Annotated in this window: 104 protein-coding genes, 3 pseudogenes and 1 riboswitch (2 of these 108 cut by a window edge); of the genes and pseudogenes, 34 read left to right on the top strand and 73 right to left on the bottom strand. The window is 56.8% G+C overall.

Translation table 11 applies throughout. The features are described from left to right. From AC3IUE_RS09375 to kdpF, 5 genes are all read right to left on the bottom strand, one after another. Positions 1 to 13, bottom strand: the start of a protein-coding gene (locus tag AC3IUE_RS09375) for a DUF4118 domain-containing protein (protein ID WP_489266928.1). 2,633 nt of this gene lie to the left of the window's left edge; the window shows 13 of its 2,646 coding nt (coding positions 1-13); it begins with the start codon at positions 11 to 13; the stop codon falls past the left edge of the window. Positions 14 to 148: 135 nt separating this feature from the next. Next, a complete protein-coding gene (gene kdpC, locus AC3IUE_RS09370; RefSeq protein ID WP_489266926.1) occupies positions 149 to 694 on the bottom strand; it encodes a potassium-transporting ATPase subunit KdpC in 546 nt (181 codons plus the stop codon). A 220-nt stretch (positions 695 to 914) separates the two neighbouring features. Next, positions 915 to 2,972 (bottom strand): potassium-transporting ATPase subunit KdpB, encoded by a 2,058-nt coding sequence (kdpB, locus tag AC3IUE_RS09365; RefSeq protein WP_489266924.1) that lies wholly within the window; start codon positions 2,970 to 2,972, stop codon positions 915 to 917. Positions 2,973 to 2,982: 10 nt separating this feature from the next. Further along, the gene (gene kdpA / locus AC3IUE_RS09360; RefSeq protein WP_056744134.1) at positions 2,983 to 4,677 is read right to left on the bottom strand and encodes a potassium-transporting ATPase subunit KdpA; all 1,695 of its coding nucleotides are present in this window, start codon (positions 4,675 to 4,677) and stop codon (positions 2,983 to 2,985) included. Between the two features lie 8 nt (positions 4,678 to 4,685). Beyond that, positions 4,686 to 4,775: a K(+)-transporting ATPase subunit F gene (gene kdpF / locus AC3IUE_RS09355; protein WP_007899818.1), complete on the bottom strand. Its 90-nt coding sequence runs from the start codon at positions 4,773 to 4,775 to the stop codon at positions 4,686 to 4,688. A 507-nt stretch (positions 4,776 to 5,282) separates the two neighbouring features. Here kdpF and eat point away from each other — a divergent pair. Together eat and AC3IUE_RS09345 are read left to right on the top strand one after the other, a co-directional pair. Then, the gene (eat, locus tag AC3IUE_RS09350; protein WP_489266920.1) at positions 5,283 to 6,647 is read left to right on the top strand and encodes an ethanolamine permease; all 1,365 of its coding nucleotides are present in this window, start codon (positions 5,283 to 5,285) and stop codon (positions 6,645 to 6,647) included. Between the two features lie 124 nt (positions 6,648 to 6,771). Beyond that, entirely contained in the window at positions 6,772 to 6,939 is a 168-nt protein-coding gene (locus AC3IUE_RS09345; RefSeq protein WP_082555873.1) for a DUF2897 family protein, read from the top strand. A gap of 45 nt (positions 6,940 to 6,984) precedes the next feature. On the opposite strand, the gene AC3IUE_RS09340 is transcribed toward AC3IUE_RS09345, so the two are convergent. Continuing rightward, the gene (locus AC3IUE_RS09340) at positions 6,985 to 7,836 is read right to left on the bottom strand and encodes an urea carboxylase-associated family protein (protein WP_489266918.1); all 852 of its coding nucleotides are present in this window, start codon (positions 7,834 to 7,836) and stop codon (positions 6,985 to 6,987) included. A 15-nt stretch (positions 7,837 to 7,851) separates the two neighbouring features. Continuing rightward, positions 7,852 to 8,505: a GntR family transcriptional regulator gene (locus tag AC3IUE_RS09335; RefSeq protein WP_489266916.1), complete on the bottom strand. Its 654-nt coding sequence runs from the start codon at positions 8,503 to 8,505 to the stop codon at positions 7,852 to 7,854. Between the two features lie 176 nt (positions 8,506 to 8,681). Here AC3IUE_RS09335 and AC3IUE_RS09330 point away from each other — a divergent pair, with 176 nt between their 5' ends. Further along, positions 8,682 to 9,239, top strand: a complete 558-nt coding sequence (locus tag AC3IUE_RS09330; protein WP_489266914.1) for a TetR/AcrR family transcriptional regulator — start codon at positions 8,682 to 8,684, stop codon at positions 9,237 to 9,239. On the opposite strand, the gene fabF is transcribed toward AC3IUE_RS09330, so the two are convergent. The 6 genes from fabF to AC3IUE_RS09300 form a co-directional block, all read right to left on the bottom strand. Next, on the bottom strand, positions 9,236 to 10,510 hold the full coding sequence (gene fabF, locus AC3IUE_RS09325) for a beta-ketoacyl-ACP synthase II (RefSeq protein WP_489266912.1): 1,275 nt from the start codon (positions 10,508 to 10,510) through the stop codon (positions 9,236 to 9,238). The two genes, AC3IUE_RS09330 and fabF, sit on opposite strands and share 4 nt — an antisense overlap. Before the next feature lie 32 nt (positions 10,511 to 10,542). Beyond that, entirely contained in the window at positions 10,543 to 11,337 is a 795-nt protein-coding gene (locus AC3IUE_RS09320; RefSeq protein WP_489266910.1) for an SDR family NAD(P)-dependent oxidoreductase, read from the bottom strand. A 205-nt stretch (positions 11,338 to 11,542) separates the two neighbouring features. Next, positions 11,543 to 11,878 (bottom strand): ComEA family DNA-binding protein, encoded by a 336-nt coding sequence (locus AC3IUE_RS09315; RefSeq protein ID WP_489266908.1) that lies wholly within the window; start codon positions 11,876 to 11,878, stop codon positions 11,543 to 11,545. A 112-nt stretch (positions 11,879 to 11,990) separates the two neighbouring features. Further along, positions 11,991 to 13,985 carry a polysaccharide biosynthesis protein gene (locus tag AC3IUE_RS09310; RefSeq protein ID WP_489266906.1) on the bottom strand — a complete coding sequence of 665 codons (1,995 nt, stop codon included), beginning with the start codon at positions 13,983 to 13,985 and terminating at the stop codon, positions 11,991 to 11,993. 106 nt (positions 13,986 to 14,091) lie between these two features. Next, a complete protein-coding gene (locus AC3IUE_RS09305; protein WP_489266904.1) occupies positions 14,092 to 15,120 on the bottom strand; it encodes an MraY family glycosyltransferase in 1,029 nt (342 codons plus the stop codon). Continuing rightward, positions 15,117 to 16,085, bottom strand: a complete 969-nt coding sequence (locus AC3IUE_RS09300) for a UDP-glucose 4-epimerase family protein (protein ID WP_489266902.1) — start codon at positions 16,083 to 16,085, stop codon at positions 15,117 to 15,119. Before AC3IUE_RS09300 ends, AC3IUE_RS09305 begins: the two co-directional genes overlap by 4 nt. A gap of 1,843 nt (positions 16,086 to 17,928) precedes the next feature. Between AC3IUE_RS09300 and AC3IUE_RS09295 the strand changes: the two genes are divergently transcribed. From AC3IUE_RS09295 to AC3IUE_RS09275, 5 genes are all read left to right on the top strand, one after another. Further along, positions 17,929 to 18,174, top strand: coding sequence for a tyrosine-type recombinase/integrase (locus AC3IUE_RS09295; RefSeq protein ID WP_489266900.1), 246 nt, complete (start codon positions 17,929 to 17,931; stop codon positions 18,172 to 18,174). Between the two features lie 75 nt (positions 18,175 to 18,249). Further along, positions 18,250 to 18,705, top strand: coding sequence for a tyrosine-type recombinase/integrase (locus tag AC3IUE_RS09290; protein WP_489266898.1), 456 nt, complete (start codon positions 18,250 to 18,252; stop codon positions 18,703 to 18,705). Further along, positions 18,684 to 18,884 (top strand): hypothetical protein, encoded by a 201-nt coding sequence (locus AC3IUE_RS09285; protein WP_489266896.1) that lies wholly within the window; start codon positions 18,684 to 18,686, stop codon positions 18,882 to 18,884. Before AC3IUE_RS09290 ends, AC3IUE_RS09285 begins: the two co-directional genes overlap by 22 nt. 308 nt (positions 18,885 to 19,192) lie before the next feature. Then, positions 19,193 to 20,263: an acyltransferase family protein gene (locus AC3IUE_RS09280; protein WP_489266894.1), complete on the top strand. Its 1,071-nt coding sequence runs from the start codon at positions 19,193 to 19,195 to the stop codon at positions 20,261 to 20,263. Beyond that, the gene (locus tag AC3IUE_RS09275; RefSeq protein ID WP_489266892.1) at positions 20,260 to 20,940 is read left to right on the top strand and encodes an SGNH/GDSL hydrolase family protein; all 681 of its coding nucleotides are present in this window, start codon (positions 20,260 to 20,262) and stop codon (positions 20,938 to 20,940) included. The genes AC3IUE_RS09280 and AC3IUE_RS09275 overlap by 4 nt, the downstream gene beginning before the upstream one ends. Before the next feature lie 64 nt (positions 20,941 to 21,004). On the opposite strand, the pseudogene AC3IUE_RS09270 reads toward AC3IUE_RS09275, so the two are convergent. Further along, positions 21,005 to 22,144: pseudogene (locus AC3IUE_RS09270) on the bottom strand (IS3 family transposase). A gap of 375 nt (positions 22,145 to 22,519) precedes the next feature. After that, positions 22,520 to 23,137: an RNA-dependent RNA polymerase family protein gene (locus AC3IUE_RS09265; protein WP_489266890.1), complete on the bottom strand. Its 618-nt coding sequence runs from the start codon at positions 23,135 to 23,137 to the stop codon at positions 22,520 to 22,522. Positions 23,138 to 23,338: 201 nt separating this feature from the next. Between AC3IUE_RS09265 and AC3IUE_RS09260 the strand changes: the two genes are divergently transcribed. The 9 genes and pseudogenes from AC3IUE_RS09260 to AC3IUE_RS09220 all read left to right on the top strand — a co-directional run. After that, a complete protein-coding gene (locus tag AC3IUE_RS09260) occupies positions 23,339 to 25,432 on the top strand; it encodes a sulfatase-like hydrolase/transferase (RefSeq protein WP_489266888.1) in 2,094 nt (697 codons plus the stop codon). A 73-nt stretch (positions 25,433 to 25,505) separates the two neighbouring features. Further along, complete coding sequence (locus AC3IUE_RS09255) at positions 25,506 to 28,559, top strand: PEP/pyruvate-binding domain-containing protein (RefSeq protein WP_489266886.1); 3,054 nt, start codon at positions 25,506 to 25,508, stop codon at positions 28,557 to 28,559. Further along, positions 28,559 to 29,206 (top strand): gamma-glutamyl-gamma-aminobutyrate hydrolase family protein, encoded by a 648-nt coding sequence (locus tag AC3IUE_RS09250; protein WP_489266884.1) that lies wholly within the window; start codon positions 28,559 to 28,561, stop codon positions 29,204 to 29,206. Before AC3IUE_RS09255 ends, AC3IUE_RS09250 begins: the two co-directional genes overlap by 1 nt. Next, a complete protein-coding gene (locus AC3IUE_RS09245; protein WP_489266882.1) occupies positions 29,197 to 29,976 on the top strand; it encodes a phosphocholine cytidylyltransferase family protein in 780 nt (259 codons plus the stop codon). The genes AC3IUE_RS09250 and AC3IUE_RS09245 overlap by 10 nt, the downstream gene beginning before the upstream one ends. Before the next feature lie 2 nt (positions 29,977 to 29,978). Beyond that, positions 29,979 to 31,127 (top strand): CDP-glycerol glycerophosphotransferase family protein, encoded by a 1,149-nt coding sequence (locus AC3IUE_RS09240; protein ID WP_489266880.1) that lies wholly within the window; start codon positions 29,979 to 29,981, stop codon positions 31,125 to 31,127. Between the two features lie 14 nt (positions 31,128 to 31,141). Continuing rightward, on the top strand, positions 31,142 to 31,372 hold the full coding sequence (locus AC3IUE_RS09235) for a hypothetical protein (protein ID WP_489266878.1): 231 nt from the start codon (positions 31,142 to 31,144) through the stop codon (positions 31,370 to 31,372). Positions 31,373 to 31,506: 134 nt separating this feature from the next. Continuing rightward, complete coding sequence (locus tag AC3IUE_RS09230) at positions 31,507 to 33,099, top strand: YidC/Oxa1 family membrane protein insertase (protein ID WP_489266877.1); 1,593 nt, start codon at positions 31,507 to 31,509, stop codon at positions 33,097 to 33,099. Positions 33,100 to 33,107: 8 nt separating this feature from the next. Then, on the top strand, positions 33,108 to 34,472 hold the full coding sequence (locus tag AC3IUE_RS09225; RefSeq protein ID WP_489266875.1) for a formyltransferase family protein: 1,365 nt from the start codon (positions 33,108 to 33,110) through the stop codon (positions 34,470 to 34,472). Positions 34,473 to 34,583: 111 nt separating this feature from the next. Further along, positions 34,584 to 34,767, top strand: a pseudogene (locus AC3IUE_RS09220) (transposase domain-containing protein); the annotation flags it as partial. Positions 34,768 to 34,966: 199 nt separating this feature from the next. Here the strand turns inward: AC3IUE_RS09220 and AC3IUE_RS09215 are convergent. The 26 genes from AC3IUE_RS09215 to mtnA all read right to left on the bottom strand — a co-directional run bounded on the left by AC3IUE_RS09215 (position 34,967) and on the right by mtnA (position 66,090). Then, on the bottom strand, positions 34,967 to 36,079 hold the full coding sequence (locus tag AC3IUE_RS09215) for a glycosyltransferase family 4 protein (protein ID WP_489266874.1): 1,113 nt from the start codon (positions 36,077 to 36,079) through the stop codon (positions 34,967 to 34,969). Further along, entirely contained in the window at positions 36,076 to 36,837 is a 762-nt protein-coding gene (locus AC3IUE_RS09210; RefSeq protein WP_489266872.1) for a glycosyltransferase family 2 protein, read from the bottom strand. The genes AC3IUE_RS09215 and AC3IUE_RS09210 overlap by 4 nt, the downstream gene beginning before the upstream one ends. Next, positions 36,830 to 37,798, bottom strand: coding sequence for a GDP-L-fucose synthase (gene fcl, locus AC3IUE_RS09205; protein ID WP_489266870.1), 969 nt, complete (start codon positions 37,796 to 37,798; stop codon positions 36,830 to 36,832). Before fcl ends, AC3IUE_RS09210 begins: the two co-directional genes overlap by 8 nt. Before the next feature lie 8 nt (positions 37,799 to 37,806). After that, entirely contained in the window at positions 37,807 to 38,889 is a 1,083-nt protein-coding gene (gene gmd / locus AC3IUE_RS09200) for a GDP-mannose 4,6-dehydratase (protein WP_489266868.1), read from the bottom strand. A 21-nt stretch (positions 38,890 to 38,910) separates the two neighbouring features. After that, entirely contained in the window at positions 38,911 to 39,822 is a 912-nt protein-coding gene (locus tag AC3IUE_RS09195) for a glycosyltransferase family 2 protein (RefSeq protein ID WP_489266866.1), read from the bottom strand. 13 nt (positions 39,823 to 39,835) lie between these two features. Next, positions 39,836 to 41,221 (bottom strand): ABC transporter ATP-binding protein, encoded by a 1,386-nt coding sequence (locus AC3IUE_RS09190; protein ID WP_489266864.1) that lies wholly within the window; start codon positions 41,219 to 41,221, stop codon positions 39,836 to 39,838. Then, positions 41,211 to 41,963 carry an ABC transporter permease gene (locus tag AC3IUE_RS09185; protein WP_489268775.1) on the bottom strand — a complete coding sequence of 251 codons (753 nt, stop codon included), beginning with the start codon at positions 41,961 to 41,963 and terminating at the stop codon, positions 41,211 to 41,213. The genes AC3IUE_RS09190 and AC3IUE_RS09185 overlap by 11 nt, the downstream gene beginning before the upstream one ends. Before the next feature lie 89 nt (positions 41,964 to 42,052). Next, positions 42,053 to 43,204 (bottom strand): glycosyltransferase, encoded by a 1,152-nt coding sequence (locus tag AC3IUE_RS09180; RefSeq protein ID WP_489266862.1) that lies wholly within the window; start codon positions 43,202 to 43,204, stop codon positions 42,053 to 42,055. Between the two features lie 37 nt (positions 43,205 to 43,241). Next, positions 43,242 to 44,132, bottom strand: coding sequence for an NAD-dependent epimerase/dehydratase family protein (locus AC3IUE_RS09175; protein ID WP_489266860.1), 891 nt, complete (start codon positions 44,130 to 44,132; stop codon positions 43,242 to 43,244). Beyond that, on the bottom strand, positions 44,129 to 46,564 hold the full coding sequence (locus AC3IUE_RS09170; protein WP_489266858.1) for a glycosyltransferase: 2,436 nt from the start codon (positions 46,562 to 46,564) through the stop codon (positions 44,129 to 44,131). Before AC3IUE_RS09170 ends, AC3IUE_RS09175 begins: the two co-directional genes overlap by 4 nt. 15 nt (positions 46,565 to 46,579) lie before the next feature. Next, positions 46,580 to 47,506, bottom strand: a complete 927-nt coding sequence (locus AC3IUE_RS09165) for a glycosyltransferase family 2 protein (protein WP_489266856.1) — start codon at positions 47,504 to 47,506, stop codon at positions 46,580 to 46,582. 4 nt (positions 47,507 to 47,510) lie between these two features. Then, a complete protein-coding gene (locus AC3IUE_RS09160) occupies positions 47,511 to 48,962 on the bottom strand; it encodes a mannose-1-phosphate guanylyltransferase/mannose-6-phosphate isomerase (RefSeq protein WP_489266854.1) in 1,452 nt (483 codons plus the stop codon). Positions 48,963 to 49,410: 448 nt separating this feature from the next. Further along, positions 49,411 to 50,301, bottom strand: coding sequence for a glucose-1-phosphate thymidylyltransferase RfbA (gene rfbA / locus AC3IUE_RS09155; protein ID WP_489266852.1), 891 nt, complete (start codon positions 50,299 to 50,301; stop codon positions 49,411 to 49,413). Next, entirely contained in the window at positions 50,298 to 51,191 is an 894-nt protein-coding gene (rfbD, locus tag AC3IUE_RS09150) for a dTDP-4-dehydrorhamnose reductase (protein ID WP_489266850.1), read from the bottom strand. Before rfbD ends, rfbA begins: the two co-directional genes overlap by 4 nt. Further along, a complete protein-coding gene (gene rfbB / locus AC3IUE_RS09145) occupies positions 51,188 to 52,264 on the bottom strand; it encodes a dTDP-glucose 4,6-dehydratase (protein WP_489266848.1) in 1,077 nt (358 codons plus the stop codon). The genes rfbD and rfbB overlap by 4 nt, the downstream gene beginning before the upstream one ends. Before the next feature lie 165 nt (positions 52,265 to 52,429). Further along, entirely contained in the window at positions 52,430 to 52,669 is a 240-nt protein-coding gene (locus AC3IUE_RS09140) for a LapA family protein (RefSeq protein WP_489266846.1), read from the bottom strand. Between the two features lie 27 nt (positions 52,670 to 52,696). After that, positions 52,697 to 52,993 (bottom strand): integration host factor subunit beta, encoded by a 297-nt coding sequence (gene ihfB / locus AC3IUE_RS09135; RefSeq protein WP_003369729.1) that lies wholly within the window; start codon positions 52,991 to 52,993, stop codon positions 52,697 to 52,699. Positions 52,994 to 53,145: 152 nt separating this feature from the next. Next, on the bottom strand, positions 53,146 to 53,424 hold the full coding sequence (locus AC3IUE_RS09130) for a hypothetical protein (protein WP_111450708.1): 279 nt from the start codon (positions 53,422 to 53,424) through the stop codon (positions 53,146 to 53,148). 218 nt (positions 53,425 to 53,642) lie between these two features. Next, positions 53,643 to 55,334, bottom strand: a complete 1,692-nt coding sequence (rpsA, locus tag AC3IUE_RS09125) for a 30S ribosomal protein S1 (RefSeq protein ID WP_033055812.1) — start codon at positions 55,332 to 55,334, stop codon at positions 53,643 to 53,645. Between the two features lie 120 nt (positions 55,335 to 55,454). Beyond that, positions 55,455 to 56,144, bottom strand: a complete 690-nt coding sequence (gene cmk, locus AC3IUE_RS09120; RefSeq protein WP_008148720.1) for a (d)CMP kinase — start codon at positions 56,142 to 56,144, stop codon at positions 55,455 to 55,457. Continuing rightward, positions 56,141 to 58,348: a bifunctional prephenate dehydrogenase/3-phosphoshikimate 1-carboxyvinyltransferase gene (locus tag AC3IUE_RS09115; protein WP_489268773.1), complete on the bottom strand. Its 2,208-nt coding sequence runs from the start codon at positions 58,346 to 58,348 to the stop codon at positions 56,141 to 56,143. The genes cmk and AC3IUE_RS09115 overlap by 4 nt, the downstream gene beginning before the upstream one ends. A gap of 28 nt (positions 58,349 to 58,376) precedes the next feature. Next, positions 58,377 to 59,489 carry a histidinol-phosphate transaminase gene (hisC, locus tag AC3IUE_RS09110; RefSeq protein WP_056744080.1) on the bottom strand — a complete coding sequence of 371 codons (1,113 nt, stop codon included), beginning with the start codon at positions 59,487 to 59,489 and terminating at the stop codon, positions 58,377 to 58,379. A 12-nt stretch (positions 59,490 to 59,501) separates the two neighbouring features. Beyond that, entirely contained in the window at positions 59,502 to 60,596 is a 1,095-nt protein-coding gene (pheA, locus tag AC3IUE_RS09105; protein WP_007899727.1) for a prephenate dehydratase, read from the bottom strand. Continuing rightward, a complete protein-coding gene (gene serC / locus AC3IUE_RS09100) occupies positions 60,596 to 61,681 on the bottom strand; it encodes a 3-phosphoserine/phosphohydroxythreonine transaminase (protein ID WP_056744078.1) in 1,086 nt (361 codons plus the stop codon). Before serC ends, pheA begins: the two co-directional genes overlap by 1 nt. A 250-nt stretch (positions 61,682 to 61,931) precedes the next feature. Next, entirely contained in the window at positions 61,932 to 64,589 is a 2,658-nt protein-coding gene (gene gyrA, locus AC3IUE_RS09095) for a DNA gyrase subunit A (RefSeq protein ID WP_008148713.1), read from the bottom strand. 424 nt (positions 64,590 to 65,013) lie between these two features. Next, a complete protein-coding gene (gene mtnA, locus AC3IUE_RS09090; RefSeq protein WP_489266841.1) occupies positions 65,014 to 66,090 on the bottom strand; it encodes an S-methyl-5-thioribose-1-phosphate isomerase in 1,077 nt (358 codons plus the stop codon). Between the two features lie 108 nt (positions 66,091 to 66,198). On the opposite strand from mtnA, the gene AC3IUE_RS09085 reads away from it, so the two are divergent. From AC3IUE_RS09085 to AC3IUE_RS09065, 5 genes are all read left to right on the top strand, one after another. Continuing rightward, the gene (locus AC3IUE_RS09085; RefSeq protein WP_489266839.1) at positions 66,199 to 67,533 is read left to right on the top strand and encodes a TRZ/ATZ family hydrolase; all 1,335 of its coding nucleotides are present in this window, start codon (positions 66,199 to 66,201) and stop codon (positions 67,531 to 67,533) included. Between the two features lie 57 nt (positions 67,534 to 67,590). Continuing rightward, positions 67,591 to 68,289, top strand: a complete 699-nt coding sequence (gene ubiG, locus AC3IUE_RS09080) for a bifunctional 2-polyprenyl-6-hydroxyphenol methylase/3-demethylubiquinol 3-O-methyltransferase UbiG (protein WP_056744072.1) — start codon at positions 67,591 to 67,593, stop codon at positions 68,287 to 68,289. A gap of 4 nt (positions 68,290 to 68,293) precedes the next feature. Further along, on the top strand, positions 68,294 to 68,965 hold the full coding sequence (gene mupP / locus AC3IUE_RS09075; RefSeq protein ID WP_056744070.1) for an N-acetylmuramic acid 6-phosphate phosphatase MupP: 672 nt from the start codon (positions 68,294 to 68,296) through the stop codon (positions 68,963 to 68,965). Positions 68,966 to 69,050: 85 nt separating this feature from the next. Continuing rightward, positions 69,051 to 69,791: a YciK family oxidoreductase gene (locus AC3IUE_RS09070; protein ID WP_489266836.1), complete on the top strand. Its 741-nt coding sequence runs from the start codon at positions 69,051 to 69,053 to the stop codon at positions 69,789 to 69,791. 375 nt (positions 69,792 to 70,166) lie between these two features. Beyond that, positions 70,167 to 71,093 (top strand): GGDEF domain-containing protein, encoded by a 927-nt coding sequence (locus tag AC3IUE_RS09065; protein WP_056744065.1) that lies wholly within the window; start codon positions 70,167 to 70,169, stop codon positions 71,091 to 71,093. A 46-nt stretch (positions 71,094 to 71,139) separates the two neighbouring features. On the opposite strand, the gene AC3IUE_RS09060 is transcribed toward AC3IUE_RS09065, so the two are convergent. The 4 genes from AC3IUE_RS09060 to AC3IUE_RS09045 all read right to left on the bottom strand — a co-directional run bounded on the left by AC3IUE_RS09060 (position 71,140) and on the right by AC3IUE_RS09045 (position 75,917). Next, positions 71,140 to 73,014, bottom strand: a complete 1,875-nt coding sequence (locus tag AC3IUE_RS09060; protein WP_489266833.1) for an MFS transporter — start codon at positions 73,012 to 73,014, stop codon at positions 71,140 to 71,142. A 98-nt stretch (positions 73,015 to 73,112) separates the two neighbouring features. After that, positions 73,113 to 74,264 (bottom strand): TDT family transporter, encoded by a 1,152-nt coding sequence (locus AC3IUE_RS09055; RefSeq protein ID WP_489266831.1) that lies wholly within the window; start codon positions 74,262 to 74,264, stop codon positions 73,113 to 73,115. A gap of 105 nt (positions 74,265 to 74,369) precedes the next feature. Then, positions 74,370 to 74,681 (bottom strand): cupin domain-containing protein, encoded by a 312-nt coding sequence (locus AC3IUE_RS09050; RefSeq protein WP_046047998.1) that lies wholly within the window; start codon positions 74,679 to 74,681, stop codon positions 74,370 to 74,372. 42 nt (positions 74,682 to 74,723) lie between these two features. Continuing rightward, positions 74,724 to 75,917 (bottom strand): MFS transporter, encoded by a 1,194-nt coding sequence (locus tag AC3IUE_RS09045; protein WP_489266829.1) that lies wholly within the window; start codon positions 75,915 to 75,917, stop codon positions 74,724 to 74,726. A gap of 91 nt (positions 75,918 to 76,008) precedes the next feature. Between AC3IUE_RS09045 and AC3IUE_RS09040 the strand changes: the two genes are divergently transcribed. Both AC3IUE_RS09040 and AC3IUE_RS09035 read left to right on the top strand, forming a co-directional pair. Then, positions 76,009 to 76,548: a TetR/AcrR family transcriptional regulator gene (locus AC3IUE_RS09040; protein ID WP_489266827.1), complete on the top strand. Its 540-nt coding sequence runs from the start codon at positions 76,009 to 76,011 to the stop codon at positions 76,546 to 76,548. A 250-nt stretch (positions 76,549 to 76,798) separates the two neighbouring features. Further along, positions 76,799 to 80,269 (top strand): hybrid sensor histidine kinase/response regulator, encoded by a 3,471-nt coding sequence (locus AC3IUE_RS09035; RefSeq protein ID WP_056744053.1) that lies wholly within the window; start codon positions 76,799 to 76,801, stop codon positions 80,267 to 80,269. 146 nt (positions 80,270 to 80,415) lie between these two features. Here the strand turns inward: AC3IUE_RS09035 and AC3IUE_RS09030 are convergent, their stop codons facing one another. Next, positions 80,416 to 81,780: a DNA recombination protein RmuC gene (locus tag AC3IUE_RS09030; RefSeq protein WP_177338876.1), complete on the bottom strand. Its 1,365-nt coding sequence runs from the start codon at positions 81,778 to 81,780 to the stop codon at positions 80,416 to 80,418. A gap of 175 nt (positions 81,781 to 81,955) precedes the next feature. Beyond that, positions 81,956 to 82,279 (bottom strand): SEL1-like repeat protein, encoded by a 324-nt coding sequence (locus tag AC3IUE_RS09025; protein WP_082555869.1) that lies wholly within the window; start codon positions 82,277 to 82,279, stop codon positions 81,956 to 81,958. Between the two features lie 997 nt (positions 82,280 to 83,276). Between AC3IUE_RS09025 and AC3IUE_RS09020 the strand changes: the two genes are divergently transcribed. The 3 genes from AC3IUE_RS09020 to AC3IUE_RS09010 all read left to right on the top strand — a co-directional run bounded on the left by AC3IUE_RS09020 (position 83,277) and on the right by AC3IUE_RS09010 (position 85,692). Then, positions 83,277 to 83,501, top strand: a complete 225-nt coding sequence (locus tag AC3IUE_RS09020) for a hypothetical protein (protein WP_007898912.1) — start codon at positions 83,277 to 83,279, stop codon at positions 83,499 to 83,501. Positions 83,502 to 83,777: 276 nt separating this feature from the next. Then, positions 83,778 to 84,260, top strand: coding sequence for a hypothetical protein (locus AC3IUE_RS09015; RefSeq protein ID WP_046053293.1), 483 nt, complete (start codon positions 83,778 to 83,780; stop codon positions 84,258 to 84,260). A gap of 145 nt (positions 84,261 to 84,405) precedes the next feature. Further along, entirely contained in the window at positions 84,406 to 85,692 is a 1,287-nt protein-coding gene (locus tag AC3IUE_RS09010) for an OmpP1/FadL family transporter (RefSeq protein ID WP_489266824.1), read from the top strand. Between the two features lie 89 nt (positions 85,693 to 85,781). On the opposite strand, the gene AC3IUE_RS09005 is transcribed toward AC3IUE_RS09010, so the two are convergent. From AC3IUE_RS09005 to cobO, 14 genes are all read right to left on the bottom strand, one after another. Then, positions 85,782 to 86,333 carry a glutathione peroxidase gene (locus AC3IUE_RS09005; protein WP_056744048.1) on the bottom strand — a complete coding sequence of 184 codons (552 nt, stop codon included), beginning with the start codon at positions 86,331 to 86,333 and terminating at the stop codon, positions 85,782 to 85,784. 55 nt (positions 86,334 to 86,388) lie between these two features. After that, positions 86,389 to 86,511 (bottom strand): hypothetical protein, encoded by a 123-nt coding sequence (locus AC3IUE_RS09000; protein ID WP_008148682.1) that lies wholly within the window; start codon positions 86,509 to 86,511, stop codon positions 86,389 to 86,391. After that, the gene (locus AC3IUE_RS08995; RefSeq protein ID WP_056744045.1) at positions 86,508 to 87,716 is read right to left on the bottom strand and encodes an MFS transporter; all 1,209 of its coding nucleotides are present in this window, start codon (positions 87,714 to 87,716) and stop codon (positions 86,508 to 86,510) included. The genes AC3IUE_RS09000 and AC3IUE_RS08995 overlap by 4 nt, the downstream gene beginning before the upstream one ends. A gap of 52 nt (positions 87,717 to 87,768) precedes the next feature. After that, entirely contained in the window at positions 87,769 to 88,173 is a 405-nt protein-coding gene (locus AC3IUE_RS08990; RefSeq protein ID WP_056744044.1) for a MarR family winged helix-turn-helix transcriptional regulator, read from the bottom strand. Between the two features lie 54 nt (positions 88,174 to 88,227). Next, the gene (locus tag AC3IUE_RS08985) at positions 88,228 to 88,959 is read right to left on the bottom strand and encodes an adenosylcobinamide-GDP ribazoletransferase (RefSeq protein WP_283183640.1); all 732 of its coding nucleotides are present in this window, start codon (positions 88,957 to 88,959) and stop codon (positions 88,228 to 88,230) included. Positions 88,960 to 88,961: 2 nt separating this feature from the next. Then, positions 88,962 to 89,537 (bottom strand): alpha-ribazole phosphatase family protein, encoded by a 576-nt coding sequence (cobC, locus tag AC3IUE_RS08980; RefSeq protein ID WP_489266821.1) that lies wholly within the window; start codon positions 89,535 to 89,537, stop codon positions 88,962 to 88,964. After that, a complete protein-coding gene (gene cobT, locus AC3IUE_RS08975) occupies positions 89,534 to 90,589 on the bottom strand; it encodes a nicotinate-nucleotide--dimethylbenzimidazole phosphoribosyltransferase (protein WP_489266819.1) in 1,056 nt (351 codons plus the stop codon). The genes cobC and cobT overlap by 4 nt, the downstream gene beginning before the upstream one ends. Further along, positions 90,586 to 91,107 carry a bifunctional adenosylcobinamide kinase/adenosylcobinamide-phosphate guanylyltransferase gene (cobU, locus tag AC3IUE_RS08970; RefSeq protein ID WP_489266817.1) on the bottom strand — a complete coding sequence of 174 codons (522 nt, stop codon included), beginning with the start codon at positions 91,105 to 91,107 and terminating at the stop codon, positions 90,586 to 90,588. The genes cobT and cobU overlap by 4 nt, the downstream gene beginning before the upstream one ends. Before the next feature lie 121 nt (positions 91,108 to 91,228). Then, positions 91,229 to 92,680, bottom strand: a complete 1,452-nt coding sequence (locus AC3IUE_RS08965; protein ID WP_489266815.1) for a cobyric acid synthase — start codon at positions 92,678 to 92,680, stop codon at positions 91,229 to 91,231. Continuing rightward, a complete protein-coding gene (gene cobD, locus AC3IUE_RS08960; RefSeq protein ID WP_489266813.1) occupies positions 92,677 to 93,669 on the bottom strand; it encodes a threonine-phosphate decarboxylase CobD in 993 nt (330 codons plus the stop codon). The genes AC3IUE_RS08965 and cobD overlap by 4 nt, the downstream gene beginning before the upstream one ends. After that, positions 93,662 to 94,570 carry an adenosylcobinamide-phosphate synthase CbiB gene (gene cbiB, locus AC3IUE_RS08955; RefSeq protein WP_489266811.1) on the bottom strand — a complete coding sequence of 303 codons (909 nt, stop codon included), beginning with the start codon at positions 94,568 to 94,570 and terminating at the stop codon, positions 93,662 to 93,664. Before cbiB ends, cobD begins: the two co-directional genes overlap by 8 nt. Next, positions 94,567 to 95,217, bottom strand: coding sequence for a 5,6-dimethylbenzimidazole synthase (gene bluB, locus AC3IUE_RS08950; protein ID WP_489266809.1), 651 nt, complete (start codon positions 95,215 to 95,217; stop codon positions 94,567 to 94,569). The genes cbiB and bluB overlap by 4 nt, the downstream gene beginning before the upstream one ends. After that, on the bottom strand, positions 95,214 to 96,614 hold the full coding sequence (locus tag AC3IUE_RS08945) for a cobyrinic acid a,c-diamide synthase CobB (RefSeq protein ID WP_489266807.1): 1,401 nt from the start codon (positions 96,612 to 96,614) through the stop codon (positions 95,214 to 95,216). Before AC3IUE_RS08945 ends, bluB begins: the two co-directional genes overlap by 4 nt. Next, the gene (gene cobO, locus AC3IUE_RS08940; RefSeq protein WP_046048017.1) at positions 96,611 to 97,222 is read right to left on the bottom strand and encodes a cob(I)yrinic acid a,c-diamide adenosyltransferase; all 612 of its coding nucleotides are present in this window, start codon (positions 97,220 to 97,222) and stop codon (positions 96,611 to 96,613) included. Before cobO ends, AC3IUE_RS08945 begins: the two co-directional genes overlap by 4 nt. A gap of 82 nt (positions 97,223 to 97,304) precedes the next feature. Continuing rightward, a riboswitch (cobalamin riboswitch) is annotated at positions 97,305 to 97,539 on the bottom strand. 154 nt (positions 97,540 to 97,693) lie between these two features. Between cobO and AC3IUE_RS08935 the strand changes: the two genes are divergently transcribed. Both AC3IUE_RS08935 and AC3IUE_RS08930 read left to right on the top strand, forming a co-directional pair. Then, on the top strand, positions 97,694 to 98,278 hold the full coding sequence (locus AC3IUE_RS08935; RefSeq protein WP_046048018.1) for a hypothetical protein: 585 nt from the start codon (positions 97,694 to 97,696) through the stop codon (positions 98,276 to 98,278). A 68-nt stretch (positions 98,279 to 98,346) separates the two neighbouring features. Then, complete coding sequence (locus AC3IUE_RS08930) at positions 98,347 to 99,660, top strand: PQQ-dependent sugar dehydrogenase (RefSeq protein ID WP_489266804.1); 1,314 nt, start codon at positions 98,347 to 98,349, stop codon at positions 99,658 to 99,660. A 138-nt stretch (positions 99,661 to 99,798) separates the two neighbouring features. Here AC3IUE_RS08930 and AC3IUE_RS08925 read toward each other — a convergent pair whose 3' ends face one another. The 6 genes from AC3IUE_RS08925 to AC3IUE_RS08900 all read right to left on the bottom strand — a co-directional run bounded on the left by AC3IUE_RS08925 (position 99,799) and on the right by AC3IUE_RS08900 (position 105,139). After that, entirely contained in the window at positions 99,799 to 100,452 is a 654-nt protein-coding gene (locus tag AC3IUE_RS08925) for an O-methyltransferase (protein WP_489266802.1), read from the bottom strand. Between the two features lie 15 nt (positions 100,453 to 100,467). Continuing rightward, entirely contained in the window at positions 100,468 to 101,004 is a 537-nt protein-coding gene (locus tag AC3IUE_RS08920; RefSeq protein WP_056744025.1) for a C40 family peptidase, read from the bottom strand. Between the two features lie 166 nt (positions 101,005 to 101,170). Continuing rightward, complete coding sequence (locus AC3IUE_RS08915; protein ID WP_056744023.1) at positions 101,171 to 101,818, bottom strand: C40 family peptidase; 648 nt, start codon at positions 101,816 to 101,818, stop codon at positions 101,171 to 101,173. 214 nt (positions 101,819 to 102,032) lie between these two features. Continuing rightward, complete coding sequence (gene hda, locus AC3IUE_RS08910) at positions 102,033 to 102,737, bottom strand: DnaA regulatory inactivator Hda (protein ID WP_008148645.1); 705 nt, start codon at positions 102,735 to 102,737, stop codon at positions 102,033 to 102,035. 230 nt (positions 102,738 to 102,967) lie between these two features. Further along, positions 102,968 to 104,041 (bottom strand): AI-2E family transporter, encoded by a 1,074-nt coding sequence (locus tag AC3IUE_RS08905; protein WP_489266799.1) that lies wholly within the window; start codon positions 104,039 to 104,041, stop codon positions 102,968 to 102,970. A 39-nt stretch (positions 104,042 to 104,080) separates the two neighbouring features. After that, on the bottom strand, positions 104,081 to 105,139 hold the full coding sequence (locus tag AC3IUE_RS08900) for a DUF2066 domain-containing protein (RefSeq protein WP_056744020.1): 1,059 nt from the start codon (positions 105,137 to 105,139) through the stop codon (positions 104,081 to 104,083). A 382-nt stretch (positions 105,140 to 105,521) separates the two neighbouring features. Here AC3IUE_RS08900 and purM point away from each other — a divergent pair, with 382 nt between their 5' ends. From purM to AC3IUE_RS08885, 3 genes are read left to right on the top strand one after another with little or no spacing between them, the layout of a single operon-like run. Beyond that, positions 105,522 to 106,580, top strand: a complete 1,059-nt coding sequence (gene purM / locus AC3IUE_RS08895; RefSeq protein ID WP_008148639.1) for a phosphoribosylformylglycinamidine cyclo-ligase — start codon at positions 105,522 to 105,524, stop codon at positions 106,578 to 106,580. Beyond that, complete coding sequence (gene purN, locus AC3IUE_RS08890) at positions 106,580 to 107,230, top strand: phosphoribosylglycinamide formyltransferase (RefSeq protein WP_056744018.1); 651 nt, start codon at positions 106,580 to 106,582, stop codon at positions 107,228 to 107,230. Before purM ends, purN begins: the two co-directional genes overlap by 1 nt. An 8-nt stretch (positions 107,231 to 107,238) precedes the next feature. Next, positions 107,239 to 107,952, top strand: a complete 714-nt coding sequence (locus AC3IUE_RS08885; RefSeq protein ID WP_056744016.1) for a DUF3108 domain-containing protein — start codon at positions 107,239 to 107,241, stop codon at positions 107,950 to 107,952. 63 nt (positions 107,953 to 108,015) lie between these two features. On the opposite strand, the gene AC3IUE_RS08880 is transcribed toward AC3IUE_RS08885, so the two are convergent. The 4 genes and pseudogenes from AC3IUE_RS08880 to AC3IUE_RS08865 form a co-directional block, all read right to left on the bottom strand. Continuing rightward, the gene (locus AC3IUE_RS08880) at positions 108,016 to 109,194 is read right to left on the bottom strand and encodes a trans-sulfuration enzyme family protein (protein ID WP_489266796.1); all 1,179 of its coding nucleotides are present in this window, start codon (positions 109,192 to 109,194) and stop codon (positions 108,016 to 108,018) included. Further along, positions 109,191 to 110,567, bottom strand: coding sequence for a pyridoxal-phosphate dependent enzyme (locus AC3IUE_RS08875; RefSeq protein WP_046048028.1), 1,377 nt, complete (start codon positions 110,565 to 110,567; stop codon positions 109,191 to 109,193). Before AC3IUE_RS08875 ends, AC3IUE_RS08880 begins: the two co-directional genes overlap by 4 nt. Positions 110,568 to 110,735: 168 nt before the next feature. Continuing rightward, entirely contained in the window at positions 110,736 to 111,779 is a 1,044-nt protein-coding gene (locus tag AC3IUE_RS08870) for a methyl-accepting chemotaxis protein (RefSeq protein ID WP_489268770.1), read from the bottom strand. A 96-nt stretch (positions 111,780 to 111,875) separates the two neighbouring features. Continuing rightward, a pseudogene (locus AC3IUE_RS08865) lies at positions 111,876 to 112,298 on the bottom strand (MCP four helix bundle domain-containing protein); the annotation flags it as partial. Between the two features lie 315 nt (positions 112,299 to 112,613). On the opposite strand from AC3IUE_RS08865, the gene AC3IUE_RS08860 reads away from it, so the two are divergent. After that, on the top strand, positions 112,614 to 113,030 hold the full coding sequence (locus tag AC3IUE_RS08860; RefSeq protein ID WP_056744010.1) for an OsmC family protein: 417 nt from the start codon (positions 112,614 to 112,616) through the stop codon (positions 113,028 to 113,030). Between the two features lie 61 nt (positions 113,031 to 113,091). Next, positions 113,092 to 113,952: a pirin family protein gene (locus AC3IUE_RS08855; RefSeq protein WP_046048030.1), complete on the top strand. Its 861-nt coding sequence runs from the start codon at positions 113,092 to 113,094 to the stop codon at positions 113,950 to 113,952. Between the two features lie 146 nt (positions 113,953 to 114,098). Here AC3IUE_RS08855 and AC3IUE_RS08850 read toward each other — a convergent pair whose 3' ends face one another. Then, on the bottom strand, positions 114,099 to 114,827 hold the full coding sequence (locus AC3IUE_RS08850) for a dienelactone hydrolase family protein (protein WP_489266794.1): 729 nt from the start codon (positions 114,825 to 114,827) through the stop codon (positions 114,099 to 114,101). A gap of 67 nt (positions 114,828 to 114,894) precedes the next feature. Beyond that, positions 114,895 to 115,343, bottom strand: partial view of a molecular chaperone HtpG gene (gene htpG, locus AC3IUE_RS08845; protein WP_056744671.1) — the 3' end only. 1,456 nt of this gene lie beyond the right edge of the window; the window shows 449 of its 1,905 coding nt (coding positions 1,457-1,905); its start codon lies off the right edge, out of view — the gene reads right to left on this strand; its stop codon occupies positions 114,895 to 114,897.

The following is a 115,343-nucleotide window of genomic DNA, read 5'->3' as shown; positions in this document are numbered from 1 at the left end:
CGGAGTCACTCATGCTTGAAGTTCTCTCTATTGATCGTTCCCACGCTCTGCGTGGGAATGCAGCCCGGGACGCTCCGCGTCCCATCCAGAAGCGGACGCAGAGCGTCCATTGATGCATTCCCACGCAGAGCGTGGGAACGATCATCTGCTACAGGTTTTCCAGCGCGATGTTCAGCGCCAACACGTTCACCACCGGCGGGCCAACGAGTGGCTGCTCGATATGCGCATCCATCAACTGCTGAAGCGTAGACACCGGCAGATTGCGCGCCGCGGCAACACGCGCCAGTTGATAGGCAATCGCGGCCGGTGGCAAGTGTGGATCGAGGCCGCTGCCGGAGGTGGTGACCATCGCCAATGGCACCGGACCCTGTCCCGGCACCTGCAGTTTGTTGGCATCGTCGATCACCCGAGTGGCCAGGGCCGGGTTGCTCGGCGAGAGGTTGCTGGCACTGCTCGACACGGTGGCAAAGGCACCGGCCGATGGCCGTGGATGGAACCAGGCGTCGCCGACAAATTCCTGGGCGATCAGTGAGGAACCGCGGACCTTGCCATCGGCGTCGTGGACCAGACTGCCATTGGCTTGATCGGGGAACGCGACCTGGGCGACACCGGTGACCACCAGTGGATAGGCGACGCCGGTGATCAGGGTCATCAGGACGAGCAGGCTCAGGGCCGGGCGTATCATTGTGGACATTTCAAAATCCTCGAAATTGGAGAAGTTGTGGGGTGTCAGGGAAATCCACCCCTCACCCCAGCCCTCTCCCCACGGGGGAGAGGGGAAAGGGAGCCGATCTTTGTGCCTTTCAAAACCTGAGTTCGACTCGGTCTTTCAGGTCGCTAAATTTCGCAAGACATCCGAGATCAGTCCCCTCTCCCCCCGGGAGAGGGTTAGGGTGAGGGGGTCGATTTCAGCCTCAAACCAAATGCAACGCCGTCAACAGCATGTCGATCGCCTTGATCCCCACAAACGGCACCACAATCCCGCCCAATCCATAGATCAACAGATTGCGTCGCAACAACGCCGCCGCACTCGCCGCCTGCACGCGCACGCCGCGCAATGCCAGTGGAATCAGCACCACGATGATCAAGGCGTTGAACACGATCGCCGAGAGAATCGCGCTCTGCGGACTGCTGAGGTGCATGACGTTCAGCACGCCCAGTTGCGGATAAATTGAGGCGAACAGCGCCGGCAAAATCGCGAAGTATTTGGCCACGTCGTTGGCGATGGAAAACGTCGTCAACGCGCCGCGGGTCACCAGCAATTCCTTGCCGATTTGCACCACGTCCAGCAGCTTGGTCGGATCGCTGTCGAGGTCGACCATGTTCGCCGCCTCGCGCGCCGCTTGCGTCCCGTCGTTCATCGCCATGCCCACGTCCGCCTGGGCCAGGGCCGGGGCGTCGTTGGCACCGTCGCCGCACATGGCGACCAGGCGACCGTCGTTCTGCTCGTGACGAATGCGCGCCAGTTTCTTCTCCGGCGTGGCTTCGGCCAGCACGTCATCCACGCCTGCTTCAGCGGCAATCGCCGCAGCGGTCAGTGGGTTGTCGCCGGTCACCATGACAGTGCGGATGCCCAGTTTGCGCAGCTCGGCGAAACGCTCGCGGATGCCGGGTTTGACCACGTCTTTGAGGTGGATCGCGCCGAGCAATTTACCGTCGGCGCAGACCAGCAACGGGGTGCCGCCGCTTTGGGCGATCTTGTCGATTTCCCGGGACAGCGGCGCGGCCAGATCGGCACGTTTCAGGCCAACGAAGGCCAGCAACGAATCCACCGCGCCTTTGCGATAAACACGGCCCTGATAGTCGACACCGGACAGACGCGTCTCGGCGCTGAACGGTACGGCGGTGAGCAACTCGGTGGCCGGCTCAGGTTGTGGCTGAGTACCGCGCAGGTACTCGACGATGGATTTACCTTCAGCCGTGTCATCGGCCAGCGAGGCGAACAAGGCACCCTCGGCGAGCTCCTTGGCAGTGACGCCAGGTGCCGCGTAAACCGCTGTGCAACGACGGTTACCGAAGGTGATGGTGCCGGTCTTGTCCAGCAGCAGGACGTGCACGTCCCCCGCTGCTTCCACAGCGCGACCGGATTTGGCGATCACATTCAGGCGCACCAGACGGTCCATCCCGGCGATACCGATGGCCGACAACAGACCGCCAATGGTGGTCGGAATCAGCGTGACCAATAACGCCACCAGGAACACCAGCGGCAGGCTGCCGTTGGCGAAGTGGGCGAACGGTTGCAGGGTGACGACCACCAGCAGGAAGATCAGGGTCAGGCCGATCAGCAGGATGTCGAGCGCCACTTCGTTCGGGGTTTTCTGGCGTTTGGCGCCTTCGACCAGGGCGATCATGCGATCGAGTGTCGACTCACCCGGGTTGGCGGTGATGCGCACCAACAGCCAATCGGACACCAAGCGAGTATTGCCGGTGACGGCCGAACGGTCGCCGCCGGACTCGCGAATCACCGGCGCGGATTCACCGGTAATCGCCGCTTCGTTGACCGCGGCGATACCTTCAATCACCTCGCCGTCACCGGGGATCATTTCCCCCGCTTCAACGCGGACCACATCGCCCTTGCGCAGGCTGGTGGCCGGCACGACCTGAAAGGCGCCGGTGCTGGTTTTGCGCCGAGCACTCAGGCCTTCGCTACCGGCCTTGAGGCTGTCGGCGCGAGCCTTGCCGCGACCTTCGGCCAGTGCTTCGGCGAAGTTGGCGAACAGCACGGTGAACCACAACCACAAGGCGATTTGCGCGGCGACAAAAGTCGGCACGCTACTGTCGGGAATGAAGCACAGCACGGTGGTCAGGATCGCGGTCAGTTCGACCACCAACATCACTGGCGCACGCTGCAATTGCCGAGGGTCGAGCTTGACGAAGGCTTGCACCAGCGCCGGGCGCCAGAGGGCCGAGATGGCGGTTTTCGGTTGTTCCGGCGCCTTGACGGTGGCGGCTTTAGTTGCGGGCATATTCATCATCAGATCCTCAGAAGCCCAAGCTCAAATGTTCAGCAATAGGACCCAGCGCTAATGTCGGCAGGAAGGTCAAACCACCCACCAGCAAAATGGTCACGGTCAGCAAGGTCACGAACAGCGGGCCATGGGTCGGGAAGCTGTTCTGGCCGATCGGTGCGGTTTTCTTCATCGCCAGGCTGCCGGCCAGGGCCAGTACCGGGAGGATGTAACCGAAGCGACCGATCAACATGCCCAGGCCGAGCATCAGGTTGTGGAACGCGGTGTTGGCACCGAAGCCGCCGAACGCCGAACCGTTGTTGGCACTGGCCGAGGTGTAGGCGTACAGCAACTGGCTGAAACCGTGGGCACCGGGGTTACTCACCGCCGCGACCGGGCCGGGCAGGCTGGCGGCAATCGCGCCGAGCACCAGCACACCGACCGGCATCACCAGCAAGGTCACCACCAGCAACTGGACTTCCTTGGCCTGGAGTTTCTTGCCGAGGTATTCCGGGGTACGGCCGATCATCAGGCCGGCGAGGAACACCGCGATCAACACGTTCAGCAACATGCCGTAGAGCCCGGCACCGACGCCGCCGAAGATCACTTCGCCGACCATCATGTTGACCATCGCGACCATGCCGCTCAGCGGGTTGAGGCTGTCGTGCATGCCGTTGACCGAACCGTTGGACGCCGCGGTGGTGGTCACCGACCACAGCACCGTGGCGGTCGTGCCGAAGCGTGCTTCCTTGCCTTCCAGTGGCGCGGTCTGTTCGACAGCGACATTGTTCAGGGTCGGGTTCGGCTGGTATTCAGCCCACAGCGACGTCGCGCCGCCGATCAGGAACAGCGCCAACATGCAGGCGATGATCGCGCGGCTCTGACGCAGGTCTTTCACGTAGTGGCCGAAGGTGAACACCAACGCCACCGGGATCAGAATGATCGAGCCAACTTCAAACAGGTTGCTCCATGCCGTCGGGTTCTCGAACGGGTGCGCCGAGTTGACGCCGAAGAAGCCACCGCCGTTGGTGCCCAGTTGCTTGATCGCAATCTGGCTGGCGGCCGGGCCGAGCGGGATCACCTGATCGACGCCTTGCATGGTCACGGCATTCACGTACTGAGCGAATGTTTGCGGCACGCCCTGCCAGACCAGATACAACGCCAGCAGCAGGCACAGCGGCAGCAAGCCGTAGAGGGTGGCGCGGGTCATGTCGACCCAGAAGTTGCCGAGGGTCTTGGTCGACTTGCGGCCAATACCGCGACACAGGGCTACCAACACGGCGAGGCCGGTGGCGGCGCTGACGAAGTTCTGCACAGTGAGGCCGACCATCTGACTCAGGTAGCTGAGCGAGGCTTCACCGCTGTAGGCCTGCCAGTTGGTATTGGTCATGAAGCTGACGGCGGTGTTGAACGCCAGTGTCCACTCCTGACCCGGCAGGTTTTGCGGGTTCAGCGGCAAGTGGTCCTGGAACAACAGGATCGCGAACAACAGCAAAAAGCCCGCGAGGTTGAAGGCGAGCAAGGCCAGGGTGTACTTCTGCCAGCTCTGTTCGGCCTGCGGATCAACGCCGGCCACCCGATAACACCCGCGCTCCACCGGTCCGAGAATCGGCGAAAGCCAAGTGCGCTGACCTTCCATCACCTTGTAGTAGAAGCGCCCCAGAAACGGTGCCGGAATCAGCACCAGGGCGAAGAAGGCGAGGATCAGCCAATAGTCATAACTGTGCATAGCCGCTCCTAGTTCCGGTCCGCGCGCAACAGCGCAACCAACAGATAAATGAACAGCCCCACTGCCAGTAGCAGTGACACCCCGTCCAGAACGCTCATGGAAGTTCTCCGTGTTACGGCGTATTGCCGCGTGTGGAGCCATTGTCGGAAGGAAGGCTGTAAAGGAACGAGATCGAGGGGGTTGGCTGGGCATAAAGAAAGCGTAAAGAGTGGGTTTATGGCTTCGTTACAGGCGCCCCTCACCCTAGCCCTCTCCCAGAGGTAGAGGGGACTGACCGAGGTGTTCTTTTGAGCTACATCGACCTGAAATACCGAGTTGAACTCAGGTCTTGAAAGCGATGAAGATCGGCTCCCTTTCCCCTCTCCCCTCTGGGGAGAGGGCTGGGGTGAGGGGTGGTTTTCAAACCCGACTACCATTCCAAGCCTGCTCGCGATAACAGCACAACAGACAACAACGCCCTCAACTGGCGCACAAAACGCCGACATCCAGCGCCGAACATCCCCGATACGACAGCTTTCAGCGCTTTGCGACGCACAAATACAAAATGGCACGCCCACTGCAAACACCCTCCCCCGAGCTTTCCAAAACCGTTCAGGGGGCAACGCATGAACACACAACTCAAACCCACGCTGGGCACGCTGCACCTGTGGGGCATTGCGGTCGGGCTGGTGATTTCCGGTGAATACTTCGGCTGGAGTTACGGCTGGGGCGTGGCGGGCACACTCGGTTTTCTGGTGACGTCCTTTATGGTCGCCACGATGTACACCTGTTTCATCTTCAGTTTCACCGAACTGACCACCGCGATTCCTCATGCTGGTGGTCCTTTTGCCTACAGCCGCCGCGCCTTTGGCGAGAAAGGCGGATTGATCGCGGGGCTGGCGACACTGATTGAATTTGTCTTCGCCCCGCCGGCCATCGCTCTGGCGATCGGTGCGTATCTGAACGTGCAGTTTCCAGCGCTTGATCCGAAACACGCCGCGGTCGGCGCCTACATCGTGTTCATGGGGCTGAACATCCTCGGGGTGAAACTGGCGGCGACCTTCGAACTGGTGGTCTGCGTTCTCGCAGTGGCCGAACTGTTGGTGTTCATGGGCGTGGTCGCCCCGGCGTTCAGCTTCAGCAATTTCGCACTCAATGGCTGGGCCGGCTCCGATGTGTTCGGCGCGCCGGCGATTGCCGGCATGTTCGCGGCGATTCCGTTCGCGATCTGGTTTTTCCTGGCTATCGAAGGCGCGGCCATGGCCGCCGAAGAAGCCAAGGATCCGAAACGCACGATTCCGAAGGCCTACATCAGCGGCATTCTGACGTTGGTATTGCTGGCGATGGGCGTGATGTTCTTTGCCGGCGGCGTCGGTGACTGGCGCACCTTGTCGAACATCAACGACCCGCTGCCGCAAGCGATGAAAACCGTGGTGGGCGAAAGTTCGGGTTGGTTGCACATGCTGGTGTGGATCGGCCTGTTCGGCCTGGTGGCGAGTTTCCACGGGATCATCCTCGGCTACTCGCGGCAGTTCTTCGCACTCGCTCGGGCCGGTTACCTGCCAAAGTCCCTGGCCAAGTTGTCACGTTTTCAGACACCGCACCGGGCAATCATCGCCGGTGGCGTGATCGGCATTGCCGCGATTTATAGCGATGGTTTGATCAACCTGGGTGGCATGACGCTGACGGCGGCGATGATCACCATGGCAGTCTTCGGGGCGATCGTGATGTACATCATGAGCATGCTCAGCCTGTTCAAACTGCGCAAAACCGAACCGAATCTGGAGCGCACGTTTCGCGCGCCGTGCTATCCGCTGGTGCCGTTCATTGCGCTGGTGCTGGCGGTGGTCTGCCTGGTGGCGATGGCCTGGTTCAACACGCTGATCGGGTTGATCTTCCTGGGCTTCATGGCGGTGGGGTTCGTGTACTTCATGCTCACGGCGCAACTGCGTGCCGATGCGCCGGCGGACGCGATGCTGACCGGGCTCTAAACAGGCGAAGTGCGGCTGTCAGAACAGGCATAGAATGGAACCACTGCGAAAATTAATCGCTCAAAGTGGTATGCACGATCGATTGGCGAAACCCGCCCATCGGCCTGCCCTCAAGGAGAGCCCTATGCCCTGGTATGCCTGGTTGATTCTGATCGTTGCAATTGGCTCGATCGTTGGTGGTTTGATGATGTTGCGTGATACCGCCACCAAGGTCGATCTGACCGAGGAGCAACGCAAACGCGTCGCTGAACGCAACGCGGAAGCGGACGCCAAGGATGCGCAGGACCGCTAAAACAAAAACCCCGTCATTCTCATCAAATGACGGGGTTTTGCGTTTCTACTTTTCCCAATCGGCCTTGGCAATGTGCAAGCCATGCAGCCCTTTGTACGCAGCACGTTCCGGCTGGCTCCAGCCTTCAAGCAACGAATCCTCCAACCGATAAATCTCCACCCCGAGCGGGCGACACACGCTTAGCGGGTCCTGCGCATCCGGCCCCCACATGGCCAGTGACAGATCGCCGCCCGGGCAGGTCGAGAGCGCGCAGAGCAGATCGATTTCGGCAAAGAATTCCAGGTAATCGCCCTTCTGCGCCGGACAGGCTTTCATGAAGTACATGTCGTCGTGGTTCAGGCCCGTGCACTGGAAAATGTTCAGCACGTCATGCACGTCGAACTCGGTCAGCCCATGAGGCAGCACCGCGCGGGTCAGGTTCGAGTGGCAGTGATGATGGAAGTCTTCGCCGGTGAGCATTTTGTTCACATAAGGATCGCAGCGGGTGCCGAGCAAATCGTGCAAGCGACCGCCATGTTCGTCGATGCCGTAACCGGCCAGACTGTCATCGGTGATGGTCACCAGCGGCCGCAAAAAAGGCAGGTTCGACCAGAGCCGGTCATGGGTGCTGACGTGAGCCCCCTGTAACTGCCGGGTCCGTGCCGCCCACAAACGCTCCCGTGGATCGTTGGCATTCCAGACGTTGAAATCCCCGACTTGCGGCCCGACAGGCGTGGTCACCCGAAACACATGCCCGGCCTGCACCTTCCAGGCGCGACCGGTGCGGATCGGCACTTCGAATTCTTCGATCAGCGTGCGCCCGTCCTTCTTGTCGCGGATCCGCTCGTAGAAGGCTTTGTCCACCTGCAAGGCTGAGCCTTTGCTGACTTGATAGGCCGCCGGATAGTCTTTGTACATGGCACGAATCCTCGATCAGTGATGGGAAACTGGAGCAAGCATTTGCAACAGGAGGTGTTCGGAATCGTCGAGATACAGGCTCATTGCGTCCTCGGCTGAGCGTTTGTCGCCCTCGGCCAACAACTCATGGATCTGCCGGTCGCGCGCCAGCCAGGGCGCCTGAAAACGAGATTCATCGGGTGCGGTGCAGAACACCAGGCGCAATTGCGCGACGACGTTGGTGAAGAACTCATCGAACAGTGGACTGCGCAGCAATCCGACGATGTGTTGATGAAAAGCCAGGCTGTGGGTGCCGACAGCGCGCCAGTCTTCGCGCTCCCGGGCAAGCTCGGTGGCTTCCAGGGCTTCGAGCATCCGGTCGGATTGATAGTCGCGCAGCGGCTGACTCGCGCTGATGGCCTGCAGCTCCAGGGTGCGCCTGACCTTGAACAGATCCCGTACGTCCTCGACGCCCAGCCTGCGCACCATCACGCCCTTGTTGCGCACATAACGGGTCAGACCTTCCTGCCCCAGGCGATGCAGCGCTTCGCGAATGGTATTGCGGGATGCGTTGTAGGCAGACACCAGATCGTTTTCCACCAACGCCATGCCGGGCAGCAAACGGCCGCCAATGATGTCGGCGCGCAACTCAAGTGTGATGTGGTCGGCCAGGGACAATCCGCTGTTCATACTCATTGCCTCGTGATTGTTCAACAATCGTCAGTTAAGTAGTAATCACTATTCGTGCCAGTTCACTCTAGTCAGCAGGACGGAGTTGGACGCATCTGCATGCTTTTTAGAAGTAGAAGTACAATCACCATCCCATTTTCATTGGTTAATATGGCGCATTGTTGCGGAGATACCCGATGCGTTACTCGCAGGACCATAAAGCCCAGACCCACCAACGCATCATCAAGGAAGCGTCAGCGCGCTTTCGCCGCGATGGCATTGGCGCGACAGGTCTGCAACCGCTGATGAAAGCACTGGGCCTGACTCACGGTGGCTTCTACTCGCATTTCAAGTCCAAAGACGAACTGGTGGAAAAGGCTTTGCAAGCCGCAGGCGAGCAGGTCGATGTGATTTGCGCCGAGCTCTTCGCTCAGGATCGTCCGCTGGAAGCGTTCATCGACGCCTATTTGTCCGAATGGCACCAGACCTCACCCGATGAAGGCTGCCCGCTGCCGACCATGTCATCGGAACTCGGCCTGCGCGGGCAGCAAAGCCCGACCACTGATGTGGTGCTCAACGCACGGCTCGAACAAGTGCAAGGCACTCTTGAAGACGAGAACGCCGCCGACCAAAGCATCGTCATCATGTCGACACTGGTCGGGGCTTTACTGCTGTCACGCAGTGTCGAGAATCCCGAGCTGGCGCAGCAGATTCTCGACGTGACTCGCGCTTATCTCAAACAGTCCCGGGACTAACCCTCCCAACGCTTGAACAGCACGCTGGCATTCACCCCACCAAACCCGAAGCCGTTGGACAGCGCGTATTCGATTGCCATCGGCCGCGCCTGACCGTGGACGATGTCCACGCCTTGGGCGGCGGGGTCCGGGGTATCGAAGTTGAGGGTGGCCGGCACGACCTGATCGCGAATCGCCAACAGCGTGAAGATCGCCTCGATACCGCCCGCTGCACCGAGCAAATGCCCGGTGGCCGATTTGGTCGATGTCACGGCAATTTTGTTATCCGTGCCGAACAACGCCTTGATGGCCGCCAACTCTCCCAAGTCCCCGACCGGGGTCGAGGTTGCGTGAGCGTTGAGATGCTGCACCTGCGCCGGCGAAATGCCTGCCTGGGCCAATGCCAGCGACATCGCCCGTCGCGCACCGCTGCCATCCTCGGGACCTGCCGTCAGGTGATAGGCATCGGCACTGGTGCCGTAACCGACCAGCTCCGCCAACGGTTGAGCACCACGGGCCAAGGCATGTTCCAGGGATTCGATCACCAGAAGTCCAGCGCCCTCCCCCATGACGAAGCCATCGCGGCCACTGTCGAATGGCCGAGAGGCACGCTCCGGGGTGTCGTTGTATCCGCTGGACAAGGCGCGAGCAGCGGCAAACCCGGCGAGACTGACGCGATCGATCGCCGCTTCCGCGCCGCCACATACCGCTATGTCTGCTTCGCCGCAACGAATCAACCGCGCCGCATCACCAATCGCCTGCACCCCGGCCGCGCAAGCTGTCACCGGCGCACCCAATGGGCCCTTGAAACCGTGCTGGATCGACACATGACCCGCGGCGAGGTTGACCAGGAATGAGGGAATGGTGAACGGCGACAAGCGTCGCGGCCCACGGCTGTCCGTGGTGCGCACCGCATCGGCAATCGCACCGAAACCACCCACGCCGGAACCGATAATGGTTGCCGTACGCTCCTGGGCATTGGTGTCCGCGGCTTGCCAACCGGCCTGCTCCAGCGCCTGACGCGCCGCTTCCATGGCGAACATAATGAAGCGGTCCATCTTCTTCTGCTCTTTGGGCGCTGTCGCCCGGTCCGGGTCAAACCCCGCCTCGGGATCGTCAGCCAGCGTCGGCACTGCGCCACCGACCTTGGCCGGCAAATCGGCAACCACCTCGTCCGGCAAGTTGCGCAACCCCGAACGCCCGGCCAACAGACGCGACCAGACGGCTTCGACGCCAGAACCCAATGGCGACACCAGGCCCATGCCCGTTACAACTATTCGACGATCACTCATACCGCAAATACCTCAAGCCGATTCATGACGCCTCACGTGTAACGCGCGGCAGCCTTACTTTTGGAAAGATTCGGCGCCAATACATGACGCGCCGCAATGAAGGCATCCCAGTCGGCCGCATCCGGCAACGAAGGAATGGTGATCAACTCACCCTGATCCAGACCCGACAACGCGGCATCGACCATATCATCGGCTTCCATGACCATCTCCGCCGGAATTTGCGTTGCGTCGATACCGGAGCGCTCCCAGATCTCGGTGCGTGTTACGCCTGGCAACACGGCCTGCACCTTGACCCCGGTGCCCTCCAGTTCAGCGTTCAACGACTGCGTCAGACTTAACACATAAGCCTTGCTGGCGGTGTAAGTTGCGTTGAAGCGCTCGGGAAACAACGCCACCACTGACCCGATATTGATGATCGTCCCCCGACCCGCCTTGGCAAAACTGGCGGCCGCTGCCGATGCCAACCGCGTGACCGTTGTCACGTTCAGTTGAATCAAGCGTTCCAGCTGATCCATGTCGGCATTGGCCAACAAACCATCCGCTGCAACACCGGCGTTGTTCAGCAACAGGCTGATACTCGAATCGCTGCGAAGACGCTGTTCAAGCTTCAGCACCTCATCCTTTTGCGTCAGATCCGCCTTGAGCACCTCGACCTGAACGCCATGCTCGGCGCGCAACTTGGTAGCCGCCACTTCCAGCCGCTCTTGATCACGGGCGACCAATAACAAATCAAAACCACGCGCCGCCAACCGCTCGGCGTAAATCGCACCGATACCGGAAGAAGCACCGGTGACGAGGGCCGTACCTTGGGACTGGACAGAGTTCATGACTATGCTCCTGGGAGATGCCTAAGGGAAAGACAAGCGCCTGTGGCTCAGAACGCTTGGCGGAAACCAATTTATTATAGGCATAATCTCAGCTGTATATGATAGGCATAATTTTTCTCATATCGACGAAAGGCCCACCCTCACAGCGTTCGCCAGAAAGCAAAAAGGCCGATCAATGACCGGCCCCTGACGCTGACGTATAAGCTTAGTTCACCTCAAGCTTCTCGCGATTCTTATCCAGAATCGCTTTACCGATCCCCTTCACTTCGAGCAACTCGTCCACGGACGCAAACGGCCCATTACTCTCACGATAAGCAACAATCGCCTTGGCCTTGGCCTCGCCCACACCGGACAACTCGCGCTGAAGGGTTGGCGCATCGGCCTGATTCAGATCGACCTTGCCGGACTGTGCCTTGGGAGAAACTTCCAGTACCAAGGGTGCATTGCCAGCCTCGGGCTTGGCCGTCGGCGCAGCAATGGCAGCAATAGAGGCGCTGGTGAGCAGGGCAAAAACCAGAGAGTAGAAATAGCCAGTACGCATAAATGAAGCTCCATGACATCGATTGAGAAAGCAGCTTTTCCGAAGCTGCCTTCCAAACTTAGGCGATGTCTGGAGCTTGTCAAAAATGTGTCCGTTACAGGATGTGAAACAATCAGGGTTCCAGGCGACGTTGCTGGTAGATCCAGTCGACGATATCGCCGTCGGGGGTGTAGCCGCTGACAGTTTCGCGCAGGAGCTGACGGACACGACTGTAATCGTCATGATCGACAGCAATCAGCAACTCCCTCAAACGGCCCTTGAGTACATCCCACGGCAAATGATCTTCGTTGGCGCTCATGATCATCGGATGTTGCGTCGCTGCCACGTTGTCGCCGATCAGCAACTCCTCGTAAAGCTTCTCACCGGGACGCAGACCGGTGAACTCGATGGAAATGTCACCTTGCAAATTCTTGTCCGAACGAACGCTCAAACCGGACAGGTGAATCATCTTCTCTGCCAGCTCGACAATCTTCACCGGCTCGCCCATGTCCAGAACAAACACATCACCGCCCTGCCCCATGGAACCCGCCTGGATCACCAGTTGCGCGGCTTCGGGGATGGTCATGAAATAGCGAGTGATTTTCGGGTGGGTGACCGTCAACGGGCCACCGGATTTGATCTGGCTGTGGAACAGCGGGATCACTGAGCCGGAAGACCCCAATACATTGCCAAAGCGCACCATGGTGAAACGAGTCTTGTTGACCTGGGATACATTGGCCTTGTCGCCGAACATCACTGGGGCGATTTCACGACTCAACGCTTGAAGCGTCATTTCGGCGAGACGCTTGGTACTCCCCATCACATTCGTGGGGCGAACAGCCTTGTCGGTGGAGATCAACACAAAGTTGGACACACCCGATTGCAATGCAGCCTGAGCAGTGTTGAGCGTGCCAATGACGTTGTTAAGCACGCCTTCGGCAATGTTGTGCTCGACCATTGGGACGTGTTTATAAGCGGCAGCGTGGTAGACGGTGTCCACACTCCAGGTCTTCATCACATCCAGAAGTTTGTCCTGGTGGCGGATCGAGCCGAGGATAGGAAGCAGACGGACAGGAATCGACTTCCTGCTGGCACGCTGCTCCAATTCCGACAGAATGCTGTAGAGGTTGAATTCACTGTGCTCGAACAATAAAAGCGTAGTCGGGCCAAGCGAGAAGATCTGCCGACACAGTTCCGCACCAATCGATCCGCCAGCGCCCGTGACCATTACTGTCTTGCCTTTGATACAGCGTTCGAGCAGGTCTGGTTGCGCGGGTACCGAGTCGCGCCCCAGAAGGTCGGCGATATCTACTTCCTGGATGTCTTCGACCTTTACCCGGCCACTGGCCAGATCGGTGAAGTTGGGTACGCTTCGGATGTGGAGCGGGAAACGTTCCAGAATAGTGAGAATTTCCCGACGTCGTGCGCGGGTTGATGAGGGTAGAGCCAGGAGGATTTCCTGCGCGCCGGTTACGTCGATCATCTGTTGGATGTGTTTGGGTTTGTAGACTTGTAACCCTGCGATTGAACGATCCGCGATGCTCGAATCATCATCAATAAATGCCACAGGACGCATGGCTCGGCCCATGCGAAGTGCTGCGACAAGTTGATTGCCGGCGACGCCTGCACCGTAGATGGCGACTTTGGTGAGGCCATCATCGCGGTTGGTGAACGGTACGTGCTGGGCGGCGGTGAACCAGTCGCCCATGAAATATTGACGCATGCACAGACGCAGACCGCCGATGATGACCAGGCTAAGCCACCAGTAGTTGAAGACAATGGAGCGTGGCACTACCGCTTCGTGATTGCTGTACCAATAGACCACAACTGCCAGAATCAGCGAAGACAACGTGACTGCCTTGATAATCGCAATCAACGCATCGTTGCCGAAATATCGCATAACCGCCCGGTACATGCCGAAGCGGATAAACAGAGGAATGGCGACGACAGGGGCGCAAACAAACAGCCAGAAATGAACCCTGAAGGGGTTGTACATATCATCGATACCCAAACGCACGATGAACGCCAACCACAGAGCGCCCCAGACCAGAAAAACGTCTGTACCGACCTGTATCAACCGTTTCCGACGTCTGGGAAGCCCTACAAGGCGCGATCGGACCCTATCCATGAACTCTTCAAACACCTCAGCCTTCTCCCTTCAACTGCCGCATCACCGTGGTGAAACTATATAGGCGTATCTCATCCACTTTAATCCTAAATGACAGAACTGTTACTCAGTTCTTCACCGATGGCCCTTCAAGCTCTCCAGCACGAAACTTGATCGCCAGTAAAACCAATGGAGCATAGGCCAGAATCAAACCCAGGCTTGAGTTGAGGCCGAATTGGGTAACACCTAGTGCGATAGGCAACAACCAAAGCAAATTGATCGCGCCAACGGCCATTGTAACCGGCAAATGGCTGCCGAACTGACGGGAGGCGAACTGATAGGCATGGCTGCGGTGTGCCTCATAGACCTTGTCTCCCCTGAGCAGCCGGCGAAACAGGGTAAACGTTGCATCGACAACAAATACACCGAGCAGAATCAGCCAACCCCATAGCAAGTCAGCAGAGACCCAGGCCGCTTGAAGTGAGAGCCCTCCTAGAACAATACCCAGGAATCCGCTCCCGGCATCCCCCATGAAAATTCTGGCGGGGGGGAAATTCCAAAAGAGGAAACCCGCCACCGAAGCGGCCAACAACAATGGAGCCCAGATCAACTGCGTCGTACTACCGGCCCAATACAAGAGACAAGCCCCAAGGCAAACACAAATAGCCTCGACGCTGGCAATTCCATCAATGCCGTCCATGAAGTTGTAGAGATTGAGTAACCACACCAAATAAAAAGCGGTCAGTACATGACCTGCCCAGCCCAAATCGAGATAGGAACCAAAAATCTCAATGGGCGGCAATCCACCCATCCAGCCCAGAAGCCAGGTTGCCGCGGCAAAATGGCCAAGTAAACGCCAACGCGCGGCAATATGTCCGTGGTCGTCCATAAAGCCGATTAACGCTATTACGGCCCCTGCCCCGGCGTTCGCAAAAAAGGCCGATGAAGAAATCAGTCCCGCTGCGTACAGGAGGCCCAACGAAACGATAAAAGCCACGACAATTGCAACGCCGCCACCGCGTGGTGTCGCGACCACATGGGAACTACGTGCATTCGGAACGTCCATCAGACTTCGAGATATGGCGTACTTGCGTAACACCGCTGTCAGCAAAAAAGAAATACCGACAGCCACCGGAAAAAACCACGCATAACTCATTTTTTGCAGGACTCCAGAAAGCGCTGCGCCGTCAACCTCAATCCATCATTCAGACTTCCGGGTGGACGCCAGCCCAGTAGTTCTCGATTTTTCTTGATATCGACTTGTAATGAACCGAAAAGCCGTTGTGCTGTTGCGCGTCGCCCCAACAAGCCGGCCAGGAGTACCAGCACCCTGGCGGGAACGGGCACTAGCCAGGTTTTCACACCCAAATAGGTGATAAGGCGTCGCATCAGTTGGGTCGTTGAAACATCCTCATCATCGCTCACCAGAAAGACCTGATTCACGGCCCGGGGATGATCGAGGCACGTTGTGACCAGATCAACGACATTGTCCAGTGAGACAAGACTTCGAAGATTGTTCACCTCACCGAACGGGAGTGGAATGCCCTTCACAAGCCAGCGCATCATTTGCTGAAAGTTTGCACCCACGTCCGCGCCATAAATAAGTACTGGGCGGATGATGACTACTTCTATTGCGCCGGTATTGGCGAGTTGCATGAGTTGCTGTTCTGCTTCGTACTTGGAAATGGCATAAGGATCCGAAGGATGCGGAATATCATTTGCCGAGAATGCACTTCCTAGAACTGTGGCTTCTCCATTGACCTTGATCGAACTGATAAAGATAAATCTCTTAACACCGGCCTGTATGGCCTGGCGTGCAAGATTAAGTGTGCCTTGAACATTGATAGCACGAAATTTTTCCAGCGATTGCGCCGGATCCTCATTCATCACATGCACTCGAGCCGCCGAATGTACAAGTATATTCACACCAGAGAGAGACTGAGCCCAGTCGGTGGTTTGATCTATATTTGATATATGAGTCTTTTCTACTACGTCGGGCAACTTGCTATTCAAATTTCGGAGGGGCGCCACCACCGATATTTCCGGCAGCGTGCAGAAACGCTTTACCAACGCAGCCCCCAGAAACCCCGTCGCACCGGTCACTAGTATTTTTTTAGACATTTCAAATCGACTATGAAAAGAGAGGGCAGCGAGATAATTTATCACGAAAATGCAGCAGGATAAATTCCCCGACACCTCTCAGATGAGCTTACGAGCGGAAACCTCGTATTTTGTCTCAAAAAAAATCCTCAGAGATGAACAGATGAGCGCTCAAGATATTGCCTGAGCTCCGGAGAACACGCCAAACTAACCCACCGAACAAGGCATCTCAGCGGCTTCTGGACGGGCATTCACACTCTTGAGGTGGGCCCCCTAAATTGTCAATTTGGAGACGCTGTACGATTTTGCCGCGCCCCTCCCCTCACTTCATTCTATTTACTAGAACTTCGTCACCTACAATCAGCTCCGTGCCTCGGCCTTTCGTGTCGGTATTCGTCCTCGCGCCTGCGCTCGCTTGCTACTGCTCTTAGCATCAACCGCGAGGTGCTTACGATCCATATCAAAACGCGTGCTAATGCCGCCTATAGAGTTACGCCCAAGGCATCAAAACCATGATCGATGTTTGCAGCAGGTGAAGCCGTGAATCGGCCGCACAGATCGGTTTCACCCTGCTTAAGCTGCGCGCAACGTGGGCTTAACAATAAGCGAAGCTTTTGGGGCGAGTTGAATCGATTCGCGCCCTACTAATGCAGCTATCATTTCGCCATCAGCGAATCTTGTGTTAAATCCTGATAAAACAAAACACCATACTAAATATAAAAAGTTGAGCCAAGCCCATTCAACGCACCAACATTATCGTTTGCATTTTTTAAACACTGGACGCAGTTTCAATGAAGACAACCCAAACATAAAAAGCACCAGCAGCAAACTAAAGCTTTCAATAGCGTTATCTGCCACGACTTTACTCGCTAGCGCTTACATATTTGGCTCGCATAGCAACCAAATGTGGCAGCCCAAGCAAGTGGACATACGACAACCCAACGGCTACCGGACAAAGAAGCTTAATTGACAACAAAATAATATCTTGGGCGCCAACACTGACTCAATACTTGAACAGTGCGATAGAGCAGAAGGCAACTGCCATCTAGGTGAGAGCAGCCTACTAAAAACTGTAAATGCTTATGCCGAATATATAAAAAAACACACCATCCAAATTAGCCAAAACCAAGTCAAAAGCCCCCCCTCTCAGAGTCCCCCCTTAAATCCTTTCGATTTCGCTTTCATCTAGGGGGGCAATCTCATACCAATCAAGATTCGGATTGCGCGCCTAACGCTAATCCGATGGCGCGGTTGCAGAAACGATCCACGCCAAGAGAGTGCTGATGCTCTCCGCTAAGCAGCAGGGCGAGGATGGCGAAACGCCCTACTGCAGAATCATCTTTCTAGGCACTGACGATGTGTCGGACGAGAATTTTGTCCAGGCGCTGAACATCATCGCCCGCCAAATCGCGCCCTGCACATCAACCCCACTCCTGCCGACGGCAGCCAGATGCTGGCCGTAAACCTTCTACCGCCTTGCGCGGCACAGAGACAGCCATGCCAACGAAAAGACCGGCAACCCTCGACGCCCCATCCGCCCTGCTGGTGGACAAGGTCCTTGAGTCACGCCTCACCGAACTGTCGGCACGACTTCAAAAGCACTTGAACATAAACGCTTGGACGGCCTTATCCCGCGCGGCGTCTGGAAAAAAGTGACGGTCAAATCATATACAGCCTGGAGCGATACAATACATGGGCAGAAAATAAGTGCGCCTCCCTGATGGAGTCGAGCCCCGCGGCGAAATCGTCAGGATCCGTTTTACTTGAATGGTCAGCGTCGAAGTGAACCGACTCCCTTTAAGCCGACTGCCCAAGGGCTCGCGGCGGCCGGCAGTCTCTGTGCTCGTGTAAGGAACTGATCAACTTGGACGCGCTGAATGATGACCTCTACGCCCAGATGTTCCCCAACTCCAACTACCTGCTCGACCGCAAGACACCTATCTTTGGCGAGTTCGCCCAGATCTGGCTGGACAGTCGGGAAATCGTCGACAGCACGCACGATAGCTACAAAAGCGTGCTGAACCGGTTCTGGATGCCGGTGCTGGTCAGCAAGCGAATCGACAACATCACCTCGGCGGACCTGCACAAGATCGTTTGGGCGATTGCGTGAGATTCGCCGGGCGTGCGCAGGAACGCCACCGACAGGCTGTCGAGCGTCCTGCAAACCGCCATGATGGATGCTCACATGGTACGTAACCCATGCCTGTCGATTCCTCAGGCGAAGATCACCAAGCGCCAGGTTGATCCGTTCGAACGCGACGACGCTGAGCGAATCATTGCCGACCTGTACGAAAAACTCGCTGGGCCGACCCAGCACTACGCGGCCTATTTTGAATTCTCATTCTTTACCGGCATGCGTCCGGGCGAGATACGCGCGCTCAAGTGCTCAGAAGTCGATGAGGCGAAGCGAAGGGTTCACGTTTGCCAGGTGATTGTGAAGGGTGAGCTGTTCGAGCGGATCAAGACCAAGACCGTCATGGATGTGCTGCTTAATGATCGGGCGCTGAATGCCATCAAGGTTGCCCGGTCACTGGCAACCGATGGGGCGAAGTTTGTATTTGCTCCGGCAGATGGCAGCAGCGAGTGGATCAGTCGGACAGCACGCCGAAGAAATATTTCTTGGCTGCCCTTGAACGACTGAAGAACCGCTGGCGCCATCAGTACGACTGCCGCTACACCTACGCGACCTTGTGCCTGATGGCGAACATGAACACAGCCTTTATTGCAAACCAGCTTGGGCACAGTGTACAAATGCTGCTCTCGACCTATGCAAAGTGGATCAATTCCACATCGGACTGGACCGAGCTTAACAAGCTGTAAACACAATCGTTTGGACCATATTTGGCCCACGCGTCCGACAGAAGACGATAAAATCCCTACAAAACAAGCCCACTATTTAGTAAGACGCGACATTTAATTATGATGGCATCACGGGGGATTGCGGGGATTTAGCCCGCTATCGGATACCGCCAAACCATCGCAAACCCCGAACTACTCCGACCTTCCGCGTAAAATTGGCACAGTCCTCTCTCGGCGTTCTGCCGACCTGCGCCGCCCCATATAGCAATAAGTACAAAAACCGATACGGAGTCAGTACACTCCGGCGCCTAAACATACGAGCCAATTGCATGACTCAACGCTTCGTTTACCTCGACTTCCTACGATTTGCCTTTGCCATGATCGTGTTTTTCGGTCATGCCAAAGGCCTGCTAGTGATGGAAAAGTTCCAGCTTGCTGTTGACTATTTCTTCATTTTGTCAGGCTTCGTACTGACCCACGCCTACAAAGACAAGCTCTCTCGTCCGGGCTTCATAATGAGCTTTGCCCGTGATCGGGTGGCCCGTCTATATCCGCTGCACCTGATAACCCTAGTAATCATCATGGGGCTGAACATCTGGTTCACCGAGACCACAAGTGGCCAGCTCCTAGAAAACGGCTGGTCCTACCAGGATGGCCGCACCTACACCCTGGCGCTGAATTTCGGGATGCTGAACAACGTCGGGCTGAGCCCCAATGGCCCATCATGGAACGCGCCGTCTTGGTCCATATCCGTTGAGTTCTGGATCAACATCCTGATCGCGGCGGTTGCCCTGCTGACGCGCCGACTGATTGTCGCCCTAGCGGCTGTCGCATTCTTCATCTGCTATTTCATCCTGTTCAAAGAGGTGGGAAGCCTCGGCGATTACTACAAGAACCTCTTTGGTTGGTTGAATGTAGGCATGCTCCGGGGCTTGGCGGGGATGTCAGCGGGGATCCTCTGCTATGCCGCCTATGTGAAACTGGCACCAGTGGTAGAGGCACACAAAAAGCTCGTCACTGCCCTAGCCGTTTTTCTGGTGGCCATTCAGTTTTGGATGATCGGAGGTGGCGTGAAGCTTAATCACTCCGACTTCCTGATTATCCCCATCAGCGCAATCACAGTCGTGGCGGTCGCTCTCGCCGAGAGCATGCGCCAAGCGTCAGCAATCGATAAGTCGCTTGAGTGGTTGGGAGAGTGCTCCTATGCGATCTACATGACCCATTGGATTGTGCTCGATCTGATCAACTACTTCATGATTTATGCATGGAAAATAGACATAAACATTAAGCAGCCTCTGCATTTCATTGCAATGGCAGCAACAGTTGTAATTCTGGCCCGCCTATCCTTCGTGTACATCGAGATACCGGGAAAGAAAATAATTAAAGGACTCAAGAAATGAAGGCTTTGCTTGTCACGGCACTTTCCTTGGCAGCGCTATCAACCCAAGTAAGCGCTACCATATTAATTGAACAGTACGGGGACTCGACCACTGCTGGCCTTACCACTATTGATGGGAAGGTTCAGGTTGCCCCAATGTCGGGTGTTGATCAAATTTACCTGAAGCTGAACAACCGCTTCGGAGCGCAGGCAGCAATTGCAAACAAAGGCATCTCGCAGACCTGCGCAATCAACCTTTTGGATGGGGACGCCACAACACCTAAGTGGGCTGAGCGCGTAAAAGAATCAAAGGCCTCAATCGTGACCTTCAACTATGGATTGAACCAGTGCGATCGGACGGCAGAACAGTTCGTAGGCGACCTGCAACAACTTGTGGACATCACATTGGCAGCTGGTAAGCAGCCAGTGTTGATCGAGCCAAACCCATCGACCAAACGTGAACACGCCATCCTTGACCAGTACGTTGGCGCGATGAATCTGGTTGCCGAGCAAAGAAAAATCCCGATCATCCAGCACTTCAAAATCTGGAATCAGCTGCCTGACTGGCAGGGGATGCTTTCGGACGGTGTCCACCCAAATGCACTTGGCTATGCGTTCAAGGGAGCCATTGAGTACCAGGTGCTTGATGCAATGGTTATTGCTGAAATCGAGAAACAACAGGCTATCAAGCAGCCCTAAATACAATCCCGCTCAGCGTGGTTAGGGTGGCATTTGTAGTGGTCAACTAATCCCGGACATAACGTTAAGTTTTTTTCTCGGCCAGAGCTGGCGCGAGTCCACCGTTGAATTGATGAGGCCGAATCCAGTTGTAGCGACGCATCAAAAAATGACTGATGTCGCGCTGGGCCTCTTGGGCCGTTCGGTAGCCCGTGGTAGGTATCCATTCGGTTTTCAAACTTCGGAACACACGCTCCATCGGCGCATTGTCCCAGCAATTTCCTCGGCGACTCATGCTCTGGCGCATGCGATAACGCCAGGGCCGCAGGCGGAATAGACGACTCGCATACTGCGACCCTTGATCCGAGTGAAACAGCAGCCCCAGAGGTCTTCCGCGTTGCTCGTAGGCCATGTCCAGCACCTTGATCACCAACTCAGCGTCCGACTTTTCCGACAATGCCCAACCCACTATCCGGCGTGCGCAAAGATCCAGCACAACAGCCAAGTAATGCCATTTACCTTGAGCCCAAATGTAAGTGATGTCGCCGCACCAGACCTGATTGGGCTCTGGGACATCGAACTCCCGATTCAACGTATTCGGGATATCCAACCGTTCAACCGTCGCCCGTTTATAGGCATGAGAACCTGGCTGTTTGCTCACAAGCTCAAGTTCGTGCATTAAGCTACGCACCTTGAACCGGCCCAGTTGCTCACCGTCTTCACGCATCATCGACAAGATGCTGCGGCTGCCCGCAGCACTGCGACTTTGCGTGAACAGTTCATTGACCCAACTGCGCAGCCGAAGCCGCTCAACATCAGGAGTCCGGCGTCTGAGACGCTGCGCGAGAAACACGAGCGGGTGACTTCAAACACCTTGTACAGCCAATCAACCGGCTCGTGGACGCTCAGCTGGTCAATCAGCGCGAACGCTCGTGATCTTCCGCGATCAAGAGCGCGGTAGCTTTTTTAATATCGATTTTCCCCGTTCAAGGCGGACGATCCGGGCTTCCAACTCCTGGATTTTCTGCCGTTCCGGTGTCAGCGCTTTGCTCTGCGGGGTAACGCCTTTGCGTTCCTTCTGAACTTGATCAACCCAACGGCGCAAGGCCGATTCGCCGACACTGAGTGAACGGCGGGCTTCGATGAAACTGTAGTTTTGCTTGAGTACGAGGTCGACAGCCTCGCGTTTAAATTCAGCGGAAAACACACGGTGTTGTTTGGTCATCTGACACCTCGATCTGGCGAGCACTCTCGCCTAAATGGGTGTCCGGTTTCATTAGACCACTACAGTTTGCAGTTCCTACCGTTGATATGTATCCATCGGGAGCAACTGCAACCCAGCCTGTAGTGCCGCTAGCTTGATTAGCAGGAAAGTATTCATCGCTGCGGGGCGAAGGCCTATGGGCAATTGCGCTATGTGATTGTCAGACTCTGTGACGCCGTTTTTTATCGCTCCTTGGACTTTTACCAGCACATCAGCCGTAATCATGGCGCCACAGGTTGCGTACGCCCCTGGAGCCCCATAGTCAATCCCCGCCGAAGTAACGCGGTAGGAATGGCAGTCGCCTGCCACCATCCGCACAGATCCATACGTGCAGAATTACCGCATACGGCTCCTGCCTTGGGTTTTAACGCCGAAGCGGGTTATGGGATAGGGATGCATAGGTAACTCGCGCGGACAGGCAATGAACAACCTGGCTAGCGCAGTCATTCGTTCCCAGTTCAGTCGGTGTCGCTGGCTCCGCCGTTTAAGGGCATGCCTCCACGCTCCGATAATTTCCCGGCGAAAAGCATCCAGCCACCGTGTATTACCGGGTACGTGGTAGTAATTGCAATAGCCTCTAGACAACCGACTCAACCACTGCCCGATCACTGGGACAGGCTCGTGCCTGCGCTTATGCAACTGCGCCCGTATCTCCTTGAGCGTTGCTCTCATACGTTTGCTGATAGTCGCGCGCCCTACCACGAACATCCCGTTCTTGGTTTTACTACAGAAATGCGTGAACCCGAGGAAATCGAAGGTTTCCAGCTTCCTTTCACCACGTTTCTTGCAGTCTTCGACCACGAACCACCCAAACCGCAGCAGTCGTGTTTTCTCTGGGTGTAGAGTTAGGTTGAACTGGGCGAGTCGGGCTTCCAAAGCATGACGAAAGCTCCATGCATCTTCACGCTTTTCAAACCTAAGCACGCTGTCGTCCGCGTACCGCACGGCGATCATCTCGTCCTGTGCCGTACGCCCACGTCATTGCCTGATCCACAAATCCATCACGTAGTGCAGGTAGATATTGGCCAGCAGCGGTGAAATAGGCGCGCCTTGTTCTGATCAGAAAACAGCTGAATTTATAGTGTTCTTCCTATATTATTGCGAGTTGTTTACAACAAATTACTGTATCGCCTCCGCAAGGATCAGGAAATCTGCATGCCCACGATTTTAAAGCGTTTGGCTCTTCCATTTTCAGCTGCTTCAATTTTGTTCTTGTGGGTGCCATTATATTCAGTTTATTTATCACTAATTGATATTAATTTCAGCGTTAAGAATTTTTTCTTTTTTTCACTGATTGTCACGCTTGCTGCGGGAGTTGCTCTTTCTGTAGTTGCAGCCCTGCTCGGCTTATTGAGACTTCGCCGGTGCGCATCAGGCGTGTTGTATTTTATTATTTTCTGGGTGTCTATTTCCGGCTTCATACTGCCTTTAACAGGCCAGGCCGGCATGGTGTCTCCGGCGGATTTACCAACTAATAATTTCAATCTTATTCTTGTGAGCATTACTTCATTTGTACTGACATTGCTGACATACACAAAACTGAAGTCTGCAGCACAGGCATTTGTACTGATACTCGTTGCTACGTCGATAGGGACGGCCGGGCTTACACTTTATCAATCAGGAACATCGCTTGCCCGACTTTCAAGCCTTTCAGCCAACGATAATGTTGTCATTCTCAGTCTCGATGGGTTGGCAGGAGTAGTTGCCAAGCAGGTTATCGAGGAGCATCCTGAGTTGAAAGAGGATTTCAAGGATTTCATTTTTTACGATAACGCAGTTGCTCTCTCGCCGGCGACTAACGCTTCCCTTCGCTCCGAAATCTACGGGAATGTTGACTTCAGGAAGCTAAGTATCACTTCGAGCGGGCTGGCAGGTAAGCTATCGAATAGAACCAGTTCAATTAAGCGTGAACAGCTTTCATCTTCGGATGTTATGACCTATGGACCATATAGTTTCTTTAACGATAATCTGGCGGATGTGTCAATCCCTGGAACGTTGACCGAAAGCGATTACAAGGAAATCTCATCCACTGCTTTGAATTTCTATCCATATATAGCGGCCAGGGTAGCCACGCCTATCGGTGCAAAGTGGGTCGACCTAGAGCTTCGCCCACTTCAAAAACAATACCTGCAGAGCGCCAAGACCGAGAGGATTCTTACGCACAAGGGCGCATCGTGGGATGCCCAGAACACACTTCAAACTGACGAGTTAGTCGCCTTGACAGAAAACCTGCATATTACCAATAGTACACGTACTATTCGTTATCTGCATTTTTTGCATACGCATTTTCCTGTCGATTTTGATGAAAAATGCAACTACCGAAGTGATAGCGCGGAATGGTTTGCCAGCAATCAAAACTATCAGGGCTTATTGAACGAAACCGAGTGTGCTTTACGCCAAGCTGCGAACTATCTTAAGAAGCTAAAAACGCTTGGCGCTTATGATAAGACGCTGTTTGTAGTTAAGAGTGATCATGGTGCTCCGGCTAATTACTTTGATGAGAAGCCAGATGACGTTCTAATCAACAATCATCCTTTTTGGGGCTACAATCGGTACCGTCCACTGTTGATGATTAAGCCTCGAACAAGCGAAAATGTGTCGATGATTTATAGCAGTGAGCTGGCGAGTTTGAGTGATTTGGCCAGGACGCTTTGCTTGCATTCCCCTGGCACGCCTGCATGTGATGAGTATGCTGGGTTGGACCTATTGAACCCACCGGTACAAGACACAGGCCCGCAACTTTATCTGGACGTAGTAAAGAGCCAGGCATCTTCTTATGAATTTGATACTCAGATGACAGTAGTAGTCCCTAGAGAAAAGGACTTTATGGCGGCGCTTAAAGGAACTGGGCAAGTCACGCTGAAGGAGTCCGAGATGGCGCTCTATCTACAACGTAAACGTGATCTCGAAAAAATTCGAACCGCACTGGAGAAATATCGCGCGGACAAAGGCGCCTACCCGGTGAGTGAAAATTTCGATGGCTTCCATAGCAACTGGGGGCGCGCTGCTCCGGACTGGATTCGTGGGCTTTCACCTGCTTTTATCGCCGCGCTGCCTAGAGACCCGCAACTTAGTGAAGAAGCTACACCTCAGTATCTTTATCGCTCTGACGGTACCGGCTACAAGCTCGTTTCTCATGGTGCTAATGCGTCCAGTGCTATCGCATCCGGGCTGGACCCACAAATGGTTGACCCGCTGCGTAAGAGTTTTGCCTTTGGCTATTGGACCGAAAACGCCCAAGGCTGGTAAAGCTTGGGCAGAAAGCCGAATACACTGATCGAGTCAGTATTTTTAGCGTTTCATGCATAGCAAGAAGGTAGTCATGCAGTCAGCAGTAATTTTTCTCGGGGCAGGCAAGCCCTTCCACGGTGATGAACACGCCGCGCTACGCAGTGCCTCGGGTCATACACGAGTCATCGACTGGTTGCTTCATGCCACCACCTCGAAGATGCCGGACGTGCACTTCGTCGGCGGCTACAAGATCGACTCGGTCAAGCGGCGCTATCCCGATTTCAACTACTACATCAATGCCGACTGGCAGGTCACCCAATCGGCCTATTCATTTCTGCAGGTTGACCTGGCCAACAAGAATCGGAGCCTCGTCTCTTACTCCGATATATTGTTTCGTCGCAGCCTCGTCGACGCCATGGTTGAATCGCAGGCAGACATCAGCGTTGCGGTAGACAGCCTATGGCGCACCCGTTACACCGGCCGCACCCGCTTAGATTTGCAACGCTGTGAAAAGGTTTGCCTGTATGGCGAGTCAATCACGCGGCTGGGGCCGGACATCCCCTCGAGCCTGGCATCGGCCGAGTTCGTTGGTTGCGTCCATTTTGGTCCGCGTGCGATGCAGTACTTGCAGGAATTCAGGGTTGATCTGCAACAACGTTTCCAGAAGGGCCACCTTTCCGACTTGGTCGAGGCGTTGCGCTGCCAAGGCATGAGCGTTCAGGCCGTGGACGTACAAGGCGATTGGGCCGAACTCAACGAGCCCCAGGATCTTGCGCATTTTGTTTTGGGGACCAAGGCCCAGACCCTCCGGCGTCTACGCCGTATGGTCAGGTTGAGCCGAATCGAAGACCAGGTAAGTTTTACGGTTGCCCAGTGGCAAGAAATCCCGGACTCGCTGATCGACACCATTCAACAAAGCTTTCCCAAACAACACCTTGTCATCCGTAGCAGTGCGCTGTCGGAGGATGGCTTTATCAATTCCAATGCGGGCGCCTACACCAGCCTGCTGAATATCGATGGCAGCAACGCGTCGAACCTGCGAGAAGCGATTGAGTACGTTATTGCGTCTTACAGCGATACCAATCCTGACAATCAGGTGCTGGTGCAACCAATGCTGGAGAAGGTGCTTGCGAGCGGTGTCGTTTTTACCCGAAGCCTGAGCAGCGGCGCTCCGTACTACATAGTCAATTACGACGATGTCAGCGGCAGCACCGAATCGATCACTAGCGGAGCCAGTCACGATCATAAGACGCTGATGATCCGCCGTGATGCGAGCTCTCAAAGCCCGAACATTCCGGATCGTTTGCATAGCCTGTTACCCGCCCTGCGAGAGATCGAGTCGTTGTTGGGTTATGACTCGCTGGATGTTGAATTTGCAATCACGACTGATGCGGGCTTACACATTCTTCAGGTACGCCCAATTGCAGTCGATCACTCCAAGTGGGACGGCAATGATGAGGGCATCATGGCGCGCCTGGACAGTGCTCGTGAACTCTTCAAAAGTCTGCAGCAGCCCGCTCCCTTTATCGCAGGTCACCGCGCACTCTTCGGGATCATGCCTGACTGGAACCCGGCCGAAATCATAGGCACCAAACCGACGCCGCTATCCATCAGCCTCTATCGTCATCTGATCATGGATGAAACATGGGCGACCCAGCGCGCCGAATATGGTTATCGGGACGTACGTCCTCAGCCGCTGCTGATTAGCTTTGCCGGTCATCCGTATGTCGATATTCGCGCCAGCTTCAACTCGTTCGTACCCAAGACGATCGATGAAGCCTTGGCCGGTCGTTTGGTCGATTTTTACCTGTCGTGGCTGGAGCGCAATCCGCACTTGCATGACAAGGTAGAGTTCGATGTCGTCCCCACGTGCTTCGCTCTCGACTTTGAACGCTGGAGTGAGCGGTTGACCATTGAAGGTGGCTTCTCTACACAGGAAGTTGAGCAGTTACGTATCGCGCTACGTGAAATCAGTGCTAGCGCGATAGTGCGCAACAGTCGTGACCATGCAGTGATCGAAGAGTTGGAGCAGCGTTTTGAGCAACTTAGCGATGCTTCAATGCCCCCCTTGGAAAAAGTATGGACCCTTCTGCACGATTGCCGACGCTACGGAGCACTGCCGTTTGCACACTTGGCGCGAAGCGCCTTCGTGGCGGTAACCCTGCTGCGTTCGGCCGTCAGTACGGGCGTGCTGACCGAAGCTGAGATGGAAGACTTCTTGAGCTCCATTCGAACAGTCAGCCACATGCTTACACACGATGCCCATGAATGTGCCACTGGAGACATGACGTGGGAGGCCTTTGTCCATAAATACGGACACCTGCGCCCCGGCACTTATGACATCAACTCATTGAGCTATCGCGCGGATCCCGAACGCTACCTGACGCCGATCGTCGAAAGCGCGCAGTTGCGGCCGTCATCATTGTTGGCCGGCGGGGAGCTATGGCGCCAGGCTCGTGAGCGCTTTGCCGGTGCGCTGGCCGAGCAGGGTATTGTTTGCAGTAGCGAGGAACTGGAGCTGTTTTTAAGACAGGCCATTGAAGGGCGTGAATACGCCAAGTTTGCCTTCACCCGCAATCTTTCCCTCGCACTGGACGTACTGGTGGATTGGGCCGAGCCTCTGGGCGTGGCGCGGGAAGATTTGTCCTATGTTGACATCCAGACATTACTGACGCTGCGAAACGATGCGCTGAGCGCAGAAGATATAGGCAAAAAACTGCTCGCCGAAGCGAAACAGGGCAAAAGGACACACGAGCAGATTCAGGTCATCGAACTGCCCCCGCTACTGTGTAAGACAGAAGACTTCAATGTCTTCCTCTACCCCGCCACGCAGCCTAACTTTGTCGGAACAGGACTAGTGCGTGGCGCCTGCGTCGACTTGAGCCAAAGCAAGGGTGAACAGAACCTCGTTGGGAAAATCGCGCTGATTCCACAGGCTGATCCAGGATATGACTGGCTGTTTGGCCGGCAGATAGCGGGATTGATTACCATGTACGGCGGAGCCAACTCACATATGGCAATCCGCGCGGCTGAGTTTGGCTTACCGGCAGCGCTGGGTGTTGGTGAAACCCACTACCGAACGCTCGCCGCGGCTCACGTTCTGGAATTGAATGCCAGCAATCGAATGATTCGGGTGATTCGTTGATGCGTATTGCTATCACACAGCGGGTCGAACAAGTCGCTGCTTATGATGAGCGCCGGGACTGTCTTGACCAACGCTGGTCATTACTCATGGAAGGGCTGGGAATCGATCTGGTACCTGCTCCTAACGGACTACGCTGCCCTGGCGACTGGTTAGTGCGCCAAGAAGTTGAAGGCTTGATATTGAGCGGCGGCAATGACCTTGCCCACTTGCCCAACGCCGTCAATTTTTCGCCAGAACGCGATTTTACAGAAGCGGCGCTGCTGACTAAGGCACAAGAGCTGAACCTGCCGGTGCTAGGCGTTTGTCGCGGCATGCAGGCCCTCAACCATTTTCTGGGCGGCGGCCTCACGCCATTGATCGGTCACGTAAATTGTCTGCATGGCGTTCATAGTTCTGCCCAGTCCGGACAGTTCAGCGCATATAGGCAGGTCAACAGTTTTCATAGTTGGGGGATCAACCCTGATAACCTGGCAGAAAATTTGCTTGCTCAAGTCTGGGCCGACGACGGATCAATCGAGGCGTTCGTTCATAACCAATTACCTTGGACGGCCATCATGTGGCATCCCGAGCGGCCTTCCAGCAACACCACTCATGACGTAAAGCTCATTCGTCAGCTCTTTTTCGGTAAGGACACGCCATGCGCGTAATTATTCTGGCAGCGGGACAAGGCACTCGCTTGCGGCCATTCACGGACGATCGACCCAAGTGCTTGGTGGAACTGCAAGGCCGGCCACTGCTACACCGCCAGCTCGACGTGATGCGCGCCGCAGGCCTGACTGATATTGCGCTGGTAGGTGGATATCGCGCCGATTGCCTTGAAGGTCAAGGCGTTGAAGTGCTTCACAATCCTCGTTTTGCCGAAACCAATATGGTTTCCACGCTTTTTTGCGCGCAGGAGTGGATGGTCGAGGGCGAGGACCTGCTGATTGCCTATGGCGACATAATCTACGAGCAGTCCGTCCTTGATAGCTTGTTGGCCATCGATGCTCCGCTGGCGATCGCTATTGACCGGCAATGGCGCAGGTTCTGGGACATCCGTATGGATGACCCGCTGTCTGATGCAGAAACACTAAAGCTCGACAGCGACAATTGCATTACCGAACTGGGGAAAAAGCCAAAGGACTACAGTGAAGTCCAGGGCCAATACATGGGACTGATCAAAGTTCGGGCAGATCAGGTGAAGGCATTTCGCGATTGTTGGCAAAATATGGACCGCACGGTACTGCGAGATGGCAAAGACTTCGACAATATGTACATGACTACGTTTTTGCAGCACCTCATAGATGCCGGATGGACCGCCCAGGCTGCATTCACTGATAATGGCTGGCTTGAAGTCGATACAGTGGATGATCTAAACCAGTATCACGAGATGCTTCGAAGCGGGCAGTTGGACACTTTCATACGGCTTAAGGACTGAGTATGTTTGCAGGATTACGCAAGATGCTCAGGGAGTGGAAGGGCTTACAAGCGTTCAAACACGTGCCTCGCGCCGAGCGCAAAATGGTGTTCTATTCGGAAGGTCGGGGTTACTGGTCGTATTTCGAGCCGATCTTCAATGCACTGCAAGTTGATCACGCAACACCCGTGTTGTACCTGACATCGGCCGAGAACGACCCCCTGCTGGAGAACCCGCCTGCTGGCATGCGCTCGTTCTACATCGGCGAAGGCAGTGTACGCACGCTGTTCTTCGCGACTTTGGACGTCGATGTACTGTTGATGACCATGCCGGACCTGCAGAGCTTTCACATCAAGCGTTCGCCCTTTTCCGTTCACTATGTCTACCTGCACCACTCGATCGTCAGCACCCATATGATCTACCGCGCGGCGGCGTTCGATCATTTTGACTCCATCCTGTGCGCGGGCCCTCACCATGTCGCGGAAACCAGAGCGCGCGAAGAGGCCCACGGTTTGCCCGCCAAAATATTGGTAGAACATGGTTATGGCCGGTTGGACACAATCATGGAAAACAGCTGTCAGGGGGCGCCCGCACGAGAAGATGACTTCATCCAGGTTCTGGTGGCACCCACCTGGGGGGAGAATGGCTTGATTGAGCTGCATGGGCTTGATGCAATCAAACCACTCATTGACGCAGGCCTGCGTGTCGTCCTGCGGCCGCATCCGCGCACCCGCAAATTGGCGCCTGGAAAACTCGATGAGATCGCCGCATATTATCGGGAAGAACCGCGCTTTCGTCTGGACGAAGACAGCGATAGCACCATCTCACTGCTCGATTCGGATATCATGCTCAGCGACTGGTCTGGCGCAGCACTGGAATTTGCATTCGGGCTTGAACGTCCGGTCATTTTCGCAGATGTTCCCCGCAAAGTACTCAACCCTGAATACTCCGCAATCGATCTTGAACCGATTGAAGTGCAAATACGCGAGCATGTTGGGATTGTGGTTCCAACAGACAAGTTAGCGAAGTTAGGCGACATTGCGCGAGCAATGGCAACGGACTCGAAAAAGTGGCAGACAACGCTGCATGCAGCACGTCAGCGCTGGATTTACAACTCAGGCCGAAGCGGCGATACAGCCGCGATCTATTTGGTCTCTTTAATTAATAAATGATGGATTATGTTGTCATGAAAAAATCTAAACTTTCACTGTTTGCCTTGCTGTGCCTGGTGCTGTTGCCTATCAACGCGTTCGCCTACCTTGATCCAGGTACCGGCAGCGCCATGCTACAAGGCATCCTCGGTGCGTTGGCAGCCATCGCCATGGTATTGAAGCTCTATTGGCATCGTTTGTTACGCATGATGGGGTTGCGTAAAGACGTCATAAAAAAAGAACGGGCTGAATCTGACAAGAAATAAGTCTGTCGGAATTCAAGTTTTCAACCCCCTGCACTGGAAGTCGTGCGATAGGCTAACCTATATATTCGCTCAAAGATTAGCCCGTATACTATTTCCAGTTTAGCTTCTGCCGAACGCTGCCGAAAGTCACTCTCATGCCCAAGTTAAATAAGCTCTATCAGTGCAAATTGTTCGGCTGGTTATTTCTGCTGTTTATTAGTATGGCAGGAGCCACTGACCAGTCCCCCGTCACACTTGCCAATTCAAGCTTGCACTTGGAGTTTAACTTATCATCGGGCACTGTTCGGCATTGGTCACTGCCTCAGTTGTACGCATCCCTAGGGCATAACCAGGATATGGCAGCGCCAGAGGGCCAGCTGTTTTTGCTGCGCGGAGTTTTGGCCGGCAAGAACCTGAATGAATGGGAACAGCAGACCGACGGGTGGAAAGTGCTGGAGCAACGAGCCGATGCTGTGGTCATCGGCCTCGAGAGCACCGAGCTGCCGTTTAGCATCAAGAAGACCTGGCATTTGCTGGATCATCCCTGGCGTGCTGACTTCACGCTGGACTTGGACTTCAAAGACCTGAAGCTTACCCCGGCGGATCATCTAGAGTTGATGGTAGGCCCCGGCATCGGTGAAACACCTACCGTCGGCCTTGGAATGGGCCAGAGTATCTACTCGTTCACGGAGCTAGCTTTTCATACCCCCGATGGTGTGAAAACACTTCGCCTCAATAATGAAGACATGCCCAACGGATACGCGTCGCAGGACGGAGAGGGATGGGGATGGGGCGGGTTGCAGAGCCGTTACCTAGCACTGATCCTGGCACCTACCAATGACCTGACCAAGCGTTCCGTCTGGCAGGCGAGCACATCAGCAGAGCCCAAAGGCGAAGCGGAGCACGCGGCGTTCAAAACCTCTGTGAATATCCTTCTGCCCATTACAGAGCCCAGCGCTGGGCAAGCGCAAACTTACAGGTGGGATGTGTTCGGCGGCGGTAAGGCCTACGAGGCACTCACAGCCCAGCAACCTGATCTGGGCGGCCTGTTGTTCTCCGGGCTATGGGACTGGATGCGTGGACTGAGCCTTGCAATCATGCACGTGCTGCACTTCATTCACCAGTTGGTGGGTAGTTGGGGCATCGCGATAATTCTGCTGGCAGTCCTTGTGCGTCTTGCTGTGTATCCAATTGCCAAAAATGCAATCTCAGCACAAAAAAAGTACGCTGCCATCCAGGCGCGAATTCAGCCGGAGCTGCAAGAGATTCGCAAGAATTACAAAGGTGGCGAGCAAAGCGAGCGAATACTGCAACTTTATGAAAGCCATAAAGTAAGCCCACTAGCAGGATTAAAACCGCTATTGATCGTGTTGATCCAGATACCTATTTTCGTATCGCTGTACCACCTGCTGGGTCAGACGTTTGAGTTGCGGGACGCTTCTTTCCTCTGGATTAGGACCCTGGCCGAGCCGGATCAGCTGTTCTCACTCGGTGCCGACTTGCCATTATTCGGTGCTTACTTCAACTTGCTGCCGGTGCTGATGTCGCTGACGACATTGCTGAGCATCAAGTTGAACCCCGCTCCCGCTTCAGATGAGACATCGTCTCTTCGCCAAAGCTTGACGACCGGTTTGATGGGACTAGGGTTCTTTCTGTTGTTTTACTCTTTCCCTTCTGGAATGGTTCTGTATTGGACGGTCGCCAACATTCTGCAAGTGGCGCATCAAAAAATCGCGAAGGTCGGGTGATTCCTATTATGATCGAACGATATATAGATAACTACCTGCCAGTATCAGCTACCCCGGTTAAACAAGAGTATTACTTCGATACAGCCTCAAGACTGATGGCTTGTGCAGGGCAGCACGGCTGGGTTGAGGAGGATTTCCACGCGGTGGAGTTCTTGTCCAAGCGAGTCGAGATCTCTTGCTGCGTCTACGAAGGCTATCTTGAGGACGGCACTCGCGCCTCCAGCAAAAGGTTGCCGAATGAACTGCTGCCACTTGCGCTACTGTTGCTGTTCAAGGACTTCAGGCGTTTGTCGGCAAGCGGGGTTAGCACCAGAGCCATCAAGAGGCTCAATGCGACCCTCAAGCTCCTGGATTGCCTGAGCGCCGAAAAGGTCATGCTGGCGCAGGAATTGGTAACCATGATCAACATGGAAGCCGCGCAGTTTCTTGAAACGCTCCAGCCTGTGCAAAGCCGGCCCACCGAGGAGCTTGTGACAGCCGTGGACATCGCCGCAAACACTTCCCTCCCTCTTACCGTGCTGTTCTGGGAAGGCCCCATCGCGCGCGCCTACCTGGCCACCATGAAAAGCATGGGGCTAAGGCCTGAAAGAATCATTCACATAGTGTCTAGGAATGACCTGTCGACCAAGAAACCCGTCGGGCGCTTCCTGCCAGGCGTGATGAAGTTGGCATATGCACAATCCAAGCAAAAAAGCAGTATTCATCATTGGGCTGCCGCTCTTCAAAAAACCGAAACGGCCTTGTATCAACAGATAAGAAGCACCGTTGAAAACAGTTTGGTTTTTTCGAAGGAGGTGATTGATGACGCCTTGGCTTTGGGCGATCTGGGAGAGTATTCATCTAACGTCGAAACGCTGATGATTGATAATCTGGCGGACAAGGCGTTGCACAGTCGGCTTGCCGCGCTGCCAGAGACACAGATTTTGTTCACCGGCGGAGGCATCGTCCCGAAAAGTTTGCTTAAAATTACCTCGCTCAAGTTCATTCACATACATCCCGGTTATCTGCCGGAAGTACGTGGTGCAGATTGCGCGTTGTGGTCACAGCTCATGAGGGGTCGCACTTCCGCTACATGCTTCTACATGGCACCCGGTATTGATGACGGTGATGTCATTCTCGCAAGTTATCTGCCGTCCTTAAATTTCAATATTGCAATAGCTGAAATAAGCTTAAAAACACTCTATCGCTCGACTTACGCTTTTTTTGATCCGTGGATTCGTTCCTGTGTATTACGAAGGGCGCTGGCCTTGACTGAAGGTTTTACGCGGGTTGATGCTTATCCTCAGGCAGAACAATCCAGTGTTACGTATCATTTCATGCATGAAAAAATTCAAACCGCTGCATTTGGTCGGTTGTTCGTAAGCGCTCCATGAAGCCCACATGTTAAAGGTGAGGATCTATGGCTATCTTGGCATTTGCGGCGTGCAGTTCCACGGCAGCAAGGCCTCAAAGTCTTCTACGCTCGAGGCTTGTGGCAAGCGCTCAAGGGCGCGACGGCCAGTGCTCAACTTTTATAGCTTGGTGGAGACGGCTAAAGCCAACGGCCAAGAGCCCTATGCGTGGCTGCGCCACGCACTGGAACGTCTGGTGACTTCAGTTGAAGATTACGAAGCCCTGTTGCCCTGGAACTGCTCCCGATATTACCTAGCTAAGCGCTACCCATCTTGAAGTCGGCGGGTTTCGTGGAGCGGTTACAGTAGATTTTTTCGAATTTTGCGTCGGGACATATCATAAGGGGCTGGCTCCAGAAACACATCGGGAGCACTGCATCAAGCTTTAGCAGACTGTTTTGAATTTATATACAATGGATCGCCTATCTTGTAAAAATCCGAAAACACTATATTTCTCTAAAATAAATACCGCCCCATTATCCCCTTGGTAATAAATTTCGGTATAGCTCCGCATAACACTTAGCCATGCTCTCTGATGTGAATAACTCTTTGTATCGTATAAAGGCGGCCTGCCCCATCGCGCTGCAAGTATCCGAATCGTCCCACATTTTACGCATGGCAACAGCCAAGCTAGCAGGGTCTTCGGGTGGTATAACAAGCCCGGTTAGCTGATCGACATTTATATACGTCGTTCCCGTACCAATCTCACAGCAAATCATAGGCTTGGAATACATCGCAGACTCTACCAATGAAATCCCGAATGCTTCAGACCTAAGATGAGATGGAAACACAGTCGCAGTACAAAGTGTAAGAAGCGCTACCTTATCCTCATCACTGATTCGCCCGACAAACATTACATTAGTCAGACCAAATTCAGCGACTTGCTCCTTCAGATTATCTTCCTCTGGCCCCGAACCGGCGATGACGATCGGGTAGCCACAAATATTTGCAGCGTCTAGCAAGGTATGTAAACCTTTATAATATCTCAACACACCGACAAAAAGAAAAAACCGAGGAGGAAGGCACGATCGCCAATGTGCCATCCTTTCTGGCGCAGGTATCGGAAAGCTACTTTTATCCAAACCAATCGGAATAACCGAAACCTTATCTTTATGTTTTTGTAAAACAGGGCTACTTCTTAAGTAGTTAGGCGACGAGGCAACTATTGCAGATGCTGAAGACAGGAATTTGTTCATCAAAGGACGATACAACTCAAGCGTCCAACGTTGCTTAACGATATCCGAATGATAAGAAACGACGACCGGCTTATCATGCCGAACAAGAAAGTGAGCAACATCCATGAAAGGCCATGGAAAATGATAATGTACAATATCTACCTGATCTGCTAGCTCACGCAAACTAAGGATAACAGAAAAAGAAAACGGGGTTGATAGAAGCGTGAAGTTTGACTTCGCATAATGAACTTGATGCCCATCGCAGAAAAGCGATCCAGAGCGCTGAGTCGAGACACAGAGCACCTGGCTTTCAACACCGTGAGCCTCTCCTCCCTTGCAAAGCTGATAGATGCACTGCTCTATGCCACCAAAAGTATCAGGAAAATACGTTTTAAAGACATGAAGAACTTTCATTTTCTACTTTCTATTTTATTGAGAAGAGCTTTAAACCATACTGCGTAAGGCTGAAGCAGCCACCACTTGAGCGGAAGCTTACCATGGTACTTACGAACAACCGCCATCGCCTCAGCATAGTGAGCTGATCTTCGCGTGTTAGTTTTAGTTTCACCATGATCCCTATTGACGGCAACAAACTCATTGAAGAAACGCAATGGGCCTCCGAATCGGTACAACTTCCACCACAAATCATAGTCCATGGCCATGTGGCAAGAAGCATCAAGCCCTCCCACTGCATCCCAAGCCTGTCGTCGTATTAAAGTAGCAGGTTGCGAAACAATACAACGAACTGCCAACCTTTTCTCACTGAACTCTTCGACCCAAATGGCGGTTTTCTTGTTATCTTTCTCGCGAATATTCCAGGCACGGCCGTACGTAGCGGGAGCACTTTCATTCGCGAGCAGCTCATTAACCAACTTGGCCAGCCCGCCCTCTAGAAAGTAGTCATCGCTATTAATCCAGCATACAAATGGAGCAGAACCCTTGCTAATACATTCGTTGATAGCAGCAGCTTGGCCATCATCTGCCGAACTCCTCCACCCTGCCAGCCTTCCTTCCCACGACTTGATGACCTCGACAGAGTTATCTGTCGAGCCACCATCCGCGACGAACACCTCAATGGGCAAGTTCTGAGAGAAAATTGAAGACAGTGCGGCGTCCAGATATTCCCCCTGATTATAAGAGGGCACTGCGACCGTAACTATTGCTTCAGTCAACTTTTACCTTCTCTCTTTCTAGAAAGTCGGTATAAGCAATGGACAAGCCCTGCTCAAGCCCAACGGAAGGTTGCCAGCCCATCCCCGTAATTCGCGAAATATCCATAAGCTTACGAGGTGTACCATCGGGCTTGCTACTATCAAGCTCAATTAACCCATTGTACCCAATAACCTTGGCTACAAACTGGGCCAACGCAAGGATGGTCATGTCCGTGCCACACCCCACATTGATATGAGAAAGGGTCTGACTTGTAACACTGGCATAGAGTTCCGGCGCAGCCTCCATAACATGGACACTTGCTGCCGCCATGTCATCCACAAACAAAAACTCACGTTTTGGCGTACCGCTACCCCAAATCACAACTGCTGGTGAGCCGGCGACCTTGGCCTCATGAAATTTTCGTATGAGCGCAGGTATGACATGGCTATTTTCAGAGTGGTAATTGTCCCCTGGGCCATATAAATTCGTCGGCATGACGCTTCTATAATCAACACCATATTGACGATTATAGGACTCACAAAACTTGATGCCGGCAATCTTCGCGATTGCATAGGCTTCATTAGTTTCTTCAAGTTTGCCAGTGAGGAGCGAATCTTCCGTCATCGGCTGTTGAGCCAAACGAGGATAAATACAACTCGACCCTAGAAAGAGAAGTTTCTGTACACCGCTACGCCAAGCCTCATGAATAATGTTGGATTGAATCATGATATTTTGATAAATAAATTCGGCGGGGTAAGTGTTATTCGCGAATATCCCCCCCACTTTTGCCGCAGCTAGATAAACTTGATCAGGTTGCTCAACCTCGAAAAAATCCCTAACTGAAGCTTGATCACACAGATCAAGTTCAGCCCTATCACGAGTGACGAAATTAGTATAACCACGCTTCTTAAGTTCACGCAGAATGGCTGAACCAACCATTCCGCGATGACCCGCCACATAAATTTTACTATTATACGGCATAATCGAAATCACTCGTGATAGTTGAATGCGTTGTAACCGTGACTCTTAACCAGTTCATCGCGTTCAGCCGCCTTCAGATCTTCTCTGACCATCTCAGAAACGAGTTCAGCAAAAGTCGTTTTCGGCGTCCAGCCCAACTTATTCTTGGCCTTAGACGGATCACCCAACAGCGTTTCAACTTCCGCCGGGCGGAAATAACGTGCATCAACCTCTACAATACATTTACCCGTTGCATCGTAGCCCTTCTCGTCTACCCCCTGCCCTTTCCAGGTAATGACGATATCAAGCTCTTTAGCGGCCGCATCAACAAAGTCGCGGACGCTGTATTGAATACCCGTTGCAATTACAAAATCTTCCGCAACTTCCTGTTGAAGCATAAGCCATTGCATTTCAACATAATCACGTGCATGCCCCCAATCTCGCTTGGCATCCAAATTGCCTAGGTACAAGCAATCTTGCAAATTTAGCTTAATACGCGCTAGTGCACGGGTGATTTTCCGAGTTACAAAGGTTTCACCCCGAACAGGTGATTCATGGTTAAACAAAATACCATTACAAGCATACATGCCATACGCTTCACGGTAGTTCACTGTGATCCAATAAGCATACAGTTTCGCGACGGCATAAGGGCTACGAGGGTAAAACGGAGTTGTTTCTTTCTGTGGTGTTTCCTGGACCAAGCCGTATAGCTCGGAAGTTGAAGCCTGATAGAACTTGGTCTTCTTCTCCAATCCCAAAATGCGGATAGCTTCAAGTATACGAAGAGCGCCCAAGGCGTCGGAGTTCGCAGTATACTCAGGCTCTTCGAAACTAACAGCGACGTGTGACTGTGCTGCCAAATTGTAAATCTCGTCCGGCTGCACCTGCTGGATGATGCGAATCAAGCTAGTAGAGTCGGTCAGGTCACCGTGATGCAGGATGAAATTCCGGTCTTTAACATGCGGATCTTGATAGAGATGATCGATACGGTCAGTGTTAAAAAGCGACGTTCGCCTTTTAACACCGTGCACTTCGTACCCCTTACCCAGAAGCAACTCAGCCAGATAAGCGCCGTCTTGACCTGTGACGCCAGTAATCAGTGCAACCTTCATATTACCCTCCAAAATATACGCTCAATCAGCCACATTGCTCATCGACTTCTTGTCTGCGCGAATGTGACTTAGTAAAAAACATAAATGCCTGATCGGCATCAGCCATCGGCTCAACAAGCCTTGTGGATACCGGGCTCTAACCTTCATCATTTCAGCACGCCCAATTTGCTCGTACTGACTGGTAGTCTTTTGATCGCTATGAATACGAAATGCACCAAGAAAATAAGGTATATGCCTAAAATGCGCACCATTCCTCACAAAACGCAACAGCAAATCCCAATCCAAGGCAAATGACAGTGTATCATCAACACGTCCACCTATGCGAGTCCAAAGTGAACGCCTCCAGAATAGTGTTTCCTGAGGAATGTAATCTATGGAATGTAGCAAATTATCGTCATGGTAGGGCAATACCCATCGTCCGACCAAACGATCCGCTTCATCAATAATAAGCCGGTTACCATATATGCAATCCATATGGGGAACTCTTTCGAATTCGCGCACAATAAAGCTCAATGAGTTGGGCAACAACACGTCATCAGAATTAAGATAGTGCAGTATTTGACCTAACGACTTCTGAAAACCTCTATTTATCGCGTCCGCCTGCCCCCTATCTTTCTCAGAATGAAAGGCAATCTTATCAGAAGAAAAAGAAGCTACCACCTCTGAAGTATTATCTGTCGAACAGTTGTCCTGGATAATAATTTCAATATTGGAGTACGCTTGACTCAAAATGCTCTGCAACGTCCTCCCTATATATTGCCCCTGATTAAACGAAGGAATAACTATTGAAATCAATGGCATTTCTTGGTGTACAACAGCCTCTACCGAATAAGCGGATGGAGCAATTAGCTTACCCGCATGCTGCCTTAAAACGCCAAGCCTTACATGGAAAAACTGCCTTACAAGCACACCCAGCGATTGACGTTGCGACATATTCATTATCCCATTAATCGCTAACGGTCAATACAGCATCTGACTTGACGCTTGCAAGCCCATAAAATGGCTGAGCGTTATACCCAAGGTGTCCCGTGGGCACTATCGAGAAACTAAAAACATTCGAAACAACGCAATGCCTAATAGATTCAGACTCAATCTCGGTCATCGATGCTCTTTCAAGATTGGCATGCAAGAGCCTAGGCCAGGTCGCAAAGCCAACATCCAATATGTACTCACCAGAAGCAAAGTCCAATGGGATATCAAACGTCACCCGCACTCGCTGTCCAACTCTGACCATCTCAGGTACCGAAGAACCGCACTGCCCAGTGTTGCGCCCGTGCACAATGACGCCCTTGTCTGTCCGCAATACAAACCCTACGACAGGAGTCTCTAAGTCAGCCAGAACTTTAAATTCGACATGAACCTTCATTACATCGTACTGATAATAAACTTGGCAGGGCTTACCGTCGACGTTTACCAATCCGATACAAGTACACACGACAGCACCATCCCCCGTCTGCTCACGGCCCCGCACATCAATCATAGTCCCGTCAACCCACGAGAGGTCGGAAGCGATCGCATCGTCAACCGATTCATCATCTACCATGTGGCTTGCTACCTGGTTCATCCTGGCGGCATCTTCATTGATTAATTTTTTTGCACTTACATGACCAAGCGCATAATACTTGTTGATCGCGTCAGCGGCATTACCAATAAAAAGGGCTTCTCCCTTGTGAAGAAGTAGCACTTCATCACAGTAATGCATTACATCATCCATACTATGAGTAACAAGTATAACCGTACAGCCTTTCTCACGAAGCCTTCCCAGTCGCTCATAACACTTTAGACGAAAGAAAATATCACCTACGGCTAAGGCTTCATCGACAATCAACACATCCGGATCTATGCAGGCTTGTACAGCAAAAGCAAGACGAACAAACATACCACTGGAATAAGCCTTTACCGGACTATCTATAAACTCGCCAATATCCGCGAAAGCTTCTATCTCCGGAAATACCTGGTCAAATTTCGCTCCTGAAACGCCCAAAATCTGAGCATTCAATCTAGCGTTTTCACGACCGGTAAATTCTGGATTAAATCCAGCGCCCAACTCAAGTAACGCTGCTATTCGGCCTTTGACCTGCACCTGGCCTGTTGTGGGCATCAAAATGCCGCTTATAATCTGTAAAAGCGTGGATTTACCGCTGCCATTCTGACCAATAATCCCAAAGAACCGACCACGCTGAATATCAAAAGACAACGGATGCAGCGCTTGAAAGGTACTACGCTTATTGAGGTTCTGAAAAAGCAGCCCTTTGATGCGCTGCATTGGCGTCTTATAAATATCATACAACTTAGAAACATTGTTGATACTAATAGCAATTTCAGAGGACATCAGCGAATCCTGTTCGTAATCTATGGAAGATAAAATACCCAAGTACGCACATCAATGCACTTATGGCGAGATACACTCCCATAAGTTGCCAATTGACTGCATCATGAGCGAACACCAAAGCTCTAACAGTTTCCACAGGAACTGTTAATGGATTGATGTTCATCAGCCATCTAAACTTTTCAGGCACCATTTCGGCCGGATAACAAATAGGTGCAGTAAACAGCATAATCGTGGCAAGACTGGTTGTAATCTGTGAAAGGTCTCGAAAATAAACGCCTATCGCCGCTAATAACCAGCCAGCCCCAACGGTGAACATGAGTAAACCGCCAATTGGAATCGGCAGCAGTAAAATGCCCCAGGAGATCCCTCCAGTTGAGTATAAGACGCCAGCAATCAAGATGAGGATGCCGAATAGGATACCCACACCCGTACTCAAGACATTCACCACAGGTAAAATATCGAGTGGAAATATAACGCGCTTCACATACGAAGTATTACTAATGATCAACGAGGGGGCTCGCACCAAAGTATCTGCTAGTAGACCATGAAGTAAGATGCCGCAAAACAATAGAAGCCCAAAGGGAATATCTTCACCGGAGGGAGTCTGAATACCCCACCGCGACTTCAAGACAACTTGAAACACGAAGCCATACAATAGCAGCTGCAATAGCGGTTGCCCTACCATCCACAACGCACCAAAAAATGAATTTTTATAACGCATTGATATATCGCGCCGCGTCATCTGAAAAATCAGACTCCTATTACGGAGCATTGATCGAACGCCTGTCATCAACCCAGTATTCAAAATTTTTTCCTGCACATTAGTACATATTAGTTTTTGCTATTGGCGACCTGAACAGAAGATACAAGGCGCATGAACGATTTTGCAAATTCTACTTGAGCTTCGTTGTAATTCAAATCTTCTCGCCGCGGTGGCATTTGTGAATATTTTTCCAACAGTTTGGAAAGTTGCCCTGAGTCATGAGGCTCAAAAAAATCAACATTCTTTGTGGATTGCTCGATATTGGCGGGTATCGCTGAAGCAATCACGTACTGAGATACAGATTTCGCATCCTCAATCACTGTAGACCACCCTTCGAATAATGAAGGTTGTACAATGCAAGTTGCCGCCTCAAATATAATCATCTGGTCATCTCTAGGAATAAAACCCAAGAATAGAATATTGTCAGCCAACCCCAACATTTCAACCTTGCTTTTGAGTCTAGATGTATGATCTGGAGCTCGGTGATCATGTTCTTTACCAGAAAACACTACTGTTACGTTCACTCCACGCTGTTTAAGCAGATCTACAGCGTCTATAACGACGTCGTGGTTCTTATGAATCCAAAATTGATTAGGGCAATAAAAAAAAGTTTCCGGCAATCCGTATTTCTGCAGGATCTCAACCTTGCTCTTTTCTGTCGACCGACTCTCAAAAGTAGCGAACCTGACTACGTACTGATTAACGTCCGCACCAGGGAAAAACTCATTAAAATCAGCCTTGACGGCTTCACTGCTAAAAACAAGATGCTGATAATTTTGAAAGTATTGCCTATGTTGAGCATCCCGTGCAGCAAGTTCATCTGCACTAAAAAAATCAGGAAGACGCTTATCTTGGAAATCAGGTATCCAACAAGCAGTTTGTTGCATGCTTGTATCGATAGGATAGGGAAATATCAAATCGAATTTCATTTGTTTTTTAAAAAAACGCGGAGTCAACCAAGACAATAATCTTGTTCGCCTCGATATCCCGCCATCGATATTGGCTATATTAGCTGGCTTTATCCAGTTCAGGCGCGGATACCCGGTACCATCATTAATAAAATCAAAAGACTCTTTCGAATGACTAATAATCCAAACATCTGGCTTTTCACGATCTGCAATCTCGTTCAAAGAACTAATGAGATTCTTTATATAATATGTACCGCCTATCCAGCTCTCGTCATAGTTAAATGGCACACCAATTACTGGACGCTTAAACACGGCCTTGCTCCTACTGCATCGAAAATATAAAAATAAATTATTGCTTGTGCATCCAGGCAGCCACTTTTTCCAAGCCTTGCTCAAGTGTGAAGTCGGAGGTGTAACCCAAAGAACTCAAGTACTGTATGTCTGCCTGCCAATTTAAAGGATCACCGAGTCGTTCAGAGCCGCTGAACACTATCGCTTTTTGCAGTCCCAGCGATGAAAGCAAGCTCGTTGCCGCACAACGAATAGTCGACGCTATTCCACTGGCAACATTCACCGCTCGGCCATCAAAACAGCCTTTGTCGATCACAAACATTACAGCCTTCGCAACATCATCTACATAAATAAAATCCCGGGTTTCATGCCCCGTCCCGAACAACTCAAGTGTCGGACTTTTCAGTGCTTTATTATAAATATCCCAAAATATCTGCTTTTTTAGACCCGGCCCAAATGCCGAAAACACTCGCAGTGAAATAGTTTCAACCCCAAACATTTCATAATATTCTTGACAGATATTTTCAGCATGAAATTTGTGCCAACCATACGGTGATAACGGTTTCACTTTGCACGTTTCAGCCACTGGGCTAACTTCAGGATTCCCATAGACAGCCGCACTCGAAAAGTGCACGAACTTAGCAGTGGGCGCACAAAGACGAATTGCTTCTAACATCTCAGCAATCCGTGCGGTATTGAGCAGGTAATCGTGTAACGGGGCAGTGAAGGAATCTGGAACACTCGCGGCGCCCGTACAATTGATAACTACATCAGGTTTAGCTTCCTTAACCAGACTTTTAAAATCCGGATTCAATGCGTCGAAGCGTATAAACGGCATTTCAGTTGAATCGCAAATATCGGCCCCCATTACATCCAGACCCGAAGAGCGCATTGATCTAAAAAGTGCTGCACCAATAAAACCGGTAGATCCTAAAATCAAGTGTTTCATTGGTACACCTCGGATTTTTTTGCGATAAAGGTATAAGGGCGCCCTGCAATTTCCTTTTCAGAAATAGACTCAGCAATCTCCTTTGTATGGGGAAAATAATTTATAGGACTGCTGGCAAATGTTAAAGTTTCCACTAACTTAAACTTCGCTTGTTCAATGAAAGACTCATACTCATCGGCGCGATATCCATTCTCTCCACCAGTGTATTTATGGAAAGGATGGTTCGACAAGAAGCTTGTCTTATCTTCATCATCAAAAACGATGTGTTCTCTGACAAGAAGTGCGACGCCTCCTACAGTGAGACTATCGTTAATTTTCTGCAAGGCTTTCACAGGATCTCTGAAGTGGTGCACCACTTGTCGACAATAAGCGACATCAAATAATTGGCTTCCATCCAGATCTTCAACGGCCATTTGCCTGATAGTAATACGATCCTTAACAGTCGGATCTAGCGACGCGCAAGCCAAGCGCACTAATTGTTCCGCCGCTTGCGTGCCAACTATATTGTCACTAGACGGCTCAGCCAGTGTCACCAAGTAACCTTCCAGAGCTAGTGCGACAGACATAACGCCACCGGCGCCACCAATATCAACGATAGTCTTCGCTTCAGGCGCATGTTTACGTAATTCCTGCAATGTGAAGCTAAATTCTTCTGTAGCACGGAATCTGTTAAGTGACCCGAGCAAGTCCCTGTGCAGATACGCATCCATCAACATCTGCTGGTCCTTAGGGTTTCCTTGGGAGGCGTGAATTATTTCCTCCCAACTCCAATTGTCGCGCGGAACAAAACCTATAAACTTAGCTGGAGTACCTGCATAAATACAAAAAGGGGCGACGTTGCGCGTCACCATAGAACGCGCCCCGATAATTGCACCCTTTCCGATGTGAACACCTTTCAATATAGCCGATTCAAACCCTACCCATACGTTATCTTCAATATGGATAGGAGCGGAAGCTACCTGAGACCAATCTTTATAAACACCGATACGGTTAGCATCTACCCCAGCTTTCCAGTCGTACGCATCAGAAGCACGGAGTTCTGGATTAAGAGAGTGTGAATCAGAATCCATAACCGTACAATCCCAAGAGAGCATCACATTGTTACCAATATGTATCCCCCCCTCCTGCGTACAGATAAATTTGCACCCACCACCAATTGAACTCCTATTACCGATGGTAATTTCGCCCACACCTCTTTCAAAGACAAAAGTGCCACCTACATGGCTGTGTTCACCAATATTTACGTAAGGACGATTTTGAATATCTACACGTACATCGATGTACAGGGCCTCAAGTCTTGTACCCGCGCCCGCTCTCAAAAAGCGCTTCCCGCTTAGATCCACCCCGATATGCTGAAACTCACCCGCCATATTCCTGATTTTTATGGCTTTCTGTACCAGTCGTCGAATTAACCCGGCTCGAATTCTTTTTGCAAAACGCTTGGCGCCGGCAAGTGTATACCTGTTACATCGAACTTTTCCTTCAAGCAGAGTCTTCCCAAAATCAGGGTTCTTGCTCTCCAACGCATCTACTAATGCTATAACTCCTTCATCACCATGAAGACGAGCAAACGCCACATCACTTTTAGACATCTCATCATACAAACGGTGCAAAAACTCAACTTTATATGCATCTGCCACATGTGCATTGTAAAAATTTAAAGGCGCTATATAACCAGCCACGATTGGCGCGAGACGATCCCTCTGACCATACTTTTCAAATAAATCCAAGCACGACTTTCTGACAGTTAAAAAGTCCATTGCCTTACGATCATTAACCTTGGTCGTTGAGTCCTGGCGTTGGTAATAAGCATATGAAATGCTTCCATCAACGTAAACCCGGCTCGCAGTCAACATTAAGTGGATTGCAAAAGGGTGATCTTCATAAAACACACCGTGCTCAAACTCTATCTTATGTTCAAGCAGGTGCTTACGCGTAGCTATCAATCTCCAAGGAGGAGTACTCCAACATGAAACTGTCGCAAATGTCGAGGCATCGTCTGTCGGGTTGATAATCTTACCCACTAAATGCCCAGGTACAGAACTGGAAGGCATTTCGGGTTTATCATCGAATGCAAATTCGAAATTTGCTACAAATACGTCGGGACGCAACTGACTCAGCACTCGACTGATTCTAGGCATCACGGAAGGCAGTAACCAGTCATCACTATCAACAAACCATATATAATCGCCTACTGCCTGTTTCATCCCAAACGAGCGTGCCGCTCCCTGGCCAGCATTAGTCTGAGTGAAAGAAAACACCCGACTATCAAGACTTTTATATGTATCTATAATCTGCTGCGTGGCATCCGTGGAACCGTCATTGATAATGATTACCTCGTAATCATTAAACGGCTGTTTCAATATTGAATCTACGCATCGTTGCAGTGTGGCAGCGGAGTTATAAGCTGGGATAACAAAAGAAATTTTCATGTATTTTTTAAAATTCTATGATTGGATAAATACTGACAATTTCGTCAGCGCAGCCCTAACAAACAACGAAAACTTTCCTTTTGCTCGCCGCTTTGGAACTGCACTATCACCCTCTGAGAGCTCTGTATCATACTTGGCAGCCATTGCGGTCTCGACAGCGCTAACAAGCGCGCTGTTATCTTTATACTTGGAAAGTACAGAGGGCAGGCTTTCCTCCCCAATCCATCCCCTTACGACTTTAAACACAGTCTCAGCATCTGACTGCGAGAGGACCGGAAAATTTCCCCTCACTAAACTATAGGTTTCAGACATGATTAACTCATCATTGTTCGATGACGTTCCATCAAGACTAAAATTAACAATTACCGAATCAACACGGGCACACCGGCACCCCGCGACGATGGATCTGTGGACCCAATGAGCATCTGCGCAAATTTTATAGTCGAGACTGTACTCACCCACCCGCTGGTACGCAGCAGGTGTTACAAACATCGCGTTATGGCAAAAAGGAATTCCGCTGATTAAAGCGCCCGGGCCATAAGCTTCGTCTTTTCGGAGAGATGAACTACCGTCGGGCTTAACCAGCAGTGCTTTTCCAGCAACGATATCCGCAGGGTCATTTCTCCACGCTTCATCTATGGCCTTTAATGCACCGTCAGCAAGGCTGTCATCTGAGCCAATGATGCAGATCAGATCGCCGGTCGACATCCTGATACCTTTATTAATGGCATCATATATACCGCGATCTTTTTCGCTGACCACTACACAATTCAGATCAGCATAATTACTGATTAAAGCCAACGTATTATCAGTAGATTTACCATCTACGATAATCACCTCAAGCGACGTCCACTTTTGGGCGCTTAACGACTCAAGAGTTGACAATATCGTATTAGCGGAATTGAAGGTTGGAATAACAACACTGAATTTCGTTGATTTCACAAGCTTAAACACCTGTCGAAGTTTCACGACCATAATTATCTTCGAAACGAACAATGTCGTCTTCGCCCAGATAGTCACCGCTCTGCACTTCGATCAGCACCAGGTCAATAACACCCGGGTTCATCAAGCGATGCTGATGACCAGCACGAATAAACGTGGACTCGTTAGTGTTCAACATCAGCTCTTGCTGGTCGTTGACCACTACTGCCATCCCGCTGACGACGATCCAGTGCTCGCTTCTGTGGTGATGCATTTGCAGGGACAACGATGCCTTCGGCTTGACCACAATGCGCTTGATCTTGAATCGCTCGCCATTTTCCAGCGTTGTGTAGGTGCCCCAAGGGCGATGCACCGTACGGTGAAGCAAATGAACCGTGTGACTGCAGGCCTTGAGCTGATTGACGATATGTTTCACGTCTTGGGCATGGTCTTTGTGAGCAATCATCACCGCGTCCGGAGTGTCGATGACCAGCAAGTCCTCGACACCGACCAGCGCGGTAAGCCGACCTTCGCTGTTAACGTAGTTATTGCGCGAGTTATGAGAGAGCACTTCGCCTTCAAAGCGGTTACCGTTCTCGTCAGGCTCGGTCAGCTCACTGACGGCGTTCCAGGAACCAATGTCGCTCCAGCCGATGTCGCAGGGAACGGTCGCAACTTTAGAGGAACGCTCCATCAACGCGTAGTCGATGGAGATATCCGGAACCTCGGCGAACGCATCAGCATCCAGCGCCAGGCAACGGTACTTGGCGGATGATGTAAGGCGCGATACTTCAATCGTCCTGCTGACCGCTTCCACTACGTCCGGAGCATGTTGACGAAGCTCTTCGAGGACAGTGCCCACCCGGAAGCAGAACATCCCGGAGTTCCAGTAGTAGTTGCCTGCAGCGACATAACTTTGCGCGGTGTCAAGATTGGGTTTTTCGACAAAGCGCGCCACTTTCAGGCCGCCCTTCAGCGGAGCATTTTTTTGCGCTTCGATGTAGCCAAACCCTGTTTCAGGGTACGTCGGCTGGATCCCGAAGGTAACCAGCCAACCTTCGGCCGCCAGCGTCATGGCGCTGGCTACGGCCGCAGCAAAGGCTTTTTCGTCTTGTATCAGATGGTCAGCCGCCAGCACCAGCATCTGAGCATCAGGACCATGGGTCGTTTCCAGCTGAAGCGCAGCAGCGGCGACGGCAGCAGCGGTGTTACGACCAAAAGGTTCCAGGATGAAACCTTGAGCATGCTTGGCTGTATTGACTGCGCCGTACTCGTCTTCGGTCTTGAACAGGAGTTCGCGGTTGGTCACCGTCAGAACTTCCACTACACCTTCCAGGCGCGAGGCACGAAGGAAGGTTTTCTGGATTAGATTCTGGCCATCTGGCAGCTCCATGAACGGCTTTGGATGGGCTTCTCGAGAAACAGGCCACAACCGGCTGCCCACTCCGCCAGACAAAATTACGGGAATCAGTTCCATGCTCTAAATCCTTAATCCCCCTTCTGGCAGATACGTCCAGAAAGCGGGGCTCAGTTATATTTCCGGTCATTCCTGCATCGTAATCGATGCAAATTCTTGTTGAACCTGTCCCCAGGATGACAGCTCAGCTTCGATCCAAACCCGCTAGCGTCATGCCTGGTATCGCTCTAATTACCTTGCTCCAGCATTCATCGGATGCCTCTACCTGCAACACTGTGTATTGGAGGCAATCTAGACAATGCTGTCTCCTTTGGAAAGGGAAAGCGGATCATTGGAGGTTGAAATGCAATGCGGAGCAGGATCAGATAATTCTGCCGGCCATTCTACAGCTAGTACCGGGAATTAATAACTGATGCGGAAGGCTGGAGGCAAAAAAACGTTTGAAAACAAACAAGTGTTTCAATTGGTGGCCATCAAAATAACATCAACCACCTGTATCGATCAAATCTCAGCGGCCAGGTGTCTCCAAAAGTTTTTTCAAGTATTGCCCATAACCCGTCTTTCCAAGCCGCACTGCCTGAGCTGACAGCTCAGCTGCAGATATCCACCCGCTGTTGTAAGCAATCTCTTCCAGGCAGGCAACTTTAAACCCTTGACGCTTCTCGATGGTGTGTACGAAGTGGCTAGCCTCAAGCAGCGACTCGTGAGTACCCGTGTCCAACCATGCGAAACCGCGGCCAAGGATTTCGACGTTCAGCTCATCCCCCTCAAGATAGGCACGGTTGACATCGGTGATTTCCAGCTCGCCGCGTGCGGACGGCTTGATGCTCTTGGCGATTTCGATGACCTTGTTGTCGTAGAAATACAGGCCTGTCACCACGTAGTTGGATTTGGGCTTCTGCGGTTTCTCTTCGATGCTCAGCGCCCGACCGGTAGCGTCGAATTCCACAACTCCGAAACGCTCAGGATCAGATACGTGATAGCCGAATACAGTCGCGCCTTGCTCTTGATTGGTCGCGGAACGCAGGTTTTCCGAGAAGCTCTGTCCGTAGAAGATGTTGTCTCCCAAGATCAGACAGCAAGGGTCCTTGCCGATGAACTCTTCACCAATGATGAAGGCTTGCGCCAAACCATCCGGGCTAGGCTGTTCGGCGTAGGTAAGCTTGATGCCATACAGGCTTCCATCACCCAGCAATTTCCGGAAACTAGGCAAATCCTCCGGGGTGGAGATGATCAGGATTTCGCGCATACCCGCGAGCATCAGCACCGACAACGGATAGAAGATCATCGGCTTGTCGTAGATCGGCAGCATCTGTTTGGACACGCCGAGGGTCAACGGATGCAGGCGTGTACCCGAACCACCAGCGAGGATGATGCCTTTACGATTTGCCGTGGTCATTTATTCAGAATCTCCCTAAGCATTCGGGTTACGCCACTTTGCCAATCCGGCAAGCGCAGAGAAAAATTGTCACGCAGCTTCTGAGTATTCAAACGCGAATTCAGAGGGCGGCGCGCAGGTGTTGGATAAGCCGTCGTTTCAATCGGATTGATCGCCGTTACGGCAAGCTGCTCGCCATTGTCTTGGGCGAAGCCGATCACATGGCTAGCATAGCCGTGCCACGACACTTCGCCACTGGCCGCCAAGTGATACAAGCCCGAAAACTCGGGACGGTGCAGAACTTGTTGAATGGCCAACGCGGTCACGTCGGCAATCAGGTCTGCCCCCGTCGGAGCTCCGATCTGGTCGGCGATGACGCTCAAGGTTTCGCGATCCTTGGCCAAACGCAGCATGGTCTTGGCGAAGTTGTTGCCGCGAGCGCCATACACCCAGCTGGTGCGGAAGATCAGATGCTTGCAGCCCGACGCGGTAATCGCCTGTTCGCCGGCCAGTTTACTGGCGCCGTAGTGATTAACCGGGGCCACTGCATCTGACTCTTGCCACGGCGCAGAACCCTGGCCGCTGAAGACGTAGTCAGTCGAGTAGTGAATCAGCCAGGCCCCCAGAGTCGCGGCCTCTTCGGCCATGACTTGGCTTGCCTGACCGTTCACACGGTCGGCCAACTCGGTCTCGGACTCGGCTTTATCGACGGCAGTGTAGGCCGCAGCGTTGACGATGACGTCGGGCTTGACCTGACGGATCGTTGCGCGCAAGGCATCGAGATCGGACAGATCTCCGCACAAGCCATCAACCGCATGACGGTCCAGGGCGATTAACTCACCCAGCGGCGCGAGGGAACGCTGCAGCTCCCACCCCACTTGACCGTTTTTTCCAAGCAGGAGGATTTTCATGCCGTGATCGAACGATCGGAGTAGTTCTGGTCGATCCACTGCTGGTAGCTACCGCTCTTTACGTGAGCGACCCATTCAGTGTTGTTAAGGTACCACTCGACCGTTTTGCGGATGCCGGTTTCAAAAGTTTCTTCCGGCACCCAATCCAGTTCACGCTGAATTTTGCTGGCATCGATTGCGTAACGCTGATCGTGGCCCGGGCGATCCTGAACATAGGTGATCAGGCTGGCATGTGGACGATAAGCAGAATCGGGACGTAGTTCGTCGAGCAGTGCGCACAGGGTATGCACCACTTCGATGTTTTGCTTTTCGTTATGGCCACCGATGTTGTACGTCTCGCCGATAACGCCTTCGGTCACGACTTTGTACAGCGCGCGGGCGTGGTCTTCGACGTAGAGCCAATCGCGGACCTGGTTGCCTTTGCCGTAGACCGGCAGTGGCTTGCCTTCCAGTGCATTGAGGATGATCAGCGGGATCAACTTCTCAGGGAAATGGCATGGGCCGTAGTTATTCGAGCAGTTGGTGACCAGGGTCGGCAAACCGTAAGTTCGGCTCCAGGCGCGAACCAGGTGATCGGAACTGGCCTTGCTCGCGGAGTACGGCGAGCTTGGCTGATACGGTGTGGTTTCGGTGAAGAGGTCTTCCGGACCTTCGAGGTCTCCGTAAACTTCGTCAGTCGAAATATGGTGAAAGCGGAAGTTGGCTTTACGCGCATCATCCAGCGCCGCCCAATAGTGGCGCGCAGCTTCCAGCAGGGTGTAAGTGCCGATGATGTTGGTCTGGATGAACTCAGACGGACCAGAGATCGAGCGATCAACGTGGGACTCAGCGGCCAGGTGCATGATCGCATCCGGCTGGTGTTCACGCAGAACACGGTCGACTTGATCACGATCGCAGATGTCGACGCGCTCGAACACGTAACGCGAGTTCTGGCTAACTTCGGCCAATGACTCAAGGTTACCGGCGTAAGTAAGCTTATCGACGTTAACGACAGAGTCGGTAGTGCTGGAGATGATATGTCGAATGACTGCCGAACCGATAAATCCCGCGCCGCCGGTTACTAGAATTTTCACGCGAAACCATACCTTTGGAGTTACTGACAGGGAGTCAGTGTGAACCGAATCGGCAATACGCCACCATTTCAACAAGCGCAGCATATTACAGCTTCATAAAGATTCCACTAATGGATATGGACGAGCATAGGTGCAAATTCGACGTGCGCCACGCCTTGGTCACAATCAGACAAGGCGCTTGCGTGAAACTCTGGACGTACGCCCCAGAAACCAGCCAAGAATCGGCCCGATCACCATCCCGATCAGCAGCGCAATAACCATCACCAGCGATACCGGTAGTTGCGGCCCCGCCCAACCCAGGAACAGCAGGGAAACCGATTGCTGATTCTCGAGAACGAACGCCAGGATCGCCAAAATCAGCAACAGGACGAATACGGCGAGCAGTACGCGCTTGAGGTTACGCATGAGCGGTTCCTTGAATAACGGAGGCCGTCAAAGCCCTTCCTCCTCGTCCTCGTTCACACGATCGCGCAATTCTTTGCCGGGCTTGAAATGCGGCACGAACTTGCCGTCGAGGCTGACGGACTGACCGGTTTTTGGATTGCGACCTACGCGCGGTGCGCGGTAGTGCAAGGAGAAGCTGCCAAACCCACGGATCTCGATGCGATCACCGGTGGCCAGACATTGGGACATTTGTTCGAGCATGGTCTTGATGGCCAGCTCCACATCCTTGGATGAGAGCAGCCCTTGATGGGTGACAATTCGTTCGATCAACTCCGACTTCGTCATATTTTTCCCTTCTTTTTCAAGCAGCTAGATCAGCGCTTCAAAGGTTTTAGCACGCCCGGATGAATTTGAACAGCCCGAGTTTTTGACATACTCCACCAGCAATGAGATGCACTCCTCCAGCGCATCGAAACACTGATCGTGCTCTCACGGACTCATCTACAGATCACCAGCATGGTGCGCGTCAGGTAGCCTGCGGGATTAAAGCCAAAGGGGTACTCATCCTCGTCTTTGGCATCATCGGACCTGGCTACAACTTTGTAGCCCGCCGCCTTGCACTCCTTGCTCGCTCGCTTGCGACACTTCTCCCATCCCGACCCCAGCCCCGAACAATCGATCTCGATGCCACTGACCCCACGCACCGCGTGAGTTTTGGCATTAGTGGTACAGCCTGCCAGTGTCAGTACTGCTATGACGACAATGAGTTTGTTCATTCACTTCCTTAGGCCGGATGCGCCGCCCGACGGTCGTTCGCTACAAACTACAGACTAGCTGCAAATAAACGATTGATCCGATTAAAGAAAGAGACAACATGCCGGGACGATTGGTTTCACGGCAAACAATCGCAGCACCGCAAAACCATCAAAATCACCAAATTCCAGGCACAAAAAAGGGCGACCGAAGTCGCCCTTTTTCTATGGTCTGACAGAACTTAGTTCTGTTTTTCCATTTGTGCACGCAACAGGTCGCCCAGAGTGGTAGGACCAGCAGCGATGTCAGCAGCAGGCTTGTCTTTCAAGCTCTGGATTGCTTCTTTCTCTTCTGCATCGTCTTTCGACTTGATGGAGAGCTGGATTACACGGCTCTTGCGGTCAACGCTGATGATCTTGGCTTCTACTTCCTGGCCTTCTTTCAGAACGTTGCGCGCGTCTTCAACGCGGTCACGGCTGATTTCGGAGGCTTTCAGAGTCGCTTCGATATCGTCGGCCAGAGTGATGATGGCGCCTTTAGCGTCAACTTCTTTCACGATGCCTTTAACGATTGCGCCTTTGTCGTTCTCTTGAACGTACTCGGAGAACGGATCGCTTTCCAGTTGCTTGATACCCAGGGAGATGCGCTCGCGCTCTGGGTCAACCGACAGGATAACGGTGTCCAGCTCGTCGCCCTTCTTGAAGCGGCGAACGGCTTCTTCGCCCACTTCGTTCCAGGAGATGTCGGACAGGTGAACCAGACCGTCGATGCCGCCGTCCAGACCAATGAAGATACCGAAATCGGTGATCGACTTGATGGTGCCGGAGATTTTATCGCCCTTGTTGAACTGGCCAGAGAAATCTTCCCATGGGTTAGATTTGCACTGCTTGATGCCGAGGGAGATACGACGACGCTCTTCGTCGATGTCCAGAACCATAACTTCCACTTCGTCGCCGACTTGTACGACTTTCGAAGGGTGGATGTTCTTGTTGGTCCAGTCCATTTCGGAAACGTGTACCAGGCCTTCAACGCCTTCTTCCAGCTCAGCGAAGCAGCCGTAGTCGGTCAGGTTGGTTACACGAGCGGTAACGCGAGTGCTTTCTGGGTAACGGGCTTTGATAGCAACCCATGGATCTTCGCCCAGTTGCTTGAGGCCCAGGGAAACACGATTGCGTTCGCGATCGTACTTCAGAACCTTGACATCGATCTCGTCGCCAACGTTGACGATTTCGGAAGGATGCTTGATACGCTTCCAAGCCATGTCGGTAATGTGCAGCAGGCCATCGACGCCACCCAGATCGACGAATGCGCCGTAATCGGTGAGGTTTTTGACGATACCTTTGACTTGTTGACCTTCCTGCAGGGATTCCAGCAGAGCTTCACGCTCAGCGGAGTTCTCGGCTTCGAGGACGCTACGACGGGAAACGACAACGTTGTTGCGTTTCTGGTCAAGCTTGATGACCTTGAATTCCAGCTCTTTGCCTTCCAGGTGCGTGGTGTCGCGCACAGGACGGACGTCAACCAGAGAACCTGGCAGGAACGCACGGATGCCGTTAACGTCGACAGTGAAGCCGCCTTTAACCTTACCGTTGATAACGCCCTTGACCACTTCTTCGGCTGCGAAGGCTGCTTCCAGAACAATCCAGCATTCAGCGCGCTTGGCTTTTTCACGGGACAGCTTGGTTTCACCAAAGCCGTCTTCAACCGAGTCCAGAGCAACGTGAACTTCGTCACCGACGTTGATAGTCAGTTCGCCAGCATCGTTGTAGAACTGCTCAAGCGGGATGAGTGCTTCAGACTTCAGGCCAGCGTGAACGGTTACCCAGCGAGCTTGGTAATCGATATCAACGATAACACCGGTGATGATGGAGCCTGCCTGAAGGTTCAGGGTTTTTAGGCTTTCTTCAAAGAGTTCCGCAAAGCTTTCGCTCATTTTAATTCCTGTTGAATAAGGGCGAAGGATACGCCCATCTCCACGTCCCAGACGACGTGGGTTATGTTCATTAGAAGAAACACCGCAAGACTATGACTGGTCCCCTACGGAGTTTCTTGGTCACCCGGCGATATCGCGAATGGCGATCTCGCTCATGATGCGTTCCAGCACCTGATCGATGGATAATTCCGTGGAATCCAGCTGTATGGCGTCAGCCGCCGGCTTGAGCGGGGCTACCGCTCGCTGGGTGTCACGCTCATCGCGGACACGTATCTCATCTAGCAGACTCGACAGACTAACACCATCGACTTTGCCCTTCAACTGCAAGTATCGACGGCGCGCACGCTCCTCGGCACTGGCAGTGAGGAATATCTTCAGCGGTGCATCCGGGAAAACCACCGTGCCCATGTCGCGACCATCGGCCACCAGACCCGGAGCTTCCTGAAACGCCCGCTGGCGCTGGAGCAGCGCATCACGCACCGCCGGCAGCGCAGCGACCTGGGAAGCCCAGGCGCCGACTTGTTCGTTGCGCAAATCATCAGTGACATCGTCACCTTCGAGAATGATCCGCTGCGGATGACCTTCGGTCGCCCCGACGAACTGCACGTCCAGATGAGCGGCCAGCAGCTTCAGCGACTCTTCATTGGTCAGATCGACGCCATGGTTACGCGCGGCGAATGCCAGCAGACGGTACAGCGCACCGGAATCCAGCAGGCACCAGCCCAGACGCTTGGCCAGAATCCCGGCAATAGTGCCTTTGCCCGAACCGCTAGGCCCGTCGATGGTGATGACCGGTGGCTTGATAATCACGACTGAGCCTCTTGTGCAACACGGATACCGACCTGCGCGCACAGCGCGAGGAAGTTCGGGAACGACGTCGCGACGTTGGCACAATCATGGATGCGGATCGGTGCAGTGGCGCGCAACGAAGCCACGCTGAAGGCCATAGCAATCCGGTGATCGCCGTGACCGTGCACTTCGCCGCCGCCGATCTGGCCGCCGTCGATGATGATGCCGTCCGGGGTCGGCTCGCATTTGACGCCAAGCGCCAGCAAGCCATCCGCCATGACCTGAATTCGGTCCGACTCTTTAACCCGCAGCTCTTCGGCGCCACGCAGGATGGTGCGCCCTTCGGCACAGGCGGCAGCCACGAACAGCACCGGGAATTCGTCGATGGCCAGTGGAACCAGCGCCTCGGGAATCTCGATACCTTTGAGTTTAGCTGCACGTACGCGCAGATCAGCTACTGGCTCACCGCCAACTTCACGCTGGTTTTCCAGGGTGATATCAGCGCCCATCAGACGCAGGATGTCGATCACACCGGTACGGGTCGGGTTGATGCCGACGTGCTCAAGCACCAGCTCCGAACCTTCGGCGATCGACGCGGCCACCAGGAAGAACGCCGACGACGAGATGTCGCCCGGCACTTCAATGTGGGTCGCGGTCAGCTTGTGGCCGGACTCGACCGAAGCGGTCGCACCGTTGACGGTGACTGGGTAGCCGAAGCCACGCAGCATGCGCTCGGTGTGGTCGCGGGTTGGCGCCGGCTCGGTGACGGTGGTCTTGCCTTCGGCGTACAAACCCGCCAGCAGCAGGCAGGATTTAACCTGGGCACTGGCCATTGGCATGGTGTAAGTCAGGCCTTTGAGCTTGTTGCCGCCACGAATGGTCATCGGTGGACGACCTTCAGCCGCGGTCTCGATCACGGCGCCCATTTCACGCAGCGGATTGGCCACGCGATTCATCGGACGCTTGGACAGCGAAGCATCACCTGTCAGCGTGCTGTCGAAGTTCTGCGCAGCCAACAGGCCAGACAGCAGACGCATCGACGTGCCGGAGTTGCCCAGATAGATCGGGCCCGGCGCAGGCTTCAAGCCATGCAGGCCGACGCCGTGAATGGTCACGCGACCGTGGTGCGGACCTTCGATCACGACGCCCATGTCGCGGAAGGCCTGCAAGGTTGCCAGGGCGTCTTCGCCCTCGAGGAAACCTTCCACTTCGGTAACGCCTTCAGCCAGGGAGCCGAGCATGATCGAACGGTGGGAAATCGATTTGTCGCCCGGTACTCGAATCCGCCCAGTCAGGCGGCCACCAGGTTGTGCCAGGAAAATCAGGTCGTTGGAATTCATAGCGTCCACATAAGCCCGGCGGGCCAGGATTTTACTGAAATGTTCGCGGGCAACCCGGGCGCGAGTGAACACGCCCAACAATTGGTGCCCATCCCCTGCATCGACCGCGTCGCGCAAGGCGTCGAGGTCGCTGCGAAATGTATCGAGTGTGCGCAGGACAGCTTCGCGGTTGGCGAGGAAGATGTCGTGCCACATGACCGGGTCGCTACCCGCAATTCTTGTGAAATCGCGGAAACCGCCGGCAGCGTAACGGAAGATCTCAAGGTTTTCATTGCGCTTGGCCAACGAATCGACCAAACCGAACGCCAACAAGTGCGGCAAGTGGCTGGTCGCCGCCAACACTTCGTCATGACGCTCGACCTGCATGTGCTCGACATCGGCGCCCAATTCGCGCCACAACCGGTCGACCACTGCCAGGGCTGCCGGATCAGTCTGATCCAGCGGTGTCAGAATCACTTTATGGCGACGGAACAGCTCTGAGTTAGAGGCTTCCACCCCGCTCTGCTCGGAACCGGCAATCGGATGCCCCGGCACGAAACGCGCCGGCATGCCGCCAAACGCCTCGGTTGCCGCCCGCACCACATTGCCTTTGGCGCTGCCGACGTCAGTCAGAATCGCTTGCCCCAGATCCATGCTGGCCAAGCGGCCGAGCATTTTTTCCATGGCAAGGATCGGTACGGCCAACTGAATCACGTCGGCGCCCTGGCAAGCAGCGGCCAGGTCTTCTTCGCAGCGATCCACCACACCCAATTCAACCGCCAGTTTGCGCGACTGCGGATCGAGGTCGACCCCGACCACTTCGCGACACAAGCCGCTTTCACGCAAACCCTTGGCAAACGAACCGCCGATCAGCCCCAGACCGACCACCACCAGGCGACCGATCATAGGTTCAGCAGATTGCAGTGCAGTGACATCAACCACGAGCCAGAACCTTGGTCAGCGCCTCAAGGAAGCGGCTGTTTTCAGCCGGCAAACCGATGGTGATGCGCAGGTGGTTCGGCATGCCGTAGTTGGCCACCGGACGCACGATCACGCCTTCGCGCAGCAAGCCCTGGAAGACCGGCGCCGCAACACGGCCCAGATCGACGCAGATGAAGTTGCCCTTGGACGGAATCCAGCTCAACCCCAGCTCACGGAAACCCGCTTCCAGTTGTTGCATGCCGGATTCATTCAGGCGACGGCTTTCAGCCAGGTACTCGGCGTCTTGCAGCGCAGCACACGCAGCGGCCAGGGCCAGGCTGTTGACGTTGAACGGCTGACGCACGCGGTTCAGCACATCCGCAACCACCGCAGTGGACAAGCCATAGCCGACCCGCAACGCCGCCAGGCCATAGGCCTTGGAGAACGTGCGCGAAACCAGCAGGTTCGGGTAAGCCGCCAGGTAATCCAGGCCATCCGGCAAGTCGCTGCCTTCGGCGTATTCGATGTAGGCCTCGTCCAGCACCACCAGCACGTGTTCCGGTACGTCCTGCAGGAATTCGTCCAGCGCTTCGGCGCCAAACCAGGTCCCGGTCGGGTTGTTCGGGTTGGCGATGAACACCACGCGGGTATCGGCATCGATCGCGGCCAGCATGCCCGACAAATCATGACCCCAGTCTTTGGCCGGGATCACTTTGGCCGTAGCGCCGACGGCTTGCGTGACGATCGGGTAGACCGCAAACGCGTGCTCGCTGAACACCGCGTTCAGACCCGGCGCCAGATAGGCGCGAGCGACCAGTTCCAGAATGTCGTTGGAACCGTTGCCCAACGTCACCTGATTGAGCTCGACGCGGCACTGATCGGCCAGCAGGGTCTTGAGCGCAAAACCGTTGCCGTCCGGATAGCGGGTCAGTTCGGCCAGCGCTTCGTGAATCGCCGCCAGAGCCTTGGGACTGGCGCCCAACGGGTTTTCGTTGCTGGCCAGTTTGACGATGCTGGCCGGATCGATGTTCAGCTCGCGCGCCAGTTCGTCCACGGGCTTGCCCGGAACGTAAGGCGAAAGTTGTTGCACGCCCGGCTGTGCCAGAGCGAGGAAGTCACCACTCATTTGCTACCGCCCTTAGAGAACTGCTTTCGGGTAGGAACCCAGCACTTTGAGTGCCACTGCTTCCTGACTGATCTTTTCCAACACACCTTTGACCAGCGGGTCGCGGTGGTGGCCGACGAAGTCGATGAAGAACACGTAGGTCCATTTACCGCTGCGCGACGGACGCGTCTCGATTCGCGTCAGGTCGATGCCGTTGTCGTGGAACGGCACCAGCAACTCGTGAAGAGCGCCGGGTTTGTTGCTCATGGAGACGATGATCGACGTCTTGTCGTCGCCGGTCGGCGGTACTTCCTGGCTGCCGATCATCAGGAATCGCGTGGAGTTGTCCGGGCGATCCTCGATTTTCTCGGCCAGACGGGTCAGCCCGTACAAGCCTGCGGCCATGTCGCCGGCAATTGCCGCCGAGTTCCACTCACCCTTGACCCGCTTGGCCGCTTCGGCGTTGCTGGACACCGCCACGCGCTCGACATTCGGGTAATGCGCGTCCAGCCACTTGCGGCACTGGGCCAGGGACTGGGCATGGGAATAGATGCGGCTGATGCTGTCGGTCTTGGTGTTTTCACCAACCAACAGGTGGTGGTGAATCCGCAGCTCGACTTCGCCACAGATCACCATGTCGTGTTCGAGGAAGCTGTCGAGGGTGTGGTTGACCGCGCCCTCGGTGGAGTTTTCCACCGGCACCACGCCAAAGTTCACCGCACCGGCCGCCACTTCACGGAACACTTCGTCGATCGCCGCCATCGGCTTGCTGATCACCGCGTGGCCGAAGTGTTTCATGGCCGCCGCTTGGGTGAAGGTGCCTTCAGGGCCGAGGTACGCCACTTTCAGCGGCTGCTCGAGGGCCAGGCACGAGGACATGATTTCGCGGAACAGCCGCGCCATCTCTTCGTTGCCCAGCGGCCCCTGGTTACGCTCCATCACGCGCTTGAGCACCTGAGCTTCACGCTCAGGACGATAGAACACCGGCACTTCGCCTTCGGCCAGCGAGGCCATCTTTACTCGCGCAACTTCCTGGGCGCAGCGTGCGCGCTCACTGATCAGCTCCAGGACTTTCTCGTCCAGGGCATCAATGCGCAGGCGCAGTGCCTTGAGTTCTTGCTCAGACATTAGCCGTGTTCCTTCTCGAACTCTGCCATGTACGAAATCAGTGCGTTGACCGCAACGATGTCGACGGCGTTATAGATGGAGGCACGCATGCCACCCACGGAACGGTGACCCTTGAGGTTCAACAGGCCACGCTCTTCGGCACCGACCAGGAATGGCTTGTCGAGACGGTCGTCAGCCAGGCGGAACGGCACGTTCATCCACGAGCGATCCGACTTGTTGATCGGGTTGCTGTACAAGCCGCTGGCGTCGATGAAGTCGTACAGCGTGCGCTGTTTCACTTCATTGAGCTTGCCGATGGCTTCAACACCACCCTGCTCCTTCAGCCACTCGAATACCAGACCCGAGAGGTACCAGGCCAGGGTTGGCGGGGTGTTGTACATCGAGCCGTTGTCGGCCGCGACCTTGTAGTTGAGCATGGTCGGGCACAGGGAACGGGCGTGACCCAGCAGGTCTTCGCGAACGATGTTGACGACGATGCCGCTCGGGCCGATGTTCTTCTGGGCGCCGGCGTAGATCATGCCGAAGCGCGAAACATCGATCGGACGCGAGAGAATGTCGGAAGACATGTCGGCGACCAGCGGGACGTCACCGGTTTCCGGAACCCAGTTGAATTCCAGGCCGCCGATGGTTTCGTTCGGCGCGTAGTGAACGTAGGCCGCGTCTTTCGACAGGTTCCATTCGTTCTGACCGGGAATAGCGAAATAGTCGTAAGGCTTGGCGGTAGCGGCAACGTTGACGTTTCCGTAGCGCGAAGCTTCTTCGATGGCTTTCTGCGACCAGATACCGGTGTCGATATAGTCGGCGGTGCCGCTTTCCGGCAACAGGTTCAGAGGAATCTGAGCAAATTGCTGGCTGGCGCCACCTTGCAGAAACAGCACTTTATAGTTCGAGGGGATATTCAGCAGATCACGCAGATCCTGCTCGGCCTTGGTGGCGATGGACACGAACTCATCACTGCGATGGCTCATCTCCATGACCGACAGGCCCTTGCCGTGCCAATCAAGGAGTTCACCCTGGGCGCGCTGCAGGACAGCTTCGGGAAGTGCCGCAGGACCGGCACAGAAGTTATAGGCTCTCTTGCTCACATCCAATCTCGCTCTGATTTGGTGGTATCACGCAATAAATCACAACATCAATCGACACGGAGCCCCTGCTGAAGCACAGCTTTTGTAGGAGTGAGCCTGCTCGCGATTGCATCACCGCGATGTGTCAGACATACCGCGGCGCCTGCATCGCGAGCAGGCTCACTCCTACAAAGGACTCCAAGGGTGTCGATATTTTCATACAGGACAAACAACAAGGGGGCGAATTCTCATCCGCCCCCTGTCTGTCCGCTTATTCCTGCGGTTCTTCGTCAGCGGCGGCGTCGAGTTGCTGATCTTCAACAACGTCGTCGATTACGACTTCGCCGTCGAACACTGCACCCTCTTCACCTTCTTCCAGCTCTTCACCTTCGACTTCCGACGGCTCCTGAACCCGCTCCAGACCTACCAGCGTTTCATCGCTGGCCAGTTTGATGAGGGTCACGCCCTGGGTGTTACGACCCAGGCTGGAGACTTCGTCGACACGAGTACGAACCAGTGTGCCCTGGTCGGAAATCAGCATGATTTCCTCGCCGTCGAGCACCTGGACTGCACCGACCAGACGGCCGTTACGGTCGTTGCTGACCATGGCGATAACGCCCTGACCACCACGTTTGTACTCAGGGAACTCGGTGATCGCCGTACGCTTGCCGAAACCACGGGCCGAAGCGGTCAGGATCTGGCTGCCTTCTTCCGGGATCAGCATGGAAATCAGCTTCTGGCCTTCTGGCAGACGCATGCCGCGGACACCGCGAGCGGTACGGCCCATGGCGCGAACGTCAGTTTCCTTGAAGCGAGTGACCTTGCCGCCGTCGGAGAACAGCATGACTTCGCGCTCGCCATCGGTAATGGCGGCAGAAATCAGTACGTCACCTTCGTCCAGCTCCAGCGCGATCAGACCGACGCTGCGTTGACGGCTGAAGGATTCCAGCGGGGTCTTCTTCACGGTGCCTTTGGCAGTGGCCATGAAGATGAAGTGACCTTCGGTGTATTCGTCGACCGGCAGCATGGTGGTGATGTATTCATCACTGTCCAGCGGCAGCAGGTTGACCAGCGGACGACCACGGGCAGCGCGGGACGCTTCCGGGATTTCGTAGGTTTTCAGCCAGTACACTTTGCCTTTGCTGGAGAACAGCAGCAGCGTGGTGTGGCTGTTGGCGACCAGCAGGTGAGCGATGTAATCCTCATCCTTCACGCCAGTAGCCGATTTGCCTTTGCCGCCACGACGCTGAGCCTGGTACGCAGCCAATGGCTGGGTCTTGGCGTAGCCACCGTGGGAGATGGTCACGACGCGCTCTTCTTCCGGGATCATGTCACCCAGGGTCAGGTCGAGACGGGCATCGAGAATCTCGGTACGGCGCACGTCGCCGTATTCGGCGCGGATCACTTCCAGTTCTTCGCGGATCACTTCCATCAGGCGCGTGGCGCTGCTGAGGATGCGGATCAGTTCGCCGATCTGGTTGAGGATCTCTTGATACTCGGCCAGCAGCTTTTCGTGTTCCAGGCCGGTCAGGCGGTGCAAACGCAGTTCCAGAATGGCTTGCGCCTGTTCTGGCGACAGGAAGTACTTGCCTTCGCGCAGACCGTATTGCGGGTCCAGGGTCTCTGGACGGCACGAATCGGCACCGGCACGCTCAACCATTGCGACCACGGCGGAAGATTCCCACGCCGTCTTGATCAGCGCTTCCTTGGCTTCCGACGGGGTCGGCGAAGCTTTGATCAGCGCGATGACCGGGTCGATGTTCGACAGGGCAACCGCTTGACCTTCCAGAATATGGCCACGTTCGCGGGCTTTACGCAGTTCGAACACAGTACGGCGGGTAACGACTTCGCGACGGTGACGAACGAAGGCTTCCAGCAGGTCCTTGAGGTTCAGGATCCGCGGACGGCCGTCGATCAGCGCGACGATGTTGATACCGAACACCGCTTGCAGCTGGGTCTGGGCGTAGAGGTTGTTGAGGATCACCTCAGGCACTTCGCCGCGACGCAGCTCGATCACGACGCGCATACCGTCCTTGTCGGACTCGTCGCGCAGTTCGGTGATGCCTTCAAGCTTCTTCTCTTTTACCAGCTCGGCGATCTTCTCGATCAGACGGGCCTTGTTCAGCTGGTAAGGGAGTTCGGTGATGACGATCTGCTGACGGCCACCGACCTTGTCGATGTCTTCGATCATCGAGCGGGCGCGCATGTAAATGCGGCCGCGACCGGTGCGGTAGGCTTCGATGATGCCGGCGCGACCGTTGATGATCGCGGCGGTCGGGAAGTCCGGACCGGGGATGTATTGCATCAGCTCATCGATGGTCAACTCAGGGTTGTCGATGAGTGCCAGGCAACCGTCGATGACTTCACCGAGGTTGTGCGGCGGGATGTTGGTCGCCATGCCCACGGCGATACCGCTGGAGCCGTTGACCAACAGGTTGGGAATACGGGTCGGCATGACCGCCGGGATCATTTCGGTGCCGTCGTAGTTCGGCACCCAGTCCACGGTTTCTTTGTGCAGGTCAGCCAGCAGCTCGTGCGCCAGCTTGGTCATGCGCACTTCGGTGTATCGCATGGCGGCGGCGTTGTCGCCGTCCACGGAACCGAAGTTGCCCTGACCGTCTACCAGCAGGTAACGCAGCGAGAATGGCTGCGCCATCCGAACGATGGTGTCGTACACCGCGGTATCACCGTGAGGGTGATACTTACCGATCACGTCACCGACAACACGGGCAGATTTCTTGTACGGCTTGTTGAAGTCGTTGCCCAGCTCGCTCATCGCGAACAGCACACGCCGGTGCACGGGCTTCAAGCCATCGCGCGCATCCGGCAGTGCCCGCCCGACAATTACGCTCATCGCGTAGTCGAGGTAGGACTGCTTCAGCTCGTCTTCGATATTGACCGGGAGGATTTCTTTGGCCAGTTCGCCCATGAGAAGCCTGATTCCTTTTTCTGGTGAAACTTCGTCACATCCATATGGGACGAACGAAGCTCGCCGCTGCAGGCTGAGTGCCATGCACCGACTTACGACAAATCAACGAGTTATGCCATGGATCTGCGCAGTAAAGGCAGCCACATCGGACTACCTTGGAAACCGCCGGATGTTATCACAAGAGCCGCCACGCACCTATCCCCCTGATGCGCATGGAGCATAGTTAGTTGACCGGTGACAGGCTTGAAGGGGACGAGAGAGGCTTAGAGAGTTGTCGAATGAGGATTTCAGGCTGATTTGTTGACTTTGCGGGCCCTATCGCGAGCAAGCTCGCTCCCACATTTGACCGAGTTCTTCAGTTAGACACGGTCCAGTGTGGGAGCGAGCTTGCTCGCGATGGGGCCTCATCAGGCGCCAAATATCTTTAATGCAGGCGCTTACGACACATCAATTGCGCCATTTTCGCAGTGTCCGGGCGCTCGACGATGCCTTTTTCTGTGACGATCGCATCGATCAAATCCGCCGGGGTCACGTCGAACACCGGGTTGAACGCATCGACATCCGCCCCGACCCGCTTGCCGCCGACTTCCAGCAACTCGCGACCATCGCGCTCTTCAATCGGGATCTCATCACCGCTGGCCAGGTTCATGTCGATGGTTGAACTCGGCGCCACCACCATGAAGCGCACGCCGTGGTGCATGGCGTTGACCGCCAGCTGATAGGTGCCGATCTTGTTGGCCACGTCGCCATTGGCGGTGATCCGGTCAGCGCCGACGATCACCCAGGTAATGCCTTTGGTTTTCATGATGTGGGCCGCAGCGGAGTCTGCATTGACGGTCACGGGAATGCCTTCGTTGGCCAGTTCCCATGCGGTCAGCCGCGAACCTTGCAGCCATGGACGGGTTTCGTCGGCATAGACGCGCTCGACCATGCCTTCAATGAAAGCGCCACGAATGACGCCGAGCGCCGTGCCAAAGCCGCCGGTGGCCAGAGCGCCGGTGTTGCAGTGGGTCAGAATCGCCTGGGCGTTACCCTGGTGCTTGCGAATCAGGTCCACACCCAGTTGCGCCATGGTCAGGTTGGCTTCGCGATCACTCTCGTGAATGGCGATAGCCTCCGCCTCCAGCACCGCCAGCGGATCGGCGTGATGCTTCAGACGTTCAAGCCGGTCGCGCATGCGGCCCAGGGCCCAGAACAGGTTGACTGCGGTCGGACGGGAATCGGCCAGCAGCGCGAAATCCTCTTCCAGCGCCGCCTGCCAGTCACCGCCCTCGGCAAACCGCGCGCGGGCCGCCAGCACAACACCATAGGCGGCACTGATGCCAATCGCCGGCGCGCCGCGCACCACCATCGAACGAATGGCCTCGGCCACGCCAGCAGCGCTGGTGTAGGCGATCCAGGTTTCCTCGAACGGCAAAATACGCTGATCCAGCAGGTAAAGGGCGCCATCACGCCAATCGATGGCCTTCACCTTCTCCGCAGCCAACAGTCGATCGCGCATCCGTCACCCCGTACTCATGAACAAAAGCCGTCGATTATAGCGATCCCCCTGCGAAGACGCTCGGGTATACTTCGCCATCCTTTACAAAAGCTCTGGAACCGACTCTCGATGCTGAACACTGCCGCTGCGCTCGACTTGCTATTGCTGCCGACCTGGCTGGTACCCGTCGAACCCGCTGGCGTTGTCCTCAAAGAGCACGCCCTGGGCATCCGCGACGGACGCATCGTCTTCATCGGCCCACGCTCGACTGCGCTGAAGCTTAACGCAACCGAAGTCCGCGAACTGCCGGACATGTTGCTCTGCCCTGGCTTGATCAATGCCCACGGTCATGCGGCGATGACGCTGTTCCGTGGCTTGGCCGATGATCTGCCCCTGATGACCTGGCTGGAAAACCACATTTGGCCGGCCGAAGCCAAGTGGGTCGATGAAGCGTTCGTCCGTGACGGCACTGACCTGGCGATCGCCGAGCAGATCAAAGGTGGCATCACCTGTTTCTCTGACATGTATTTCTTCCCGAAGGTTGCCAGCGAGCGCGTGCATAACAGCGGCATTCGCGCGCAAATCGCGATCCCGATCCTCGATTTCCCGATCCCGGGCGCCAGCACGGCGGACGACGCCATTCGTCAGGGCGTCGAACTGTTCAACGATCTCAAGCACCACGAGCGTATCAAAGTCACCTTCGGCCCCCACGCACCCTACACCGTGGGTGACGAGAACCTGGAGAAAATCCGGGTGATCGCCGAAGAACTGGACGCCTCGATCCATATGCACGTGCATGAAACCGCCTTCGAAGTGCAGCAGTCCGTCGAGCAGTGCGGCGAACGCCCATTGGCCCGCCTCGGGCGTCTGGGCTTGCTGGGGCCGCGCTTCCAGGCCGTTCACATGACTCAGATCAGCGATGAAGACCTGGTGTTGCTGGTAGAAAGTAACACCACCGTGATTCATTGCCCGGAGTCGAACCTGAAGCTGGCCAGCGGGTTCTGCCCGGTGGAGCGCTTGTGGCAGGCTGGCGTCAATGTGGCGATCGGCACCGATGGTGCAGCCAGCAACAACGACCTGGACCTGCTCGGCGAAACCCGCACCGCCGCCTTGTTGGCCAAAGCCGTCGCCGGCTCGGCCACCGCACTGGACGCTCATCGCGCCCTGCGCATGGCCACGCTCAATGGCGCTCGCGCGCTGGGCATTGAATCCGAAGTGGGATCGCTGGAAGTCGGCAAAGCAGCAGACATCGTCGCGTTCGACCTCTCCGGCCTGGCGCAGCAACCGGTCTACGACCCGGTTTCGCAGCTTATATATGCCACCGGCCGTGATTGCGTGAAACACCTTTGGGTCGCCGGCAAGCAACTGCTCGACGACCGTCGCCTGACTCGTCTGGATGAAGAACAGCTCTGCGCCACCGCCAAGGCCTGGGGCCAGCGCATCAGCGGACATACCGAATCGTAAGCCCCCCGGACCAACCACCGGGGCAACAGGATTTTTCAAGTTTTAGAGGACTTAACCATGAGCAACGTCGACTACGCCGAAATCGCCAAATTCGAAGCCCTGGCCCATCGCTGGTGGGACCGCGAAAGCGAGTTCAAACCGCTGCACGACATCAACCCGCTGCGGGTCAACTGGATTGACGAGCGGGTCAAGCTGGCCGGCAAGAAAGTCCTCGACGTCGGTTGCGGCGGCGGCATTCTCAGCGAAGCCATGGCCCAGCGCGGCGCCACCGTGATGGGCATCGACATGGGCGAAGCGCCGCTGGCGGTCGCGCAACTGCATCAACTGGAATCCGGCGTGAGCGTCGAATACCGGCAGATCACCGCCGAAGCGCTGGCTGAAGAAATGCCCGAGCAGTTCGACGTGGTCACGTGCCTGGAAATGCTCGAGCACGTGCCGGATCCATCCTCGGTGATCCGCGCCTGCTTCCGCATGGTCAAGCCCGGCGGCCAGGTGTTCTTCTCCACCATCAACCGCAACCCGAAGGCGTACCTGTTCGCCATCGTCGGCGCGGAATACATCATGAAGCTGCTGCCGCGCGGCACCCACGACTTCAAGAAATTCATCCGCCCGTCCGAGCTGGGTGCCTGGAGTCGCATGGCCGGCTTGACCGTCAAGGACATCATCGGCCTGACCTACAACCCGCTGACCAAGCACTACAAACTGGCCTCCGACGTGGACGTCAACTACATGATCCAGACCCTGCGCGAGGAGTAAGCCGATGCGTATCAGAGCAGTTCTTTTCGACATGGACGGCACCCTGCTCGACACCGCGCCGGACTTCATTGCGATCTGTCAGGCGATGCGCGCCGATCGCGGCTTGCCGCCGATGAACGACAAACACATTCGCGACGAGATCTCCGGCGGCGCCAAGGCGATGGTCGCCGTGACCTTCTCCATGGACCCGGAATCACCAGGTTTCGAGGAATTACGCCTGGAGTTCCTGGAGCGTTACCTCGCCGGTTGCGCGGTTCACAGCAAACTCTTCGACGGCATGGGCGAACTGCTGGCCGACATCGAGAAGGCCAACCTGATCTGGGGCGTGGTCACCAACAAGCCGCTGCGGTTCGCCGAGCCGATCATGCAGCAGCTTGGCCTGGCCGAGCGCTCGGCGCTGTTGATCTGCCCGGACCATGTGAAGAACAGCAAACCGGACCCCGAGCCGTTGATCCTGGCGTGCAAGATGCTCGACCTGGACCCGGCCAGCGTGCTGTTTGTGGGTGATGACCTGCGCGATATCGAATCCGGTCGCGATGCCGGCACCAAGACGGCCGCCGTGACCTATGGCTACATTCATCCAGACGATAACCCGCGGCATTGGGGTGCGGATGTGGTGGTCGATCATCCGCTGGAGTTGCGCAAGGTGCTCGATAGCGCGCTATGTAGCTGCTGAGCCGCTTTTGCAGGTGCACCGCATCCAAGGGGCTCGCTCCCACAGGGTTGGCGCTTGGCCTGAAGAATTTTTGTAGAGGTTTCTTATGTTTGATTATTCCGCCCGCCCAGAATTGCTCAAGGACCGGGTCATCCTGGTCACCGGCGCTGGCCGTGGCATCGGCGCTGCCGCCGCAAAAACCTTCGCCGCACACGGCGCCACCGTGCTGCTGCTGGGCAAGACCGAAGCCAACCTGACTCAAATCTACGACGAAATCGAAGCCGCCGGCCATCCACAACCGGCCGTGATCCCGTTCAACCTGGAAACCGCCCTGCCCCATCAATACGATGAGCTGGCAGCGATGATCGAAACCGAATTCGGCCATCTCGACGGTTTGCTGCACAACGCGTCGATCGTTGGCCCGCGTACACCGATCGAGCAACTGTCCGGCGAAAACTTCATGCGCGTCATGCACGTCAACGTCAACGCCATGTTCATGCTCACCAGCACCCTGTTGCCGCTGCTCAAGCTGTCGCAGGATGCTTCGGTGGTGTTCACCTCCAGCAGCGCCGGCCGCAAGGGTCGCGCGTATTGGGGCGCTTATGGCGTGTCCAAATTCGCCACCGAAGGCTTGATGCAAACCCTGGCCGACGAAGTCGACACCGTGGCACCGGTGCGCTCCAACAGCATCAACCCGGGCGCCACCCGCACCAGCATGCGCGCCCAGGCTTACCCGGGTGAAAACCCGCTGAACAACCCGACGCCCGAGGAGATCATGCCGGTCTACCTCTACCTGATGGGCCCGGACAGCACCGGCATCAACGGCCAGGCGTTCAACGCTCAGTAACGCCCGCGCGTCGCTTTTGTGCCGCGACAGCTTCCCGTCGCGGCACTCAAAGTGCGTCGTAACCCCCCCATCACAAGTCAAACAACTGTCACCGAACGCGACAGCATTCTTCAACAACAGCTTCAACACATTGATTTAGAACGTTTTTTATCCGACGGAACCGAATGGCACGACTTTCGCTCTAAATTTGCTCAGACACGCAGTGTGAAAGCAGACAGGGCGGACGCCTGAGCCGACAGGTTACTTATCGTCGGCAAAGCGGACTAAACTTGCGCCAAATGTCCTACGGGACTGATGGACCAGTATGACGCGCAGCCCAAAGCCGCTCTCACCCAGCCTGTAAGACAGCCTTACTGCTTAGGGGCGCACGACATAATGAAATCACCTTCCCAGACCAACGCAATTGACTTCGATGCTGCCAAATTGCAACGCCTGGGCTTTGGTCAGCAGCCTCCTCTTCAGGAGAGGCCTGCCAACCTTGCGCAACTGCGCCAGAAGTTGAGCCTGCTGTTGCAAACCAGTCTTGAGCCGCAACGCATTCTCGGGCTCTTCTTCCGTGAGATTCAGCAACTTGTACCGCTTGACGCCTTGACGTACGAGCACACGTCCAGCGACTTGCGCCTGGAGTTCGGCCTGCGCGGCCATCATTCGATCAGCTACAGCCTCAGCCATGAAGGCGAGCAGCTGGGTGAACTGGTATTCCGCCGCAATCAACGGTTCAGTGAGCAGGAACAAGGCAATCTCGAGTCGCTGCTGTCCGCATTGCTGTATCCGATGCGCAATGCCTTGCTTTACCGCGCCGCGACCCAAAGCGCCTTGCGCGATCCGCTCACGGACACCGGCAACCGCATCGCCATGGATCAGACCCTGCAACGGGAAATCGAGATGTCACGTCGGCATCTGCAACCCCTGTCGCTGCTGATGCTGGACATCGATCACTTCAAACACATCAACGACACCCACGGACACAGCGCCGGCGATGACGTGCTCAAGGCCGTTGCAGCCTCGATCAAAAACCAGTTGCGCAACGTGGACATGGTCTTCCGCTTTGGTGGCGAGGAGTTCCTGATCCTGCTGTCCAACACGAGTCGTGAGGCGGCAGCCATGGTTGGCGAACGGCTACGATTTGCAGTGCAGGCAGAGGAATATTCGGCCGACGGCCATTCGATCGAGCTGACGGTCAGCCTTGGCTGCTCGACGCTATTGCCCGGCGAGTCTGCCGACAGCCTGTTGCGACGGGCCGACAGTGCGTTGTATGTGGCCAAGCGCGAGGGACGTAACCGGTTGGCGATGGCGGGTTGAATGCCCAGAGCGGGCACGCTTGGTTAGCGGCCCGCACCGAAAGGAATTAGCGCACAGCGCCGCGCAATTCCCCCACCATCCCTTGCAACCTGGCTGGCTCTGCCGCCTCAACCGGCACCGCAGGCCCTGCCACCAGCGTCACCCGTGACCACAACCGGCGAAACACGCCCTTTTGCGGATCGCGGCTGAAGAAACTCCCCCACAAACCCTGCAATGCCAACGGAATCACCGGCACCGGCGTCTCTTCGAGAATCCGCGTCAGCCCGCCTTTGAACTCGTTGATCTCGCCATCGGCAGTCAATTTGCCCTCAGGGAAGATGCACACCAACTCGCCGTCCTTCAGATACTGAGCAATGCGCGTGAAGGCTTTTTCGTAGATCTGAATGTCTTCCTGACGTCCCGCGATCGGAATGGTCCCGGCCGTGCGAAAGATAAAGTTCAGCACCGGCAAGTTGTAGATCTTGTAATACATCACAAAGCGAATCGGCCGACGCACCGCGCCGCCAATCAGCAAGGCGTCGACGAAGGACACGTGATTGCACACCAGCAACGCCGCGCCTTCATCGGGAATCAGTTGCAGATTGCGATGCTCCACGCGGTACATGGAATGGCTGAGCAGCCAGATCATGAAACGCATGCTGAACTCGGGGACGATGCTGAAGATGTAGGCGTTGACGCCGATGTTCAGCAGCGACACCACCAGGAACAGCTGCGGGATCGACAGCTTGACCAGGCTCAGCAAAACGATCGAGACAATCGCCGACACCACCATGAACAGCGCGTTGAGAATATTGTTGGCGGCAATCACCCGCGCCCGCTCGTTCTCGGGGGTACGAGACTGAATCAGCGCGTACAGCGGCACGATGTAGAAACCGCCGAAAACCCCAAGCCCCAGAATGTCGATCAACACCAGCCAGGCGTGGCCAAAACCCAGGACTTCGATCCAGCCATGACCTGTAACGCTGTCCGGAATTCCACCGGAATGCCACCACAGCAGCAAACCAAACACCGTCAGACCGAACGAGCCAAACGGCACCAGACCGATCTCGACTTTGCGACCGGACAGTTTCTCGCAGAGCATCGAACCGAGTGCGATACCGACCGAGAACACCGTCAGAATCAGCGTCACCACGGTTTCGTCGCCGTGCATCCACTCCTTGGCATAGGCCGGGATCTGCGTCAGATAAATCGCCCCGACAAACCAGAACCACGAGTTGCCGACAATCGAGCGTGACACCGCTGGGGTCTGCCCCAAGCCCAGTTTCAAAGTGGCCCAGGACTGGCTGAAAATGTTCCAGTTCAGACGCATTTCCGGGGAGGCGGCCGCGGCCCGTGGAATGCTGCGACTGGCCAGGTAGCCAAGCACCGCAACACCGATGATCGCCGTGGAGACGATCGGCGCGTAATGACTGGAGGACATCATGATCCCGGCGCCGATGGTCCCGGCGAGGATCGCCAGGAAGGTGCCCATTTCCACCAGACCGTTGCCACCCACCAGTTCTTCGTCTCGCAACGCCTGGGGCAGGATCGAGTATTTCACCGGCCCGAACAGCGCCGAGTGAGTGCCCATGGCAAACAGCGCCACCAGCATCAGCGACAGGTGATCGAACATGAAACCGACCGCGCCGACCGCCATGATGGCGATTTCCCCGAGCTTGATCAGACGAATCAACGCGTCCTTGGCGAACTTCTCCCCGAACTGCCCGGCCAGCGCCGAGAACAGAAAGAACGGCAGAATGAACAGCAGCGCACACAGGTTGACCCAAATCGAGCGGTCACCCTCGATGGTCAACTTGTAGAGAATGGCGAGTATCAGCGACTGCTTGAAGATGTTGTCGTTGAACGCCCCGAGCGACTGCGTGACGAAGAACGGCAGGAAGCGCCGGGTGCGAAGCAAGGTGAACTGTGAGGGGTGACTCATCTTCCATGTGTCCCTGATGTTGGGTAGAGAGTGGCGTGGATGCAGTGATTGGAATATCCAACGGCGATCCAGGCCACACATTACCTAAACTTTGCAGGTTATTTGTTTAATCCTGCAATGCACGGCGAGACAAACAACTCGCCCCGCCAGGCGCCCTGCACTGTCCGTTTGGCGACGATCAGCCACATCACCGCCAGCAACACCACCAGCACACAGCCGAAGACACTGAAAAACGTCAGGCTCAAGGTGCTGGCCAGTTTCAACGTCGCCAGGGAATAGACGCCCAACGGGAAGGTGAAACCCCACCAGCCGAGATTGAACGGAATACCGACGCGCAGGTAACGCAGGGTGATGAGCACCGCGATCAGCATCCACCACAGACCAAAACCCCACAGGGTGATCCCGGCCACCAACCCCAGCCCTGCGGCGATTTCACCAATGCCTGGCAGACCGTTGGCAGCGAAGATCGCCGGTGCGTCGGCGCCCAGCAGCAACATGCCCAGCGCCCCGGTACCGATCGGGCCGAGCGCCAGCCAGCTGGAGGCGGCCATGTTTTCGTGAGGCAGTTTATGCAGCGCCATGCGCAGCAACAGAATGGTCAGAATGCTGAACGCAACCGGCAGGGAAAAGGCCCAGAGCACGTAGCTGGTCACCAGCACCACCAGTTGCGAATGGGCATCCGCCAGGTGCGGCGCCAGCAGACCACCGCTGGCGGCCGCCACCTCTGCCGCCACCACCGGCAACAGCCAGACGGCGGTCATCTGGTCGATGCTGTGTTCCTGACGGGTGAACATCATGTAGGGAATCAGCACGCCGCACGCCACAGACATCGCCACATCCAGCCACCACAACACCTCGGCGACATCAATCACGCCCTCGCCCCAACGCGGCAGACCGAACACCAGGAAACCATTAATGATGGTCGCCAGGCCCATGGGAATGGTGCCAAAAAACATCGAGACCGTGGAGTGGCCGAAAATCCGCCGCGCCTCATCGAAAAACAGCGCCCAACGCGCCGCGTATAGCGCAGTGAACAAGACGAACAGCACGATATTGAACAGCCAAAGGGCTTCGGCAATCGCGTGCAAACCGGCATTTGCGCCAGGCAGTTGCGCCAGCGCCAATGCCAGCACACCGGTGCCCATGGTGGCGGCGAACCAGTTCGGCGTGAACTGGCGGATGACTTCACGCGGATGCTGCAAATGACTGAAAGGTTTGAAACCGGCTGGGGCAGTGTTGGGGCACGTCATGGTGAACTCCTGTCCTCTGTTGAGGTGGAGCTCATGGTAGATCCGAATCGAATATCTATATAACGGGTAATATCTCTAACTGTTATCTGTTTTGCAGATATAGCGTCAGACGCTGCCTTCAGTTTCGATCACCAGGATTCTCGCCGCACCCTGCGGATGGGCAACGTGTTCGGTACCGACGTCGGCATAGAAAATATCGCCTACACCCAACATCACTTCTTTCTCCTGACCTGCTTCGCGATAACGCATCTGCACGACGCCATCCAGCACCACGAACACTTCTTGCCCATCATTGATGTGCCATTTATAGGGCTGATCGGTCCAGTGCAAACGTGTGGTGATGCCGTTCATGTTGGCGATATCCAAAGCGCCCCAGGCACGGTCAGCGGTGAAGGATTTGCTGCGGATGATTTTCATGCGTCGGTCCGTCGAAATGAATGGCGACGCCAAGGCTAGCGGTCATCGAACATCGACGCCACAGACTTTCATGGACTGCTGACGCATCAACGCGAGCAGCGCGCCGACCGAGAGCGTAATCAGCACTGCGCCGTAACCATCGGTGGTGGCCACCAGCCCAAAGGTCCGGGTCAAGTTCCCGGCCAGCAACGACGGCAAGCAAAAAGCCAGATAACTGAGCACGTAGTAAGCCGACATCAACCCTGCCCGCTCATGGGGCAAGGCCAGCGGCACGACGCTGCGCAATGCACCGAGGAAACCGGCACCGAAACCGCAGCCGGCGATCAGCGTCCCGACGAAAAACAGCGGCAGGCTGGCGCTGTGCACCGCCATCAAAATCAGCGCGACGCCGACGGGCAACAGACTGCCGCCCAATCGCAACACCTTGTCGGCCGGCCGATCGCGCAAGGTGTAGATCATCAACGCGCCGGTCACCGTCAACACGGCCACCGTCGCACCGCCAATCAGATTTGAGGTCGATCCCGTGGCCGTGCGAACCAGAGACGGCGCCAAAGAAGCGTAAAAACCACCGAGTGCCCACACCGCGATGTTGATCGGCAGCACCAGCCACAACGCACGCCGCGCCTGGATCGGTACATGCAGTGTCGGGCGCAGCGAGGCCCAGGCTCCCGGTTGGGGACTGACGCTTTCCGGCAAACGCCAAACGTACAGCGCTTGCATCACAAACAGCGCGAACAGCACCCAATAGGTCAACTGCAACGGCAACGGCGCAAACTCGGCCAATAAGCCGCAGCCCATGGCACCCGACGCCATGCCCAGCAACGGCGCGACACTGTTGACCAGCGACCCTTGCTGGCGATCGGTGTCCAACAGCGCCGCACTCAATACGGCAGTGGCCATTCCCGTAGCAAAACCCTGAAGCACTCGTGCGCTGATCAACCAGGCGACACTGTCTGCGTTGATAAACAACAGCATCGCCAGCATGTTCAACATCACAGCGGTGAAGATCACCGGTTTGCGCCCCAGGTAATCCGAGAGCGAACCGACCGTGAGCAATGCCGCCAGCAAGCTGATGGCGTACACGCCGAAAATCAGGGTCAGGGTCGCTGCCGAGAATTGCAGGTGTTCCTGGTACAAGTGATACAACGGCGTCGGCGCCGTGGACGCCGCGAGAAAACTGAGTAAGGTGATCGCCAGGAACCACAGGCTTGAACGATTAGACGTAGAACTGGACATAAATACACTCCGCAAAAGCTAACTTTTTGCTTTTGCGGAGTGTGCGACTGGCTGACGCTTAAAGCAAATTCTTTGTGTTAAGGTCCGATGCATGGCTATTAAAGAAGGTTTACGCCCCGGCGGCCGCAGTGCCCGGGTGCAAGAGTCGGTTCATTCGGCAGTCCGCGATCTCCTCGAAGAGCAGGACCGCACCACCGTGACCGTCCCGCAAATCGCCGCGCGCGCCGGCGTTACACCGTCGACTATCTACCGGCGTTGGGGCGATCTGTCGGTGTTGTTGGCGGATGTCGCCCTCGCCCGCATGCGCCCCGAGAGCGAGCCGGCCAATACCGGCAGCCTGCGCGGTGACGTGCGCGCCTGGGCCGAGCAGTATCTGGACGAGATGAGTTCCGAGCCCGGCCGCAACATCTTGCGCGACGTGCAATGCAGCACCACGCCAGCCCTTTGCGCGACGATCATTGGCGGGCAGTTGCAGACGATTCTGGATCGTTACCCCGATCAGCCGAAGCCGAACGTTGATCGACTGATCAACATGGTGGCGGCGCCGACGGTGTTTCGTATCCTGTTTTCAGCGGTACCGCTGGAGGTTGAGGAGTTGCATCGGTTGATCGAGATTGCGCTGAGTCAGTAATACCGCCATCGCGAGCAAGCTCGCTCCCACAGTTGATCTTCAGTGGACACGTAATTTGTGCCCAACATAGATCCAATGTGGGAGCGAGCCTGCTCGCGATGAGACCTGCACAAACACCCAAGATCTCACTGACACACCGCCTGCGACACCCCGCCACGCCGCGACCTTGGTCGACACTGACTAACCCCTGTCATCGTGCGAGACTGTCTGTCCGGGCGGGAGTCCCGGGTGTCTTTTGTCTGGAGTTCCCATGTCGCTGTCCAGCGGGCTGATCGCCGCCGTCGCCCTGGCCTATATGGCCATCATGTTCGCCATCGCCTTCTACGGCGACCGTCGCAGCACACCGTTGCCGCCGCGAGTGCGCGCCTGGGTGTACAGCCTGTCGCTGGCCGTCTATTGCACCAGTTGGACCTTCTTTGGTGCCGTGGGCCAGGCCGCCGAACAGCTCTGGTCTTTCCTGCCGATCTACCTCGGGCCGATCCTGCTGCTGGTGTGCGCACCGTGGGTCCTGCAAAAAATGGTGATGATCAGCAAGCAGGAGAACATCACCTCCATTGCCGACTTCATCGCCGCGCGTTATGGCAAATCCCAGTCGCTGGCGGTGGTGGTGGCGCTGATCTGCCTGGTCGGCGTGTTGCCCTACATCGCACTGCAACTCAAGGGCATCGTGCTCGGGGTGAACTTGCTGATCGGCGCCGGAGCCGACGCCATGGGCACGCGCGCCCAGGACACGGCGCTGATCGTGTCGCTGGTGCTGGCGCTGTTCACCATCGTCTTCGGTACCCGCAACCTCGACGCCACAGAGCACCACCGCGGCATGGTGCTGGCGATTGCGTTCGAATCGCTGGTCAAGCTGTTCGCGTTTCTCGCGGTCGGCGCGTTCGTGACCTACGGCCTGTACGACGGTTTCGACGATCTGTTCGACCAGGCCATGCTCGCCCCGCGCCTGGAAGAATACTGGAAGGAAACCATCAACTGGCCGTCGATGGTGGTGCAGACCGGCGTGGCCATGATGGCAATCATCTGCCTGCCCCGGCAGTTCCACGTGACCGTGGTGGAAAACATCGACCCTCAGGATCTGCGCCTGGCCAAATGGGTGTTTCCAGCCTATCTGGCGCTGGCGGCGCTGTTCGTCGTTCCCATCGCCCTCGCCGGTCAGATGCTGCTGCCGAGCTCGGTGCTGCCGGACTCTTTTGTCATCAGCCTGCCGCTCGCTCAATCCCATCCTGCCTTGGCGATGCTGGCGTTTATCGGTGGCGCCTCGGCGGCAACCGGCATGGTGATTGTCGCCAGCGTGGCGTTGTCGACCATGGTCTCCAACGACATGCTGTTGCCATGGTTGCTGCGGCGCAACAACGCCGAGCGGCCGTTCGAAGTGTTCCGCCAATGGATGCTCTCGGTGCGCCGAGTGAGCATTGTGGTGATTCTGCTGCTGGCCTACGTCAGTTATCGCCTGCTCGGCTCGACGGCGAGCCTGGCGACCATCGGCCAGATTGCTTTCGCCGCCGTGACCCAACTGGCCCCGGCCATGCTCGGCGCGCTGTACTGGAAACAGGCCAATCGTCGCGGTGTGTTCGCCGGTCTCGCCGCCGGGACGTTCCTGTGGTTCTACACCCTGATTCTGCCGATAGCGGCCCATAGCCTGGGCCTGTCCCTGAGCAGTTTCCCGGGGCTGGCCTGGTTGCACAGCAACCCGCTGAAACTGCCGCTCACCCCGTTGACCCAAGGCGTGGTGTTGTCGCTTGCAGCCAACTTCACGCTATTCGCCTGGGTCTCGGTGCTGTCGCGTACGAGGGTTTCGGAACATTGGCAGGCGGGTCGCTTCATCGGTCAGGAAATCAGCGCCCGCCCCAGCGCCCGTTCGATGCTGTCGGTGCAGATCGACGATTTGCTGCAACTGGCCGCACGCTTCGTCGGCGAAGAACGCGCCCGTCAGAGTTTTATCCGCTTCGCTTACCGTCAGGGCAAAGGCTTCAACCCGAACCAGAACGCCGACGGTGAATGGATCGCCCACACTGAACGCTTGCTGGCCGGTGTGCTCGGTGCTTCTTCGACGCGGGCGGTGGTAAAAGCCGCCATCGAAGGTCGGGAAATGCAACTCGAGGACGTCGTCCGAATCGCCGACGAAGCCTCGGAAGTGCTGCAATTCAACCGCGCGCTGCTGCAAGGGGCAATCGAGAACATTACCCAGGGCATCAGTGTGGTCGACCAGTCGCTGAAACTGGTGGCCTGGAACCGGCGCTATCTGGAGCTGTTCAACTACCCGGATGGGCTGATCAGGCTTGGCCGCCCGATTGCCGACATCATTCGCTACAACGCCGAGCGCGGTCTTTGTGGTCCCGGCGAAGCTGAAGTGCACGTCGCACGGCGCTTGCACTGGATGCGCCAGGGCCGCGCCCATACTTCTGAAAGACTTTTCCCCAATGGCCGTGTGATCGAGCTGATCGGCAACCCGATGCCGGGCGGCGGTTTTGTCATGAGTTTCACCGACATCACCGCCTTCCGCGAGGCTGAGCAAGCGCTGACCGAAGCCAACGAGGGCCTGGAGCGACGGGTCACCGAGCGGACCCACGAACTGTCGCAACTCAACGTCGCCCTGACCGAAGCCAAGGGCACCGCGGAGTCGGCCAACCAGTCGAAAACCCGTTTCCTGGCAGCGGTCAGCCACGACTTGATGCAACCGTTGAACGCTGCGCGACTGTTCTCGGCCGCCCTTTCCCACCAAGACGACGGCCTCTCCGGCGAGGCGCAGAAACTGGTCCATCATCTGGACACTTCACTGCGCTCGGCCGAGGATCTGATCAGCGATCTGCTGGACATTTCCCGCCTGGAAAACGGCAAGATCACCCCTGAGCCCAAACCGTTCGTGCTCAATGAGATGTTCGATGTCCTCGGTGCCGAGTTCAAGGCGCTGGCCCGCGACCAGGGGCTGAAATTCCGCGTCAGGGGCAGTACGTTGCGCGTCGACAGCGACATCAAACTGCTACGGCGAATCCTGCAGAACTTCCTGACCAATGCCTTCCGCTACGCCAAAGGCCCGGTGCTGCTAGGGGTTCGCCGACGCAAGGGCGAGCTGTGCCTGGAAGTCTGGGACCGTGGTCCGGGCATTCCTGTGGATAAACAGCAGGTCATTTTCGAAGAATTCAAACGCCTCGACAGCCACCAGACGCGTGCTGAGAAAGGCCTGGGGCTGGGCCTGGCGATCGCCGACGGGTTGTGTCGCGTGCTGGGTCATACCTTGCGCGTACGCTCCTGGCCGGGGCGCGGCAGCGTGTTCAGCGTCAGTGTGCCGTTGGCTCGTGCTCAAGCGGCACTGCCGGCCAAGACCGCCGAACTCAATGGCAAATTGCTGAGCGGCTCGCAGGTGCTGTGCATCGACAACGAAGACAGCATCCTGATTGGCATGAACAGCTTGCTCACGCGCTGGGGTTGTCAGGTCTGGACGGCGCGCAACCGCGATGAATGCGCGGCGTTGCTCAGCGATGGGATGCGACCGCAATTGGCGCTGGTGGATTACCACCTGGACGATGGCGAGACCGGGACCGAACTGATGGCATGGCTGCGAACCCGATTGGGTGAGCCAGTGCCAGGGGTTGTGATCAGCGCCGATGGGCGACCGGAGACGGTGGCCCAAGTGCATGCGGCAGGGCTGGATTATCTGGCCAAACCGGTGAAACCGGCGGCGTTGCGGGCGTTGCTGAGTCGGCATTTGCCGTTGTAGCGCGCAAGGGCTGAACCTTGTCGTGGTGCAACTGCCGCCATCGCGAGCAAGCTCGCTCCCACATTGAACTGCATTCTATCTGGAAGAACTCGGTCAACTGTGGGAGCGAGCTTGCTCCGGGCGGCGCTCCGACGAAGCTTTTCGGCTTACTCCGGCAACTCAGCCAACCCATCCACATCGGTCATCGCCCGTTCCAGCAAGTCTGCCGGCAGACTCTTGCTCGCCCGCGCACCAAGCAATTTGAGCTGCTCGCTGCGGCTGACCAGATTGCCTCGGCCTTCTGTCAGCTTATTGCGCGCAGAGCTGTAGGCTTTATCCAGTTGCTGTAAGCGATTGCCAACTTCATCCAGATCCTGGATGAACAACACGAACTTGTCATACAGCCACCCGGCCCGCTCGGCGATTTCCCGGGCGTTCTGGCTCTGGCGCTCCTGCTTCCACAGGCTGTCGATGACGCGCAGGGTCGCCAGCAACGTGGTCGGGCTGACGATCACGATGTTGCGGTCGAAGGCTTCCTGAAACAGCGTCGGCTCAGCCTGCAATGCGGCGGAAAACGCCGCTTCGATCGGTACGAAAAGCAGGACGAAATCCAGGCTGTGCAAACCGTCGAGACGCTTGTAATCCTTGCCAGCCAACCCTTTGACGTGAGTGCGCAGGGACAGCACGTGCTGCTTGATGGCGATCTGGCCGATGGCATCGTCTTCGGCCGCGACGTATTGCTGATAGGCCGTGAGGCTGACCTTGGAGTCGACCACCACCTGCTTGTCGCCCGGCAGATAAATGATCACATCCGGCTGGAAACGCTCACCGTCCGGGCCCTTGAGGTTGACCTGGGTCTGGTACTCGCGCCCCTTCTCCAGGCCCGCGTGTTCAAGCACTCGTTCAAGAATCAGCTCACCCCAGTTGCCTTGGGTTTTCTGGCCTTTCAAGGCGCGGGTCAGGTTGGTGGCTTCGTCGCTCAGGCGCAGGTTCAGCTGTTGCAGCCGCTCCAGCTCCTTGGCCAGGGAAAAACGTTCGCGGGCTTCAGCCTGATAGCTTTCCTCGACGCGTTTTTCGAAGGACTGGATGCGTTCTTTCAACGGATCGAGCAACTGACCAAGGCGTTGTTGACTGGTTTCGGCAAAGCGCTGCTCGCGCTCGTCGAAGATCTTGCCGGCCAGCTCGGCGAACTGGGCACGTAACTCATCTCGCGAGCCCTGCAGGTCGCTGAGGCGCTGCTGATGGCTTTCCTGCTGCTCACGCAGCTCGGCGTTGAGCGAAGCGGCCTGGGCGTCCAGACGACGTAATTCAGCCTCTTTGCCGGCGCGTTCCAGATTCCAGGCGTGAGCGGCGTCGCGTGCGTCGTCACGTTCGATCTGCAGCAATTCGACTTCACGGCGCACGGCGGCCAGGTCGGCTTGTTTGGCGGCGTTGGCCTGGCCCAGATCACCGATTTCATCGCGACAGGCTTCGAGTTGCGCGTTCAATCCATCCTGAGCCAGATGGGCCGTGGCCAGACGCTCTTCCAGCAGTGCAACCTCTGACTGCGTGGCGCTCGCTCGCCGCTGAAGTTGCCAGGCCAGTACCAGTAACGGCAGCGCAGCGCCCGCCAGACCGAGCAATGCGCTGGTCAAGTCCATAGCCATAGCCACTCCTGCCAATGAAATAAAGCTTGAAGGTTAACCAAGGCGTCAGGTCTTGGACAGCTCAGTCTTCGATCAGACCCAGTTCCTGCTGGGCGCGCCGATCCCCTGCCCGCGCGGCCGAACGCAAAAGGTCCTGGCCGATACGGCGATCCCGGGCATTCCCGCATTCACGGCACATCAGCTGACCGAGACGGCTTTGCGCGGCCACGACCCCTTCACGGGCTGGCTGCTTGAGCAAACGTCCGGCGAAGTGTTTGACGTTGGGGTTTTCGCCCAGACGCGGGCTGTCCAGCAGCCACTCGGCCACGCGCATCGAAAAGCGCTTGGGCGGGGTAATACTGGGAGGTGTGGAGGTTGCAGAGACTGATACTGAGCGAAACTTCATAAAGCACTGTGGGGCAGATCGGAAGGCGCGCCACTCTACTCTTTTTTTCTTACAGGTAAAGCCTAAAAAAACCCGGCACGCCCGTCCTAGAGCAAGCGCTCGGGACAATCCACAGAAGCTGTGGATAACTCAGTGGACAACCGCCCTTGAACTCTCGCAAAGCCGTATGGAATGGGGCTCGCAGTCAAACTGACGATTTTTTCACCAGTAAAAAAAAGCGATGTTTTTCATTGACTTAAATTTTGGTTACAGGCACCCACTGCGTTTGAAGGGAAGATGACAGCGGCGTGACACCCTCCGCGACTTATGTGCACAAGTACCTTCGAGGCAGTTATATCGATGCGCTTTTTCGGCGCATTTTTCACCCGCACTTGGGGATAAACCTTGGCAAACCCATGATCCAGGCTGGTCCTGGCCCGATGAGCCGTGACTACCAATGGTCGGAATTTGTGCTATTACAGGGCAAGTCTGCGGGTCATGGCTTTTTCCGAGCGCCCATCCGGACGTTGAATGAGGGGCCTCCACAAAACTTTTTTGCTAACACACTTCCCTTCAGCAATTCAATCCGTTAGTATCCGCGGCGTTAGTACCAAGCTGAAAGTCAATTCTGGTCGAACAAATCCCCCCGGTCAGCCTTCCTCAAGGAAGCCTCCACCGACAAAGCGGGATCGACCACCTCGATGGTTTCCAGGTAAACCTTGCGTCAACACTGCCTTCGAACAAAGCGAAGGGTGTTGCGAAGCTCACTTACTCTGACCGAACCAACCTGCAAATTGATCAGGATCTTCACCCCGGGCCCAGAACCTTTGCCCTTGATGTGTTGCCTGCCCTCCTAAGTACCTACCTGCCAGCCCAAGCGCGCCAATTTATCAGCGCTTCAAACTGGCTGCTTTGTTCCAGTCGGGTTCTTCGTTCGACCAATGGTGGTCGTCGTCACTGGAACGTTTTAACTTTGCACGGTTCTTATCCGTGTCGCTTGTAGGAACACCCAATGACTATGTCTACTCAAATCCACACCCAGGATGCCATCCGCACCCTAACCAACGCTTTTGCACCAATGAACTGCCTGATCATGGCCGCTCGCAAAGGCTGCTTCAGCTTCACTCTGGTCAACGAACACGGCATCGCTCGTCACAGCGAACGCCTGTACCCCGATCAATACTCCAGCGCCGAGCCGCTGCAGGCCGTGATCGAGCGTACCCGTCAGGCACTGGTTGCCTGATACGCCAGAAAGACTGAAAACCTCAAAAGCCTCGCTCAAAAAGCGGGGCTTTTTATTGCCCGATATTTCACTTTTCGCTGCCACCGCCTAAGCACTAAGCGATATAACGGTTATAACTCGCAGCCGGAAATATTTTAAAAACAGGCCTTTACGGCGCGAATATGACACTACACTTCAACTCAAGCGGCTTCAGCCGCTTCCGGCGAGCCTGAGTCGATTCACCCGCTGCCAAGGCCCCTTCAGGTATCGCCGACCATTTCACGTTTCGAGGGCTTTATGGGTATCGCTGCCAGCGAACTGTGCCGTTATGTGATCCGCCCGACATTGATTTACCTCGGGTGCCATAGCGCAACTGCCGAATCCCTGCTGCTGGGCGTCGCCGCCAGCCAGTCAGCCCTTGGAACCGCCCTGCATGACCGCCGTGGACACGGCCTGTACCGAATCGCCGAACCCCGCCATCAAGCACTTTGGGACCACTACCTGGCACTTGACCCGGAACGCGCAAGCCTGGTTCGCGGCCTGGCCAGCCAACATGCGTTCCTGAGTGGTCCGCACCTCGAATTGACCGTCAACCTGCGTTACGCCACAGCCATCGCCTGGCTGCTTGTAGAAGAACAGAACACCCCCCTCCCCGAAGCAGACGACCTACTGGGAATGGCCCGCATCTGGCGCCAGACCTTCCAGCCTCAAGGACGCCTGAGAGACTTCACCTGCGCCTGGCAAACCTGTGTTTCACCGCTGAATCAGGTCGCCTGCTGATCTGCTGTTTCCACAAGATCGCGCAACTGCTGCGATTTTGGTCGGATTGTCCTACAAAACCGCTCTAAATCAAGCCTCACAGCCTATGGCGCTGGGACGAAAATGTTGGTAATTTTCGCCCCGGTGATCATCAGGAGTTCTAATAATGAAAAAAGTAATGCTCAAAACCACCCTTAGCCTCGCCGTTACCTTGGCATCCACCCAGATCTTCGCGAGTGGCTTTGCCCTCAACGAACAAAGCATCAGCGGGATGGGGACAGGTTTTGCAGGGCGCTCTTCATCTGCCGATGATGCAAGTACAGTTTTTGGCAACCCTGCCGGTATGGCCCGCCTCAAAGGCCAGCAAATCACTGGCGGTCTCGCAGCGATCGACGCCTCGACCGATATCAGCGATACCAGCGGCCGTTCAAGCGGAACCAACAAAGGCGATATGGTTCCGCTCACTTCAGTACCGATGGGTTTCTATACAAATAAACTCAACGATGAATGGGCTGTTGGTTTTGGTGTCTACGCTCCGTTCGGGCTGATCACCGACTACGAAAACGGCTTTCAGGGCCGCGCTTTCGGCAGCAAGAGCGAAGTCAAAGTCATCACTCTGCAGCCAACCGTCAGCTACGCTTTCAACGATAAAGTTTCGATCGGTTTTGGCCCTACCATCAACCGGATTTCCGGCACCCTGGAATCGGACATTGCTCTCCCTATCCCCCGGACTGGTGACAACAATGTGGAGATCAAGGGCGACGATACGGCCTTGGGCTTTAACGCCGGCGTCCTGGTGCAAGCCACCGACACCACTCGCGTGGGCCTGACCTATCACTCGAAAGTGAACTACAAGCTCGACGGCCACACCGATGTGAATACCGGCACTGGCGTGCCACCTCAGCTGCTCAAATCCAACCGTTACGATGCCTCGCTGAAGATCGAAACACCTGAGTCCTATGACCTTTCCGTGACTCAAGACATTAATGATTCCTGGAAGCTCTATGCCGGTGCTACCTGGACTCGCTGGAGCCGCCTGAAAGACATCACGGTCAACAACGAAGGCGTAACCGCATCTAGCGGTGGTGCCCTCGCCCCACAAATCGTTGGTACCATCAAGGAAGACCAGAACTGGCATGACACCTGGGCCTATGCCCTGGGTACTTCCTACCAGCTGAACAAGCAGTGGGTACTGCGTACCGGTCTCTCCCTTGACCAGTCGCCCACCAACAACACTGATCGTTCGCCACGCATTCCAACCGGCGACCGGACGATCTTCAGTGTCGGTGCGGGCTTCAACCCAACCGACGACTGGACCATTGATGTGGCTTACTCTTACCTCAAGGAAGAATCTGTCACTGTCAAGCGCGCTAACGCTTTGGGTCAGTCCTACAACGCCAAGTACGAAAACAGTGCGAACGGTTTCGGTGTTGGTGCGACCTACCGCTTCTGATGATTCACGGCGAACCTGAACCACTCGCCGCCTGAATTGAAAAAGCCCCGCTCTCTTGTACAGAGGCGGGGCTTTTTAACGGGCGTCGATCAGGGTTGCGAGGCTAGGGCTTTCTCCACCGCCTCGATGAACTCGGGATCGTCAGGCTTGGTCAGGCTGGAAAAACTGGCGATCACCTTGCCCTTGCGATCGACCACGTATTTGTAGAAGTTCCACTTCGGCGCGGTGCTCTGCTTGGCGATGATCTTGAACAAGTGAGTCGCGTCATTACCGCGGACTTTCTGCGGTTCAGTCATGGTGAACGTCACGCCGTAGTTCACGTAGCAGACCTTGGCCGTCTCTTCGCCATCCTTGGACTCTTGCTTGAAGTCATTGGACGGAACGCCGATTACCTCCAGCCCCTGATCCTTGTAACGCTGATTCAACGCCTCAAGGCTTTTGAACTGCGGGGCAAAACCACAGAAGCTCGCGGTATTGACCACCACCAGCGGTTTGCCGGCAAAGCGCTGGCACAGGTCGATGGATTCCTTGGCGCGCAACTTGGGCAACGAGCCTTGCAAAAGCTCCGGGCATTCGGCGGCTTGAGCCAATCCACTAAACGCTACCAGTAACGCGGGAACTGCAAGCCAGCGCATCAGCATGTCGGTGCATCCTCGAGAAATCGTCAAAACCGAAGTTACTCGCCCTCACATCCTGCTAGCAAGCACCCATGCCCAGTTGCATCAACGCCAGCCCGCCCTGATGCCAGCCCCACCACGACAGGGCCAGCAGCAAGGCGCAGACAGCGACGACAGCGATCCGCGGCCAGAGACTGTTCATATCGCACTCATCTGTGTTTGCAGGCGCGCCACCGGCTGCTCACGCACCGGCCAGTTCAGGGCTGCGGCTAACAGGCTCAAGAGAATCGCCACTTGCCAGATCAAGTCATAGCTCCCGGTTCGGTCGTACACCACCCCGCCCAACCAGCCGCCGAGGAACGATCCGAGCTGGTGAAACAGGAAAACAATCCCACCGAGCATGGACAGATTTCGCACACCGAACAAGGTCGCGACGGTGCCGTTGGTCAAGGGCACGGTCGACAGCCACAGGAAGCCCATCGCCATGCCAAACAGGTACGCGGTGGTCGTCGTGACGGGCGCCCACAGGAACAGCCCGATCACCACCGCCCGCAGCAGATACAGGACGGTGAGCAAACGCGGCTTGGACATCCGCCCGCCGAGCCAGCCCGCCGTGTAAGTACCGAAAATATTGAACAGCCCGATCAGCGCCAGCACCGTCGTGCCGACGCTCGCCGGGAGGTGCTGATCCACCAGATAAGCCGGCAAGTGCACGCCGATGAATACCACCTGGAAGCCGCAAACAAAAAAGCCGAACGCCAGCAGCCAGAATCCCGAATGGGAACAGGCCTCGTGCAGGGCTTCGGACAGTGTTTGTTCATGACCGAACACCGGTAGCGGCTTGTCCTTGAGCATGCTCACCAGCGGCACGATCAGCGCCACCAACAGGCCCAACACCAGCAATGCCGCTGACCAGCCCAGCCAGCCGATCAACCCCAGCGTGCCGGGCAACATGGCGAACTGACCGAAAGAGCCGGCAGCGCTGGCAATGCCCATGCCCATGCTGCGTTTCTCTGGCGGCACTGCGCGGCCGACCACGCCGAGGATCACCGAGAACGAGGTACCGGACAGACCGATGCCGATCAACAGGCCGGCACTCAGGGACAAGGTCACAGCGGAATCCGACAGGCCCATGCACACCAGACCCAACGCATACAGGACACCGCCGACCAGCACCACTTTCGCGGCGCCAAAGCGGTCGGCCAGCGCGCCGGTGAAAGGCTGCGCCAGGCCCCAGATCAGGTTCTGCAAGGCAATGGCGAAGGCAAACGTCTCACGCCCCCAGCCGAACTCGGCACTCATCGGCGCCAGAAACAGCCCGAAGCCGTGTCTGACGCCCAAGGACAACGCGAGAATCAGCGCACTCCCCAACAAAACCCAACCACACGTACGCCACATCGATGTCATTCTTATTCTCCGGTAGCGGGTATATACCCGCTTAAGATCGGAAAAACCGGCATCACGCCAGTTCGTCCAGCAGTCGCAGCAAGGTTTCGCGTTTCTCGGCACCCAAGCGGTCAATCAACCGCTGTTGCGCCGCTTCCCAGGCGGGCAAGGCCGCTTTCAGGCGTTCAGTACCCGCCTCGGTGAGCATGACGATGCGATTGCGCATGTCCTCGCCCTCGACCAGCATCAGCAGGCCTTCGCCTTCCAGCACCCGCAGATTGCGCCCCAAGGTGCTGCGATCCAGCCCCATGGCCTCGGCCAACGTGGAAATACTCGGTTTATCCAGACGCTGCAGATTACACAGCAGAGAATACTGGGCGACGTTGATCCCGAAGCCGTCGAGAGCGCCGTCGTAATGCCTGCTGACGCCACGGGCGGCGCGACGCAGGTTGATGCATAAACATTGGGAGTCGAGCATGGTGCGTGTATATACCCGCGGTTGTGTTAAATCAAGTTACATGATGTGGGAAGTTCAGCAGATAGCCAATCCCACCAGCACCGCGACCTCAAGGATTTCCAGCAACGCCCCCGCCGTATCGCCCGTCGTGCCGCCCAATCGGCGCAGCATCACTTGCCGCAGCCAGACAAACACCAGCGCCGCCAGCACAACTGCCAACACACCGCTGAGACCGGCAATCAAAACACACGCCAACGCACTCACCGCCAACACCTGTTTACCCGCCAAACGCGGCAGATGATCGGCCAGCGCTTGCCCCAAGCCACCGGCACGCACATAAGGCGTGGTCAGGAACAAGCCCAGCATCGCGCTGCGCCCGATCAACGGAACAATGATCAGGACAACGGCGTGTTGCTGCTCGATCAATGCCAGCAACGCGGCGAATTTGAGCAGCAACACCAGCACCAGCGTCACGACCGCAATCGGCCCGCTACGCGGGTCCTTCATGATCGTCAACGTGCGCTCGCGATCGCCAAACCCACCGAGCCACGCATCGGCGCTGTCGGCCAGGCCGTCCAGGTGCAACGCGCCGCTGAGCAATACCCAAACCGTCAGCAACAGTGCTGCATGAAGCAACAACGGCGTGCCGAGTAACAGCCAGTTGAACGCCCATAAAATCCCGCCGAACAGCAGGCCGACCAGCGGATAAAACAGCAGCGACCGCCCCAACTCCTGTGGCGCCGGCATGCCCGGCAGACGAATCGGCAGGCTGCTCAAAAATTGCAGGGCGATCCAGAACGGCAACATGGTCAGAGCGCTTCCTTTAACAACACGCCGGATTCGACCGTCAGCGAAAACAACGCGCCATGCCCGACTTCGACGTTGAGCAACTGCTCACGAGGCAATCCCCGCGCCTGAGCCAGCAACAAACGCATGACCCCGCCGTGACTGATCAGCAACACCCGCTCGCCAGCGTACGCGGCTTGCAAGCGCTCAACGGCCGCCAACACCCGCGTCGAAAAATCCACCACCGGCTCACCCTGAGGCGGCGTAAACGAGTAAGGGTCGGCCCAGAACAATCCCAACGCCTCGGCATCGGTTTCCATCAGCGCTGCTGCACTCTGCCCTTCCCAGGCGCCGAAGTGCAGCTCTTGCAGGTCTTTATCCAACTGCACCGGCAAACCCAGTTGTGCGCCGAGTTCTTCGGCGAACCGCGCACACCGCTGCAACGGCGAGCTGACCAAACGATCCCAAGGCCCCTGCTCGACCACCGCCGCGCGCATCTGCGCCCAGCCCTTGTCGGTCAGCGCATCGTCGAGGCTGCCGCGCAAGCCGCCACCGAGTTCGGTTTCGCCGTGGCGCAACAGGTCCAGGCGCAAGGTCATGCCGGACGATCCGCCACGGCGGCCTCGGCGAACGTCGCCATCTGCCCGTGAAGGTCGCACGCCAGACGCAGCAACGGCACGGCCAATGCGGCGCCACTGCCCTCGCCCAGACGCAGGCCGAGATCCAGCAGCGGTTCGGCGTTCAGAGTTTCCAGCACATGACGATGACCCGGCTCGGCGCCGCGATGACCGAACAACAGCCACTCACGGCATTCAGGGTTCAAGCGCACCGCCACCAACGCCGCGACGCTGCAAATGAAACCGTCCACCAGCACCGCGACGCCTTCCTGGGCACACGCCAGATACGCGCCGACCAGTGCCGCGATTTCAAAACCTCCGAGGTTGAACAGGGTTTGCAGCGCATCGCCACGTTGAGCACTGTGCAATGCCAAAGCGCGCTCGATAACCTGAGCTTTATGGCTGACACCCGCCGCATTCAAACCCGTGCCCGGCCCCGCCAGTTGCACCACCGGGCAATCGAGCAAGGCACAGGCCAACGCGCTGGCCGCGGTGGTGTTGCCGATGCCCATCTCGCCACCGATAAACAACTGCGCACCCGCCGCGATGGCGCGCTGCACGCTGTCGCGGCCGGCCTGCAAAGCGAGTTCGCCTTGAGCCGGCGTCATCGCCGAACCTTCGACGAAATTCGCCGTGCCCGGGCCGATGTTCATGTGACGCACACCCGGTAAATTCAACGACGGCGTCACCGTGCCGAGGTCGACGACTTCCAGGGATGCCCCGAGTTGCCGCGCCAACACGCTGATCGCCGCCCCACCGCTGACGAAGTTGTGCAGCATCTGCCCGGTGACTTCCTGAGGAAATGCCGACACCCCTTCCGCGACCACGCCATGGTCACCGGCAAAAATCGCGATCCACAGCTGATCCAGTCTCGGCTTGACCTGCCCTTGTAACCCGGCCAATTGGACGGCCACCGACTCAAGCCGACCGAGGGAGCCGGCAGGCTTGGTCAGCTGTTGTTGACGGGCCTCAGCCTGCTCGACCGCTTGAGCATCGATCGGTTTGCAGGGGTTCAGCCACCAGGATTGAGTCATAACGCAGTTCCTTTCAAAGTCAGGGGCAGGCCGGCGACGGTCAGGACGACGCGCTGACAGCGCTCGGCCAATGCTTGATGCAGCCAACCGGCTTCATCGACATAGCGGCGAGTCAATTCGCCCAGCGGCACGACACCCATTCCGGTCTCGTTGCTGACAAAAATGATTTCACCCGGCAACGACGCCAGGCAGTCCAGTAATGCATGACGTTCGGCTGACAGACGCTTGGTGTCGTCGAGCATCAGCAAATTGGTCATCCACAACGTCAGGCAATCCACCAGCAGGCACCGATCGGCGCTGGCGGTTTCGCGCAGGATGCGGGCGAGTTCCACCGGTTCTTCGATCAACGCCCATTCGGCTGGACGACGGGCGCGGTGATGGGCCACCCGCTCGTTCATTTCACCGTCGAGGGGTTGGCTGGTGGCGATGTACGTCACCGCCAGACCGCTGTCGGAGGCGAGTTTTTCAGCCAGGCGACTCTTGCCGGAGCGGGCGCCGCCTAGGATCAGTTGCAGCATGGTTCATTCCTTCAAATTGGCGGTGTGGCGACGGGCCTCATCGCGAGCAAGCTCGCTCCCACATTGGAATGCGATCACCTGTGGGAGCGAGCTTGCTCGCGATGAGGCCGGAACAGTCACCTCAAATCCCACAGAGCTCACGCAACAGTCGGGTATCCAGATGCTTCTCCACCAGATCCGCCAGCCGCTCGATATCGCGCTCACGCAACGCGTGATAATCCACGTCCTGCACCGCCTGCAAACCTGCCCAGCGCAACAGCGCACTGCACGCCGCGGGCGATTCAAACAGGCCATGCAGGTAGGTGCCGAAAATCTGCCCGTCCGCGCTTTGCGCACCGTCGCAGCGACCGTCATCCAGCTGCACCGCGGCGTTTTCCAACGCCGGCCCGGTGGTCACCCCGGCATGAATTTCATAGCCGCTGACTGGCGCATCTTCGAGCGCCAGACGCCCGCGCACATTGCGCAATTGCTTCTCTTCTTCGAGCTGGGTTTCGAACGCCAACAAGCCCAAACCGGCGCTGGAACCCGGCGCGCCTTCGAGGCCCAGCGGGTCGTGGACCTGGTTGCCGAGCATTTGCAGACCGCCGCAAATGCCCAGCACTTTGCCGCCATAACGCAGATGACGACTGATCGCGGTGTCCCAGCCACTGGCCCGCAGGTACGCGAGGTCGCTGCGCACGCTTTTCGAGCCGGGGAGAATAATCAGGTCCGCCGGTGGAATCGCCTGACCGGGGCCGATGAATTGCAGATCCACCTGCGGATGCAGGCGCAGCGGATCGAAATCGGTGTGGTTGCTGATTCGCGGCAGTACAGGCACCACTACTTTCAGGACCTGGTCGGCCTTGTCAGTCTGACGCTGATCGATGCCGTCCTCGGCTTCCAGGTGCAGGTCCATCACGTAAGGCAGAACGCCGATCACCGGTTTGCCGGTGCGCGCTTCCAGCCAATCCAGCCCCGGTTGCAGCAAAGCGATATCGCCGCGAAACCGATTGATGATGAAGCCTTTGACTCGCGCCTGTTCGCTGGGCGACAGCAGTTCCAGCGTGCCCACCAGATGCGCAAAAACCCCGCCGCGATTGATGTCGGCGATCAACACGACCGGACAATCCACCGCCTCGGCAAAGCCCATGTTGGCGATATCACCGGCACGCAGATTGATCTCGGCCGGCGAACCCGCGCCTTCGACCATGACCACGGGATACGCCGCGCTCAGCCGTTCATGAGAGGCCAGCACTGCTTGCATGGCGATAGCTTTGTAGTCGTGATACGCGACCGCGTTCATCGTCGTGACCGCGCGACCATGGATGATCACTTGAGCGCCGGTGTCGCTGTTGGGTTTGAGCAGCACCGGGTTCATGTCGGTGTGCGGCTCAAGGTTGGCGGCCTGAGCCTGCACCGCTTGCGCACGACCGATCTCGCCACCGTCGGCGGTCACGGCACTGTTAAGCGCCATGTTCTGTGGTTTGAACGGCACGACGCTGACGCCCTGACGCGTGACCCAGCGGCACAACGCCGTCACCAGCGTACTTTTACCGGCGTCGGAAGTGGTGCCCTGCACCATCAACGTAGTCATTGGGTTTCCTTGGCGTAGGCTTCGAACGCTTGCGCGAGACGTGTCCACTCGGTTTCATCGGCGGGCAAGCCGAAACGCACGCTGCTGTTGTGGGTGAACAACCGCAGCAGAATGCCGCGCCGGGCCATGAACTCATGCAGGTCTTCGGCACGGTCGGTGATCAGCCATTGAAACAAGGCGCAGCCACCCTGGGGTTTGAAACCGTGGTGTTCAAGCAGCAGCGCCAGACGCTCGCTGGCTTCATCAGCGCGAACCCGTTGCCGGACATGCCCTTCGGTATCCAGCAGACAGGCCTGCCCCAGCACCCGCGTCGGCCCGCTGACCGCCCACGGCCCCACTTGCTCGGCCAGCAACTTGAGCAACTTGCGCTCAGCCAGGACGAAACCCAGACGCACACCGGCCAGGCCGAAAAACTTGCCGAAGGAACGCAGCACGATCAACCCGACCTGATTGGCAAAAGGTGCCAGGCTCAGCTGCGGTGTGTTGTCCATGAACGCCTCGTCCACCACCAGCCAGCCACCGCGCTGGGCCAGCCGCGAGTGCCAGTCGAGCAGCCGACTCGGTGTCAGGCTCAGGCCGGTAGGATTGTTCGGGTTGACCACCACCAGCACGTCGAGGCTGTCGAGAAAGAAGTCGACTTCCTGCTCCAGCACTTCACGCACGATGTAGCCGTTACGGCGCCACGCTTCGGCGTGTTCGGCGTAACACGGCGAGAGCACGCCGACCTTGCCGGCCCGGCGCAAACGCGGCAGCAACTGGATCGCCATTTGCGAGCCAGCCACCGGCAGCACCTGAGCGGCGCCGTAATAATCACAGGCCGCCTGCTCCAGGCCGTCATCGGTTTCCGGCAAACGCGCCCAGGCCCGCAACGGAATCTCCGGGACCGGAAACGGCCAGGGCGCGAGGCCGCTGGACAGGTCGAGCCAATCGGCTTCGGCGATGCCGTAATCGAGCGCCGCCTTGCGTAACCGACCACCGTGCTCAAGCATAAAATTCAGCCCCCACGCAGAGGATCAGCAACCATAACCATACCCCGCGCTGGACCAATTGCCAGCCGCGGTCGATGGAGTCGGCGTCCGCCGGCACGCCTTCGCCCAGTGGCGGACGCTGATGCAGTTCACCGTGATAAATCGCCGCCCCGCCCAACTCGACGCCGAGCGCACCGGCACCGGCCGCCATCACCGGACCGGCATTCGGGCTGTCCCAGGTCGGGCCCTGTGTGCGCCAGCATTTCAGCGCCAGACGGGTTTTGCCCAGCAGCGCGTAGGTCAATGCGACCAAGCGCGCAGGAATGTAGTTGAGGACGTCGTCGATCTTTGCCGCCGCCCAGCCGAAACGCTCGAAACGTTCGTTGCGGTAACCCCACATCGCATCCAGCGTGTTGCTCAAACGGTAGAGCACCACGCCAGGCGCGCCGGCCACAGCAAACCAGAACAGCGCAGCGAATACCGCGTCGCTGCCGTTCTCCAGGACAGACTCCGTGGCGGCGCGGGCGACTTCGGTTTTATCCAGTTCGCTGGTCTGGCGGCTGACCAGATAACTGACACGTTTGCGCGCCTCGTCCAGATCATCGCTGCGCAGCGCCTTGGCCACAGGCGTAACGTGCTCACCGAGGCTGCGCATGCCGAGGGCGCAATAGAGCACGAGAATCTCGACGATCCAGCCGACATAGGGCGCCCAGGAAAACGCCGTGGCCAGCAGGGTCAGCGGCAACACCGCGATCACCCAGGCAGTCACGCCATGGCTGCGCCAGCCGCGACCCTCACCATTGAACCGTTGCTCGATGCGCTCGGCAAAACGGCCGAACGCCACCAGCGGATGCCAGCGTTTGGGTTCACCCAGCAGCGCATCCAGCGCAACCGCGGCGACACTCAACAACGCCACACTCATTGACTCACTCCCCAATAATTTTCATACAACAGCTCACTGAGCGGACGCGCCTGCGCCCAGCCTTCGAGTACCAGCATCGGCGCCGGATAGAATTCCTTGACCGGACCGAGACAAAGAACGGCCAACGGCTTGGCTCCGACGGGCAAACCCAGCAGGTCCGCCAGGGCTTGCGGCTCGAACAGCGACACCCAGCCCATGCCCAATCCTTCAGCGCGGGAGGCCAGCCAGAGGTTCTGGATCGCGCAGGACAATGACGCCATGTCCATTTCCGGCAAAGTGCGGCGGCCGAAGATATGACGCTCTCGATCGTCCATCAGCGCGGCGACCAGCACCTCGGCGCAGTCGTTGATGCCTTCGACTTTCAGCTTCATGAATTCGTCGGTGCGCTCGCCGAGGGCTTCAGCGGTGCGGATGCGTTCTTCTTCAACCAACAACTGGATCTTGCCGCGCAGGGCTCGATCGCTGATGCGGATGAACCGCCAGGGCTGCATCAGGCCGACACTCGGCGCTTGATGCGCGGCTTCGAGCAGGCGCCGCAGCAACTCGGGCTCGACGGTGCCACCGCTGAAATGACGCATGTCGCGGCGTTCGCCGATGGCTCGGTAGACCGCCGCGCGCTCGGCTTCGGAAAATGCGTTGTTGCTCATGGCCTCTTCGCGAGCAGGCTCGCTCCCACATTGGAAGGTGTGCTGCCTGAAGAAACGCAGTCAACTGTGGGAGCGAGCTTGCTCGCGATGGCGGCCTCAAGGTCAGGCGCAAATAATGCGGCTACAGCGGCGGGATTGGACGGGAAATAAAAGTGCACATAAGAGGCGGTCATCCGCCCTTCACGATAAACCGCCTCTGCCCCTCGCCCACCGTTCGGGCTCAAGCCACGAGCAATCGGCTCAAGCTCGGTACTGGTCAGCGAATGGTGATAGGTGTGCCCGCGCAACGAACCTTCCGGCAACTCGACCGCTTGCAACGCCAACGCGGCCAGACGCTTTTGCATCACCGCATCCCCCGCCAGCAAGCCGACCAGTTCAGCGCGGGTACCTTCGACATCGGTCAACGAATCGAGCAGATACAGCATGCCGCCGCACTCGGCCAACAACGGCTTGCCCGCCGCATGGTGAGCGCGGATTGCGTCCAGCATCGTGGTGTTCTGTGACAGCGCCACATGGTGCAATTCGGGATAACCGCCCGGCAGATAGAGGCTGTCTGCCTCCGGCAATTGCGTGTCACGGATCGGCGAGAAAAACAGCAACTCGGCGCCCATGGCGCGGAGCAGATCCAGGCTAGCACCGTAGGTGAAGGCAAACGCTTCGTCACGGGCCACGGCAATACGCACGCCGGCCAGCAACGGTTCTGCCGCGATCACATCTGGAGCGGCGAATTCCACCGCCGGTGGCAGCGCGACCTCGCAACTGCTGGCCAGCGCATCGGCCGCCGCATCGAGGCGCAGATCAAGATCGTTCAACTCACTGGCCTGAACCAGCCCGAGGTGTCGGCTCGGCAATTCGATCCCGGTTTCCCGGGACAAGGCGCCGTACCAGCGCAAGCCTTCAGTGAGGCTGCCTTCCAGTAGTTGCGCGTGACGCAGGGTGCCGACGCGGTTGGCCAGCACACCGGCAAACGGCAAGTCCGGCTGATAACGCGCCAGCCCCAACGCCAGTGCGCCAAAGGTCTGGGCCATGGCGGTGCCGTCGATCACACCCAGCACCGGTACGCCGAAATGCCGCGCCAGATCAGCGCTGGACGGCGTACCGTCGAACAACCCCATGACGCCTTCGATGAGGATCAGATCGGCTTCACCGGCGGCTTCCCACAACAGTCGACGACTTTCCTGCTCGCCGACCATCCACATGTCCAGTTGATACACCGGCGCACCGCTGGCGCGCTCGAGAATCATCGGGTCGAGGAAGTCCGGGCCGCATTTGAACACGCGCACCTTGCGCCCCTGATTGCGATGCAAACGGGCCAGTGCGGCGGTGACGGTGGTCTTGCCCTGACCGGAGGCCGGCGCGGCAATCAATACCGCCGGGCAATGACGTGGTTGACTCACAATTCGACGCCTTTTTGCGCTTTGATCCCGGCCTGGAACGCGTGCTTGATCACGCCCATTTCGGTGACGGTGTCAGCCAGTTCAATCATCTCCGGCTTGGCGCCGCGACCGGTGACCACCACGTGCTGCATCGGCGGACGGGCCTGCAAGTCGCTGAGCACTTGATCGAGATCCAGATAACCGTGCTTGAGCGCAATGTTCAATTCATCCAGCACCACCAGGCCGATCGACGGATCACGCAGCAATTCGCGCGACACCGCCCATGCGGCTTCAGCGGCGGCGATGTCACGCTGGCGATCCTGGGTTTCCCAGGTGAAGCCCTCGCCCATCACATGAAAACGCACCTGTTCCGGGAAGCGCCGGAAGAACAGTTCTTCGCCGGTGCTGCTGCGCCCTTTAATGAACTGCACCACACCACACTGCATGCCGTGGCCCATGGACCGGGCGAGCATGCCGAAAGCCGAGCTGCTTTTGCCTTTGCCGTTGCCGGTCAGCACCAGCAGCAGGCCACATTCATTCGGGGAATTGGCGATGCGTTCGTCGATCACGGCTTTTTTGCGCAGCATGCGCGCCAGATGACGTTCGTCACGATCGGGGGTATCAGTCATGGGGGAGCTCTCCGTTGAGGCTGGATAACGGCGGGCAGGCACAAGAATAGACGGCAAAAAAGCCTGGCATCGCCCACCGTGATGCCGCTGGATGGATCAGGCCGGTCTCCGGGCTCATGAGCGGCGTTTTGCCTGACTGCGCGCCTTCCCATGTCGACAGTCGACACAGTGGCTCAAGGCGCAGTCTTTACTCATTTACCGTTGCGGGGGCAGCGCCGGGATCATGGCTCTTCGTCGCTTGAAGAGAGTCACTCACCGGCTTCCCTGTTTCACTCTGTCGACCAAGGTCACAGAGCACCTGAAACAAGCCGCGAAGGTTAGAGGGTTGGGGATGGAGCGTCAATTGAAGACGGGCGGCCTGCGAGCGAATAACTGCCGTCGATCAATTATCTGACGCCAATCTTGTGCCACACTCTCAGCAGTGATATCAAAGAGCCACAACCTCACAACACAAGAACAAGGGTGAGCCACATGCAAGGCATGATCATCAGCAATCCGAAGCTGGAATTCCTGCGCCCGGTGCTGGAACGCTGGTTTGACTGTATCGACCGCTACAACGCCGTGCGCGGCGATAACGACACGCCTTACTGGTTCGACGAAAAAGCCAACCTGAGCCTGCTGTCCGCCGCGGCCTGGATGGCGGAAATGGTTACGCTGCAACAAACACCGACCCGCAAACAGACCGAAGAAGGCGAACGCAATGGCCGAGCCGATCTGTTTATCGCGACCAGCGAAGAACGCGCTTACCTTCAGGCGACCCAGCGCTGGCCACGCGTCAACAGCCTGAACCTGACGCAAGCATTACAAGACATCACCAGCGACGCCAAGCGCATCAGCTACGCCAGCGACCTGAAACTCGGCTGCCTGTTCGTCGCGCCGCAAAAAGCCCAACAAAGCGCCACCCCGGAAGAACTCCAGGACATGCTCGACGACCTGCAAAAGGAACACACCTGCGCGGTGGCCTGGTATTTCCCCTACGCCTATCGCAAGTTACGCAACGAAGCCGGCAACTATCACCCCGGCATTGCCGTGCTGTTCAAGGAAGCCCGCGGCTGACCGGTTGAACCATCGCGCACCTGCGCTTCTCTATTGATTAGGTCAATGCATTCATAGGGAAGATCAGCATGCGCAAGCCCCCGCTCGCTCTCGTCATCGTGCTCGCCGGAGGGCTTGCGGCCTGTGGTGAAACCGCCAGGCTGCAAGTCACCGACGGCTACGGCCCGTCACCCAAGCTGCCAGAACCGAATAAAACCCTGATCCCGACGGTGAACATCGCCCCGGCGATCGGCTGGCCGGACGGCACGAAACCCATCGCCGCGACGGGGACTCAGGTGGCGGCTTTTGCCGAAGGTCTCGATCACCCGCGCTGGCTCTATGTATTACCCAACGGCGACGTGCTGGTCGCCGAAACCAACGCACCACCCAAACCCGATGACGGCAAAGGCATTCGTGGTTGGGTGATGGGCAAAGTCATGGGCCGTGCCGGCGCCAAAGTACCGAGCCCGAACCGCATCACGCTGCTGCGGGACAAGGACCACGACGGCGTCGCCGAAACCCGCACAGTGTTCCTGGAAAACCTCAACTCACCCTTCGGTATGACCCTGGTCGGCAATGACCTGTACGTCGCCGACACGGACCGCCTGCTGCGCTTCCACTATGAAAACGGCGAGACGGCGATCAAGTCACAGCCGATGAAGGTGATCGACCTGCCGGGCGGTACGCTGAATCACCACTGGACCAAAAACGTCATCGCCAGCAAGGACGGCAGCAAGCTGTACGTCACGGTGGGCTCCAACAGCAACGTGGCCGAAAACGGCATGGACAAGGAAGAAGGTCGCGCGGCGATCTGGGAAGTGGATCGCGCCACCGGCAATCATCGAATCTTCGCCTCGGGGATTCGTAATCCAAACGGTCTGGCCTGGGAACCTCGGAGCGGCGCACTGTGGACGGCGGTCAACGAACGCGACGAAATCGGCAGCGACCTGGTGCCGGACTACATCACTTCTGTGAAGGACGGCGGGTTCTACGGCTGGCCTTACAGTTATTACGGTCAGCACGTCGACATCCGCGTCGAGCCGCAAAACCCCGACCTGGTGGCCAAGGCCATCGCTCCGGACTACGCGGTCGGCCCACATACCGCATCGCTGGGCCTGACATTCGCTGAAGGCAACAGACTGCCGGCGCAATTCAAGGAAGGCGCATTCATCGGCCAGCATGGCTCGTGGAACCGTAAACCGCACAGTGGCTACAAAGTGATTTTTGTACCGTTCAGCGCAGGAAAACCGACCGGGCAGCCGATTGATGTGCTCACCGGTTTCCTCAACAACGAGGAAAAAGCCATGGGCCGGCCGGTGGGTGTGGTGATTGATCGGCAGGGTGATTTGTTGGTGGCGGATGACGTGGGCAACAAGGTGTGGCGCGTGTCGGCGGTTAAATAAATTTCGAACAACACATAACCCATGTGGGAGCGAGCCTGCTCGCGATGAGGCCGGCACATTCGACATTGAATTTGCCTGACCCACCGCTATTCGCGAGCAGGTCGAATCGTCGCACCGTCGCTCCCACAAGGACCGCGTTTAGCGCTTACGACAGAGCGTGAGCCCATCACCTAAAGGCAACAACGACAGATCCACACGCGAGTCATCCTTCAAGGCGCGATTGAGCGCCTGGATGGCTCGGGTGTCTTCGCTCTCGGGATTGTCCTCAAGCACCCGTCCGCTCCACAGCGTGTTATCAAACACCGCCAGGCCGCCAACGCGCAGCAAACGCAATGCGTGCTCCAGATAGCGTGGGTAGTTGGCTTTGTCGGCATCGATGAAGATCAGGTCGAATGGCGCTTGCTGATCCAGCTGAGCCAGGGTTTCCAGCGCGGGCGCCAGACGCAGATCAATCCGCTCGGCAAGCCCCGCTTCCTGCCAGTAACGGCGCGCAGTGGCGTTGTAGTCGCCAGGTATGTCACAGCAGATCAGCGAACCGTCATCTGGCAATGCAGCCGCCATGCACAAGGCGCTGTAACCGGTAAAGGTGCCCACTTCCAGCAGACGCTTGGCGCTGGTGAGTTTCACCAATAGCGCGAGGAACTGACCTTGCTCCGGCGCCACCTGCCAGCGAGCCATGGGCAGCGCCTGGGTTTCGTCACGCAAACGCTTGAGCAACGGCGTTTCGCGCAGGGAAACGTCGAGCAGGTATTGATACAGGGAATCGTCGAGATTAAGTGTGCGAGCGGTCATGACAACCTCTGCCATTTAGGGGTTGCGTGCCAAGTGCTCAGGTTGCAAGACGCGCTTGGCGCTCAGATAAGCTTTCTGCCAGTAAGCTTTGGACAAGCTGTCGAGCTTCACCGTGCCGCCGGTGGCCGGTGCATGGACGAAGCGACCTTCGCCGACGTAGATCCCGGCGTGGCTGACCTGAGAACCGCCATTGGTGGCGAAGAAGATCAGGTCACCGGTTTGCAGCCCTTCCTTGCCCACGCTGGCCGCCTGCATGCTGATCATCTCGCGCGTGGTGCGCGGCAGAGAAATGCCGGCGACGTCACGGTAAACATAACCGATCAGTCCGCTGCAATCGAAACCCGAATCCGGCGTGTTGCCACCCCAGCGATACGGCGTGCCCACCAGGCCGAGCGCACGGAACAATACGTCTTCTGCCTCAGGGGAGAATGCTTGGGAGGAACTGAAAATAATGGGTGGACGAACCACCGGCGCAGGGGGCGGTGTACGGCTGGCGCAGGCGCTGAGCAGCGCTGCGAAGAACATGATTGCGAGGCGGGCCGACGTCGACATATGCAGAGCATCCTGATCTGGCTGCGGCTTTTTTCTGCAGGGGGCGCAGAAAAGAAAACCGCCTGCGCAGGACGCAGGCGGTTTGCCATCAATAATAGATCAGGATTCTAGCTGCTACGTGGCAAACTTCAAGTAAGACTTTAAGTTCACCTTACAAAAAGTCCGCTTACTTGCGAGCCGTGACGATCGCCGGGGACGCAGTCGGCGCCATCGCCAGTGCGCGCTTGGCTTCGATGAAGGTTTTGCTCCAGTAGCTGTCGCCCAGGTTATCGATCCGGACACCACCGCTTTTGCGGCTACTGGAATGGATGAACTGGTTGTCACCCAGGTAGATCCCGGCGTGACTGACGCGGCCGCGACGGCCATTGGTGGCGAAAAACAGCAAGTCGCCCGGCTCCAGTTTGCTGCGAGAAACCAGCGGAGCGTCGACGTTGATCATTTCGCGAGTGGAGCGTGGCAGGTTCAGGCCGGCTTCTTCACGAAACAGGTAACCGATGAAGCCGCTGCAATCAAAGCCAGCTTCGGAGGTGCCGCCGAAACGGTAACGGGTACCGATCAGGGACATGCCGCGTTCGAGGATGCTGTCAGCCAGAACCGGAAGCTGGTACGACTTGCCGCCGGCGAAGTCTGCCAGTTCTTTTTCGGTGGCCGCCTCTTCCTGGAAAAGAGCTTGCTGATAAGCGGAAGATTGGGCGGTAGCAGAATTTTTGACCTGCTGTTGTTGCTCTTGCTGAGACACTGGAGAGTGAGCAGCGCAACCGAACAACAGGGTGACGAGTGCGAGGGGCACGAGGGGTGCAAAGCGATTTAGCATGGGCACGACCGTGGCTGATAGTTCTAAAGAAGCCGAGACTATGCCTACTATCAACCTCATTTGCAAATTCAATCGATCTTTATGTGACTTCTCGGTTTCTCGTTTACATCTAAGCGCTTAAGCCCGTTTTAGACGTTCGCGCGGCCTACGACCCTGTAGGAAAGCGGATTTCTTGGCGCCTGAAATATGCCGAACCCCGCTACAGGCCTTGGCTTTACCAGCCCAGGGTTTCTTTCAGGAAGGGAATCGTCAGCTTGCGCTGAGCTTGGAGGGAGGCCTGATCGAGGCGCTCAAGCAGCTCGAAAAGTGCACTCATGCTGCGCGTACCGCGGGTCAAAATAAAATGCCCGACTTCATCGGTCAGGTGCAGACCGCGACGAGAGGCGCGCAGTTGCAAGGCACGCAATTTGTCTTCGTCGGAGAGCGGACGCATCTGAAAGATCAAGGCCAACGTCAGACGGGATTTGAGGTCCGCCAGCTTCACCGGCAGTTCACGCGGGGATGTCGAAGCGGCAATCAACAGGCGTCGACCGCTGTCACGCAGACGGTTGAACAGATGGAACAGCGCCTCTTCCCAATCCGCCCGACCGGCCACCGCCTGCAAATCATCCAGGCAGACCAGTTCGTACTGTTCGAGGTTGTCGAGGATGGCGATGCCGCGATCAAGCAGTTCGGCCAACGGCAAATACACCGCCGGCTCCCCCAGTTGCTCGAAGCGCAGGCAAGCCGCCTGCAACAAGTGCGTACGCCCTACCCCGTCCTTGCCCCAGAGATAAATCAGGCTTTCGGTCCAGCCGGCGTCGGCTTCGCATAGCCGCTCGACATAGCCGAGTGCAGCGGCATTGGCGCCTGGATAGTAATTGATAAAGGTAGCGTCATCACGCAGACGCACACCTAGGGGCAGCTGAATCGGTTTCATGCTGACTGAACAGTTCCAAAGGAACCGTTAGTGGCCTCTGTGTAAAGTTTGCGAAGTTTATACCCGTGAGGCGGGTCGCACAATGCGACAGACCACAAGCAAAATCAAAGGTTTGCGTTAACACACTGGTTTTATGCCAGTTTCTTTGGCGGCGCATGTGACCGCCTCGCGAGGGATTCGGGTCAACCTGGCGATGCACCAGGCTGCCCGCGACGCGTGATCAGAGCCACTTAAAGCTCGGGCTCATCAACACCGCTGTACATATCCGAATCTTTATACAAATCATGCACATGGCGCACCAGCACCATGATCACCGCCGCCACCGGCAGCGCCAGCAGCACGCCGGTAAATCCGAACAGCTCGCCCCCCGCCAGAATCGCGAAGATCACCGCCACCGGGTGCAGACCGATCCGGTCCCCCACCAGCAATGGCGTCAGCACCATGCCTTCCAGCGCCTGCCCCACCATGAACACCGCGACGATTCCGATCATGGGATACAGATCGCCACCGAACTGGAACAGCCCGGCAATCAAAGCCGCACCGATCCCGATAACGAACCCCATGTACGGCACGATCGCCGCCAGACCGGCAATCAACCCGATCAACAGCCCCAGCTCCAGCCCTACCAACATCAGGCCGGCCGCGTAGATCACGCCCAACGCCACCATCACCAGCAACTGCCCGCGCACGAATGCACCCAGCACTTCATGGCATTCACCCGCCAGGATTACAACGCGTTCCTCGCGATCACGGGGCAGCAGACCGCGAATCTTGGCCATCATCAGGTCCCAGTCCCGCAGCAGATAGAAACTCACCACCGGGATCAGCACCAGATTCGCCAGCCAACCAATCAGCGCCAGCCCGGAAGCCGTCGCCTGACTCAGCACGACCCCGACAATGTCAGTGGTCTGGCCCATGTGCTCACTGATTGCTGCCTTGAGCTTGTCGAACTTCCAGAAATTATCCGAGAGTCCGAATTTCGATTGCGCCCACGGCAGTGCGGTGTGCTGCAACCAGTCGAGCATCTGCGGCATCAGTTCGTACAAACGAAACAACTGCTTGGCGAGCATCGGCACCAACACCAACAGCAGTGTCGTGAAGATCAAGGTAAACAGCGCAAACACCGCCACCACGCCCCAAGTCCGAGACAGACCGGCCTTTTCCAGCCGATCCACCAATGGATCGAACAGATAAGCCAACAGCAGCGCCACCAGAAACGGCGTCAGGATCGGATGCAACAGCCAGACAAACACGCAGAGCAGAACCACCCCACCCAACCAGAACCAACGCCGCGTATCGGCCATGTACAACTCCATATGCATCTATATAAAGAAAGAAAACCGTTACCAACGGAATCGCAACTGCGGCACAGGTGCCGGAGTCGGCGCTACTACCGGTGCCGAACCCTCGGCCGGCTGAACCGGTGCGACTGGCGCCGGCGCTTCACCGGCCGGAACCTCCTGCAACCTGGCCAGCGACAATTGCGCCTTCAACTGCTCGGCGCTGCCATTGACCCGGTAGAGAATCCGGTCGCCGTCGACACTTTGCAGACGCGCACCAAACGGCTCCAGCAAACGCCCAAGCACCGCGTAGTGCTCCAGATTCATGCCCTGCACTTCGAGCAATTGTTCGCCCGAAGCACCCGGTTTGACGACAAAGCGAGGCGCCAGCCGCTCACTGACCGCCAGCATCACCGCATCGGCCACCGCGGCCTGATCCGCACCCTCTACGCTGCCCGCCTCCTTCTTGTCGCCCAGCCACAAATGCCACTTGGCCTGCCACTGCCCGCCTTCTTCACGAGCATGCACCGCGAGCAAGGCGTCAGCGCTGTAACGCTCCGATACCCCGCGCAGTGGCGTCGCGTCCGTACCTTCCAGGTTCGGTGCCGTGGCGACAATCTGCTCACTCAGATCGGCCAGCGGCAAGCGCAGCGGCAGACCACGGTGTTGAGCCGCTCGGCGCAGCGGTGCAGCACTGGCCTGGCCATCACCGACAAGGCTCGAACCCTCGGTGGAGTCGTTCAACCACCAGCCGAGGATCGAAGGCCGGTTCGCCCCCCACAACGACAGTCCGGCACGGCGCAACGCTTGCTCGGTGGTGGCCGGGTCGAAATCGACCTTCAGGACTTCCGGCGGGCCAGCGTCAAAGCCGTACTGACTGATGATTTGCTGCGGGTCCTTGCGCAATGCCGCCAACCCCGGGCTTTGCGCAGCCTTGGGATCGCCGGTCAGACGCAATACCAGCGTATCCAGCGCTTGCTGGGTCGCTTGATCGCGCACTTCCGGGGTTTGACCACTGACAGGCTGACGCACCTGATACAGGTTTTTGACGGTTTCGGCATGACTCGCCAGGCTGACCAATGACAAACAGCCCGCAAACAAAAATCTAGAAAAAAAGCGCATGGAGGATTCCTGACGACAAGAGCGGCTGGAACAGGCCGCGTGAACCGGATTGAGCAAGGCTGTGACCACGCCCCCAAGCAAAACATTCACCCGACCCCGGCAAGTTTTTGCACTGTCATAACGATAGACACTTAATAGGGATACCTTATACAGCCATGAAGGAGACGACCAACACGGGCAATGAAGGTTTTTTTAAGCTGATATGCCCCTGCCGTCGGCCTGAGGATGGCCGCTGCCCCTCAAGCCTGATAAAATCGCGCGCCTTCGCAGACCGGCAACAGCCGGGCACCCTGAAATATGCGCTTGGCAATCGCCTTCGTCAGTTTCGGTGGTCCCACTGGACTCGGTCGTTACCCCTGAATCCCCCCTAAAGGCCTGGATCATGAGCAAGCAACCCTCCCTGAGCTACAAGGACGCCGGTGTAGACATCGACGCCGGTGAAGCATTGGTCGAACGCATCAAGAGCGTCGCCAAGCGCACTGCGCGCCCGGAAGTCATGGGCGGCCTGGGCGGTTTCGGCGCCCTCTGCGAAATCCCGGCCGGCTACAAACAGCCTGTGCTGGTTTCCGGTACTGACGGCGTTGGCACCAAGCTGCGCCTGGCACTGAACCTGAACAAGCACGACAGCATCGGCATCGACCTGGTTGCCATGTGCGTGAACGACCTGGTGGTCTGCGGCGCCGAGCCGCTGTTCTTCCTCGACTACTACGCTACCGGCAAACTCAACGTCGAAACCGCGACCCAGGTCGTGACCGGCATTGGCGCTGGCTGTGAATTGTCCGGCTGCTCCCTGGTCGGCGGCGAAACCGCTGAAATGCCTGGCATGTACGAAGGCGAAGACTACGACCTGGCCGGCTTCTGCGTCGGCGTCGTGGAAAAATCCGAAATCATCGACGGTTCCAAAGTCGCTGCCGGCGATGCCCTGCTCGCCCTGCCGTCTTCCGGCCCGCACTCCAACGGCTACTCGCTGATCCGCAAGATCATCGAAGTGTCCGGTGCCGACATCGAAAACATCCAGCTCGACGGCAAACCGCTGACCGACCTGCTGATGGCCCCGACCCGTATCTACGTGAAGCCGTTGCTCAAGCTGATCAAGGAAACCGGCGCCGTCAAAGCCATGGCCCACATCACCGGTGGTGGCCTGCTGGACAACATCCCGCGCGTTCTGCCAAAAGGCGCACAAGCCGTGGTTGACGTTGCGAGCTGGACCCGTCCTGCCGTGTTCGACTGGCTGCAAGAGAAAGGCAACGTCGACGAAAACGAAATGCACCGCGTGCTGAACTGCGGCGTGGGCATGGTCATCTGCGTTGCTCAAGAGCACGTTGAAACCGCGCTGAACGTACTGCGTGAAGCCGGCGAGCAGCCTTGGGTCATCGGTCAGATCTCCACCGCTGCCGAAGGCGCGGCTCAGGTTGAACTGAAGAACCTCAAGGCTCATTGATGTCCCAGACCTGTGATGTGGTGGTGCTGTTGTCCGGCACCGGCAGTAACTTGCAGGCCTTGATCGACAGCACGCGGACCGGCGACAGCCCGGTCCGCATCGCTGCGGTGGTTTCCAACCGCGCCGACGCTTACGGCCTGCAACGCGCCAGGGACGCGGGTATCGACACCCGCACCCTGGATCACAAGGCTTTCGAAGGCCGCGAGGCCTTCGATGCCGCGCTGATCGAACAGATCGACGCGTTCAACCCCAAACTCGTGGTACTGGCCGGTTTCATGCGCATTCTCAGCGCTGACTTCGTGCGCCACTACGCGGGTCGCCTGCTCAACATCCATCCCTCGCTGCTACCCAAATACAAAGGGTTACACACCCATCAGCGCGCGCTGGAGGCCGGCGACACCGAGCACGGCTGCTCCGTGCACTTCGTCACCGAGGAACTCGATGGCGGACCACTGGTCGTACAGGCAGTAATACCGGTAGAGTTGCACGATTCGCCGCAAAGTCTTGCGCAGCGAGTTCATACCCAGGAACACCTGATCTACCCGCTGGCTGTACGCTGGTTTGCCGAAGGTCGTTTATCACTCGGCGAGCAAGGTGCTTTACTGGATGGGAAGTTACTCGCGGCCAGCGGCCACTTGATTCGAACCTAGGAGATTTTATGCGTCGCGCCCTGCTCTTCGCTTGCGCTCTGCTCGCACTGCCATTTGCGCAGGCTGCAGAACTTCAACCTTTCTCCGCCAGCTACACCGCTGACTGGAAGCAGTTGCCCATGAGCGGCACCGCTGAACGCAGCCTGACCAAGCAAGCCAACGGCGCCTGGAAGCTCAGCTTCAAGGCCTCGATGATGATCGCCAGCCTGACCGAAGAAAGCACCCTGACGCTGGACAAGGACACCTTGCTGCCGCAGTCCTACCACTTCGAACGTGGCGGCCTGGGCAAAGCCAAGAAGGCTGACCTGGATTTCGACTGGACCAACAAAATGGTCACCGGCACCGATCGCGGTGACCCGGTCAAGATCCCGCTCAACCGCGGCATGGTCGACAAATCCACTTATCAGCTGGCCCTGCAGCACGACGTGGCCGCTGGCAAGAAAAGCATGAGCTATCAAGTCGTCGACGATGGTGAAGTCGATACCTATGATTTCCGCGTGCTGGGTTCGGAAAAGGTCGACACCAAAGCTGGCCAGATCGATGCAATCAAGGTCGAGCGCGTGCGCGACCCGACACAAAGCAAGCGCATCACCGTCCTGTGGTTCGCCAAGGACTGGGATTACCTGCTGGTTCGTCTGCAACAGGTTGAAACCGACGGCAAGGAGTACAACATCATGCTCCTCGACGGCACGGTCAACGGCAAGGCTGTCAAAGGCAGCTGATCCGGCTCGACACAAAAATCCGGAATCCGATAAGGGTTCCGGATTTTTTTTGCCTGCTGAAACTCAGATCCGCGCCAGCGCCTGTGCCAGGTCGGCGCGCAGGTCTTCGACATCCTCGACCCCCACGGACAACCGCACCAGCGCATCGCCGATGCCGAGTTGCGCACGGGTGTCTGCGGGGATGCTCGCATGGGTCATGATCGCCGGGTGCTCGATCAGGCTTTCCACCCCGCCCAGGCTCTCGGCCAAGGCGAAGATCCGCACACTCTCGAGGAAGCGCGTGGCACCGGCCAGGTCGCTGTTCAGGTCGAGGGATATCATTCCGCCGAAACCGCGCATCTGCCGCTGCGCCAGGACGTGCTGCGGGTGCGACGGCAGGCCTGGATAATAGACGCGCGCCACCTGCGGCTGACGCTCCAGCCATTGCGCCAGGTCCAGCGCGTTGTTGCAGTGGCGTTCCATGCGCAGCGCCAGGGTCTTAACACCGCGCAGGGTAAGGAAAGCGTCGAACGGCCCGGCGATCGCGCCTACCGCGTTCTGCAGAAAGCCCAGACGCTCCGCCAGGTCTGCGTTTTGTCCGACCACCGCGATGCCGCCGATCACGTCGGAGTGGCCGTTCAGGTACTTGGTGGTCGAGTGCAGCACGATGTCGAAGCCCAGCTCCAGCGGGCGCTGTATCCACGGGCTGGCAAAGGTGTTGTCGGCCACACAAATGATGCCGCGCTGGCGGCAGATGCGCGCGATGGCAACTAGGTCGGTGAGGCGCAGCAAAGGATTGCTCGGCGTCTCGACCATGACCATCCGCGTGTCGTCCTGCAGCGCCGCTTCGAAGGCCGACACATCAGTCAGGTCGACGAAGCTGAAACGATGCCCGGCGCTGCGCCGACGCACCTTGTCGAACAGGCGGAAAGTACCGCCGTACAGGTCATTGCCGGAGACGATATGCGAATCAGCATCGAGCAATTCGAGCACGGTTGAGATCGTCGCCAGCCCGGAGGCGAACGCAAAGGCCTGGGTGCCGCCTTCGAGGTCCGCAACGCAACGCTCCAGCGCAAAGCGCGTCGGGTTGTGCGAGCGCCCGTAGTCGAAGCCCTTGTGCACGCCTGGACTCTGCTGCAAATAGGTGGAGTTGGCGTAAATCGGGGGCATCAGCGCCCCGGTGGAAGGGTCGGGCGTTTGCCCGGCATGGATCACACGGGTGGCGAAGGCACGTGGCACAGCGTTTTCATCGTGTTGACTCATGTAAGGGATCTCCGTAGGTGAATGAGCATGTCGACTCGAGTAATCAAGCCGTAGAAGCCCGAAGCGTCGGCGATGATCGCCACCAGCCCACGGTCGAGCTCCGCCCGTAGTTCAGCCAGACTGGCGCCTGGAGGCAGGGTTTGCAGCTTATCGGTCATCGCGCTGGCCACGCTCGCGCGAAAGTGCGAAGCCTCTTCTTGCATGCCCAGCAGAATGTCGGATTCGTCGATCACGCCGACCAGCCGCTGCCCGCCCTCCAGCACCGGCAGTTGCGACACATCGGCCAGGCGCATGCGCTGGAACGCGGTGAGCAGCGTATCGTCCGGGCCCACGCTGATCACCCGGCCATCCTCGAAGCGCCGCGAGATCAGGTCGCGCAGATCGCCGTAATGTTTGTACTGCAGCAGGCCCTGATCGTTCATCCATTGGTCGTTGTAGACCTTCGACAGGTAGCGTGTGCCGGTGTCACAGACGAAGCTGACAACCCGCTTCGGCTCGGTCTGCTCGCGGCAGTAACGCAGCGCCGCCGCCAGCAGTGTGCCGGTCGAAGAGCCGCCGAGTATGCCTTCGGCGCGCAGCAGTTGGCGGGCATGATCGAAGCTTTCCTCGTCGCTGATCGAGTAGGCGTGACGCACGCTGGACAGGTCGGCAATCGACGGAATGAAGTCCTCGCCGATGCCCTCCACCGCCCAGGAGCCGGGCGTGCTCATGGTGCCGCTGCGGCTGTATTCGGCCATCACCGAGCCGACCGGATCGGCCAGCACCATGACCAGGTCCGGTTGCACGCGGCGAAAGAAGCGGGTCAGCCCGGTCAGCGTACCGGCCGAGCCAACGCCGACGACGATGGCGTCCAGATCATGCTGAGTCTGCGCCCAGATTTCCGGCGCGGTGCTGCATTCGTGGGCCAGCGGGTTGGCCGGGTTGTTGAATTGATCGGCGAAGAAAGCGTCGGGAATTTCCAGCGCCAGCCGCGCCGCAACGTCCTGGTAGTAATCGGGATGGCCCTTGCCAACGTCGGAGCGGGTAATGTGCACCTCGGCGCCCATCGCCTTGAGGTGCAAAACCTTCTCGGTGGACATCTTGTCCGGCACCACCAACACCACTCGGTAACCCTTGGCTCGGCCGACCAGCGCCAGGCCAAGGCCGGTATTGCCGGCGGTGGCTTCGACGATGGTGCCGCCGGGGCGCAGGCTGCCATCGCGCTCGGCGGCGTCGATCATCGCCAGGCCGATGCGATCCTTGATCGAACCGCCGGGGTTCTGCGATTCAAGCTTGAGGAACAGCGTGCACGGGCCGGTATCGAAACGGCTGACGCGCACCAGCGGCGTATTGCCGATCAGTTCGAGTACGGCGGGTCGGGAGTCGGTGGGCATGTCGTCACCTCGCTATGCAAATCAGCACTGGATGGACAGCAACCGACGGCGAGTCATCGCGCGCCAGTCGCGGCAAAGTATCGCTTGGACCATAGGCCGGGATGGCGCCACCCGCAACCTTGCACAGCCAGCCGGTAGCGTCGCCGGAACGACAAAACCGCTCGGCGTTCAGACCGAGAACCGCGCCACCATCGTATTCAGATCGACCGCCAACCGAGACAGCTCCTGGCTCGCGGCACTGGTTTGATTGGCCCCGGCCGACGTCTGCAACGCCAGATCGCGAATGTTCATCAGGTTGCGATCCACCTCTCGCGCGACAGCCGCTTGTTCCTCTGAGGCGCTGGCGATCACCAGGTTGCGCTCATTGATCAGAGTAAACGCCGTGGCGATTTCCTCCAGCGCTGTGCCGGCGGCTTTCGCCACTTCCAGGGTCGAACGCGCGCGCGTGTTGCTCTGCTGCATCGAGCTGACCGCAGCATCGGTGCCTTTCTGGATGCCGGAGATCATCTGCTCGATTTCCTGGGTCGACTGCTGAGTCCGGTGCGCCAGCGCCCGCACTTCATCGGCCACCACCGCAAACCCGCGCCCGGCACTCCCGGCCCGCGCCGCTTCGATGGCCGCGTTCAGGGCCAGTAAGTTCGTCTGTTCGGCAATCGAGCGAATCACATCCAGGACTTTGCTGATGCCATAAACTTTCTGCGCCAGGTCCTCGACCTGGGTCGCATTGGCCGTGACATCGTCGGCCAGGGATTCGATGGACAACACGGTCTGATGCACCTGCTCACGACCGTGCTGGGCGATCCGGTCGGATTCCCGAGAGGCTTCGGATGTGGCCACCGCATTGCTCGCGACCTCCTCCACCGCCGCGGTCATCTGATTCACCGCCGTGGCGGCCTGGTCGATTTCCAGGCTCTGCTGATGCAGGCCCCGGGTGGCCTCTTCGGTCACACAACTGAGTTCTTCCGAGGCCGAGGCCAATTGGCTGGATGAGTCGGAAATATGCCGCAGGGTTTCGCGCAAACTCCCCTGCATGCTCTTGAGCGCGTGCAACAGCCGCGCCGGCTCGTCCTTGCCGCTGATGCTGATATCACCGGTGAGATCGCCGCCAGCCACCCCTTCAGCCACCTTCAACGATTGGGAAAGCGGCACGACGATGCTGCGGGTCAGCAGCAGCGCCAGGCCGATGGTCATCAGCGCCGTCAGGCCGATCATCACCCCGACCCAGACCCGCGATTGGCTGAACACCTGGCGCCCCGCCTCCGTCGCCAGGTTAGCGTTGTGCTTGTTCAGTTCGATCAATGCCTTGAGGGTGACGGTGATTTCATCAGCCAATGGACTCATCTCGCCATTGAGGATAGCGGTCGCCTCTTCCACCCGTCCCTGGGCCGAGAGCGCCATCACCTGAGTCTGGAACTGCAGGTATTTTTGCTCCGAGGTTTTGAAGCGGTCGAACAGCACACGCTCTTCGGGCAGCACGATCAGCACCTCATAGCGCTGCTGAGGCTCATCCAGGAGACCTTTGAGCTCGTTGAGTTTGCTGAGGTTTTGCGCCAGCACCTGCGGGTCCCGGTTGAGCAACAGGCGCATAGTCAATGCCCGCAGCCGCAGCATGTCCTGATTCATCTCCCCGACCGCCATCACGCTGGGCAGCCAGTTGTCATCGACCTGATCGGACTGCGCACGCATGTTCGACATTTGCAGCAGCGCGAACGCCCCCAATCCAAACACCATCAACGCCAGCAGGCCAAAACCCAGGCCCGCGCGCGGCGCAATATTGAGACTTCTGATACTCATTAATCTGGTTCCTTCCAAAAGCGCTGCATCAACCCTGCAGCGGGTTGCTTTAGAAGGTATCGGCCCGGAGAAATTTTGCGTAAGACGAAAACGTGATATCAAAACGCCTTACTACTTCGATCGCCGGGCGGTAACGATTCAGCGCTCGGGAATGGGCACGCAAGAAAGTGGAACGCGTAACAAGAGGAGTGCTCTATACCTTCAAGGTCTTTTTTGATCGAATGACTTTTCCTGTTACCTGCGAGGTTTCCCATGACTGTCACCGTCAACACCGTCTCCACCGAAGGTTTTCGTCACAGCGTACAGATCGATGACCATCAACTCTTTGCCGACGTACCGACACTCTCCGGCGGCGAAGGCTCGGCGCCCGAGCCACACGATTACTTCGACGCGGCCCTGGGTGCCTGCAAGGCTCTGACCCTGAAGATGTACGCGAAGAAAAAAGGCATCCCGCTGACCGGTGTCACAGTCGAAGTCAAACGTGACAACAGCGAAGAGCAGAAAGGTAAATATGCCCTGCACGTCAAACTGACACTCAAAGGTGTGCTCACCGATGCCCAGCGCGATGAGCTGCACCGCGTGGCCGACCGTTGCCCGGTCCACAAGTTGATGACCACCACCGATGTCAGCATCGAAACGCACCTGTCTGAAGGTGCCTTCAGCCAATAGCGGCAAGGGCTGCGCAAGCGGGTTATGCTCCACGCATTACCCGCTCAGCCTGGAATGCAGCATGAACACTCCGCTCGTGATCCGTCCCCGCGCCGAAGATGTCGAAGGCCAGCCAATTCTTCGCCCGCTGCCGTCAGCCAAATGCCGCAGCGTCGGGCCTTTCGTGTTTTTCGACCACATGCTCGAAACCCGTTATGAGGCGGGAAAAGGCATGAACATCCGTCAGCATCCGCACATTGGTCTGTCGACCCTCACGTACTTGTTCGAAGGAAAAATCCAGCACAAGGACAGCCTCGGCTCCGATCAGGTGGTGGACGCCGGTGATGTCAGCTGGATGACGGCGGGCAGCGCGATTGCCCATGTCGAGCGCACGCCTGAGGCGTTGAAGGACAGCGGTTTCACCATGCATGGTTTGCAGATTTGGCTGGCCTCACCGAAAGATAAAGAGCACGGCCCCGGACACTACAGTCACCATCCGGCGGCCACGCTGCCGGTCAGCGATAACCTGGGGGTTAAGATCCGGATGATTGCCGGGTCAGGCTTTTGCCTGGAATCACCGGTCCCGGTGCTTTCTCCTACGCTGTATGCCGAATTGAACCTGCAAACGGCGACCACATTGCTGATTCCTACCGAGCATGAAGAGCGGGCGTTGTATGTGCTGGACGGCGAGGTGCAACTGGATGGCGAGTTGATAGAACCGCATTCGCTGGTGGTGTTGCCGGTCGGGGAAGAGATGACGCTGTTCGCTGAAAGCGACTGTCATGCCGTGCTGTTTGGCGGGGCGCCGCTGGATGGGCCGCGGCGGATCAACTGGAATTTTGTGGCGAGCGATCCGGCGTTGATCGATGAAGCGCGGCGACGCTGGGCGGCCGGGGATTGGCCGACGGTGCCGGGGGAAAGTGAGCGGATCGAACTGCCTTAGTTCTTGGTTGGTAATGACACCGCCATCGCGAGCAAGCTCGCTCCCACATTTGGAATGCATTCCCCTGTGGGAGCGAGCTTGCTCCGGGCGGCGTTCCGACGATGAGGCCAGCCCAAACAACAAGAGTGTCAGGGCAAAAACTGCTATCAGCCCTTGAACACTTCATCCAGCAAGTTATGCATCGAGGTAAACGCACGGCTTGCCGTCTTCGCGTCATACATCATCATGCCCGGCACATTGGCGTGCGGATCGGTGAAGGAATGCACTGCGCCGCCGTAGCTCAGCAGTTGCCAATCCACACCCGCCGCGTTCATTTCATCTTCAAACGCCGGCAATTGCTCTTTCGGCACCAATGGGTCGGATGCACCGTGCAGCACCAGCACCGAGCCTTTGATGTTTTTGGCATCAGCCGGATTCGGCGAATCCAGCGTTCCGTGGAACGACACCGCCGCTTTCACCGGCGCGCCGGTGCGCGCCAGATCCAGCGCGCAGCAACCGCCAAAGCAGAAACCAAAGGTCGCCAGCTTCGAGGTATCGACCGCCGCTTCGTCCTGGATCTGCAGCTGATCGAATGCTGCTTGCATGCGTTTGCGCAACAACGGCCGGTCATGCTTGAGCGGCATCATGGCTGCACCCGCCTCGTCGCCGTTCTGCGGGCGGACCGACTGACCGTAGAGGTCCGCGATCAACACCACATAACCCTTGGACGCCACAGACTTGGCGATCTCCTCGGCACCGGCGCTGACGCCCATCCAGTTCGGCGCCATCAACAGACCGGGGCGTGGGCCCTTGTGGTCGGCATCAAACGCCAGACGGCTTTCATACGACTGGCCATCAATCTGATAAGCGACGGAACGAACAGTGATTTGGCTCATGACTAACTCCCAGTAAAAGACACCAGAATAAAAAAAACCCGCCGAAGCGGGTTTTTGTACAACGCAGTTAAACCGACAGTTCAACCAGCAGCTTGTTGAGACGGCGCACGTAGGCGGCCGGGTCTTTCAAGCTGTCGCCGGCGGCCAGGGCCGCCTGATCGAAGAGAATGTGCGACAGGTCGCCGAAGCGCTCGTCGCTCTGCTCGTTGTCGAGCTTCTCGATCAGCGGGTGAGCCGGGTTGAATTCGAAGATCGGCTTCGATTCCGGAACCTTCTGACCGCTGGCTTCGAGGATCTGACGCATCTGCATGCCCAGGTCCTGCTCGCCGATGGCCAGAATCGCCGGGGAATCGGTCAGACGATGGGAAACCCGCACTTCAGCGACAGAATCGCCCAGTGCAGTTTTCAGACGCTCAACCAGACCTTCTTTGGACTTGGCGACTTCTTCCGCGGCTTTCTTGTCTTCTTCCGAATCCAGGTTGCCCAGGTCCAGGTCACCGCGCGCCACGTCGACAA

Source organism: Pseudomonas sp. GL_093, assembly GCF_057837605.1.
The sequence above is the reverse complement of the archived record's forward strand: the minus strand, read 5'-3'. Positions and strand labels throughout refer to the sequence as shown.

Excerpts from the sequence above, each read along its gene's own strand:
- AC3IUE_RS09055 (WP_489266831.1), bottom strand. The coding sequence starts at position 74,264 with ATGACGTGCCCCAACACTGCCCCAGCCGGTTTCAAACCTTTCAGTCAT.
- AC3IUE_RS08935 (WP_046048018.1), top strand. The coding sequence starts at position 97,694 with ATGCAAGGCATGATCATCAGCAATCCGAAGCTGGAATTCCTGCGCCCG.
- AC3IUE_RS08915 (WP_056744023.1), bottom strand. The coding sequence starts at position 101,818 with ATGCTAAATCGCTTTGCACCCCTCGTGCCCCTCGCACTCGTCACCCTG.
- eat (WP_489266920.1), top strand. The coding sequence starts at position 5,283 with ATGAACACACAACTCAAACCCACGCTGGGCACGCTGCACCTGTGGGGC.
- fabF (WP_489266912.1), bottom strand. The coding sequence starts at position 10,510 with ATGAGTGATCGTCGAATAGTTGTAACGGGCATGGGCCTGGTGTCGCCA.
- AC3IUE_RS09235 (WP_489266878.1), top strand. The coding sequence starts at position 31,142 with ATGAAAAAATCTAAACTTTCACTGTTTGCCTTGCTGTGCCTGGTGCTG.
- AC3IUE_RS09085 (WP_489266839.1), top strand. The coding sequence starts at position 66,199 with ATGCTGAACACTGCCGCTGCGCTCGACTTGCTATTGCTGCCGACCTGG.
- AC3IUE_RS09035 (WP_056744053.1), top strand. The coding sequence starts at position 76,799 with ATGTCGCTGTCCAGCGGGCTGATCGCCGCCGTCGCCCTGGCCTATATG.
- AC3IUE_RS09245 (WP_489266882.1), top strand. The coding sequence starts at position 29,197 with ATGCGCGTAATTATTCTGGCAGCGGGACAAGGCACTCGCTTGCGGCCA.
- AC3IUE_RS09280 (WP_489266894.1), top strand. The coding sequence starts at position 19,193 with ATGACTCAACGCTTCGTTTACCTCGACTTCCTACGATTTGCCTTTGCC.
- AC3IUE_RS09025 (WP_082555869.1), bottom strand. The coding sequence starts at position 82,279 with ATGAAGTTTCGCTCAGTATCAGTCTCTGCAACCTCCACACCTCCCAGT.
- AC3IUE_RS08850 (WP_489266794.1), bottom strand. The coding sequence starts at position 114,827 with ATGAGCCAAATCACTGTTCGTTCCGTCGCTTATCAGATTGATGGCCAG.
- kdpF (WP_007899818.1), bottom strand. The coding sequence starts at position 4,775 with ATGAGCGTTCTGGACGGGGTGTCACTGCTACTGGCAGTGGGGCTGTTC.
- AC3IUE_RS09310 (WP_489266906.1), bottom strand. The coding sequence starts at position 13,985 with ATGGATAGGGTCCGATCGCGCCTTGTAGGGCTTCCCAGACGTCGGAAA.
- AC3IUE_RS08880 (WP_489266796.1), bottom strand. The coding sequence starts at position 109,194 with ATGAGTCAACACGATGAAAACGCTGTGCCACGTGCCTTCGCCACCCGT.
- AC3IUE_RS08855 (WP_046048030.1), top strand. The coding sequence starts at position 113,092 with ATGAACACTCCGCTCGTGATCCGTCCCCGCGCCGAAGATGTCGAAGGC.
- AC3IUE_RS08930 (WP_489266804.1), top strand. The coding sequence starts at position 98,347 with ATGCGCAAGCCCCCGCTCGCTCTCGTCATCGTGCTCGCCGGAGGGCTT.
- mupP (WP_056744070.1), top strand. The coding sequence starts at position 68,294 with ATGCGTATCAGAGCAGTTCTTTTCGACATGGACGGCACCCTGCTCGAC.
- AC3IUE_RS09050 (WP_046047998.1), bottom strand. The coding sequence starts at position 74,681 with ATGAAAATCATCCGCAGCAAATCCTTCACCGCTGACCGTGCCTGGGGC.
- AC3IUE_RS09290 (WP_489266898.1), top strand. The coding sequence starts at position 18,250 with ATGGTACGTAACCCATGCCTGTCGATTCCTCAGGCGAAGATCACCAAG.
- AC3IUE_RS08990 (WP_056744044.1), bottom strand. The coding sequence starts at position 88,173 with ATGCTCGACTCCCAATGTTTATGCATCAACCTGCGTCGCGCCGCCCGT.
- AC3IUE_RS09140 (WP_489266846.1), bottom strand. The coding sequence starts at position 52,669 with ATGCGTAACCTCAAGCGCGTACTGCTCGCCGTATTCGTCCTGTTGCTG.
- AC3IUE_RS08905 (WP_489266799.1), bottom strand. The coding sequence starts at position 104,041 with ATGGCCGATACGCGGCGTTGGTTCTGGTTGGGTGGGGTGGTTCTGCTC.
- AC3IUE_RS09305 (WP_489266904.1), bottom strand. The coding sequence starts at position 15,120 with ATGAGTTATGCGTGGTTTTTTCCGGTGGCTGTCGGTATTTCTTTTTTG.
- ihfB (WP_003369729.1), bottom strand. The coding sequence starts at position 52,993 with ATGACGAAGTCGGAGTTGATCGAACGAATTGTCACCCATCAAGGGCTG.
- AC3IUE_RS09010 (WP_489266824.1), top strand. The coding sequence starts at position 84,406 with ATGAAAAAAGTAATGCTCAAAACCACCCTTAGCCTCGCCGTTACCTTG.
- gmd (WP_489266868.1), bottom strand. The coding sequence starts at position 38,889 with ATGAAGGTTGCACTGATTACTGGCGTCACAGGTCAAGACGGCGCTTAT.
- AC3IUE_RS09300 (WP_489266902.1), bottom strand. The coding sequence starts at position 16,085 with ATGTCTAAAAAAATACTAGTGACCGGTGCGACGGGGTTTCTGGGGGCT.
- AC3IUE_RS09000 (WP_008148682.1), bottom strand. The coding sequence starts at position 86,511 with ATGAACAGTCTCTGGCCGCGGATCGCTGTCGTCGCTGTCTGCGCCTTG.
- AC3IUE_RS09060 (WP_489266833.1), bottom strand. The coding sequence starts at position 73,014 with ATGAGTCACCCCTCACAGTTCACCTTGCTTCGCACCCGGCGCTTCCTG.
- AC3IUE_RS09015 (WP_046053293.1), top strand. The coding sequence starts at position 83,778 with ATGGGTATCGCTGCCAGCGAACTGTGCCGTTATGTGATCCGCCCGACA.
- rpsA (WP_033055812.1), bottom strand. The coding sequence starts at position 55,334 with ATGAGCGAAAGCTTTGCGGAACTCTTTGAAGAAAGCCTAAAAACCCTG.
- rfbA (WP_489266852.1), bottom strand. The coding sequence starts at position 50,301 with ATGACCACGGCAAATCGTAAAGGCATCATCCTCGCTGGTGGTTCGGGT.
- AC3IUE_RS08870 (WP_489268770.1), bottom strand. The coding sequence starts at position 111,779 with ATGATCGGCCTGACGGCGCTGATGACCATCGGCCTGGCGCTGCTGCTG.
- AC3IUE_RS08920 (WP_056744025.1), bottom strand. The coding sequence starts at position 101,004 with ATGTCGACGTCGGCCCGCCTCGCAATCATGTTCTTCGCAGCGCTGCTC.
- ubiG (WP_056744072.1), top strand. The coding sequence starts at position 67,591 with ATGAGCAACGTCGACTACGCCGAAATCGCCAAATTCGAAGCCCTGGCC.
- hisC (WP_056744080.1), bottom strand. The coding sequence starts at position 59,489 with ATGAGTGGTGACTTCCTCGCTCTGGCACAGCCGGGCGTGCAACAACTT.
- AC3IUE_RS09265 (WP_489266890.1), bottom strand. The coding sequence starts at position 23,137 with ATGATCGCCGTGCGGTACGCGGACGACAGCGTGCTTAGGTTTGAAAAG.
- AC3IUE_RS08985 (WP_283183640.1), bottom strand. The coding sequence starts at position 88,959 with ATGTTGCCGTTCTGGATCGCCCTGCAATTTTTGAGCAGCCTGCCGATT.
- AC3IUE_RS08875 (WP_046048028.1), bottom strand. The coding sequence starts at position 110,567 with ATGCCCACCGACTCCCGACCCGCCGTACTCGAACTGATCGGCAATACG.
- AC3IUE_RS09045 (WP_489266829.1), bottom strand. The coding sequence starts at position 75,917 with ATGTCCAGTTCTACGTCTAATCGTTCAAGCCTGTGGTTCCTGGCGATC.
- AC3IUE_RS08860 (WP_056744010.1), top strand. The coding sequence starts at position 112,614 with ATGACTGTCACCGTCAACACCGTCTCCACCGAAGGTTTTCGTCACAGC.
- AC3IUE_RS09190 (WP_489266864.1), bottom strand. The coding sequence starts at position 41,221 with ATGTCCTCTGAAATTGCTATTAGTATCAACAATGTTTCTAAGTTGTAT.
- AC3IUE_RS09170 (WP_489266858.1), bottom strand. The coding sequence starts at position 46,564 with ATGAAAATTTCTTTTGTTATCCCAGCTTATAACTCCGCTGCCACACTG.
- mtnA (WP_489266841.1), bottom strand. The coding sequence starts at position 66,090 with ATGCGCGATCGACTGTTGGCTGCGGAGAAGGTGAAGGCCATCGATTGG.
- AC3IUE_RS08885 (WP_056744016.1), top strand. The coding sequence starts at position 107,239 with ATGCGTCGCGCCCTGCTCTTCGCTTGCGCTCTGCTCGCACTGCCATTT.
- AC3IUE_RS09225 (WP_489266875.1), top strand. The coding sequence starts at position 33,108 with ATGATCGAACGATATATAGATAACTACCTGCCAGTATCAGCTACCCCG.
- cobC (WP_489266821.1), bottom strand. The coding sequence starts at position 89,537 with ATGACCTTGCGCCTGGACCTGTTGCGCCACGGCGAAACCGAACTCGGT.
- AC3IUE_RS09160 (WP_489266854.1), bottom strand. The coding sequence starts at position 48,962 with ATGGAACTGATTCCCGTAATTTTGTCTGGCGGAGTGGGCAGCCGGTTG.
- hda (WP_008148645.1), bottom strand. The coding sequence starts at position 102,737 with ATGAAACCGATTCAGCTGCCCCTAGGTGTGCGTCTGCGTGATGACGCT.
- purN (WP_056744018.1), top strand. The coding sequence starts at position 106,580 with ATGTCCCAGACCTGTGATGTGGTGGTGCTGTTGTCCGGCACCGGCAGT.
- AC3IUE_RS09175 (WP_489266860.1), bottom strand. The coding sequence starts at position 44,132 with ATGAAACACTTGATTTTAGGATCTACCGGTTTTATTGGTGCAGCACTT.
- AC3IUE_RS08965 (WP_489266815.1), bottom strand. The coding sequence starts at position 92,680 with ATGACTACGTTGATGGTGCAGGGCACCACTTCCGACGCCGGTAAAAGT.
- pheA (WP_007899727.1), bottom strand. The coding sequence starts at position 60,596 with ATGTCTGAGCAAGAACTCAAGGCACTGCGCCTGCGCATTGATGCCCTG.
- kdpC (WP_489266926.1), bottom strand. The coding sequence starts at position 694 with ATGTCCACAATGATACGCCCGGCCCTGAGCCTGCTCGTCCTGATGACC.
- AC3IUE_RS09070 (WP_489266836.1), top strand. The coding sequence starts at position 69,051 with ATGTTTGATTATTCCGCCCGCCCAGAATTGCTCAAGGACCGGGTCATC.
- AC3IUE_RS09315 (WP_489266908.1), bottom strand. The coding sequence starts at position 11,878 with ATGCGTACTGGCTATTTCTACTCTCTGGTTTTTGCCCTGCTCACCAGC.
- AC3IUE_RS09040 (WP_489266827.1), top strand. The coding sequence starts at position 76,009 with ATGGCTATTAAAGAAGGTTTACGCCCCGGCGGCCGCAGTGCCCGGGTG.
- kdpB (WP_489266924.1), bottom strand. The coding sequence starts at position 2,972 with ATGAATATGCCCGCAACTAAAGCCGCCACCGTCAAGGCGCCGGAACAA.
- AC3IUE_RS08995 (WP_056744045.1), bottom strand. The coding sequence starts at position 87,716 with ATGACATCGATGTGGCGTACGTGTGGTTGGGTTTTGTTGGGGAGTGCG.
- AC3IUE_RS09260 (WP_489266888.1), top strand. The coding sequence starts at position 23,339 with ATGCCCACGATTTTAAAGCGTTTGGCTCTTCCATTTTCAGCTGCTTCA.
- cobT (WP_489266819.1), bottom strand. The coding sequence starts at position 90,589 with ATGACTCAATCCTGGTGGCTGAACCCCTGCAAACCGATCGATGCTCAA.
- AC3IUE_RS09215 (WP_489266874.1), bottom strand. The coding sequence starts at position 36,079 with ATGAAAGTTCTTCATGTCTTTAAAACGTATTTTCCTGATACTTTTGGT.
- AC3IUE_RS08900 (WP_056744020.1), bottom strand. The coding sequence starts at position 105,139 with ATGCGCTTTTTTTCTAGATTTTTGTTTGCGGGCTGTTTGTCATTGGTC.
- AC3IUE_RS09330 (WP_489266914.1), top strand. The coding sequence starts at position 8,682 with ATGCGTTACTCGCAGGACCATAAAGCCCAGACCCACCAACGCATCATC.
- AC3IUE_RS09240 (WP_489266880.1), top strand. The coding sequence starts at position 29,979 with ATGTTTGCAGGATTACGCAAGATGCTCAGGGAGTGGAAGGGCTTACAA.
- AC3IUE_RS08925 (WP_489266802.1), bottom strand. The coding sequence starts at position 100,452 with ATGACCGCTCGCACACTTAATCTCGACGATTCCCTGTATCAATACCTG.
- purM (WP_008148639.1), top strand. The coding sequence starts at position 105,522 with ATGAGCAAGCAACCCTCCCTGAGCTACAAGGACGCCGGTGTAGACATC.
- bluB (WP_489266809.1), bottom strand. The coding sequence starts at position 95,217 with ATGAGCAACAACGCATTTTCCGAAGCCGAGCGCGCGGCGGTCTACCGA.
- AC3IUE_RS09185 (WP_489268775.1), bottom strand. The coding sequence starts at position 41,963 with ATGACGCGGCGCGATATATCAATGCGTTATAAAAATTCATTTTTTGGT.
- AC3IUE_RS09320 (WP_489266910.1), bottom strand. The coding sequence starts at position 11,337 with ATGAACTCTGTCCAGTCCCAAGGTACGGCCCTCGTCACCGGTGCTTCT.
- AC3IUE_RS09255 (WP_489266886.1), top strand. The coding sequence starts at position 25,506 with ATGCAGTCAGCAGTAATTTTTCTCGGGGCAGGCAAGCCCTTCCACGGT.
- AC3IUE_RS09230 (WP_489266877.1), top strand. The coding sequence starts at position 31,507 with ATGCCCAAGTTAAATAAGCTCTATCAGTGCAAATTGTTCGGCTGGTTA.
- kdpA (WP_056744134.1), bottom strand. The coding sequence starts at position 4,677 with ATGCACAGTTATGACTATTGGCTGATCCTCGCCTTCTTCGCCCTGGTG.
- AC3IUE_RS09020 (WP_007898912.1), top strand. The coding sequence starts at position 83,277 with ATGTCTACTCAAATCCACACCCAGGATGCCATCCGCACCCTAACCAAC.
- cobU (WP_489266817.1), bottom strand. The coding sequence starts at position 91,107 with ATGCTGCAACTGATCCTAGGCGGCGCCCGCTCCGGCAAGAGTCGCCTG.
- AC3IUE_RS09335 (WP_489266916.1), bottom strand. The coding sequence starts at position 8,505 with ATGAACAGCGGATTGTCCCTGGCCGACCACATCACACTTGAGTTGCGC.
- gyrA (WP_008148713.1), bottom strand. The coding sequence starts at position 64,589 with ATGGGCGAACTGGCCAAAGAAATCCTCCCGGTCAATATCGAAGACGAG.
- AC3IUE_RS09005 (WP_056744048.1), bottom strand. The coding sequence starts at position 86,333 with ATGCTGATGCGCTGGCTTGCAGTTCCCGCGTTACTGGTAGCGTTTAGT.
- fcl (WP_489266870.1), bottom strand. The coding sequence starts at position 37,798 with ATGCCGTATAATAGTAAAATTTATGTGGCGGGTCATCGCGGAATGGTT.
- AC3IUE_RS09345 (WP_082555873.1), top strand. The coding sequence starts at position 6,772 with ATGCCCTGGTATGCCTGGTTGATTCTGATCGTTGCAATTGGCTCGATC.
- rfbD (WP_489266850.1), bottom strand. The coding sequence starts at position 51,191 with ATGAAAATCCTCCTGCTTGGAAAAAACGGTCAAGTGGGGTGGGAGCTG.
- cobD (WP_489266813.1), bottom strand. The coding sequence starts at position 93,669 with ATGCTTGAGCACGGTGGTCGGTTACGCAAGGCGGCGCTCGATTACGGC.
- AC3IUE_RS09250 (WP_489266884.1), top strand. The coding sequence starts at position 28,559 with ATGCGTATTGCTATCACACAGCGGGTCGAACAAGTCGCTGCTTATGAT.
- AC3IUE_RS09195 (WP_489266866.1), bottom strand. The coding sequence starts at position 39,822 with ATGTCGCAACGTCAATCGCTGGGTGTGCTTGTAAGGCAGTTTTTCCAT.
- AC3IUE_RS09115 (WP_489268773.1), bottom strand. The coding sequence starts at position 58,348 with ATGATCGGTCGCCTGGTGGTGGTCGGTCTGGGGCTGATCGGCGGTTCG.
- cobO (WP_046048017.1), bottom strand. The coding sequence starts at position 97,222 with ATGACTGATACCCCCGATCGTGACGAACGTCATCTGGCGCGCATGCTG.
- AC3IUE_RS09275 (WP_489266892.1), top strand. The coding sequence starts at position 20,260 with ATGAAGGCTTTGCTTGTCACGGCACTTTCCTTGGCAGCGCTATCAACC.
- AC3IUE_RS09340 (WP_489266918.1), bottom strand. The coding sequence starts at position 7,836 with ATGTACAAAGACTATCCGGCGGCCTATCAAGTCAGCAAAGGCTCAGCC.
- cbiB (WP_489266811.1), bottom strand. The coding sequence starts at position 94,570 with ATGAGTGTGGCGTTGTTGAGTGTCGCCGCGGTTGCGCTGGATGCGCTG.
- AC3IUE_RS09130 (WP_111450708.1), bottom strand. The coding sequence starts at position 53,424 with ATGAACAAACTCATTGTCGTCATAGCAGTACTGACACTGGCAGGCTGT.
- AC3IUE_RS09065 (WP_056744065.1), top strand. The coding sequence starts at position 70,167 with ATGAAATCACCTTCCCAGACCAACGCAATTGACTTCGATGCTGCCAAA.